Annotated in this window: 84 protein-coding genes, 6 tRNA genes and 1 pseudogene; 62 read left to right on the forward strand and 29 right to left on the reverse strand. The window is 68.5% G+C overall.

The genetic code is table 11. The annotated features are described in order from the left end of the window. Nucleotides 1-73: 73 nt before the first annotated feature. The 5 genes from AC07OQ_RS15760 to AC07OQ_RS15780 all read right to left on the reverse strand — a co-directional run bounded on the left by AC07OQ_RS15760 (nucleotide 74) and on the right by AC07OQ_RS15780 (nucleotide 2,832). Nucleotides 74-691 (reverse strand): BRCT domain-containing protein, encoded by a 618-nt coding sequence (locus tag AC07OQ_RS15760; protein ID WP_495054081.1) that lies wholly within the window; start codon nucleotides 689-691, stop codon nucleotides 74-76. 264 nt (nucleotides 692-955) lie between these two features. Next, complete coding sequence (locus AC07OQ_RS15765) at nucleotides 956-1,210, reverse strand: hypothetical protein (protein ID WP_495054082.1); 255 nt, start codon at nucleotides 1,208-1,210, stop codon at nucleotides 956-958. A gap of 127 nt (nucleotides 1,211-1,337) precedes the next feature. Further along, nucleotides 1,338-1,646: a hypothetical protein gene (locus AC07OQ_RS15770; protein ID WP_495054083.1), complete on the reverse strand. Its 309-nt coding sequence runs from the start codon at nucleotides 1,644-1,646 to the stop codon at nucleotides 1,338-1,340. 229 nt (nucleotides 1,647-1,875) lie between these two features. Then, a tRNA-Ser gene (locus AC07OQ_RS15775) sits at nucleotides 1,876-1,963 on the reverse strand. Nucleotides 1,964-2,007: 44 nt separating this feature from the next. Beyond that, entirely contained in the window at nucleotides 2,008-2,832 is an 825-nt protein-coding gene (locus AC07OQ_RS15780; RefSeq protein WP_495054084.1) for a symmetrical bis(5'-nucleosyl)-tetraphosphatase, read from the reverse strand. A gap of 105 nt (nucleotides 2,833-2,937) precedes the next feature. On the opposite strand from AC07OQ_RS15780, the pseudogene AC07OQ_RS15785 reads away from it, so the two are divergent. The 19 genes and pseudogenes from AC07OQ_RS15785 to AC07OQ_RS15875 all read left to right on the forward strand — a co-directional run. Then, nucleotides 2,938-3,678 (forward strand): annotated as a pseudogene (locus tag AC07OQ_RS15785) (hemolysin family protein); the annotation flags it as partial. 138 nt (nucleotides 3,679-3,816) lie between these two features. Further along, nucleotides 3,817-4,245, forward strand: coding sequence for a transporter associated domain-containing protein (locus AC07OQ_RS15790; protein ID WP_495054160.1), 429 nt, complete (start codon nucleotides 3,817-3,819; stop codon nucleotides 4,243-4,245). After that, complete coding sequence (locus AC07OQ_RS15795; RefSeq protein WP_495054085.1) at nucleotides 4,242-5,000, forward strand: SapC family protein; 759 nt, start codon at nucleotides 4,242-4,244, stop codon at nucleotides 4,998-5,000. Before AC07OQ_RS15790 ends, AC07OQ_RS15795 begins: the two co-directional genes overlap by 4 nt. 123 nt (nucleotides 5,001-5,123) lie before the next feature. Continuing rightward, complete coding sequence (gene pcaB / locus AC07OQ_RS15800) at nucleotides 5,124-6,503, forward strand: 3-carboxy-cis,cis-muconate cycloisomerase (RefSeq protein ID WP_495054086.1); 1,380 nt, start codon at nucleotides 5,124-5,126, stop codon at nucleotides 6,501-6,503. Further along, nucleotides 6,500-7,783 carry a bifunctional 4-carboxymuconolactone decarboxylase/3-oxoadipate enol-lactonase PcaCD gene (gene pcaCD, locus AC07OQ_RS15805; protein WP_495054087.1) on the forward strand — a complete coding sequence of 428 codons (1,284 nt, stop codon included), beginning with the start codon at nucleotides 6,500-6,502 and terminating at the stop codon, nucleotides 7,781-7,783. Before pcaB ends, pcaCD begins: the two co-directional genes overlap by 4 nt. Before the next feature lie 110 nt (nucleotides 7,784-7,893). Next, the gene (locus AC07OQ_RS15810; RefSeq protein ID WP_495054088.1) at nucleotides 7,894-8,250 is read left to right on the forward strand and encodes a hypothetical protein; all 357 of its coding nucleotides are present in this window, start codon (nucleotides 7,894-7,896) and stop codon (nucleotides 8,248-8,250) included. Between the two features lie 195 nt (nucleotides 8,251-8,445). Continuing rightward, nucleotides 8,446-10,542, forward strand: a complete 2,097-nt coding sequence (locus AC07OQ_RS15815; protein WP_495054089.1) for a 3-hydroxyacyl-CoA dehydrogenase NAD-binding domain-containing protein — start codon at nucleotides 8,446-8,448, stop codon at nucleotides 10,540-10,542. A gap of 129 nt (nucleotides 10,543-10,671) precedes the next feature. Beyond that, complete coding sequence (locus AC07OQ_RS15820) at nucleotides 10,672-12,144, forward strand: M20 family peptidase (protein WP_495054161.1); 1,473 nt, start codon at nucleotides 10,672-10,674, stop codon at nucleotides 12,142-12,144. 31 nt (nucleotides 12,145-12,175) lie between these two features. Further along, nucleotides 12,176-13,351 (forward strand): acetyl-CoA C-acyltransferase, encoded by a 1,176-nt coding sequence (locus tag AC07OQ_RS15825; RefSeq protein WP_495054090.1) that lies wholly within the window; start codon nucleotides 12,176-12,178, stop codon nucleotides 13,349-13,351. Next, nucleotides 13,348-13,776, forward strand: a complete 429-nt coding sequence (locus tag AC07OQ_RS15830; protein ID WP_495054091.1) for a PaaI family thioesterase — start codon at nucleotides 13,348-13,350, stop codon at nucleotides 13,774-13,776. The genes AC07OQ_RS15825 and AC07OQ_RS15830 overlap by 4 nt, the downstream gene beginning before the upstream one ends. A 26-nt stretch (nucleotides 13,777-13,802) precedes the next feature. Further along, on the forward strand, nucleotides 13,803-15,617 hold the full coding sequence (locus tag AC07OQ_RS15835) for an acyl-CoA dehydrogenase (protein WP_495054092.1): 1,815 nt from the start codon (nucleotides 13,803-13,805) through the stop codon (nucleotides 15,615-15,617). Then, a complete protein-coding gene (locus tag AC07OQ_RS15840) occupies nucleotides 15,604-15,801 on the forward strand; it encodes a hypothetical protein (RefSeq protein WP_495054093.1) in 198 nt (65 codons plus the stop codon). The genes AC07OQ_RS15835 and AC07OQ_RS15840 overlap by 14 nt, the downstream gene beginning before the upstream one ends. A gap of 21 nt (nucleotides 15,802-15,822) precedes the next feature. Beyond that, complete coding sequence (locus AC07OQ_RS15845) at nucleotides 15,823-16,614, forward strand: SDR family oxidoreductase (protein WP_495054094.1); 792 nt, start codon at nucleotides 15,823-15,825, stop codon at nucleotides 16,612-16,614. Between the two features lie 2 nt (nucleotides 16,615-16,616). After that, nucleotides 16,617-17,069, forward strand: a complete 453-nt coding sequence (locus AC07OQ_RS15850) for a PaaI family thioesterase (protein WP_495054095.1) — start codon at nucleotides 16,617-16,619, stop codon at nucleotides 17,067-17,069. A gap of 38 nt (nucleotides 17,070-17,107) precedes the next feature. Then, nucleotides 17,108-18,580, forward strand: coding sequence for an EAL domain-containing protein (locus tag AC07OQ_RS15855; RefSeq protein ID WP_495054096.1), 1,473 nt, complete (start codon nucleotides 17,108-17,110; stop codon nucleotides 18,578-18,580). Between the two features lie 110 nt (nucleotides 18,581-18,690). Continuing rightward, nucleotides 18,691-19,716, forward strand: coding sequence for an NADP-dependent oxidoreductase (locus tag AC07OQ_RS15860; protein WP_495054097.1), 1,026 nt, complete (start codon nucleotides 18,691-18,693; stop codon nucleotides 19,714-19,716). A gap of 128 nt (nucleotides 19,717-19,844) precedes the next feature. Then, a complete protein-coding gene (locus AC07OQ_RS15865; protein ID WP_495054098.1) occupies nucleotides 19,845-20,306 on the forward strand; it encodes a GNAT family N-acetyltransferase in 462 nt (153 codons plus the stop codon). Continuing rightward, nucleotides 20,303-21,256, forward strand: a complete 954-nt coding sequence (locus AC07OQ_RS15870) for a glutathione S-transferase family protein (protein ID WP_495054099.1) — start codon at nucleotides 20,303-20,305, stop codon at nucleotides 21,254-21,256. Before AC07OQ_RS15865 ends, AC07OQ_RS15870 begins: the two co-directional genes overlap by 4 nt. Further along, on the forward strand, nucleotides 21,253-22,149 hold the full coding sequence (locus tag AC07OQ_RS15875; protein ID WP_495054100.1) for an SDR family oxidoreductase: 897 nt from the start codon (nucleotides 21,253-21,255) through the stop codon (nucleotides 22,147-22,149). The genes AC07OQ_RS15870 and AC07OQ_RS15875 overlap by 4 nt, the downstream gene beginning before the upstream one ends. A 47-nt stretch (nucleotides 22,150-22,196) precedes the next feature. Here the strand turns inward: AC07OQ_RS15875 and AC07OQ_RS15880 are convergent, their stop codons facing one another. Beyond that, a complete protein-coding gene (locus tag AC07OQ_RS15880) occupies nucleotides 22,197-22,424 on the reverse strand; it encodes a hypothetical protein (protein WP_495054101.1) in 228 nt (75 codons plus the stop codon). 168 nt (nucleotides 22,425-22,592) lie between these two features. Between AC07OQ_RS15880 and AC07OQ_RS15885 the strand changes: the two genes are divergently transcribed. From AC07OQ_RS15885 to AC07OQ_RS15920, 8 genes are all read left to right on the forward strand, one after another. Next, nucleotides 22,593-23,033, forward strand: coding sequence for a CBS domain-containing protein (locus AC07OQ_RS15885; protein WP_495054102.1), 441 nt, complete (start codon nucleotides 22,593-22,595; stop codon nucleotides 23,031-23,033). A gap of 125 nt (nucleotides 23,034-23,158) precedes the next feature. Beyond that, nucleotides 23,159-24,454, forward strand: a complete 1,296-nt coding sequence (locus tag AC07OQ_RS15890; RefSeq protein WP_495054103.1) for a BaiN/RdsA family NAD(P)/FAD-dependent oxidoreductase — start codon at nucleotides 23,159-23,161, stop codon at nucleotides 24,452-24,454. Continuing rightward, complete coding sequence (locus AC07OQ_RS15895) at nucleotides 24,451-25,239, forward strand: FadR/GntR family transcriptional regulator (RefSeq protein ID WP_495054104.1); 789 nt, start codon at nucleotides 24,451-24,453, stop codon at nucleotides 25,237-25,239. The genes AC07OQ_RS15890 and AC07OQ_RS15895 overlap by 4 nt, the downstream gene beginning before the upstream one ends. A gap of 295 nt (nucleotides 25,240-25,534) precedes the next feature. Further along, entirely contained in the window at nucleotides 25,535-26,452 is a 918-nt protein-coding gene (gene ltnD / locus AC07OQ_RS15900; RefSeq protein WP_495054105.1) for an L-threonate dehydrogenase, read from the forward strand. A gap of 2 nt (nucleotides 26,453-26,454) precedes the next feature. Then, a complete protein-coding gene (otnK, locus tag AC07OQ_RS15905; protein WP_495054106.1) occupies nucleotides 26,455-27,741 on the forward strand; it encodes a 3-oxo-tetronate kinase in 1,287 nt (428 codons plus the stop codon). 11 nt (nucleotides 27,742-27,752) lie between these two features. After that, complete coding sequence (locus tag AC07OQ_RS15910; protein WP_495054162.1) at nucleotides 27,753-28,424, forward strand: class II aldolase/adducin family protein; 672 nt, start codon at nucleotides 27,753-27,755, stop codon at nucleotides 28,422-28,424. A 33-nt stretch (nucleotides 28,425-28,457) separates the two neighbouring features. Next, the gene (otnI, locus tag AC07OQ_RS15915) at nucleotides 28,458-29,258 is read left to right on the forward strand and encodes a 2-oxo-tetronate isomerase (RefSeq protein WP_495054107.1); all 801 of its coding nucleotides are present in this window, start codon (nucleotides 28,458-28,460) and stop codon (nucleotides 29,256-29,258) included. A gap of 52 nt (nucleotides 29,259-29,310) precedes the next feature. Continuing rightward, entirely contained in the window at nucleotides 29,311-29,523 is a 213-nt protein-coding gene (locus AC07OQ_RS15920) for a putative motility protein (RefSeq protein ID WP_495054108.1), read from the forward strand. A gap of 23 nt (nucleotides 29,524-29,546) precedes the next feature. Here the strand turns inward: AC07OQ_RS15920 and AC07OQ_RS15925 are convergent, their stop codons facing one another. From AC07OQ_RS15925 to AC07OQ_RS15940, 4 genes are all read right to left on the reverse strand, one after another. Then, on the reverse strand, nucleotides 29,547-30,104 hold the full coding sequence (locus AC07OQ_RS15925; protein WP_495054109.1) for a GNAT family N-acetyltransferase: 558 nt from the start codon (nucleotides 30,102-30,104) through the stop codon (nucleotides 29,547-29,549). Nucleotides 30,105-30,124: 20 nt separating this feature from the next. Beyond that, the gene (locus tag AC07OQ_RS15930) at nucleotides 30,125-30,871 is read right to left on the reverse strand and encodes a DUF4386 domain-containing protein (RefSeq protein WP_495054110.1); all 747 of its coding nucleotides are present in this window, start codon (nucleotides 30,869-30,871) and stop codon (nucleotides 30,125-30,127) included. 238 nt (nucleotides 30,872-31,109) lie between these two features. Continuing rightward, on the reverse strand, nucleotides 31,110-31,898 hold the full coding sequence (locus AC07OQ_RS15935) for an alpha/beta hydrolase (protein ID WP_495054111.1): 789 nt from the start codon (nucleotides 31,896-31,898) through the stop codon (nucleotides 31,110-31,112). 290 nt (nucleotides 31,899-32,188) lie between these two features. Beyond that, a complete protein-coding gene (locus tag AC07OQ_RS15940; RefSeq protein WP_495054112.1) occupies nucleotides 32,189-32,707 on the reverse strand; it encodes an O-acetyl-ADP-ribose deacetylase in 519 nt (172 codons plus the stop codon). Between the two features lie 312 nt (nucleotides 32,708-33,019). Between AC07OQ_RS15940 and AC07OQ_RS15945 the strand changes: the two genes are divergently transcribed. The 13 genes from AC07OQ_RS15945 (at nucleotide 33,020) to AC07OQ_RS16005 (ending at nucleotide 47,689) form a co-directional block, all read left to right on the forward strand. Next, the gene (locus AC07OQ_RS15945; RefSeq protein WP_495054113.1) at nucleotides 33,020-35,365 is read left to right on the forward strand and encodes a Tex family protein; all 2,346 of its coding nucleotides are present in this window, start codon (nucleotides 33,020-33,022) and stop codon (nucleotides 35,363-35,365) included. 191 nt (nucleotides 35,366-35,556) lie between these two features. Next, complete coding sequence (locus AC07OQ_RS15950; RefSeq protein ID WP_495054114.1) at nucleotides 35,557-37,806, forward strand: TonB-dependent receptor plug domain-containing protein; 2,250 nt, start codon at nucleotides 35,557-35,559, stop codon at nucleotides 37,804-37,806. 4 nt (nucleotides 37,807-37,810) lie between these two features. Next, on the forward strand, nucleotides 37,811-38,899 hold the full coding sequence (locus AC07OQ_RS15955) for a patatin-like phospholipase family protein (protein WP_495054115.1): 1,089 nt from the start codon (nucleotides 37,811-37,813) through the stop codon (nucleotides 38,897-38,899). Nucleotides 38,900-38,973: 74 nt separating this feature from the next. After that, complete coding sequence (locus AC07OQ_RS15960) at nucleotides 38,974-39,480, forward strand: glycine zipper 2TM domain-containing protein (protein ID WP_495054116.1); 507 nt, start codon at nucleotides 38,974-38,976, stop codon at nucleotides 39,478-39,480. Nucleotides 39,481-39,691: 211 nt separating this feature from the next. After that, complete coding sequence (thrS, locus tag AC07OQ_RS15965) at nucleotides 39,692-41,611, forward strand: threonine--tRNA ligase (protein WP_495054117.1); 1,920 nt, start codon at nucleotides 39,692-39,694, stop codon at nucleotides 41,609-41,611. Nucleotides 41,612-41,684: 73 nt separating this feature from the next. After that, nucleotides 41,685-42,230, forward strand: a complete 546-nt coding sequence (gene infC / locus AC07OQ_RS15970) for a translation initiation factor IF-3 (RefSeq protein WP_195797865.1) — start codon at nucleotides 41,685-41,687, stop codon at nucleotides 42,228-42,230. Nucleotides 42,231-42,484: 254 nt separating this feature from the next. Further along, nucleotides 42,485-42,688, forward strand: a complete 204-nt coding sequence (gene rpmI / locus AC07OQ_RS15975) for a 50S ribosomal protein L35 (RefSeq protein ID WP_092946465.1) — start codon at nucleotides 42,485-42,487, stop codon at nucleotides 42,686-42,688. 24 nt (nucleotides 42,689-42,712) lie between these two features. Continuing rightward, a complete protein-coding gene (gene rplT, locus AC07OQ_RS15980) occupies nucleotides 42,713-43,069 on the forward strand; it encodes a 50S ribosomal protein L20 (RefSeq protein ID WP_058934277.1) in 357 nt (118 codons plus the stop codon). Between the two features lie 132 nt (nucleotides 43,070-43,201). Further along, a complete protein-coding gene (locus tag AC07OQ_RS15985) occupies nucleotides 43,202-44,239 on the forward strand; it encodes a phenylalanine--tRNA ligase subunit alpha (protein ID WP_495054118.1) in 1,038 nt (345 codons plus the stop codon). Nucleotides 44,240-44,278: 39 nt separating this feature from the next. After that, nucleotides 44,279-46,726 carry a phenylalanine--tRNA ligase subunit beta gene (gene pheT, locus AC07OQ_RS15990; RefSeq protein ID WP_495054119.1) on the forward strand — a complete coding sequence of 816 codons (2,448 nt, stop codon included), beginning with the start codon at nucleotides 44,279-44,281 and terminating at the stop codon, nucleotides 46,724-46,726. Nucleotides 46,727-46,752: 26 nt separating this feature from the next. Beyond that, nucleotides 46,753-47,115 carry an integration host factor subunit alpha gene (locus AC07OQ_RS15995; RefSeq protein WP_495054120.1) on the forward strand — a complete coding sequence of 121 codons (363 nt, stop codon included), beginning with the start codon at nucleotides 46,753-46,755 and terminating at the stop codon, nucleotides 47,113-47,115. Between the two features lie 34 nt (nucleotides 47,116-47,149). After that, nucleotides 47,150-47,581, forward strand: a complete 432-nt coding sequence (locus AC07OQ_RS16000; protein WP_495054121.1) for a MerR family transcriptional regulator — start codon at nucleotides 47,150-47,152, stop codon at nucleotides 47,579-47,581. A gap of 31 nt (nucleotides 47,582-47,612) precedes the next feature. Further along, nucleotides 47,613-47,689, forward strand: a tRNA-Pro gene (locus AC07OQ_RS16005). Between the two features lie 156 nt (nucleotides 47,690-47,845). Here the strand turns inward: AC07OQ_RS16005 and AC07OQ_RS16010 are convergent. Together AC07OQ_RS16010 and AC07OQ_RS16015 are read right to left on the reverse strand one after the other, a co-directional pair. Then, nucleotides 47,846-48,502, reverse strand: a complete 657-nt coding sequence (locus AC07OQ_RS16010; protein ID WP_495054122.1) for a response regulator transcription factor — start codon at nucleotides 48,500-48,502, stop codon at nucleotides 47,846-47,848. After that, entirely contained in the window at nucleotides 48,490-51,549 is a 3,060-nt protein-coding gene (locus tag AC07OQ_RS16015; RefSeq protein WP_495054123.1) for a sensor histidine kinase, read from the reverse strand. Before AC07OQ_RS16015 ends, AC07OQ_RS16010 begins: the two co-directional genes overlap by 13 nt. A gap of 326 nt (nucleotides 51,550-51,875) precedes the next feature. On the opposite strand from AC07OQ_RS16015, the gene AC07OQ_RS16020 reads away from it, so the two are divergent. Further along, nucleotides 51,876-52,505 (forward strand): LuxR C-terminal-related transcriptional regulator, encoded by a 630-nt coding sequence (locus tag AC07OQ_RS16020; RefSeq protein WP_495054124.1) that lies wholly within the window; start codon nucleotides 51,876-51,878, stop codon nucleotides 52,503-52,505. A gap of 11 nt (nucleotides 52,506-52,516) precedes the next feature. On the opposite strand, the gene AC07OQ_RS16025 is transcribed toward AC07OQ_RS16020, so the two are convergent. From AC07OQ_RS16025 to AC07OQ_RS16055, 7 genes are all read right to left on the reverse strand, one after another. After that, complete coding sequence (locus AC07OQ_RS16025; RefSeq protein WP_495054125.1) at nucleotides 52,517-54,088, reverse strand: MFS transporter; 1,572 nt, start codon at nucleotides 54,086-54,088, stop codon at nucleotides 52,517-52,519. Continuing rightward, nucleotides 54,085-54,489, reverse strand: a complete 405-nt coding sequence (locus AC07OQ_RS16030) for a DoxX family protein (RefSeq protein ID WP_495054126.1) — start codon at nucleotides 54,487-54,489, stop codon at nucleotides 54,085-54,087. Before AC07OQ_RS16030 ends, AC07OQ_RS16025 begins: the two co-directional genes overlap by 4 nt. Continuing rightward, the gene (locus AC07OQ_RS16035; RefSeq protein ID WP_495054127.1) at nucleotides 54,489-56,369 is read right to left on the reverse strand and encodes an amidohydrolase; all 1,881 of its coding nucleotides are present in this window, start codon (nucleotides 56,367-56,369) and stop codon (nucleotides 54,489-54,491) included. Before AC07OQ_RS16035 ends, AC07OQ_RS16030 begins: the two co-directional genes overlap by 1 nt. Further along, entirely contained in the window at nucleotides 56,362-56,631 is a 270-nt protein-coding gene (locus tag AC07OQ_RS16040) for a XapX domain-containing protein (RefSeq protein WP_495054128.1), read from the reverse strand. The genes AC07OQ_RS16035 and AC07OQ_RS16040 overlap by 8 nt, the downstream gene beginning before the upstream one ends. Before the next feature lie 118 nt (nucleotides 56,632-56,749). Further along, on the reverse strand, nucleotides 56,750-57,403 hold the full coding sequence (locus AC07OQ_RS16045; protein ID WP_495054129.1) for a hydrolase: 654 nt from the start codon (nucleotides 57,401-57,403) through the stop codon (nucleotides 56,750-56,752). Between the two features lie 287 nt (nucleotides 57,404-57,690). After that, nucleotides 57,691-58,545 (reverse strand): J domain-containing protein, encoded by an 855-nt coding sequence (locus AC07OQ_RS16050; RefSeq protein WP_495054130.1) that lies wholly within the window; start codon nucleotides 58,543-58,545, stop codon nucleotides 57,691-57,693. Between the two features lie 110 nt (nucleotides 58,546-58,655). After that, nucleotides 58,656-60,800, reverse strand: a complete 2,145-nt coding sequence (locus tag AC07OQ_RS16055) for a sodium-translocating pyrophosphatase (protein ID WP_495054131.1) — start codon at nucleotides 60,798-60,800, stop codon at nucleotides 58,656-58,658. A gap of 203 nt (nucleotides 60,801-61,003) precedes the next feature. Here AC07OQ_RS16055 and ppa point away from each other — a divergent pair, with 203 nt between their 5' ends. After that, entirely contained in the window at nucleotides 61,004-61,543 is a 540-nt protein-coding gene (ppa, locus tag AC07OQ_RS16060) for an inorganic diphosphatase (protein ID WP_495054132.1), read from the forward strand. Between the two features lie 36 nt (nucleotides 61,544-61,579). Here ppa and AC07OQ_RS16065 read toward each other — a convergent pair whose 3' ends face one another. Beyond that, a complete protein-coding gene (locus tag AC07OQ_RS16065; protein WP_495054133.1) occupies nucleotides 61,580-62,782 on the reverse strand; it encodes a GNAT family N-acetyltransferase in 1,203 nt (400 codons plus the stop codon). Nucleotides 62,783-62,839: 57 nt separating this feature from the next. Between AC07OQ_RS16065 and AC07OQ_RS16070 the strand changes: the two genes are divergently transcribed. Together AC07OQ_RS16070 and AC07OQ_RS16075 are read left to right on the forward strand one after the other, a co-directional pair. After that, the gene (locus AC07OQ_RS16070; RefSeq protein ID WP_495054134.1) at nucleotides 62,840-64,885 is read left to right on the forward strand and encodes an NAD(+) synthase; all 2,046 of its coding nucleotides are present in this window, start codon (nucleotides 62,840-62,842) and stop codon (nucleotides 64,883-64,885) included. Between the two features lie 69 nt (nucleotides 64,886-64,954). Further along, on the forward strand, nucleotides 64,955-65,293 hold the full coding sequence (locus AC07OQ_RS16075; RefSeq protein ID WP_233369985.1) for a P-II family nitrogen regulator: 339 nt from the start codon (nucleotides 64,955-64,957) through the stop codon (nucleotides 65,291-65,293). A gap of 90 nt (nucleotides 65,294-65,383) precedes the next feature. Here AC07OQ_RS16075 and AC07OQ_RS16080 read toward each other — a convergent pair whose 3' ends face one another. The 5 genes from AC07OQ_RS16080 to AC07OQ_RS16100 are packed head-to-tail and all read right to left on the reverse strand — an operon-like array spanning nucleotide 65,384 to nucleotide 68,201. After that, entirely contained in the window at nucleotides 65,384-65,764 is a 381-nt protein-coding gene (locus AC07OQ_RS16080) for a diacylglycerol kinase (RefSeq protein ID WP_495054135.1), read from the reverse strand. Beyond that, a complete protein-coding gene (locus AC07OQ_RS16085; RefSeq protein ID WP_495054136.1) occupies nucleotides 65,761-66,276 on the reverse strand; it encodes an RDD family protein in 516 nt (171 codons plus the stop codon). Before AC07OQ_RS16085 ends, AC07OQ_RS16080 begins: the two co-directional genes overlap by 4 nt. Before the next feature lie 9 nt (nucleotides 66,277-66,285). Then, nucleotides 66,286-67,152: a DUF3106 domain-containing protein gene (locus tag AC07OQ_RS16090; protein ID WP_495054137.1), complete on the reverse strand. Its 867-nt coding sequence runs from the start codon at nucleotides 67,150-67,152 to the stop codon at nucleotides 66,286-66,288. A gap of 12 nt (nucleotides 67,153-67,164) precedes the next feature. Further along, the gene (locus AC07OQ_RS16095; protein WP_495054138.1) at nucleotides 67,165-67,638 is read right to left on the reverse strand and encodes a DUF3619 family protein; all 474 of its coding nucleotides are present in this window, start codon (nucleotides 67,636-67,638) and stop codon (nucleotides 67,165-67,167) included. Beyond that, nucleotides 67,635-68,201, reverse strand: a complete 567-nt coding sequence (locus AC07OQ_RS16100) for an RNA polymerase sigma factor (RefSeq protein WP_495054139.1) — start codon at nucleotides 68,199-68,201, stop codon at nucleotides 67,635-67,637. The genes AC07OQ_RS16095 and AC07OQ_RS16100 overlap by 4 nt, the downstream gene beginning before the upstream one ends. 254 nt (nucleotides 68,202-68,455) lie before the next feature. On the opposite strand from AC07OQ_RS16100, the gene AC07OQ_RS16105 reads away from it, so the two are divergent. From AC07OQ_RS16105 to pbpG, 7 genes are all read left to right on the forward strand, one after another. Next, nucleotides 68,456-70,246, forward strand: a complete 1,791-nt coding sequence (locus AC07OQ_RS16105) for an acetolactate synthase 3 catalytic subunit (protein ID WP_495054140.1) — start codon at nucleotides 68,456-68,458, stop codon at nucleotides 70,244-70,246. 172 nt (nucleotides 70,247-70,418) lie between these two features. Beyond that, nucleotides 70,419-70,910: an acetolactate synthase small subunit gene (ilvN, locus tag AC07OQ_RS16110; RefSeq protein WP_495054141.1), complete on the forward strand. Its 492-nt coding sequence runs from the start codon at nucleotides 70,419-70,421 to the stop codon at nucleotides 70,908-70,910. Between the two features lie 49 nt (nucleotides 70,911-70,959). Beyond that, entirely contained in the window at nucleotides 70,960-71,976 is a 1,017-nt protein-coding gene (gene ilvC, locus AC07OQ_RS16115) for a ketol-acid reductoisomerase (protein ID WP_495054142.1), read from the forward strand. Between the two features lie 79 nt (nucleotides 71,977-72,055). Further along, complete coding sequence (gene pssA, locus AC07OQ_RS16120; protein ID WP_495054143.1) at nucleotides 72,056-72,895, forward strand: CDP-diacylglycerol--serine O-phosphatidyltransferase; 840 nt, start codon at nucleotides 72,056-72,058, stop codon at nucleotides 72,893-72,895. A 201-nt stretch (nucleotides 72,896-73,096) separates the two neighbouring features. Further along, complete coding sequence (gene leuA / locus AC07OQ_RS16125; protein WP_495054144.1) at nucleotides 73,097-74,800, forward strand: 2-isopropylmalate synthase; 1,704 nt, start codon at nucleotides 73,097-73,099, stop codon at nucleotides 74,798-74,800. Nucleotides 74,801-74,829: 29 nt separating this feature from the next. Further along, nucleotides 74,830-76,371, forward strand: a complete 1,542-nt coding sequence (locus AC07OQ_RS16130; RefSeq protein WP_495054145.1) for a 2-isopropylmalate synthase — start codon at nucleotides 74,830-74,832, stop codon at nucleotides 76,369-76,371. A gap of 257 nt (nucleotides 76,372-76,628) precedes the next feature. Continuing rightward, on the forward strand, nucleotides 76,629-77,516 hold the full coding sequence (gene pbpG, locus AC07OQ_RS16135) for a D-alanyl-D-alanine endopeptidase (protein ID WP_495054163.1): 888 nt from the start codon (nucleotides 76,629-76,631) through the stop codon (nucleotides 77,514-77,516). A 75-nt stretch (nucleotides 77,517-77,591) separates the two neighbouring features. On the opposite strand, the gene AC07OQ_RS16140 is transcribed toward pbpG, so the two are convergent. Further along, nucleotides 77,592-78,359, reverse strand: coding sequence for an IclR family transcriptional regulator (locus tag AC07OQ_RS16140; protein ID WP_495054146.1), 768 nt, complete (start codon nucleotides 78,357-78,359; stop codon nucleotides 77,592-77,594). A gap of 43 nt (nucleotides 78,360-78,402) precedes the next feature. On the opposite strand from AC07OQ_RS16140, the gene AC07OQ_RS16145 reads away from it, so the two are divergent. Further along, entirely contained in the window at nucleotides 78,403-79,497 is a 1,095-nt protein-coding gene (locus AC07OQ_RS16145; RefSeq protein ID WP_495054147.1) for a TIGR03790 family protein, read from the forward strand. Here the strand turns inward: AC07OQ_RS16145 and hpnE are convergent. The 3 genes from hpnE to hpnC form a co-directional block, all read right to left on the reverse strand. Beyond that, on the reverse strand, nucleotides 79,458-80,735 hold the full coding sequence (hpnE, locus tag AC07OQ_RS16150) for a hydroxysqualene dehydroxylase HpnE (protein WP_495054148.1): 1,278 nt from the start codon (nucleotides 80,733-80,735) through the stop codon (nucleotides 79,458-79,460). The two genes, AC07OQ_RS16145 and hpnE, sit on opposite strands and share 40 nt — an antisense overlap. Nucleotides 80,736-80,823: 88 nt before the next feature. Beyond that, complete coding sequence (gene hpnD / locus AC07OQ_RS16155; RefSeq protein WP_495054149.1) at nucleotides 80,824-81,672, reverse strand: presqualene diphosphate synthase HpnD; 849 nt, start codon at nucleotides 81,670-81,672, stop codon at nucleotides 80,824-80,826. Next, nucleotides 81,669-82,514 carry a squalene synthase HpnC gene (gene hpnC / locus AC07OQ_RS16160; RefSeq protein WP_495054150.1) on the reverse strand — a complete coding sequence of 282 codons (846 nt, stop codon included), beginning with the start codon at nucleotides 82,512-82,514 and terminating at the stop codon, nucleotides 81,669-81,671. The genes hpnD and hpnC overlap by 4 nt, the downstream gene beginning before the upstream one ends. Before the next feature lie 132 nt (nucleotides 82,515-82,646). On the opposite strand from hpnC, the gene AC07OQ_RS16165 reads away from it, so the two are divergent. The 10 genes from AC07OQ_RS16165 (at nucleotide 82,647) to AC07OQ_RS16210 (ending at nucleotide 93,600) form a co-directional block, all read left to right on the forward strand. After that, nucleotides 82,647-83,801 (forward strand): efflux RND transporter periplasmic adaptor subunit, encoded by a 1,155-nt coding sequence (locus AC07OQ_RS16165; RefSeq protein WP_495054151.1) that lies wholly within the window; start codon nucleotides 82,647-82,649, stop codon nucleotides 83,799-83,801. Nucleotides 83,802-83,811: 10 nt separating this feature from the next. Beyond that, the gene (locus AC07OQ_RS16170; RefSeq protein WP_495054152.1) at nucleotides 83,812-86,949 is read left to right on the forward strand and encodes an efflux RND transporter permease subunit; all 3,138 of its coding nucleotides are present in this window, start codon (nucleotides 83,812-83,814) and stop codon (nucleotides 86,947-86,949) included. 139 nt (nucleotides 86,950-87,088) lie between these two features. Next, a tRNA-Leu gene (locus AC07OQ_RS16175) sits at nucleotides 87,089-87,175 on the forward strand. Nucleotides 87,176-87,198: 23 nt separating this feature from the next. After that, nucleotides 87,199-88,512 carry a trigger factor gene (gene tig / locus AC07OQ_RS16180; RefSeq protein WP_495054153.1) on the forward strand — a complete coding sequence of 438 codons (1,314 nt, stop codon included), beginning with the start codon at nucleotides 87,199-87,201 and terminating at the stop codon, nucleotides 88,510-88,512. 118 nt (nucleotides 88,513-88,630) lie between these two features. Beyond that, complete coding sequence (clpP, locus tag AC07OQ_RS16185; protein WP_495054154.1) at nucleotides 88,631-89,239, forward strand: ATP-dependent Clp endopeptidase proteolytic subunit ClpP; 609 nt, start codon at nucleotides 88,631-88,633, stop codon at nucleotides 89,237-89,239. Nucleotides 89,240-89,350: 111 nt separating this feature from the next. Beyond that, the gene (gene clpX, locus AC07OQ_RS16190) at nucleotides 89,351-90,619 is read left to right on the forward strand and encodes an ATP-dependent Clp protease ATP-binding subunit ClpX (RefSeq protein WP_495054155.1); all 1,269 of its coding nucleotides are present in this window, start codon (nucleotides 89,351-89,353) and stop codon (nucleotides 90,617-90,619) included. Between the two features lie 86 nt (nucleotides 90,620-90,705). After that, a complete protein-coding gene (gene lon / locus AC07OQ_RS16195; protein WP_495054156.1) occupies nucleotides 90,706-93,129 on the forward strand; it encodes an endopeptidase La in 2,424 nt (807 codons plus the stop codon). A gap of 159 nt (nucleotides 93,130-93,288) precedes the next feature. After that, nucleotides 93,289-93,364 (forward strand) — tRNA-Gly (locus tag AC07OQ_RS16200). Between the two features lie 79 nt (nucleotides 93,365-93,443). Continuing rightward, a tRNA-Cys gene (locus tag AC07OQ_RS16205) sits at nucleotides 93,444-93,517 on the forward strand. A gap of 10 nt (nucleotides 93,518-93,527) precedes the next feature. Further along, nucleotides 93,528-93,600: transfer RNA gene (locus tag AC07OQ_RS16210), tRNA-Gly, on the forward strand.

Raw genomic sequence — 93,600 nt, forward strand, 5'->3', positions numbered from 1 at the left:
GACTTCCCGTTTTCTCGACATTCAACATCAACGCTTGTTCTTCTGGGCGTGATGATAGGTTTTGTTAGCTGCTCTAAGCCCTTATGGCTGCCACCCAGGCATCCTCATGCACGATCAGCAGCGGCGCGCCGGCCTGCTTCAATTCCATGGCCTTGGCGATCTTGGTGCCGAAACTGCCGTGCTTCCACTCGGGGCTGCCGAGACCGCCGACCACAACGTAATGCAGCTTCTTTGAGACCGATGCCGCGACGATGCCGCCGCGTGCCTCAATTAGACGCTCGCAGTCGCCGCGCTGACCGTAGGCGAAATCGCCGGTGAGGCAGAACCGGCGATCAGCGAATTCGACCATCTCGACCTGGTCAAGCGCCAGCTCGGTGACGTGGGTGGACTGGGCCAGATCCTCGAGTGCGCCCCCGATCAGGGCCTGCAGCGTGTCTTGAAGGTGCAGGCGTTCGACTTCCGTGATCATGCCATCTTGCAGCACGTCCTCAATCTTGGCGTGCAGGGCGTTGCCCGGCCAGGTCTCACAGAGCGACTCGTTCGCGGCCAGCCAGTCCCGCAAGAACCCAATCTCGCGATCGTTGAGGTCACCGTCGGCCAGCATGCCCTGAGCGATGCCCAGCAGCGCGCTGCATGAGCGGGCCATGTCGTTGTTGAAGCGCAAGGCCTGGCGTGCGAAGAAGTTCGTCATGGTGTCGTCTCCCCTGTCCAAATCCTCCGCCGCAGGCCGGTGCTGGCAATAGGGATAACACCAGCCCATCCGCAGCATCGAGGATGTGCCGCCGGGGCCCCACGTTGCGGCGGCATCGCGAGCGAGCGCATCTGGGCAAGCGCACCAGGGCCGGCCCCAGCAGCTCGCCGCCGAGCCGCATGCTGAGCGGGGCCGGGCAGGCCGCCAGCCTGGCCAGCCCCGGCAGCGGACGCACGGCCGGGGCCAGGTCTTGCTCCAGGCCCTTCAGCACCTGGGCCGGCACCATGCGCCGCGCGCGCCAGGCCGGGCCCAGCGCGCTGCCGACCGCCACCGCCAGGCCGAGGCCGCCGAACAGAAGCTGCGCCTAGGGCCCCGGAGGCAGGGGGCGCCGGCCAGCAGCCCGCCGCCCAGTCCGCCGCCCAGCAGGCGCAGGTCCAGCGCGGCCAGGCCGGTGCCCAGCAGCAGGCCCAGCGGCGCGGCCTCGGCCAGGATCAGCGCGGCGCGCTCGTGCGCCGGCACGCCCAGCAGGGCCAGCTGCGGCCGGCGCTGCGCCTGGGCCAGGGCCTGTGCACCGCGAACACCAGAAGGCTGCCAGTGAACGGGGCCATCAGCGAGAGCACGCCCAGGTTGACCCGGTAGGCGCGGCTCAGCGCCGGCAGGTCCTGGGAATCACCCTCTGCGTCGGCGCCGGGTCGCCCGGGTGGCAGCGGCGTCCCGGCCGCCCCAGCAGGCCCTGAGCGGCGGCGATGTCCAGCACCGCCAACGTCGCGCCGCCACCCGCCACCCGCCACCCGCCGGCCGCCGGCCGCCGGCTGATGCTGCGCCCCTCGCCCTCGCCCTCGCGCTGGCCCGAGGCCAGGCGCAGCGTGATCTGTGCCGGTCGCGGATACGGCAGCAGGCGCAGGGCCGCCTCGTTGAGGAAGACCGCGTCCAGTGTCAGCCTGTCCAGTTGCATCGCTTTGGCGGAGAAGGGCGCGAGAGCAGGGGGCCGGAGCTGCATCGAGTGCACCACATCCGGTTGAGTAGGAGTAGGTCCTGGCGACTGGGCAACCGCAGCGCTGGCGGCAGACATGGCGACCGCCGCTGTTGTGCAAGTGCAACCCCGATAAGACCGCCGCGTTGGTGGGTTTTATGGGGGGTGAAAACAAGAAACGGGCTGCAAAGGCCCGCATTTCCTAGAAGTCTGGCGGAGGCTGTGAGATTCGAACTCACGGACGGTTGCCCGTCGACAGTTTTCAAGACTGTTGGGTTAAACCACTCCCCCAAGCCTCCACAAACCGTGCCGGCGGCAGCGCACGACCGGCAGGGCCCGCATTCTAGCCGCCCGGCGCCTGCACCTGCGCGCAGTCCACCTGGATCAGCTCGCGCAGCCCGCCGTCGACGCGCATCGCGCTGAGCTGGCCGCCCCAGACGCAGCCGGTGTCCAGGGCCAGCAGGTCGGCGCGGTTCAAGAGGCCCAGCGTCGACCAGTGGCCGAAGGCGATCGGCGTGGCGGCGCTGCGCCGGCCCGGCACCTCGAACCAGGGCATATGGCCCGGCGGGGCGCCGGTGGCGCCGTCCTTGGTCTTGAAATCCATGCGGCCCTCGGCGTCGCAGAAGCGCAGCCGGGTCAGCGCGTTGACGATGCAGCGCAGCCGGTCCGCGCCGGCCAGGTCGTCGCGCCATTGCTCGGGTTCGTTGCCGTACATCTGCGGCAGGAACTCCGCCAGCTCCGGCCCCCGCAGCAGGGTTTCGACCTCGGCCGCCAGCGCCAGGGTCTGCTCGCCGGTCCATTGCGGCAGCACGCCGGCATGCACCATCAGCCAGCCCTGCGAGAAGCAGGCCAGGCGTTGCTGGCACAGCCAGTCGAGCAGGGCCTCGCGGTCGGGGGCATCGAGGATTTCCTGCATGGTGTCGCCGCGGTGGGGCTTGCGCACGCCGGCCGCGGTGGCCAGCAGGTGCAGGTCGTGGTTGCCCAGCAGGCAGGTGGCGGCCTCGCCCAGGCCCTGCAGGCGGCGCAGGGTGGCCAGCGAGGCGGGGCCGCGGTTGACCAGGTCGCCAAGCAGGAAGATCCGGTCGCGTGAGGGTGAGAAATCGAGAATGGCCAGCAAGCGCTCCAGCGCGTCGCAACAGCCCTGGATGTCGCCGATCAGGTAGTGCATAGCGGGATTGTGCTGTCGGAATAGACATGGCCTTCTGCTACTCTTGCCGGCTTCTGAAAAAACCAGCGCGGCCACGGGTAAACCCTTGAGTCGGCGGCGCTCTCGATGGACACCGCTCTTGTTCTTTTCCTGATTCTTCTCAACGCCCTGTTTGCCATGTCGGAGATGGCGCTGACCGCCAGCCGCAAGGCGCGGCTGCAGGTGATGGTGGAGAGCGGCGAGTCCGGCGCGCAGGCGGCGATGGACCTGCACGACAACCCGACCAAGTTCCTGTCCACGGTGCAGATCGGCATCACCTCGATCGGCGTGCTCAACGGCATCGTCGGCGAGGCGGCCTTCTCGGGACCGCTGGGGCTCTGGCTGGAGAGCAGCTTCCATATGCCGCCGCGTGCCGCCGATCTGGCGGCCACCGGCCTGGTGGTGGTGATCCTGACGGTGCTGACCATCATCTTCGGCGAGCTGGTGCCCAAGCGCCTGGGCCAGATGTATCCCGAGACGGTGGCCCGCCTGGTGGCGCCGCCGATGGAGCTGCTGTCGCTGATTGCGCGGCCGCTGGTCAAGCTGCTGAGCTTTTCCACCGACGCCACCTTGGGCCTGCTGGGCCTGCGCGGCAAGGTGTCGCGCGGCGTGACCGAAGAGGAGATCGCGGCCAGTCTGGAGGAGGGGCTGGACGCCGGGGTGATCGAGGAGCAGGAGCATCAGATGGTGCGCAATGTGTTCCGGCTGGACGAGCGCCAGGTCGGCTCGATGATGATCCCGCGCGCCGAGATCGCCTGGCTGGACATCGACGACGACGCCATCCAGGTGCTGGAGATGCTGAAGGCCCATGGCTACAGCCGCTATCCGGTGTGCCGCGGCGGGCTGTCGGACGTGGTCGGCGTGATGTCGGCGCAGCGTCTCTTGCAGCGCTCGCTGGCCTGCGAACCGCTGCTGCTGAGCGAGGGGCTCGAGGCGCCGATCTTCGTGCCCGAGACCCTGTCGGGCATGGAGCTGCTGGATCATTTCCGCGGCTCGGACGCGCAGCTGGTCTTCGTGGTCGACGAGTATGGCGAGGTGCAGGGCGTGATCTCGGTGCGCGATGTGCTGGAAGCCATCGCCGGCGAGTTCTCGGCCCCGAGCGATGGCGATGCCTGGGCGGTGCAGCGCGAGGACGGGAGCTGGCTGATGGACGGCCTGATCCCGGTGCCCGAGCTGAAGGACCGCCTGGGCCTGAAGGAACTGCCCGAGGAGGATCGTGGGCGCTACAACACCCTGGCCGGCATGATCATGCTGCTGCTGGGGCGCTTGCCGCGCACGGCCGATGTGGCGGAATGGAACGCGTGGAGATTCGAGGTCGTGGACCTCGACGGCAAGCGTGTGGACAAGGTGCTGGTTTCGCGACTGGCAGAGGATGACGGAGATAAAGAGCAATGAGCAACCCCCCGATGTACGGCAGTCTGCTGCCGCTGGACCGTGAGCAGCACAAGAACCTGCGCCTGCAGACCGAGATCGCTACCGTGGAGCAGGCCGCCGGCCTGAACTCGGCGTTCCTGGCCGCGGTCGAGTTCAACGAGGCCTGCAAGGAATTCCCGATCGTGTTCGTGCGCGTCGGCGAGGCACCGAAGGACGGCAGCCTGCAGGTCGTGGCGCCGCTGGCCGTGTTCGGCCTGAAGCCCGGCCACAATATGTTCGTCAAGGACGGCCAGTGGACGGCCACCTACATGCCGGCCTATCTGCGCCGCTATCCCTTCGCGATGGCGCGCCTGGACAACAGCGACCAGGTCGCCGTCTGCTTCGACGAGCAGTGGCGGGGCTTTTCGCAGACCGAAGGCACCCCGCTGTTCGGCGCCGACGGCGAGCCCAGCGAGTTCACGGCCAACGCCCGCAGCTTCCTGGAGAACTTCGAGCGCGAGGCCGAGCGCACCCGGCTGGCCAGCATCGAACTGCAGAAGCTGGAGCTGCTGCAGGAAATGCGCTTCGAGGCCACGCTGCCGAGCGGCGAAACGCTCAATGTCGACGGTTTCCTGGCCGTCAACGAAGAGAAGCTCGCCAAGCTGGAAGATGCCAAGGTGCTGGAGCTGTTCCGCAACGGCCTGATGTCGCTGATCGAGATGCACCGCGTCTCGCTGGGCAATATGGCGCGTCTGGCGAATGCCCATTCGGCCGTCGCCGCGACCGCCACGGCCTGATCGAAGGCCCAAGGCTCCGGGAATGTGGCAGGCCCGCGTCTGCGGGTTTGTCCACGCTCTCAGCATCGAGCCGTCTCGCTAGCATGACCCGGACCCTGGCTACCGGATGACGATGCAGTGTTGGTGAGTGAAGTGTTCCTGTCCACGCCGGAAATGATCGCGCTGCTCGACGAGCGCGCTCTTGTCCAGGCGATGATGGATTTCGAGGCCGCGCTGGCGCGTGCGCAGGCGCGCGTCGGCGTCATCCCGCAGGCCGCGGCCCAGGCCATCGCCAGCCTGTGCCGGGCCGAGCTCTACGATGTGCAGGGCCTGATGGCCGCCAGCGGCCGCGCCGGCAGCCTGGCGATCCCGCTGGTCAACAAGCTCACCGAGACGGTGGCGCTGTTCGACCCGGCCGCCGCCGGCTATGTGCATTGGGGCAGCACCAGCCAGGACGTGATCGACACCGCCCTGGTGCTGCAGACGCGGCGCGCGCTGCGCCTGATCGAGGATGATCTGCTGGCCCTGTGCGGCCGGCTGCTGGACCTGGCCGAGCAGCATGCTGCCACGCCGCTGCTGTGCCGCACGCTGCTGCAGCCGGCCCTGGTGGGCAGCCTGCGCGCGCGCCTGCTCAACTGGACCCTGCCGCTGCTGCGTTCGGCCGAAGCCCTGCGCATGCAGGCCGATGCGGCCCTGCAGCTGCAGCTGGGTGGCGCCGCCGGCACCCTGGCGGCGCTGGGCGAGCAGGGCGCCGCCGTGGCGGCCGAACTGGCGGCCGAGCTGCGCCTGCCTCTGCCCCCGACGCCCTGGCATACCCAGCGAGACCGCTGGCTGCGCCTGGGCGCGGAGCTGGGCGTGCTGACCGGCTCGCTGGGCAAGCTGGCGCGCGACTGGTCGCTGCTGGCCCAGGCCGAGGTGGGCGAGCTGATGGAGGGCGCGGTCAGCGGCTCGGGCGGCTCGAGCGCGATGCCGCACAAGCGCAATCCGGTGGCCTGCATGCAGGCGCTGGCGGCGGCCCGGCGCGCGCCGCAGCGCGTGGCGGCCCTGCTGGCCTGCATGGACCAGGAACAGGAGCGCGGCCTGGGCGGCTGGCAGGCCGAGCAGGCCGAATGGGCCGGCCTGCTGCTGAGCTGCCACAGCGCCGTGCATGCGCTGGCGCAGGCCGCCCCGGGCCTGCAGCTGCACCCGGCGCGCATGCTGGAGAACATCGATCGGCTGCAGGACCTGGTGTTTGCGGAAGGCCTGGCCCTGCTGCTGGGTCGGGTCTGGGGCAAGGCGCGCGCGCACCAGGCCGTCGAAGGCCTGTCGCAGCAGGTCCTGGGCCAGGGTCGGCCGCTGCGCCTGCTGGCGCGCGAGCTGCGGGCGCAGGATGGCGAGCTGCAGGGGCGGATCTCGGAATCCGAGCTGGACGCGGTGTTCGATGTGCAGGCCGCGGCGCGCCATGCCGACGCGCGCATGGACGCGGCGCTGCGCCAGGCGCGCGCACAATGGACGGCCCTGATCGACACGCCCCGCAACCCATGAGCCAGCCCGACCTGCCTGCCGAACTCCCGCCCGATCAACGCCAGGACGACTTCGAGCGCGGCCTCGTCAACCGGCGCGCCATGCTGGGCGAGGACTGGGTGCAGCGCTCGACGGCCGGCGCCAGCGCCTTCAACGCCGAGTTCCAGGAATTCATCACCCGCTACGCCTGGCACGAGATCTGGGGCCGGCCGGGCCTGGACAAGCCGACCCGGCGCCTCTTGGTGCTGGGCATGACCATGGGCCTGGCGCGCTGGGAGGAGTTCGAGTTGCATTGCCGCGCGGCCGTGCGCGCGAGCAAAACCGGTGGCGGCGTGACCCTGACGATGATCCAGGAAACCCTGATGCAGGGCGCGATCTACTGCGGCGTGCCGGCCGCCAACACCGCCTTCAAAATCACCGGCGAGATCCTCAAGGCCGAGGGCCTGGCGCCGCTGCCGCGGCCGCTGACGCGCGCCGCGCGCCCGCGGCCGCAGCACACCTTCAGCCAGCCGCAGCTGGCCGTGATGCTGCAGGGCGAGGCGAACCTGGAGGATGGGGGCGTGCCCATCGTCTTCAGCCACGCGCTGGGGCTGGATCTGCATATGTGGGACGGCGTGGCCGCCGAGCTGGCCGGTGCCGGCCATCCCACCTTGCGCTACGACCATCGCGGCCATGGCGAATCGGCCGTGCCGGCCGGGCCCTACACCCTCGATCAGCTCGTGGACGATGCCGCGCGCCTGATCCGCGAATGGGGGCGCGGCCCGGTGCTGTTCGTCGGTCTGTCGATGGGCGGCATGGTGGGGCAAGGCCTGGCCCTGCGACATCCGGAGCTGCTGCGCGGCCTGGTGCTCGCGCACACGACTTCGCAATACCCCGAGGCCGCCCGCACCGCCTGGGCCCAGCGCATCGCGGCGGTGGAGGCTGGCGGCATGGCGGCCGTGGCGCAGATGGTGACCGAGCGCTATCTGCACGCCGATTTCCGCGCCGCCGAACCCGAGGCCGCGCAGGCCGTGCTGGCCCAGCTGCTGGACCAGGACGCGGTCGGCTATGTGGCGGCCTGCCAGGCGGTGTGCGCGGTGGACTATCTGGAGCGCCTGGGCGCGGTGGCCTGCCCGACCCTGGTGATCGCCGGGGCGCTGGACCAGGGCGCGACGCCGGCCATGGCCGAGGCGATCGCGGCCCGCATTCCCGGCGCGCGCCTGGAACTGCTGGCCGAGGCCTCGCACCTGAGCCCGCTGGAGCAGCCCGAGGCCTTGCTGGGCCTGCTGAAGCCCTTTGCAGCGATGCTGCCACCGCGTTAAATCCGCCACATATCTGCCGGGCCGGGCCGCCGCAACCCACCTAGAAGGGGCGTTGGCGCTGCTCGGGCGCGGCGCTACATTGAGCCCAGCTTGCCGACGCGAGGGAAACCATGAACGCAACAACGCAGTCGCTGATGCTGGGATTCGCCGTGCTGATCGGCGGCGCGCTGGCCTGGCTGGGGGCGATGTGGTGGTATGGCCGCCGGCTGCGCGTCGCGCGGGGGCGCGTCGAGCATCTGGAGCAGTCGCGTCAGCAGATCGGCCAGCAGGTGTCGCAGGCGCGCCGCCAGGTCGAGCAACTGCAGCGCGAACTGGCCGAGCTGCGTCAGGCCGGGCCGCTGCCCGTCGGCGACAGCCGGCCGCGCCCCGCGCCGGAGCAGGCCAAGGAAGTGTTCCTGCCGCTGCCGCCCGAGGCCCCGATTCCCAAGGACGGCTTCGCCGAGACCCAGATCCTGCGCCGCTCCTGAGCGCGCCCGAGCAGGCCCGGCGGCGCTGCGGCGGGGCCCCTCGCAAATCCCGGTACGACCCTGTCACGACAGGGACATCGCCGGTGCGGATTTGCTGCCTAGAATCGAACGATCGTTCTATTCTGAACTCGGCCCGCGAGACAAGGGCCGAGCCCTATCGCATCTCCCGCATCGCTCTGCACAGAAGGGGTCAGCATGACTGCAACTTACGAAGTCCGCGGCAAGGTCGCCGTGATCACCTTGAGCAACCCGCCGGTCAACGGTCTGGGCTATGAGACCCGCAAGGCCGCGGCCGCGGGCATCGCCCAGGCCGAGGCGGACGCTGCCATCCATGCCGTGGTGATCACCGGCGCCGGCAAGGCCTTCTCCGGCGGCGCCGATATCCGCGAGTTCGGCTCGCCCAAGGCCCTGGCCGAACCGAACCTCTTGAGCCTGATCGCGGTGGTCGAGAACTGCACGAAGCCGGTGGTCGCCGCGATCCACACGGTCTGCATGGGCGGCGGCCTGGAGCTGGCGCTGGGCTGCCATTACCGCGTCGCCGCGCCGGGCGCCAAGATCGCACTGCCCGAGGTGAAGCTGGGCCTCTTGCCCGGCGCCGGCGGCACGCAGCGTCTGCCGCGCGCCTTGGGCGTCGAGCCCGCGCTGAACATGATCGTCAGCGGCGAGCCGGTGAACAGCGAGCTGCTGGCCCAGGTGCCGGGCCAGCAGCTGTTCCAGAAGATCATCGTCGACGGCGATCTGCTGGAGGGCGCGCTCGCCTATGCCAACGAGGTAGCAGACAAGCGCCCCCTGCCCAAGGTGCGCGACTTGAAGGCCCGCCATGCCGAGCCCGAGGCCTATTTCCAGTTCGCCCGCAATATGGTCGGCGGGATGAGCAAGAACTTCCCGGCGCCGCTGCGCTGCCTGGAGGCGGTGGCCGCCTCGGTGAAGATGAAGTTCGAGGACGGCATGAAGGCCGAGCGCGAGGGCTTCGCGGCGCTGATGCTGACGCCGGAATCGAAGGCGCTGCGCCATGCCTTCTTCGCCGAACGTGCCGCCAGCAAGATCGGCGATGTGCCCGAGGACACGCCGGTGCGCAAGATCGAGAAGGTGGCCGTGATCGGCGCCGGCACGATGGGCGGCGGCATCTCGATGAACTTCCTGAACGCCGGCATCCCAGTGACGATCCTGGAAACCAAGCAGGAAGCGCTGGACCGCGGCGTTGCGACGATCAGGAAGAACTACGAGGCCCAGGTCAAGAAGGGCAAGCTGAAGCAGGACAAGTACGAGCAGCGCATGGCGCTGCTGACGACCACCTTGAACTATGCCGACATCGGCAGCGCCGATCTGGTGATCGAGGCGGTGTTCGAGGAGCTCGGCGTCAAGGAGGCGGTGTTCAAGCAGCTCGACGAGGTGATGAAGCCCGGCGCGATCCTGGCCTCCAACACCTCGACCCTGGACGTCAACAGAATAGCCAACTTCACCAAGCGCCCGCAGGACGTGGTGGGCCTGCATTTCTTCAGCCCGGCCAATGTGATGAAGTTGCTGGAGGTGGTGCGCGGCGCCGCGACGGCCAAGGACGTGCTGGCCACCGTGATGCAGCTGGCCAAGAAGATCAAGAAGACGGCGGTCGTGTCGGGCGTCTGCGACGGCTTCATCGGCAACCGCATGATCGAGCAGTACAGCCGCCAGGCCGGCTTCCTGCTGGACGAGGGCGCCAGCCCGCAGCAGGTCGACAAGGCGGCCGAGAAGTTCGGCTTCGCGATGGGCCCGTTCCGCATGGGCGATCTGGCCGGCAACGACATCGGCTGGGCCATCCGCAAGCGCCGCTACCAGGAGAAGCCGAACCTGCGCTACTCGAAGAGCGCCGACCTGCTCTGCGAGCTGGGCCGCTTCGGCCAGAAGACGCAAGCCGGCTGGTACGACTACCAGGCCGGCAAGCGCGACGCGATTCCCTCGCCGGTGGTCGAGGAGATGCTCGTCAAGCATCGCGCGGCCTTAGGCATCACGCCGCGCCAGATCGGCGACGACGAGATCGTGCACCGCCTGGTCTACGCGCTGGTCAACGAGGCCGCCCATCTGCTGGAGGAGGGCATCGCCCAGCGCGCCTCGGACGTCGACATGGTCTACCTGACGGGCTACGGCTTCCCGCTGTGGCGCGGCGGCCCGATGTGCTATGCCGACACCATGGGCCTGTTCAATGTCGTGCAGGCGATGCAGCGCTTTGCCAAGAACCCGCTGGACGATGCCAAGTTCTGGGAGCCGGCGCCGCTGATCCAGCGCCTCGTCGCCGAAGGCAAGTCCTTTAGCTGAAATGAGGGCCCACCCCCTAGGCGCTGCGCGCGCCCCCTCGAGGGGGCGAGCCCCTAGGCCCGGCGAAGCCGGATCCTCGGGCTCCGCGCGGCCTGCGTTGGGGCTCGCCATCGATGAGGCACATTGGCAATCGTGCGCATTCTGCTGAAACTCCTGGGGCTGGCGATGCTGGCGCTGATCCTGGCCGTCGCGATCAACACCTGGCGCCAGGGTTCGCGCCAGCTGGAGGTCGCGCCGCTGGCACAGCCGCTGGCGGTGGACGAGGCTGGCCTCGCCGAGCGCCTGGCCGGCGCGGTGCGCGCGCGCACCGTCTCCTCGCTGAGCGATGCGCAGCTCAATGCCGAGCAGTTCCGGCAGCTGCATGCGCATCTGCAACAGGCCTATCCCAGGCTGCATGCGGCGCTGCAGCGCGAGGTCATCGGGGAACTCAGCCTGCTCTACCGCTGGCAGGGTAGCGACCCCGCCGCCAAGCCCATGCTCTTGATGGCGCACCAGGACGTGGTGCCCGTCGCGCCGGGCACCGAGAAGGACTGGGGCCAGGAGCCCTTCGCCGGCATCGTCAAGGACGGCTTCGTCTGGGGCCGCGGCGCCTGGGACGACAAGGGCAATCTGCTCGCGCAGCTGGAGGCCGTCGAGACCCTGGTCGCGGCAGGCTTCAGGCCGCGCCGCACCATCTACCTGGCCTTCGGTGCCGACGAGGAGGTCGGCGGCCTGCGCGGCGCCAAGGTGATCGCCCAGACCCTGCAAGAGCGCGGCGTCCGGCTGGACTTCGTGCTCGACGAGGGCCTCTTGATCACCGAGGGCGTGATGCCGGGCTTGGCCAAGCCGGCGGCCCTGATCGGCATTGCCGAGAAGGGCTATCTGTCGGTGGTCTTGAAGGTGCCGGCGACGCCGGGCCACAGCAGCATGCCGCCGCCCAAGGGGACGGGCGCGATCGCGATGATGGCCGCGGCCGTCAAGCGCATCGACGACGCTCAGCTGCCCGGCGGCATCAAGGGCATCGCGCGCGAGATGTTCGAGACCATCGCGCCGGAGATGAGCGGCTTCCAGCGCATCGCGCTGTCCAATCTCTGGCTGTTCGGCCCGATCGTCGAGAAGCAGCTGGCGCAGGGCGCCAGCACCAACGCGATGCTGCGTACCACCACCGCGCCGACCGTCTTCAATGCCGGCAACAAGGACAATGTGCTGCCCGGCTCGGCCGAGGCCACGGTCAACTTCCGCCTGCTACCCGGCGACAGCCGGGCCGCGGTGCTGAGCCATGTGAAGCAGGCCGTGGGCGACGACAGGTTCGAGCTCTACGCGCTGCCCGGTGCCTCCGAGCCCAGCAAGGTCTCGCCGACCGCCTCCGACTCCTACCAGCTGCTCAATCGCACGCTGCGCGAGGTCTTTCCCGGCACCCTGGTCGCGCCGGGCCTGATGATCGGTGCCACCGACTCGCGCCACTTCGAGGCGGTCAGCGATCACATCTACCGCTTCTCGCCGGTGCGCGCCGGTCCGCAGGACCTGCCGCGCTTCCACGGCACCAATGAACGCATTTCCACGGCCAATCTGGCCGAGCTGACGCGCTTCTATCACCGTCTGGTGAGCGAAGCCGCCAGGTGAACCCACAACGACCTTCCTACGGAGCAACACCATGAGCAAAGCCGTCATCGTTTCCACCGCGCGCACCCCGCTGGCCAAGAGCTGGAAGGGCGCGTTCAACATGACCCATGGCGCGACCCTGGGCGGCCATGCGGTGAAGGCCGCGGTCGAGCGTGCCGGTATCGAGGCCGGCGCGATCGAGGACGTGCTGATGGGCTGCGCCACGCCCGAGGGCGCGACCGGCGGCAATATCGCGCGCCAGATCGTGCTGCGCGCCGGCCTGCCGATCACGGTGTCCGGCGTGACGGTCAACCGCTTTTGCTCCTCGGGCCTGCAGACCATCGCGATGGCGGCCCAGCGTGTGATCGCCGGCGAGGGCGATGTCTATGTGGCCGGCGGCGTCGAGAGCATCTCCTGCGTGCAGAACGAGGCGAACCGCCATATGTACGCCGACCCCTGGCTGGTGAAGAACAAGCCCGAGATCTACTGGAGCATGCTGCAGACCGCCGAACAGGTGGCCAAGCGCTATCAAATCGGCCGCGAGCGCATGGACCAGTATGGTGCCGCCAGCCAGCAAAAGGCCTGCGCGGCCCAGGCCGCCGGCAAATTCGCCGACGAGCTGATCAGCGTTACGACGACGATGGGCGTGGCCGACAAGGTGATGGGCCTGATGAGCAAGGAAGTGACGATCGCGGCCGACGAGGGCCTGCGCGAGGGCACGACCTACGAGGGCATCAAGGATCTGCGCTCGGCCCTGCCCGGCGGCCTGATCTCGGCCGGCAATGCCAGCCAGTTCAGCGACGGCGCCGGCGCCTGCGTGGTGGTCAGCGAGCAGTATGCCGAGAGCCATGGCCTGAAGCCCCTGGGCCGCTTCCTGGGCTTCGCGGTGGCCGGCTGCGAGCCCGACGAGATGGGCATCGGCCCGGTCTTCGCCGTGCCCAAGGTGCTGAAGAAGCTGGGCCTGACGGTGGCCGACATCGACCTGTGGGAGCTCAACGAGGCCTTCGCGGTGCAGGTGCTGTACTGCGCCGACACCTTGGGCATCCCGATGGACCGCCTGAATGTCAACGGCGGCGCGATCGCGGTGGGCCATCCCTACGGCGTCTCGGGCCAGCGCCTGACCGGCCATGCGCTGATCGAGGGCCGTCGCCGCGGCGCGAAGAAGGTCTGCGTCACGATGTGCATCGGCGGCGGCATGGGCGCGGCCGGCGTGTTCGAAGTGCTGTGAACAAGATCGATCTCGACACCCTGCGCGGCTTCTTCCGCGCTTCGCCCTTCATGGTGGACCTGGGCGTCGAGCCCATCGCGGCGGCCGAGGGCCGGATCACGACCGAGCTGGTGCTGGCGCCGCGGCATCTGCAGCACACCGGCGTCGTGCATGCCGGCGTGATGGCGGCGCTGGCCGACCACACGATGGGCGCGGCCGCGCAGACCATGGCCCCGCCGGGGCACTGGATCCTGACGGCCGAGTTCAAGACCAATCTGCTGCGTGGCGCGCAGGGCGAGCGCCTGGTCTGCGAGGCCTGGGTGCTGAAGCCCGGGCGGCAGCTGAGCTTCACCGAGGCCGAGGTCTATGCGCTGGGCGCCGACGGCCAGCGCCGGCTCTGCGTCAAGGCCGCGGGCACGATGGCCGTGACCAAGGCCGCCGAGTAAGCGTCGATCGAGAAGAGGAGGGTGCCGTGCGCCAGACCCTGGAATTCCTGCTGAACGACTGGCTCAAGGTCGAAGACCTGAGCGCACGCGAGCGCTTCGCCGAGCATTCCGCCGAGACCTACGGCGCGGTGCTGGATCTGGCCGAGAAGCTGGCGCGCGAGAAGTTCGCGCCCTTCAACCGCCTGGCCGATACCGAGGAGCCGCATTTCGATGGCGACAAGGTGCATCTGCCCGAGGCCACCCATGCGGCAATGCGCGCCTTTGCCGAATCCGGCCTGCTGGCCGCCAGTCAGGACTACGAGCTGGGCGGCATGCAGCTGCCCTGCGTGATCGAGATGGCGGCCAAGAGCTTCATCAGCAAGGCCAGCGTCGCGATGAGCGGCTACGCGATGCTGACCAAGGGCAATGCGAACCTGCTGATGGCGCATGGCAGCGAGCGCCAGCGCGAGGTCTTCGCTCGAGCCGAGTTTGCCGGCCGCTGGTTCGGCACGATGTGCCTGAGCGAGCCGCAGGCCGGCTCGTCCCTCTCGGACGTGGCGACGCGCGCCGAGCCCGATGGTGCCGAGTTCGAGGCCGATCCGCTGGGCCCGCGCTACCGCCTGAAGGGCAACAAGATGTGGATCTCCGGCGGCGAGCATGAGCTGGCCGAGAACATCATCCATCTGGTGCTGGCCAAGATCCCCGGCCCGGACGGCAAGCTGATCCCCGGCACGCGCGGCATCTCGCTGTTCATCGTGCCGAAGAAGATGGTGGACGCCGAGGGCAATCTCACCGGCGAGCGCAACGACGTGGCCCTGGCCGGCCTGAACCACAAGCTCGGCTACCGCGGCACGACCAACTGCCTGCTCAACTTCGGCGAGGGCAGGTTCAGCCCCGGCGGCAAGGCCGGTGCCGTGGGCTATCTGGTCGGCCGGCCCGGCGAGGGCCTGAGCTGCATGTTCCACATGATGAACGAGGCGCGCATCGGCGTGGGCCTGGGTGCGGTGATGCTGGGCCATGCGGGCTATGAGGCCAGCCTGGAATACGCGCGCCAGCGTCCGCAGGGCCGGCCCGTTGGCCCCGGCGGGAAAGATGCCAGCCAGCCGCAGCGGCCGATCATCGAGCATGCCGACGTCAAGCGCATGCTCTTGGCGCAGAAGAGCTATGTCGAGGGCGGGCTGGCGCTGGAGCTGTATTGCGCGCGCCTGGTGGACGAGTTGAACAGCGGCGCACCCGAGGCCGCGGCCGAGGCGCATCTGCTGCTGGAGGTCTTGACCCCGATCGCCAAGAGCTGGCCCAGCGAATGGTGCCTGGAGGCCAACTCGCTGGCCATCCAGGTGCTGGGCGGCTACGGCTACACGCGCGACTTCCCGGTCGAGCAGTACTGGCGCGACAACCGCCTGAACATGATCCACGAGGGCACGCATGGCATCCAGGGCCTGGACCTCTTGGGCCGCAAGGTGGTGATGGACGGGGGCAAGGCTCTGCTGACCCTGGCCGCGCGCGTCAACCGCACGGTCGAGGCCGCGCTGCAGCGGCCGGCCCTGGCCGAGCCGGCCAACCAGCTGGCCGCGGCCCTGGCCAAGCTGGGCCGTGCCACCAAGAACGCCTGGGCCAGCGGCGTGCCCGAGGAGGCGCTGGCCAATGCCACGCCCTATCTGCAGGCCTTCGGCCATGTGGTGCTGGCCTGGATCTGGCTGGAGCTGGGCCTTGCGGCCGCGGGCGACAGCGACTTCGCGCGCGGCAAGCGCGCCGCCGGTCGTTACTTCTTCGCCTACGAACTCCCTAAGATCGATGCCTGGCTGGCCGTGGTGTCCGGCCGCGAAGCGCTCTGCAGGGAGATGGACGATGCCTGGTTCTAATACGCTCATCTGGATCGAACGCCTGGTCTGGATCCTGATCTACGGCGGCGGCCTGGCCGCCAGCCTGGGGCTCTTCATCCTGCGTGGCGGCAACGAGCTGCTGGGCTGGTTCCTGATCGCCAAGGGCGGCATTGCCGCCGCGGCCGGTGTGGTGCTGATCTTCGTCCGCTCGCGCTGGCCCTGAGATTTTTCTGGAGACAAAGCAATGACGACACCTGTGCAAGACCTGTTCGACCTCACGGGCCAGGTGGCCCTGGTGACCGGCGGTTCGCGCGGCCTGGGCCTGCAGATGGCCGAGGCGCTGGGCGAGGCCGGCGCCAAGATCATGCTCAGCTCGCGCAAGGCGGCCGATCTGGAGGAGGCCGTGGCCCAGCTGCAGGACCGCGGCATCGACGCGCGCTGGATCGCCGCCGACGCGGCCGACGAGCGCCAAGCCCGCGGCATCGTCACGCAGACCATGGAGCGTCTGGGTCGCATCGACATCCTGGTCAACAATGCCGGCGCCACCTGGGGCGCGCCGGCCGAGGAGCATACGGTCGAGGCCTGGGACAAGGTGATGAACCTGAACATCCGCAGCCTCTTCATCGTGGCGCAGGAGGTGGCGCGCCAGAGCATGATTCCGCGCAGGAGCGGTCGCATCATCAATATCGCCTCGATCGCCGGCCTGGGCGGCAACCCGGCGCTGATGAAGACCATCGCCTACAACACCAGCAAGGGCGCGGCGGTGAACTTCACCCGCGCGCTGGCCGGCGAATGGGGTGCCCATGGCATCACGGTCAACGCGATCGCGCCGGGCTTCTTCCCCAGCAAGATGACCAAGGGCCTGTTGGCCGCGGTGGGCGCCGACGTGATGGCCGCGCATGCGCCGCTGAACCGCCTGGGCGACGACGAGGACCTGAAGGGCGCGGTGCTGCTGTTCGCCAGCCGCGCCGGCAAGCACATCACCGGGCAGATCCTGGCGGTGGACGGCGGCGTCAGCGCGCTCGTGGGAGGCTGAACTTGACGACTCAGAAGCTGACCTTTCCGGTCCACATTCCCTTTGTCGAGCGGCTCGGCTTCGAGCTGCATGCGATCGGCGACGGCGAGGCCGAACTGCACCTGGACCTGACCGAGGCGCACCTGAACTCCTGGGCGGTGGCGCATGGCGGCGTCGTGATGACCCTGCTGGATGTGGCGATGGCCCATGCGGCGCGCAGCATCCACCGCGATCAGCCGGACTTCGGTCCCGGCGTCGTCACCATCGAGATGAAGACCAGCTTCATGCGTCCCGGCGAAGGGCGCTTGCGCGCGCTGGGCAGGCTGCTGCACCGTTCCACCACGATGGCCTTCTGCGAGGGCTCGGTGTTCGGCGAGGACGGCAAGCTCTGCGCCCATGCCACCGGCACCTTCAAGTACCTGCGGGCGCTGCCGGGCAAGGGTCGCAGCGTGAAGGCGCTGCAGGCGCCGCGCTGACGCGCCAGCACCAGCTGCTGGGGGCGCTGGAGGTGCAGGTGCCGCTGGCTCCGGTGGAGGCCCTGGCGGCCGGCCAGCGGCGCGAGATCCTGATGGCCGTGCTGGGCCTGACCCTGGCCGGCCTGGCCTGCCTGGGTCTGCTGGTCTATGTGGGCGCGCGCCGCGCCCGCGCGCTGACCCAGGACCTGGCCTGGCGCGCCGGTCACGACGACCTGACCGGCCTGATCAACCGCCCGCAGTTCGAGCAGCAACTGCGCGCGCTGCTCGGGCGCGCGCGCGGCCAGGGCGGGCGCCATGCGCTGATGTTCCTGGACCTGGACCAGTTCAAGATCGTCAACGACACCTGCGGCCACCAGGCCGGCGACGAGCTGCTGCGCCAGCTCGGCGCCGCGCTGCGCGCCCGGCTGCGCGCCAGCGACACGCTGGCCCGGCTGGGCGGCGACGAGTTCGGCGTGCTGCTGGCCGACTGCCCGGTTGAGCAGGCGCGCGAGGTGGCCGAGAAGCTGCTGCAGGCGGTGGCGGATTTCCGCTTCGTCTGGCGCCAGCGCGTCTTCGAGGTGGGCGTCAGCATCGGCCTGGTCGAGCTCGGCGCCGAGAACGAGAGCGTGGCCGAGCTGATGTCGGCCGCCGACATGGCCTGCTACGCGGCCAAGGAGGCGGGGCGGCATCGCGTCTGCGTCTTCAGCGCCAGCGACGGCGAGCTGGCGCGCCGGCGCGAGGACCTCGGCTGGGTGGAGCGCATCAACGAGGCGATGGCCGGCGGCCGCCTGGCGCTGGCCGTGCAGAGCGCCCAGGCGCTGCGCCCCGAGCTGCCGGTGCAGCGCTACCAGGAATTCCTGCTGCGCATGTTCGACGAGCGGGGCCAGGCCTTGCCCACCGGCCCGGTGATCGCCGCCGCCGAGCGCTACCAGCTGATGCCCAACAAGCTGGACCGCTGGGTGCTGCAGACCGCCTGCGAGCATGTGCGCAGCGGCCGCGTGCGCGCCAGCGTCAGCGAGATCGTCGCGGTCAACATCTCCGGCGCCTCGCTGGGCGACGAGGGCTTCCGCGAGTTCGCGCGCGCGACCCTGCTGGCCTCGGGCCTGGACCCGCGCGCCTTCTGCTTCGAGATCACCGAGACGGCGGCGATCGGCCACCTGGGCCAGGCGATGGAGTTCATGCGCCAGTTCCGGGCGCTGGGCTGCCGCTTCGCGCTGGACGATTTCGGCTCCGGCCTGTCGTCCTTCGGCTATCTGAAGAACTTGCCGGTGGACTTCCTGAAGCTGGACGGCGCCTTCGTGCGCGACATCCTCAGCGACCCGGTGGACCGCGCGATGGTCGGCGCGATCCACCAGGTGGGGCGCGCGATCGGCATCCCGACGATCGCCGAATGGGTGGAGACCGAGGCGGTGCGCGACGAGATCGCGCGCCTGGGCCTGGACTATGCGCAGGGCTACGGCATCGAGAAGCCGCGCCTGATCACGCCGCTGAGCCCCAGCCTGGCCGGGCGCGACGCGGTGCTGCCGGCCTGAGCCGACTGAGCCGGCAGCGAAAAGCACGACCGTTCTTTTCTTGTCACCCATGGGACGCGCGCGCTCGGGCGGCCATGCTCCAATGACCGGATTCCAAGCAGGAGATCCGCATGAGCCAAGCACGCGTCAACCGCCAGATCCTTCTCGCCTCCCGCCCCGGCGGTGAGCCCATGGTCGACAATTTCAGGCTGGTGGAAGCCGCCGTGCCGGCGCTGGCCGAGGGCCAGGTGCTGGTGCGCAACCATTACCTGAGCCTGGACCCCTATATGCGCGGCCGCATGAACGAGGGCAAGAGCTATGCCCAGCCCCAGCCGCTGAACGAGGTGATGATCGGCGGCACCGTCGGCGAGGTGGTCGAGTCGATGAACGCCAGCTTCAAGCCGGGCGACAAGGTGGTCGGCATGGGCGGCTGGCAGGAGTACCAGTTGGTCGACGCCAGCCAGCGCGGCGTGCTGCAGAAGGTGGACACCAGCCACGTGCCGCTGTCGGCCTATCTGGGCGCGGTCGGCATGCCCGGCGTGACCGGCTGGTACGGCCTGGTCAAGATCATCAACCCGAAGCCCGGCGAGACCGTGGTGGTCAGCGCCGCCAGCGGTGCGGTCGGCGGCGCGGTGGGCCAGCTGGCCAAGGTGCGCGGCGCGCGCGCCGTGGGCCTCGCCGGCGGACCCGACAAATGCCGCCAGGTGGTGGAGGAACTGGGCTTCGACGAGTGCATCGACTACAAGCAGCACCGGGACGTGAAGAGCCTGTCGGCGGCGCTGAAGGCCGCCTGCCCGAACGGCATCGACGGCTACTTCGAGAACGTCGGCGGCATGATCCTGGACGCGGTGATGCTGCGCGCCAATGCCTTCAGCCGCATCGCGATGTGCGGCATGATCGCCGGCTACAACGGCGAGCCGATCCCGATGACGGCGCCCCAGCTGATCCTGGTGAACCGCATGAAGGTCGAGGGCTTCATCGTCAGCGAGCATATGGAGCTCTGGCCCGAGGCGCTGAAGGAGCTCGGCACCCTGGTCGCCACCGGCAAGCTGAAGTACCGCGAGACGGTGGCCTTGGGGCTGCCGGCCGCGCCCGAGGCCTTCCTGGGCCTCTTGAAGGGCAGGAACTTCGGCAAGCAGCTGGTCAAGCTGGTCTGAGGAATGGCCCGCCCCCTACGCGCCGCGCGCGCCCCCTCAAGGGGGCGGCACCGGCCGACCGGCGGAACCGGATCGGCGCTGCCCGCTTGGGAAGGCCCGCTGCGGCAAGGTTGGGCGGGAACCGAGCGATGCTGAACTGGCGCTGCGATCGTTTCGCCGGGCTGGACGCGCGCGCGCTCTACGAGATCCTGCGGCTGCGCGCCCGGGTCTTCGTGCTGGAGCAGCGCTGCGTCTACCTCGACCCCGACGGCCTGGATACCGCGGTCTGGCATCTGCAGGGCCATGGCGCGGATGGCACGCTGCAGGCCTATGCACGCCTGGTGCCGCCGTTCGCCAAGGGCGCCGAGCAGGCGCTGCCGATGATAGGCCGCGTCGTCACCGCGCCGACGGCGCGCGGCGCCGGCCAGGGCCGCGAGCTGATGCAGCAGGCGATCGGCCACTGCGCGCGGCTGTGGCCCGGCCAGACCCTCGAGATCAGCGCCCAGGCCCATCTGGAGCGCTTCTACGCCAGCCTGGGCTTCGAGACCGTCTCGGCACCCTATGACGACGACGGCATCCAGCATGTCGACATGAGGAGACCCGCTCCATGAGCGCCACCAGCGATGCGCTGATCCTGCACCATTACGCCGGCTCGCCCTTCTCCGAGAAGATGCGCCTGATCCTGGGCTTCAAGGGCCTGGCCTGGCAGAGCGTCACGGTGCCGGTCATCTGCCCCAAGCCCGATGTCGTGGCCCTCACCGGCGGCTACCGCCGCACGCCCTTGCTGCAGATCGGCGCCGACATCTATTGCGACACCGCGCTGATGAGCCGGGTGATCGAGGCGCGTGCGCCCGCGCCCAGCCTCTATCCGGCCGAGGCCGGCGGTGCGGCCGAGATCCTGGCCCAATGGGCCGATACCGACCTGTTCTGGGTCGCGATCCCCTACACCATGCAGCCGGCCGGCGCCGCGGCGATCTTCGCGGGAGCGCCGCCCGAGGCCTTGCAGGCCTTCGGCGCCGACCGCGCGGCGATGATGGCCGGCATGAAGCGCGCCGGCACCCGGGACGCGGCGGCGGCGCTGCACACCTACCTCGGCTGGCTGGAGCGCCAGCTGCAGGATGGCCGCGGCTTCCTGTGCGGCGCGGCGGCCAGCATCGCCGACTTCGCGGCCGCGCAAAGCATCTGGTACATCCGCCGCGCGCCGCCGGTGGCCGGCATCCTGGCGCCCTTCGCGCGGGTGGCGGCCTGGTTCGAGCGCGTCGCCGCCTTCGGCCATGGTTCGAGCAGCAAGCTCTCCGGCGCCGACGCGATCGCGCTGGCGCGCGCCGCTGTGCCGGCTGCCTTGACGCCGGCCGAGGTCCTGCCGGGCCAGGGCTTCGAGGCCGGCGAGCCGGTCGTCGTGGCAGCCACCGACTACGCCACCGATCCGGTGGCCGGCACCCTGGTGGGGTTGAGCCCCGAGCGCATCAGCCTGCGCCGTGCAGACGAGCGCGCCGGCCTGGTCCATGTGCATTTCCCGCGCATCGGCTACAGCCTCAGGAAACAGGAGACGACAGCATGAAGACCTATCGGGGCCGCACGGCCGTGATCACCGGCGCCGGCTCGGGCTTCGGCCTGGAAGTGGCGCGCATCGCCGCCGCGCGTGGCATGAACCTGGTGCTCTGCGACGTGCAGGCCGATGCGCTGGACAGGGCGGCGGCCGAATTCGCCGGCCACCCGGTGCTGGCCCGGCGTGTCGACGTTGCCAAGGCCGAGCAGATGGAGGCCCTCGCCGCCGCGGTCCAGGCGCGCTTCGGCGCCCCGCATTTCGTCTTCAACAATGCCGGCGTCGGCTCCGGCGGCCTGATCTGGGAAAACAGCCTGGCCGACTGGGAATGGGTGCTGGGCGTCAACCTGATGGGCGTGGTGCACGGCGTGCGCCTGTTCACGCCGATGATGCTGGAGGCCGCGGCGGCCGATCCGGGCTGGGAAGGCCATATCGTCAACACCGCCTCGATGGCCGGCATGCTGAACCCGCCGAACATGGGCGTCTACAACGTCAGCAAGCATGCGGTGGTCAGCTTGAGCGAGACGCTTTACCAGGACCTGTCCCTGGTCAGCGAGCAGCTGCATTGCTCGGTGCTGTGCCCCTTCTTCGTGCCCACCGGCATCTCGCAAAGCCATCGCAACCGCCCGGACGCGCAGGCGGCCGGCCAGCCGACCAAGAGCCAGCTGATCTCGCAGGCCCAGAGCGACAAGGCGGTGTCCTCGGGCAAGCTCAGCGCGGCCGATGTGGCCGCCATGGTGTTCGAGGCCATGGACCAAGAGCGCTTCTACATCTTCAGCCATCCGCAGGCCCTGGCCGGCGTGCAGACCCGGCTGGAGGACGTGATGCAGCTGCGCAACCCGACCGATGCCTTCAAGGACCGGCCGGAGATCGGCGCCCAGCTGCGCCGGGCCCTGCGCGGGGTCTGAGGGATCTGGGAGATCTGGGGGGCGGCCGCGCGGGCGGCTTCAGCCGCTCAGCCGTGCCAGTCTTCGATCCTCAGGCGCTGGCCGGTGAGGGCGCACTCGAGGATGCCGGCCCGCGCATCGACGAGATGCAGGGGCTGCCCGTCGTGCCAGCTGTAGTGCGGCAGCCCGCGGAGATGCGCCGAACCCGGTATCGGCGCGCGCGTCACCATGATGCGGTGCAGCTCCCCCTGGTCGTCGCGAGCGCTCAGTTGCTCATGGGTCGGTCGGTTCGGCATATCGCGCTCCCGGCGATCTGCGCCGGACGGCAGTCCGGATCAGAGCATGGTCCGGGCCGCTTGCCAAGCCGGCCCGGCCGGCGCGGGATCGCCTATGCTTGCGCAGCGGCGCCGAGCCCGCCGCGCCGGTGAGCCCGGCCGCAACCCTTCTTCGAGAGGCGCTGCATCATGAAGACCGTCGCACAGATTCTCCGCGCCAAGCCCGACGCGGCCGTCCACACCGTGGCGCCGACCGCCACGGTGTACCAGGCCGTCAGTCTGATGGCCGACAAGAACGTCGGGGCGCTGGTGGTGGTGGAGCAGGGCCGGGTCGTCGGCATCGTCTCCGAGCGCGACTACGCGCGCAAGATCGTGCTGATGGCGCGCTCCTCGAAGGACACGCCGCTGGCCGACATCATGTCCAGCCCGGTGATGTATGTGCATCCCGGCCAGACCGTCGAGGAATGCATGGCGCTGATGACCGAGAACCGGCTGCGCCATCTGCCGGTGATGGACGGCGACCGGCTGGTCGGGCTGGTCTCGATCGGCGACCTCGTCAAGGCCACCATCTCCGAGCAGCAGTTCATCATCGAACAGCTGGAGCATTACATCTCGGGGCAGCGCGGCTGAGGCCCGCGGGCGCGGCAAAGGCCGCCGCCGACCTTCAGGAAGAGTGCGCCGCGCGGGGGAGTCCGGTCCCCGATCTGGCACACTCCCGGCTTCCCGCCCGAGCCCCTCTGCGCCTCTTCCTCCCCATGTCCGCATCCTCTTCGCCCGTCCGCCATGCCGTCGTCATCGGCGGCGGCCCGGCCGGCCTGATGGCGGCCGAGACCCTGCGCGCCGCCGGTGTCGCGCGGGTCGAGGTCTACGACGCCATGGCCTCGGTGGGCCGCAAGTTCCTGCTGGCCGGCAAGGGCGGGCTGAACCTGACCCATTCCGAGGACTTCGCGCCCTTCCTGGCGCGTTTCGGCGCGCGTGCGCCGCAGATCGAGCCGCTGCTGCGCGCCTTCGATGCGCCGGCGCTGCGCGCCTGGGCGGCGGAGCTGGGCGTCGAGACCTTCGTCGGCACGTCGGGCCGGGTGTTCCCGCGCGACATGAAGGCCGCGCCGCTGCTGCGCGCCTGGCTGGCGCGGCTGCGCGCGGCCGGCGTGCGCTTCCACATGCGCTCGCGCTGGCTGGGTTGGACGCCCGAGGGAGAGCTGCGCTTCGCCACGCCGGCGGGCGAGCTCGCGGTGCGGGCCGACGCCACCGTGCTGGCCCTGGGCGGCGCCTCCTGGCCGCAGCTGGGCTCGGATGGTGCCTGGGCGGCGCTGCTGCAGGCGCAATGCGGCCTCGAGATCGCGCCGCTGCGCGCGGCCAACTGCGGCTTCGACATCGGGGCCACCGCCGCCCACGCCGAGGCGCCGGGCTGGAGTCCGCTGTTCGGCGAGCGCTTTGCCGGCCAGCCGGTCAAGCCGGTGGCGCTGCATTTCGAGGGGCAGGGCGCCGGGCCGGATCGGCGCCGCTTCGAGCGCCAGGGCGAGTTCGTCGTCACGGCCTCGGGCATCGAAGGCTCGCTGATCTATGCCGCTTCCGCCCTGTTGCGCGAGGAGGTCGCCGAGTTCGGTGCGGCGCTGATCCACCTGGACCTGTTGCCCGGCCACAGCGCCGCGAAGGTGGCGGCCGAGGTGGCGCATCCGCGCGGCTCGCGCTCGCTGTCCAGCCATCTGAAGAGCCGGCTTTCCATCGAGGGCCTGAAGGCCGGCCTGCTGCACGAGCTGCTGAGCAAGGCCGAGTTCGCCGACCCGGCCACGCTGGCCCTGCGGCTCAAGCGCCTGCCGCTGCGCCTGGTCGCGGCGCGGCCGGTGCGCGAGGCCATCAGCAGCGCCGGCGGCGTGCGCTTCGAGGACCTGGACGCGGCCCTGATGCTGCAAGGCCGGCCGGGCCTGTTCTGCGCCGGCGAGATGCTGGACTGGGAGGCGCCCACCGGCGGCTACCTGCTGACCGCCAGCATGGCCAGCGGTCGCGTCGCCGGGGCGGGCGCCGCGGCCTGGCTGCAGTCGCCGCGATGAAGCAGAGCGACACCCCAGCGCCGATTTTTGCCGCCGTCAAGCCCGGCCTGAAGCTGGCCGAGCAGGTGGCCGGCACGCTGGAGGCCGAGATCCGCGCGGGCCGGCTGGCGCCGGGGGCCAAGCTGCCCACCGAGGCGGCATTGGTGGCCCAGTTCCGGGTCAGCCGCACCGTGGTGCGCGAGGCCATCTCGCGCCTGAAGTCGATCGGCCTGGTCGATGCACGCCAGGGCAGCGGCGTCTATGTGCTGGCGCCGGGCTTCGAGCCGCTGAACTTCGACCGCGCGCACGCGGCCTCGCGCGAGGCGGTCAGCCAGATCGTCGAGCTGCGCCGCGCGCTGGAGGCCGAGGTGGCCGAGCTGGCGGCCCAGCGCCGCACGCCGGCCGACATCGCCGCGATCCGCGCCGCGCTGCGTGCGATCGCCGTCGCGGCGGCGGCGGGGCGCGATGGCGTGGAGGAAGATGTGCTGTTCCATCGCGCGATCGCGCGCGCCGCCGGCAACCCCTTCATGATCGGCACGCTGGATTACCTGGCCCAGTTCCTGCGCGGCGCGACCCGCGTGACGCGCGCCAACGAGGCGCGCCGCAGCGACTTCGCCCAGGCCGTCAATGACGAGCATGCGCTGATCGTCGAGGCCATCGCCGCCGGCGACCCGGCCGCGGCCCGTGCTGCCGCGGCGCAGCATATGCGCAATGCGCTGCAGCGCATCCAGCAGGCCGACCCGGCCTTCTGGCAGCAGGACGGCGGCCGCCTGGCCCGGCCCCTGGTAGCGCCGCAGCCCAAGTGAAGACCTGACCCCGACCCCGCGCGGCACGCATCCGCGCAACATGGGGTTTGCGCTTGCCTGAAAAATTTATATGATGACCATATAAATAACCCGGCGTGCCGACCTTCAAGCGCCCGCGCCGCCGCCCAACCGGAGACCTTTCCGATGTCCAGACCCGTCCTGCCGGGCCCCCGGCCAGCTCGCCCGACGCCCGTCGTCCACGGCGTCTACGGCTTCCTCCCGAGCTGGCGGCGGCGCGCGGCCTGACGCCGCACTCGCCGGCCGATTTGAATCCCCCGAAGCAAAGGACCTCCAGATGAGCAACACCATCTCCCGCCCTGTCGGCGTGATCGGCCTGGGCGCGATGGGCGCGGGCATTGCCAAGACCCTGCGCGACCGCGGTTTCGCGGTCCATGTCTGCGATGTGCGGCCCGGCGTGGCCGAGGCCTTCGCGGCCGAGGGCGGCACGGCCCACGCATCGCCCGCCGCGCTGGCCGCGGCCAGCGAGGTCGTGGTCTCGGTGGTGGTGAACGCGGCGCAGACCGAGGCGGTGCTGTTCGGGGACGATGGCAAGGGCGGCGCGGCCGCGGCGATGCGCCCGGGCAGCACCTTCGTGATGTGCTCCACCGTGGACCCGAACTGGTCGGTAGCGCTGGAGGGGCGGCTCCATGCGCTGGGCCTCCACTACATCGACGCGCCGATCTCCGGCGGCGCCGCCAAGGCGGCTTCCGGCCAGATGACGATGATGACTTCGGCCAGGCCTGCGGCCTATGCCGCGGCCGATGCGGTGCTGGAGGCGATGGCCGGCAAGGTCTACCGCCTGGGCGATGCGGCCGGTGCCGGCAGCAAGGTCAAGATCATCAACCAGCTGCTGGCCGGCGTGCATATCGCGGTGGCCGCCGAGGCCATGGCCCTGGGCCTGCGCGAGGGCGTGGACGCCGCCGCGCTGTACGAGGTGATCACGCACAGCGCCGGCAACAGCTGGATGTTCGAGAACCGCATGGCCCATGTGATCGCGGGCGACTACGCGCCGCTGTCGGCGGTGGACATCTTCGTCAAGGACCTGGGGCTGGTGCTGGACACCGCGCGCGCCAGCAAGTTCCCGCTGCCGCTGGCCGCCACCGCGCACCAGATGTTCATGCAGGCCTCGACCGCCGGCTTCGCCAGGGAGGACGACAGCGCGGTGATCAAGATCTTCCCGGGCATCAAGCTGCCCGTCAGCAAGAAGGCCTGAACATGAGCGTCAACAAGATCCTGCTGGGCTGCATCGCCGACGACTTCACCGGCGCCACCGATCTGGCCAACAACCTGGTGCGTGCCGGCATGCGCGTGGTGCAGACCATCGGCGTGCCCGATGTGCCGCTGGACGCCGAGGCCGACGCGGTGGTGGTGGCGCTGAAGTCGCGCACCATCCCGGCGGAGCAGGCCGTCGCGCAGTCGCTGGCCGCGCTGCGCTGGCTGCAGCAGCAGGGCGCACGGCAGATCTACTTCAAGTACTGCTCCACCTTCGACAGCACGCCGGCCGGCAATATCGGCCCGGTGACCGAGGCGCTGATGGACGCGCTGGGCAGCGATTTCACGATCGCCACGCCGGCCTTCCCGGACAACCAGCGCACCGTGTTCAAGGGCTATCTGTTTGTCGGCGACGTGCCGCTCAACGAGAGCGGCATGCAGAACCATCCGCTGACGCCGATGACCGATGCCAACCTGGTGCGCGTGTTGCAGGCGCAGACGAAGCGGCGCATCGGGCTGATCGACCATGCGGTGGTGGCCGCCGGCGCCGACGCGGTGCGCGCGCGCATCGCCGCGCTGCGCGCCGAGGGCGTGGGCATCGCCGTCGTCGACGCGCTGTCCAATGCCGACCTGCTGCGCATGGGCCCGGCCTTCCGGGAGCTGCCGCTGCTGACCGCGGGTTCCGGCGTGGCCATCGCGCTGCCGGCCAACTTCGGCCTCGCGCCCAACTCCCGGGCGGCCGGGCTGCCGGCGGCGCGGGGGCGGCAGGCCATCGTCTCCGGCAGCTGCTCGGTGGCAACCAACCAGCAGGTGGCGAACTTCATCGCCGCCGGCGGCGCCGCGCTGGCGCTGGATCCGCTGCGTTTCGTGACCGGTGCGGCCGGCGCCGACCTGGCGGCCGAGGCCCTGGCCTGGGCCGACGGGCAGCCGGCCACGGGGCCGCTGCTGGTCTATTCCACCGCCGAACCCGCGGCCGTCAAGGCCATCCAGGGGCGGCTGGGCGTCGAGCAGGCCGGCACGCTGGTCGAGCAGACCCTCGCGGCCATTGCGCGCGGCCTGGTGCGGCGCGGCGTGCGCCAGCTGGTGGTGGCCGGTGGCGAGACCTCGGGGGCCGTGGTGCAGGCGCTGGACATCGCGCAGCTGCGCATCGGCGCCCAGATCGACCCCGGCGTGCCCTGGTGCTACGCGGCCTCCGACGGCGCGCCCGAGGGCCTGCACCTCACGCTGAAATCGGGCAATTTCGGCACGGCCGATTTCTTCACCAAGGCCTTTGCACAATTGCAGGCATGAGCAATACCTTCCTGGACGAGGACCTGGCCCGTGCGGAGATCTGCCGCGTCGGCCGTTCGCTGTTTGAGCGCGGCTATGTGCATGCCACGGCCGGAAATATCAGCGTGCGCCTGGCCGACGGCGGCTTCCTGATCACGCCCACCGATGCCTGCCTGGGCACGCTGGCGCCCGCGCGCCTGGCGCGCCTGGACGCCGAGGGCCGGCAGCTCGGCGGCGACCGCGCCAGCAAGACCATCGTGCTGCACCGGCGCATTTATGCGGCCAGCGAACACACGGCCGCGCCGGCACGCTGCGTGATCCATACGCACAGCACCCATCTGGTGGCCTGCTCGCTGCAGGCCGATCCGGCCGCGGCCGAGCTGCTGCCGCCGCTCACGCCCTATTTCGTGATGAAGGTGGGGCATGTGCCGCATATCGCCTACCACCGCCCCGGCGCGCCCGAGGCGGCCGAGGCCGTGGCGCAGGCCATTGCTTGCCATGCCGCCGCCGGCACGCCGATTCGCGCCGTGATGCTGGCGCGGCTCGGCCCCAATGTCTGGCACGACAGCCCGGCCGCCGCGATGGCCGTGCTGGAGGAGCTGGAGGAAACCGCGCGGCTCTGGATGCTGTGCGCCCCCAAGCCGGCCCCGCTGAGCGAGGCGCAGATCGCCGAGCTGCGCCATTGCTTCGGCGCGTCCTGGTAAACCGAGAGAGAGCCGAGAGAGAGCACCACGCCCATGCCCCGTTTCGCCGCCAACCTGTCCATGCTCTACAACGACCTGGACTTTCTCGACCGCTTTGATGCCGCCGCGCGCGACGGCTTCCGGGCGGTGGAGTTCCTGTTCCCCTATGCCTACGAGCCCGGGCTGCTGGCCGCGCGCCTGCGGGCCAACGGCCTGCAGCAGGTGCTGTTCAATGCGCCTCCCGGCGACTGGGAGGCGGGCGAGCGCGGCCTGGCCAGCCTGCCCGGCCGCGAGGCCGAGTTCCGCGCGGGCATTGCCAAGGCCCTGGTCTACGCGCGGGCGCTGGACTGCCCGCGCATCCATGTGATGGCAGGCCTGCTGCCGGCCGGCGCCACGCGCGAGGCGCGAGGCGCGACCTATGTGGCCAATCTGCGCTTCGCCGCCGCCGAGGCCGCGCAGCAGGGCGTGAACATCCTGCTGGAGCCGATCAACGAGCGCGACATGCCCGGCTTCTTCCTGAACCGGCAGGATCAGGCGCATGCCCTGGTGGCCGAGATCGGCGCCCCCAATGTGCAGGTGCAGATGGACCTCTATCACGCGCAGATCGTCGAGGGCGACCTGGCGATGAAGATCCGCCGCTACCTGCCCACCGGCGCGGTGGGCCATGTGCAGATCGCCGGCGTGCCCGAGCGCCACGAGCCCGACATCGGCGAGCTGAGCTACCCCTATCTGTTCCGGCTGCTCGACGAGCTCGGCTACACCGGCTTCATCGGCTGCGAGTACCGCCCCAGCCGCGGCGTGAACACGCCGCACGCCACCTCGGACGGCCTGGGCTGGCTCAAGCCCTGGCTGTGAGCCCGGATGTAACAGGGCTTCAGTCGCGCCGGCGGCGGCCGAGAACCCCGGTATGAATGCCATCACCTCCATGCCGTCTTCCGTCGTCGCCAACGCCTCCGCCGCACAGCCGGGCACGGTGCAGGGCGCGGCGGCGGTCTCGGTGCTGCGCAAGTCGATGGACCTGCAGGCCTCCGCGGCCGCCCAGTTGCTGGCGGCCTTGCCGCAGCAGCCGGCGCTGGCCACCTCGGGCCCTCTGGGCACGCGGCTGAACGCCTACGCCTGAGCCGCTCACCGGCGCGGCCGGGTTCAGCCCGAGGGGGCGTCGCCGCCACGGCGGCGCAGATAGATCCATTCGCAGCAGTCCTCGCCCTTGAAGATGAGCCGCTGCTCATCGACCTTGCGAAAGCCCGCGCGCTCGAGCACGCGGATCGAGGCGTGATTGCGCGCGTCCGTCACCGCCCGCACCTGGGTCAGCCGCGGGCTGCAGGCGAACAGCAGATCGGCGGCGGCCAGGGCCGTGCGCGTGGCGTGACCCTGGCCCTGGGCCCGGCGGCACAGCGTGAAGCCCAGCTCGGCCTCGCGCAGGTCCTCGGCCAGAAACAGGCCGAGGTCGCCGATCAGCGCATCGCCCGGATGCTCGGCGATGCCCAGCTGGATCCAGTGGCCGGGACGCAGCGATTCGGTGTGGCTCATCGCGGTCAGGAACAGCCTGGCCGCGTCGCGGCTCATCGCCGACCAGCCCTGGAAACGGGCCAGCTCCTCGTCCGAGCGGTAGGCGTGGAAGAGGTCCAGATCCGCCACGCGCAGGCGGCGGATCGTGGTGGACCGCCGGTGGATCGGGAGCAGGGGGACCAGAGTCTGCACGGCTGTGATGGGGCTCGACCCTAGAGGCGCTGCCGCGAGCTTGCCCGCCGCTCAAACCGCTCGAGGTCCGGGCCCTTGAGCAGCAGCCACAGGCCGAATGCCAGCTCGCCGATGAAGGCCGGCGCCAGGATCGCGGGAAAGAGCAGCGCCGCCCATGAGGGCGCGGCCAGCAGCGCAAGGCTGTTGATCAGGTAGCCGAGCCCAGCCGCCCACAGCAGCAGCCCCAGCGCCTTCGGAAAGTAGCCGGACCGGTAGAGCAGGTGGGCGCGTGCCAGGCAGGCGAAACCGAAGAACACCAGCCCGATGCCGAAGCCGAAGCCATGCGCCTTGATCGCCAGATAGGACAGGGTCTGCAGCTGTTCGGGCGAGAAGGCCTTTGCCAGATGGCCGGCGCCGTCCGGCAGCAGGAACAGCGGCACGAGCAGGTTGAGCTTGTTGGCGGCCAGCACGGCGGTCTGCACCAGGTTCAGCAAGCTCGCCAGCAGGGCGAGGCGCTTGTTCACGGGCTTGAGCAGCAGGTAGAGGATCAGGATCAGCGGGACGTCGAGCACCTGCATCAGCAGGTCGCCGACGATGCCGGCGCGCCAAAGCCCCGGCGAGGCCGCGATGTTGGCCGCCGTGGCCGCCGGGTCACCGGAGACGAGCAGCGTGCCTCTGACGCCGGTCTCGCCGAAGAGGCCGAGCAGGATGATGGCCAGATACAGCAGGCCGCCGAGGCGGGCCAGGCGCAGGGGAGCACGATCGAGGGTGGCGGCGGATAGGGTCATGGCTTGCGGGTGGCGGGGCGCGGTACGGGTGCGGGGCTGTTGACGGGGCCGTGGCGGGGGCCGTGGCGAAGGGGGCAGGATCGGGCAGGGCGGCGCTGCAGGCGCCGGCCTTGTTCGCCCCATCTTGCCGAAGCATTGATTGACCCTGGGCTCAGCGCGAGCGGGGTGCGTCGAGTCTGGCGCCGCAAAGCGGTTCACGTCCACCCGCGGCCTTCGGCAAGCCACAAGGCATCCGCGCTCACTTGCTCAGCATCCAGGCGCTTGCCTGTGAGACGACCTCGTTTTCCAGGCCGTTGAAGCCATGGTAAGCCATGGCTTCGCAAGGATCGCCCTTGTTGGCGCCACCCTTGAACGCAAGCAGTTGGGCTCTTGGTGCGTTCGCAAGCTTGCCCATCAATTCCGGCGCAAGCGCGAATGGGCAATGCTCGCATCCATCTTGTTCGTGGTGCACGAGCAAGACCGGAACCCTGATCTTGCCCAAGGGCATGGCCGGGACCGGACGGCCCTTGTCGTCCTTGAGAATCGTTGCGGTGAGCACGATCCCGTCCGGCCCGCCACCGCCGGCAAGTTCGGTGGCCAGGTAGGCCACGGATTGCGTTCCTCGACTGGTGCCGACCAGCCAGACGGGGAGCTTGGCTTCGTCTCTCAGCCAGCCGATGACCGCCTTGATGTCCGCGGCATGCTCCGGCCTCTGGCGAAAGCCATGCAGGAATGGAGGGGATTGACGATCGGACGGTGCGTCCACGACGGCGACCACAAACCCTGCGTCGGCAAATAACCGGCGGGTTCGAACCAGGAAGTTTCCCTCGCCCCATTTCATTGAACCGTTCGCGAAGAGCTGCAGGCCCCCATGCCCGCCGGGAAAAAGGATGGCCGTGGCTTTCGGCTCGGGCGGCGTGAGCAGCAGGATCCGCTGCGTCACTCCGGCGCGGGTCGGGATGTCCACCACCTTCTGGCTTGCCTGGCCATTCGCGCTGGAGAGGCAGGAGAACAGCATGGTGACAAAAAGGAGCTTGAGCATGCGCATAAGCATTCTCCAGGTATCTGGCGACCAAGCGGGACTCCCCTGGCCCAAGCCGGCCGGGGCGCGGCGAACGACGACAAGGTGCCGCGATCGGAAATGACTCTCGGCAGTTCGCCCGGATGCGGATGGCCATTCTGTACGTGGGGGCCGATCTCGCCAAGAACTTGTTCGCACTGCATGGCGTGGATGGCCGGGCATTCACGGGGGCGCTCATCCCGCAGGCGCGGCATCCTGGACACCTGCCGGGCCGCGATACAGGGCTGGCTACGGGGCTTGCCGACAGGGGCGGCAGGCTAGGGCGCTGTTTGCTGCAGGGTTCGCTCATAGACCTGCAGATCTCCCTGCGAGAAACAACAGAAGATCAGCTCGCGGATCGTCGCCAGTTCGGCAAGCGAGGTCAGGACGGTTGATACCGCCAGCGCGGCTGCGATTTCCACAGGGTAGCCATAGATGCCCGTGCTGATGCTCGGGAACGCGACGGAGCGAATATGGTTCGCGGCAGCGACCTCAAGCGATCGCCGGTAGCACGAGGCCAGCAATTCGGGCTCGCCCGAGGTGCCGCCGCGCCAGACCGGGCCGACCGTGTGGATGATGTGCTTGGCTTGGAGCCGATAGCCCTTCGTGATCTTCGCCTGTCCGGTCTTGCAGCCACCCAAGAGGCGGCACTCCTGCACAAGCTCCGGCCCTGCCGCGCGATGAATGGCGCCATCCACGCCGCCGCCGCCCAGCAGCGACGAGTTGGCCGCATTCACGATGGCGTCAACGGCCAGCGTCGTGATATCGGCTCTGAGGGCATGGATGCGGGTCTGCATGGCGGCGTCCACGTGGCGCCCGAATGAAGCCGCGCCGCGCAGCGGGTTCGGCCTGGACGCATGGTTCGAGATATTCGAGTGTATGCAAGGAAGCGAGGATGGGTTTTCCATGTGACCCATCCAGAGGGCGGGCGGCGCCTCCGGTTGATCTTGAGGGCCGGCTCTGCGCCCCGCCTGCCAGACGAACGAGGGGCCTTGAATTCGACGGCGCCGGAGGCTGACAGGCCCGGCGTGGGGGCGGAGCCGGGGGGCGCTCGGCCGCTATGGCACACTCCCGCGCTTGTGCGTTCTCTAGCCTTTGCTGTCGCTGTTTTGGACAAGATCCTGCTTCAAATCGCCGCCGAACTGAAGGTTCGCCCGGCCCAGGTCAATGCAGCCGTGGAGCTGCTCGATGGCGGCGCCACCGTGCCCTTCATCGCCCGCTACCGCAAGGAGGCCACCGATGGCCTGGACGACATCCAGCTGCGCGAGCTGGAGTCGCGTCTGGGCTATCTGCGCGAGCTGGAGGAGCGCCGCGCCGCGGTGCTGAAGAGCATCGAGGAGCAGGGCAAGCTGACACAAGAGCTGCAGGCCGCGATCCTGGCCGTGCCGACCAAGCAGGAGCTGGAAGACCTCTACCTGCCCTACAAGCCCAGGCGCCGCACCAAGGGCATGATTGCCCGCGAGGCCGGGCTGGAGCCGCTGGCGGACCGGCTGTTTGCCGATCCGGGCCTGGACCCGCAGGCCGAGGCGGCCGCCTTCGTCAATGCCGAGCTGGGCTTTGCCGACGCCTTCGCGGTGCTCGACGGCGTGCGCGACCTGCTCAGCGAGCGCTGGGCCGAGGACGCGCTGCTGATCGGCAAGCTGCGCGAATGGCTGTGGGCCGAGGGCCTGTTCAAGTCCAGGCTGATGGAGGGCAAGGACGAGAACAACCCGGACATCTCGAAGTTCCGCGACTATTTCGACTACGCCGAGCCGATCCGCACCGTGCCCTCGCATCGCGCGCTGGCGGTGTTCCGCGGCCGCACGCAGGAGTTCCTCGACGCCAAGCTGGTGCTGGACGAGGAGATCGTCGCCGGCCAGCCCTCGCTGGCCGAGGGCCGCATCGCCCGCCATCTGGGCTGGAGCCCCGCCAACCGGGCCGGCGACACGCTGATCCGCAAGACCGTGGCCTGGACCTGGAAGGTCAAGCTCTCGATGAGCCTGGAGCGCGACCTGTTCTCGCGCCTGCGTGACGAGGCCGAGAAGGTGGCGATCAAGGTGTTCGCCGAGAACCTGCGCGACCTGCTGCTGGCCGCACCGGCGGGCAAGCGGGTGGTGATGGGCCTGGACCCGGGCATCCGCACCGGCGTCAAGGTGGCCGTGGTCAGCGACACCGGCCGGGTGCTGGACACGCACACCGTCTATCCGCACGAGCCGCGCAAGGACTGGGAGGGTTCGCTGCATACGCTGGGCCGCCTGGTGGTCACGCATGGCGTGAACCTGATCGCGATCGGCAACGGCACCGCCAGCCGCGAGACCGACAAGCTGGCGGCCGACCTGATCAAGCGCATCCAGCAGCTCGCGCCCGGCACGCAGATCGAGAAGGTGGTGGTCAGCGAGGCCGGCGCCTCGGTCTATTCGGCCTCGGAGTTCGCGTCCAAGGAACTGCCCGATCTGGACGTGTCGCTGCGCGGTGCGGTCTCGATCGCGCGGCGCCTGCAGGACCCGCTGGCCGAGCTGGTGAAGATCGACCCGAAGAGCATCGGCGTCGGCCAGTACCAGCATGACGTCAACCAGAGCGAGCTGGCCAAGACCCTCGACGCGGTGGTCGAGGACTGCGTGAACTCGGTGGGCGTGGACCTGAACACGGCCTCGGCGCCGCTGCTGGCGCGGGTCTCGGGCCTGTCGGGCACGGTGGCCGCATCGATCGTGCGCTGGCGCGATGCCAACGGCGCCTTCAAGGACCGCCAGCAGCTGCTGGCGGTCACGGGCCTGGGCCCGAAGACCTTCGAGCAGTCGGCCGGTTTCTTGCGCATCCGCGACGGCGGAAACCCGCTGGACCTGACCGGCGTCCACCCCGAAACCTATCCGGTGGTGCAGAAGATCATGGCCGCGGTGCAGCGGCCGGTGGCCGACATCATGGGCAAGAGCGATGTGATCCGTACGCTGAAGCCGGAGGCCTTCGCCGACGACAGGTTCGGCGCGATCACGGTCAAGGACATCCTGGCCGAGCTGGAGAAACCCGGCCGCGACCCGCGCCCGGACTTCAAGGTGGCGCGCTTCAACGAGGGCGTCGAGGACATCAAGGACCTGACCGAGGGCATGGTGCTGGAAGGCACGGTGTCCAACGTCGCGCAGTTCGGCGCCTTCGTCGACCTGGGCGTGCACCAGGACGGGCTGGTCCATGTGAGCCAGCTCTCCAACAAGTTCGTCACCGACGCGCGCGAGGTGGTGAAGACCGGCGACATCGTCAAGGTCAGGGTGCTGGAGGTGGACCTGGCGCGCAAGCGCATCTCGCTGACGATGAAGCTGATGGATGCCACGCCGGCGCCGCGCGGCGCGGGTCGGGCGGCCGACAACAGCTTCCGCCCGGCCGCCCGCCATGAACGCCAGGGCGGGCAGGGCGCCCGCGCGCCGGCCGCGGCCCCTGCGGGCAATGCGATGGCGGCGGCCTTTGCCAAGCTGCAAAAGCGGTAATCGGTCGGCTTCGAGGGGAGGCTCCGGGCGCTGATCGCCCTTGTGGGTGGGGCGGACGGCTACAGTGCCGCTGCCGCGCGGGGCGCCGGCCTTTGTGCCTTGCTTCTCGCACTTGATCGCATCGGCTGCGACAAGTGCCGGGGGCGCCGCTATCGTGCCGCCCCGACGCCGATACTTTGGAGCCCCTCTTGTTGAACCGACATCCCGTAGCCGCCGCTTGCGCCTTTTTGTGCGCCGCGCTGTCGGGCGGCCTGCTGCTGACCGCAAGCACCGCCGTTTTCGCCCAGGACATGCCCGGCGGCATGGAGGATCAGCCGCGTGCGCCCGCGGGCAACCGCCTGGAGCGGGTGGAGATCCAGTCGCGCCAGCAGAGCGATACCGAGCTGCGCCGTCGCGCCCCGGTGGCCAAGCAGATCTATGGCCGCGAGGAGCTGGACAAGTACGGCGACACCCAGCTCAGCGATGTGCTGAAGCGCCTGCCCGGCGTCAATGTGCAGGGCGGGGCGCCGCGCATGCGCGGCCTGGGGGCGGGCTACACGCAGATCCTGATCAACGGCGAGCCCGCGCCCCCCGGTTTCTCGATGGACAACCTGAACCCGGCCCAGGTGGAGCGCGTCGAGGTCAGCAAGGGCCCGACGGCCGACCAGAGCGCCCAGGCCATCGCCGGCACGATCAACATCATCCTGAAGGACGCGCCGCGCCAGACCCAGCGCGACCTGCGCATCGGCATGGGCTACAACTATGACGAGCCCCGGCCTTCCTTCACCGCCACCTATGGCGAGCGCTTCGGCAATCTGTCGGTGGTGCTGCCGGTGTCGGGCTTCCAGTGGCGCGTCCGCAATGCCAGCGAGGGCGAGCGCGACACGCTGGACGAGAACCGCGAGCGTCTGCACGTCACCTCGCGCAGCGCCGAGACCGGCTGGGGCGGCGGCGTCAATTTCGGCCCGCGCCTGAACTGGAAGCTGGGCGAGGACGAGACGCTGGCCTGGCAGAGCTTCATGCAGCGCAACGAGTGGAACAACCAGGGCCGCACGGTCACCGACGTGCTGACCGGCGCGCCGCCGCCCAGCGTGGACGACAGCTACCTGAACACCGGCTCCTGGCAGATGCTGCGCAGCAATCTGCAATGGGTGAAGCGCTTCGAGGACGGCCAGCGCCTGGAGCTGAAGGCCGGCGGCCAGGCCTCGCGGGCGCGCTACACCACCGATGTAGACGGGCTCGACAAGGACGATGTGCAGACCATCTGGCGCCACACCGATGGCGACACCAAGGACCGCGGCCTGACCCAGAGCGGCAAGTATTCGCACAGCCTGGGCGAAGCGCATGGCCTGACCCTGGGCTGGGACCTGGAGCAGCGCCGCCGCACCGAGGTGCGCAGCGTCACGCAGAACGGCTTCGACCTGCTGCCCGGCTTCGAGGGCCTGCCCTTCGAGGCCGAGGTCAAGCGCCAGGCCTTCTTCGTGCAGGACGAGTGGGAGATCGGCCCGCAGTGGTCCACCTACTTCGGCCTGCGCAGCGAGCGCATCACCACCACCAGCAAGCTCAGCACCGACGGCGTGAGCAGCGACCTGCGCAACGCCAGCAATGTGCTGACGCCGCTGTGGCACCTGAACTACAAGATCGACCCCAAGGGCCGCGACCTGATCCGCGCCAGCCTGACGCGCAGCTACAAGGCCCCCGAGCTGCAGGCCCTGATGGCGCGGCCCAGCATCAACACCAGCTACCCGTTGGACAAGCCCAACCCGGAAGCGGCGCCCGACCGCATCGGCAACCCGGACCTGCGCCCCGAGCTGGCCACCGGTCTGGACATCGCCTACGAAAAGTACTTCACCGGCGGCGGGCTGTTCAGCGTCAGCCTGTTCCACCGCCGCATCAAGGACCTGATCCGCAACACGGTGACCCTGGAAGACGTGTCCTGGGCCGGCGCGCCGCGCTATGTCTCGCGTCCGATCAACCTGAGCCGCGCCCAGACCAGCGGCATCGAGCTGGAGCTGAAGGGCCGGGCCGGCGAGCTGCTGCCGGCGCTGTTCGATCCGACGACCCATCTGAATCTGCGCGGCTCGCTGAGCTTCTACCGCTCCAGGGTGGATGGCCTGCCGGGGCCCGACAACCGCCTCGACTCGCAGCACCCCTACGCGGTGAACCTGGGCTTCGACTACCGCATGAAGTCCTTGCCGCTGACCTTGGGCGCCGGCCTGGTCTATATGCCGGGCTATGGCACGCAGCAGACCGCCACGCAGCTGCAGCAGGTGTCGCGCTCGCGTTCGCTGGATGTGTTCGCGCAATACATGTTCAGCCGCCAGTACTCGCTGCGCCTGTCGGCCAATAATGTCTCGCCGCTGGACCCGGCGACCGATGTCTACTTCGAGAACGGTCAGCAGACCCACAACCGGCGTTTCGGCCGCACCTTCTTCGCCGCGAACCTGGAAATGAAATTCTGACGAGATGAAGCTCCAAGCCCTGCAGATCCATGCCGGACCGCGCGCCCGGGCCCGCTTGCGCGAGCGCGGCCTGCGGCCCGAGGATGTGCGCGTGGTGCCGGCCGCGGCCGGTGGCCCCAAGGGCCTGATCCTGAACGCGCTGGACCAGTACCTGTTCGGGCCCTGGCTGGGCCGCAGCGGGCAGGAGGTGCATCTGCTGGGGGCGTCGATCGGCGCTTGGCGCATGGCCACCGCCTGCCTGGCGCGCGGCGACGCGGACATGGCCCAGGCCTTCGCCCGCATGGCCGAGGACTATGTGCACCAGCGCTACGACAGCCTGCCCGGCAAGCGGCCCACGGCCGCCAGCGTGAGCCGCGGCTTCGGTGCCAAGCTGAGCGAGTGCTTCGGCGGTCGCGAGGGCCAGGTCCTGAGCCACCCGCGCTACCGCCTGCATGTGTTCACCTCGCGCGGCCGCCATATCCTCGGGCGGGAAGGGCGGCTGCGCACGCCGCTGGGCTATACCGGCGCCTTCGCGGCCAATCTGCTGGGGCGCCGCGCGATGGGCGCCTGGCTGGAGCGGGTGGTGTTCTCCGATCCGCGCGCGCCGCTGCCGATGCCGCTGGTGGACTATCGCAGCCATCAGGCGGCGCTGACCGAGAAGAATCTGCAGCCGGCGGTGCTGGCCAGCTGCTCGATTCCCTTCTGGCTGCAGGCGGTGCAGGATGTCCCCGGCGGACCCGCCGGCGCCTACTGGGACGGCGGCATCACCGACTACCACCTGCACCTGGACTACGCGGCGATGGCCGGCGAGGGGCTGGTGCTGTATCCGCATTTCCAGCGCCAGGTGATTCCCGGCTGGCTGGACAAGAGCCTGAAGGGCCGGCACCGCGCCACCGCCTTCCTGGACAATGTGGTGCTGCTGTCGCCGAATCCGGCCTGGGTGGCGAGCTTGCCGCGCGCCAAGCTGCCGGACCGCGATGATTTCCGGCACTATGGCGACGATGTGCAGGCGCGCGCTGCCGCCTGGCTGCGCGCGATCGCCGAAAGCGAACGCCTGCGCGACGAGTTCGCGGCCGCCACGGAAACATCGAGCCTGGACGCGCAAACGCTGTAATCAAAGGTAAGCCGGTTCAACGTCGCAGCCCGGCGTGGCGTTCAATGGGTACTGTCTTTGCAAGGAGAACAGCCATGAACAACGAGACAAGAGCGCGCAGCCTCCAACCCCTGCTGCTCGCGGCCTGCCTGGCGCTGACGGCCTGCGCCCATCAGCAGCGGCCGCCCGCGCGCGAACCGGTCTACTACCCGGGCAGCGGCTCTTCCTCCTCTTCCTATCCGCAGGCGCCCAGCGCCGCCGGCGTCCAGTACGGCCATGTGCGCAGCATCGAGCAGATCGAGGGTGGCGGCAGCAGCAGCGGCGGTGGCGCGCTGATCGGCGGCGTCATCGGCGGCGTTCTGGGCAACCAGGTGGGCAAGGGCAGCGGCCGCACGGCGGCCACGGTGGCCGGTGCGGTGGGGGGCGCCGTCGTGGGCAACGAGGTCGAGCGCCAGCGCAGCGGACGCTACCGCTACGAGGTGCTGGTGCAGATGGAGCGGCGCGGCGGCGGCGGCGAGCAATGGTTCGAGCTGGGTCAGCTCGACGGGCTCAAGGTGGGCGACCGCGTGCGCATTGAAAACGGGCGTTTGCAGCGCTGGTAGGCCTGTGGCTTACAATTGACCGATCTGTGACGGACAAGGACCGAGAAAGGCGACCCGGTTATGACACCGCGAACTACGACCACCATTACCTCTGAGGTTTAGTCGGCCGCGGCTCGTCACGTCTTATCAATATCCTTATCTCCAAAGCGCGGCTCCCGGCCGCGCTTTTTGTTTTCTGACGGAAACCAAGATTTTCTGGAGTTCCCCCACCATGATCTCGATTCAACTGCCCGACGGTTCCAAGCGCGAATTCGACGGCCCCGTCACGGTGGCTCAGGTGGCCGCCTCCATCGGCACCGGTCTGGCCAAGGCTGCGCTGGCCGGCCGCGTCAACTATGGCGATGGCGGCAAGCTGGTCGACACCAGCTATGCGATCGAGGCCGATGCCAAGCTGGCCATCGTCACCGACAAGGACGAGGACGGTCTGGAGGTGATCCGCCATTCGACGGCCCACCTGTTGGCCTATGCGGTCAAGGAGCTGTTTCCGGATGCCCAGGTCACGATCGGCCCGGTGATCGAGCATGGCTTCTACTACGATTTCTCCTACAAGCGCCCGTTCACGCCCGAGGATCTGGCCGCCATCGAAGCCAAGATGACGGAGCTGGCCAAGAAGGACGAGAAGGTCGAGCGCTCGGTGCTGCCGCGCGACGCGGCCGTGGCCTACTTCAAGAGCATCGGCGAGGCCTACAAGGCCGAGATCATCGCCAGCATTCCGGCCGACCAGGAGGTCTCGCTCTATGCCGAGGGCAAGTTCACCGACCTGTGCCGCGGCCCGCATGTGCCCAGCACGGGCAAGCTCAAGCATTTCAAACTGATGAAGGTGGCCGGCGCCTACTGGCGCGGCGACCACCGCAACGAGCAACTGCAGCGCATCTACGGCACGGCCTGGGCCAGCAAGGATGACCTGCAGAAGTACCTGACGATGCTCGAAGAAGCCGAGAAGCGCGACCACCGCAAGCTCGGCAAGGAACTCGACCTGTTCCACATCGACGAGCATGCCCCCGGCGTGGTGTTCTGGCATCCCAAGGGCTGGACGGTCTGGCAGGAGGTAGAGCAGTACATGCGCCGCGTCTACCGCGACAACGGCTACCAGGAGGTCAAGGGCCCGCAGCTGCTGGACAAGACGCTGTGGGAGGCCACCGGCCACTGGGACAAGTACCGCGACAATATGTTCACGACGGAATCGGAGAAGCGCGACTACGCGCTCAAGCCGATGAACTGCCCCGGCCATATCCTGATCTTCAAGCATGGCATCAAGAGCTACCGCGACCTGCCACTGCGCTTCGGCGAGTTCGGCCAATGCCACCGCAACGAGCCCACCGGCGGCCTGCACGGCATCATGCGCGTGCGCGGCTTCACGCAGGACGACGGCCACATCTTCTGCACCGAAGACCAGATCCTGCAGGAATGCGTCGACTACACGGCGCTGCTGCAGAAGGTCTACAAGGACTTCGGCTTCACCGAGATCATCTACAAGGTGGCGACGCGCCCGGATGCGCGCATCGGCTCCGACGAGGTCTGGGACAAGGCCGAGTTCGCGCTGATGGAGTCGCTGCGCGCCTCGGGCGTGGATTTCATCATCGCCCCGGGCGACGGCGCCTTCTACGGCCCCAAGATCGAATACACGCTGAAGGACGCTTTGGGCCGCCAGTGGCAATGCGGCACGATGCAGGTGGACTTCTCGATGCCCGCCCGCCTGGGCGCGGAGTATGTGAACGAAGCGGGCGAGCGCCAGACGCCGGTGATGCTGCACCGGGCCATCGTCGGCAGCCTGGAGCGCTTCATCGGCATCCTGATCGAGCAGCATGCCGGCGCGCTGCCGCTCTGGCTGGCGCCGACCCAGGTGGTGGTGGCCAATATCACCGACGCCCAGGCGGATTACGTCGCCGAGATCGTGAAATCGCTGCAAAAACAAGGGCTTAGGGTGGTGGCCGATTTGCGGAACGAGAAAATTACGTATAAAATCCGCGAGCATTCTTTGCAAAAGGTTCCGTTCATCCTGGTCGTAGGCGACAAGGAGAAGGCAAACGGGGCCGTTGCGGTGCGCGCCCGTGGCAACCAAGACCTCGGTGTGATGTCCCTGGACAGCTTCATTGGCAAGCTCTCTGGCGATGTCGCCGCCAAGGTCTGAAAAAGGTTCGATCTAGGGCGCGCTTTTGTTTCTGTTGGGCTCCCTGCCTTGGGCTCGTTGAAAGGTATGCACCATCGCTACTTTTGCTGACCGTCGTGCGATTCCCGAGCGCAAGCATCGGCTGAACCGTGAAATCACTGCTCCCGAAGTGCGCCTGAACGGGCCGGAGAACGAGCCTATCGGCGTCGTGAGCATCCAGGAAGCCCTGCGCATGGCGGGCGACATGGATGTCGATCTGGTCGAGATTTCCGCAACCGCCAACCCGCCCGTGTGCCGGTTGATGGATTACGGCAAGTTCAAGTACATCGAGCAGAAGCGCGCAGCCGAGGCGAAAGCCAAGCAGAAGGTCATCGAGATCAAGGAAGTGAAGTTCCGCCCCGGCACCGACGAGGGCGACTACCAGATCAAGATGCGCAATCTGCGCCGCTTCATCGCCGAGGACGGCGACAAGGGCAAGGTCACCTTGCGCTACCGCGGCCGCGAGATCACGCACCAGGACATCGGCATGCGCCTGCTGGAGCGGATTCGCGACGAGCTGGCCGATGTGGCGGTGGTCGAGAACATGCCCAAGCTGGAAGGCCGGCAGATGATCATGGTGCTGGCGCCGAAGAAGCGTTGACGCCATGAAGCCCCCGGCCCGCGGAATACGCGGGCCCGCCCCCGAGGGGGCGCAATCGAAAGCGGGCCTTGGCCCGTTTCCGATTGCAGAGGGGCCGTCCTTGGGGCGGCCCGGCGGACGGCCCAAATTGGGAGCGTTCGTGAAAGTTCAGGCCCGTCGATCTGGTCGTCGGCGGGTTTATTAGTCTCCTGAGGCCAAGCAAGCGCGGTGAGGAATCAACGCCGCCCCAGGGACGCATTTAGAAGGAGCATCACATGCCCAAAATGAAGACCAAGAGCAGCGCGAAGAAGCGTTTTCGCGTTCGTCCGGGTGGTACCGTCAAGCGCGGTCAGGCGTTCAAGCGCCACATCCTGACCAAGAAGACCACGAAGAACAAGCGCCAGCTGCGCGGCGCCACGAACGTGCATGAAACCAACATGGGTCACATCGCTGCGATGCTGCCCTTTGCTGGTCTGTAATCCGCGAACTGAAGGAGATACAACATGCCTCGCGTCAAACGTGGTGTAACCGCACGTGCTCGTCACAAGAAGGTCCTGGCTCTGGCCAAGGGCTTCCGTGGTCGTCGTAAGAACGTCTTCCGCATCGCCAAGCAGGCGGTGATGAAGGCGGGCCAGTACGCCTACCGTGACCGCCGTGCCAAGAAGCGCGTGTTCCGCCAGCTGTGGATTGCCCGTATCAACGCGGCAAGCCGTGGCCTGGGTCTGAGCTACAGCAAGTTCGTTGCTGGCCTGAAGAAGGCCCAGATCGACATCGACCGCAAGGTCCTGGCCGATCTCGCCGTCAACGATCCGGCTGGTTTTGCCAGCATCTTTGCCAAGGTGAAGGCCGCTCTCGCTTAATTGCCAAGGCCGCTCGCAAGAGCGGCTGTGGCTGCCTGGCTCGCGCCAGGCGCGCCTTTCAAGGCCGACACCCTGGTGCTCGGCCTTTTTCATTTCTACGCACCGAATTCCTCTTCTGATCTTCGCCCCGCGATGAACGACCTCGATCAATTGCTGCAAGCCGCCGTCGGTGATTTCGCCGCCGCCGCCACGCCCGCCGACCTGGAGAACGCCAAGGCCCGATTTATCGGCAAGAGCGGCCAGGTGACCGAGCTGATGAAGGGCCTGGCCGCGCTGTCGGTCGAGGAAAAGAAGACCCGCGGCGCGCAGATCAACCAGCTGAAGACCGGCATCGAGGCCGCGCTGAACGCACGCCGCCAGGCCCTGGCCGACGCCGAGCTGGCGCTGCAGCTGAAGGCCGAGGCGCTGGACGTCACCTTGCCCGGCCGCAGCCGCGGCACCGGCGGCCTGCACCCGATCACGCGCGCGATGGAGCGCATCGAGGCCATCTTCGGCTCGATGGGCTTCGACGTGGCCGATGGCCCCGAGATCGAGAACGACTGGTTCAACTTCACGGCGCTGAACACGCCCGAGGACCATCCGGCCCGTTCGATGCACGACACCTTCTACATCGAAGGGGGTCATGTCTTGCGCACGCACACCAGCCCGATGCAGATCCGCTACGCGGTGCAGCATGTCAAGAAGCACCGCGCGCTGATCGACGCCGGCCAGACCATGCCGGAGATCCGCGTGATCGCGCCGGGCCGCACCTACCGCGTCGACAGCGACGCGACCCATTCGCCGATGTTCCACCAGGTCGAGGGTCTGTGGGTGGGCGAGAACATCTCGTTCAAGGACCTCAAGTCCGTCTATGTGAACTTCATGCAGCAGTTCTTCGAGACGACCGACATGGAGATCCGCTTCCGCCCCAGCTACTTCCCCTTCACCGAGCCCAGTGCCGAGATCGACATGATGTTCGGCACCGGTCCGCTCAAAGGCAGATGGCTGGAGGTGTCCGGCTCGGGCCAGGTGCACCCGCAGGTGATCCGCAATATGGGCCTGGACCCCGAGAAGTACATCGGCTTCGCCTTCGGCTCGGGCATCGACCGCCTGGCCATGCTGCGCTACGGCGTCAACGACCTGCGCCTGTTCTTCGACGGCGATCTGCGCTTCCTGAGCCAGTTCAAGTAATCGAAGACCCGCCACCCGAACGCCTGAAGAGAACAGAACATGCAATTCCCCGAGTCCTGGCTGCGGAGCTTCTGCAACCCCGCGCTGAACACCCAAGAGCTGGCCGAGCTGCTGACGATGAGCGGCCTGGAGGTCGAAGAGCTGCGTCCCGCGGCGCCACCCTTCAGCGGCATCGTCGTGGCCGAGATCCTGACCGCCGAGCAGCACCCGAACGCCGACAAGCTGCGCGTTTGCACGGTCAATGCCGGCGCTCATTTCAACAATGGGGAGCCGCTGCAGATCGTCTGCGGCGCGCCGAATGCGCGTGCCGGTATCAAGGTGCCGCTGGCCACCGTCGGCGCCGAACTGCCGCCCGGTGAGGACGGCAAGCCCTTCAAGATCGGCAAGGGCAAGCTGCGCGGCGTCGAGAGCTTCGGCATGCTTTGCTCGGCCCGCGAGCTCAAGCTCAGCGACGAGCATGGCGGCCTGCTGGAACTTAGCCCCGACGCGCCGATCGGCCAGGACATCCGCGCCCACCTGAACCTGGACGACATGCTGTTCACGCTCAAGCTGACGCCCAATCTGGCGCATGCGCTGAGCGTCTATGGCATCGCCCGCGAGGTCGCGGCGCTGACCGGCGCGCCGCTGCAGGCGCCCAGCTTTGCGCCCGTCGCGGTCCAGCACCAGGACAAGCTGCCGGTGCGCGTGGAGGCCCCCGATCTGTGCGGCCGCTTCTCGGGCCGCATCGTGCGCGGTGTAAACACCAAGGCGCAGACCCCCGCCTGGATGGTCGAGCGCCTGGCGCGCTGCGGCCAGCGCTCGGTCTCGCCGCTGGTGGACATCTCCAACTACGTGATGTTCGAGCTGGGCCGTCCCAGCCATATCTTCGACCTGGACAAGATCCACGACGAGCTGGTCGTGCGCTGGGGCCGGGTTGTGGAAGGACGGGGCGAGCAGCTCAAGCTGCTGAACGGCAACACCATCGAGGTGGACGCGCAGGTCGGCGTGATCGCCGACCGCCAGCAGGTCGAGTCGCTGGCCGGCATCATGGGCGGCGACGCCACGGCCGTGTCCGACGACACCAGGAACATTTATGTCGAGGCCGCGTTCTGGTGGCCCAAGGCCGTGATGGGCCGCTCGCGCCGCTACAACTTCTCGACCGATGCCGGCCACCGCTTCGAACGCGGCGTCGATCCGGCGCTGACGGTCGAGCACATCGAGCGCATCACCCGGCTGATCCAGGAGATCTGCGGCGGCGAGGCCGGTCCGATGGACGACCAGACGACGCAGCTGCCGGAGCGCAAGCCGGTCAGCCTGCGCGTCGCGCGCGCCGCCAAGGTGATCGGCATGCCGCTCACGCAGGTGCAATGCGCCGAGGTGTTCAAGCGCCTGGGTCTGGAATTCGTTGAAGGCGATGGCACGCTGACCGTCACCCCGCCCAGCTTCCGTTTCGACCTCCAGATCGAGGAAGATCTGATCGAGGAAGTGATCCGCGTGATCGGCTATCCCAAGCTGCCGGCCACGCCGCCGCTGGCGCCGGTGGTGGGCAAGGCGGCGAGCGAATCGCGCCGCGCCGTGCATGCGCTGCGCCACGCGATGGCCGCCTGCGGCTACTACGAGACCATCAATTTCAGTTTCGTCGAGGCGCGCTGGGAGCAGGAGCTGGCCGGCAACGCCAACCCGATCCAACTCTTGAACCCGATCGCCGCGCCGCTGGCCGTGATGCGCACGAGCCTGATCGGCAGCCTGATCCAGGTGCTGCGCCACAACCTGGCGCGCAAGGCCCCGCGCGTGCGCGTGTTCGAGATCGGCCGCGTATTCCTGCGCGACGCCTCGGTGGTGGAGAGCGACAGCACGATCGCCGGCGTCAAGCAGCCGATGCGCCTGGCCGGTCTGGCCTGGGGCCCGGCCGAGCAGCAGCAATGGGGCCAGCGCGACCGCGCGGTGGACTTCTACGATGTGAAGGGCGATCTGGAGGCGCTGTTCGCGCCGCGCCAGCTGACGTTCGCCGCGGCCGAGCATCCGGCCCTGCACCCGGGCCGCTCGGCCAAGGTGCTGCTGGACGGCGCCGAGATCGGCGTGCTCGGCGAGCTGCATCCGAAATGGCGCCAGGGCTACGAACTCCCGGCCGCTCCCGGGGCCCCGGTGCTGTTCGAGCTGGCGCTGGATGCCGTGCTGGCCCGCGGCCTGCCGCAGGGGCAGGGTGTGCCGCGCCAGCAGGCGGTGCAGCGCGACATCGCGGTGATCGTCGGCGAGAGCGTCACGCACGATGCGCTGATGCAGTCCATCGCCGATGCCAACGAGGGCCTGGTGCGTTCGGCCAAGCTGTTCGACGTCTTCAAGCCCGCCCAGCCTACGCCTGAGCTTCGGACAAGCGAGCGCAGCCTGGCCGTGCGCCTGGAACTGCTGGATGAGGAGGCCACCCTGACCGATGAGCGCATCGAGCAGGTGGTGAGCAAGGTGCTTGCGACGCTGGGCGACAAGCTCGGCGCGCGGCTGCGCGGCTGAAAAATCGAGGAGGGTAGGTAAGGCTTATGACGGAAGAACAAGGCGTGCAGGCTCGCGTGCTGCTGGGCAGCCTCGAGACGCCCACGCTGACCAAGGCCGAACTGGCCGAGCTGCTGTTCGACAAGCTGGGCCTGAACAAGCGCGAGTCCAAGGACATGGTCGAAGCCTTCTTCGACATCATCCATGGCCAACTGGTGCAGGGCCAGGACGTGAAGCTGTCGGGCTTCGGCAACTTCAACATCCGCCGCAAGGCGCCACGCCCGGGCCGCAATCCGCGCACCGGCGAGGCGATCCCGATCGCCGCGCGCAATGTCGTCACCTTCCATGCCAGCCACAAACTCAAGGGCCAGGTGCAAGGCGATACAGCTTCCGAGGAAGACTTCGAGTAGAGTCTGACCTCCCCACCTGAAGCCCTTGATTTCAATGGACAAAGCGCTTCCCGCGATTCCCGCCAAACGCTACTTCACCATCGGTGAGGTGAGCGATCTGTGCGGCGTGAAGCCCTATGTGCTGCGCTACTGGGAGCAGGAGTTCACCCAGCTCAAGCCCATGAAGCGGCGCGGCAACCGGCGCTACTACCAGCACCACGAGGTGCTGCTGATCCGCCGCATCCGCGACCTGCTGTACGACCAGGGCTTCACGATCTCGGGCGCACGCAACCAGCTGGCCGAGGCCGGCGGTCTGCGCGTGGACGCGCTGCAGGCCTTCCGCGCAGAGGCGCTTGAGGCCGGCATAGATTTCGATGCAGGCCGCGTCGAGCTCACACCGCCGACCCTGGGCGGCCGCGAGAAACTCTCACTCGATCAGGTGCGGCAGGAATTGCAGGCGATTCGCGAGACATTGCTTGCAATCTAGTTGGAAATTGTCCTATAATTTGAGGCTCAGTCGGGGCGTAGCGCAGCCTGGTAGCGCACTTGCATGGGGTGCAAGGGGTCGCGAGTTCGAATCCCGCCGCCCCGACCAAAGATAGCGAGAAAATTCAACGGGTTAGCCTTACCAGGGGCTAGCCCGTTTCTCCATTTCCGCTTTGCCTTTTCGGGCCTGGTTTCATGCGCCCCACGCAGCCGGCCGGGCAGCCCGGCTGCGGCCGCAGTCTTGGGCCGCGGCCTCCGTCCCGGATCAATCCCAGATGTCGACCAGGCCGCGCCGCAGGGCCACCACCACGGCCTGGGTGCGATCAAGCGCACCGAGCTTGGACAGGATGCCCTTCATATGGGTCTTGACCGTGTCCTCGCTGAGCCCGAGGGCCAGACCGATCTGCTTGTTGGAGCCGCCCCGGCAGAGCTGGCGCAGCACATCCATCTCGCGTCCCGACAGCGATTCGGCCAGCGCGTACTGGCCCAGCTCGGCCGCCACCTCCATCGGCACATGGCGGCGTCCCGCATGCACCAGGCGGATCGCCTCGATCAGCTCGCGCCGGATCGCGTTCTTCAGCAGATAGCCGCAGGCGCCCGCCTCGAAGGCGCGGCGTGCCTGGGCATCGCCCTTGTAGGTGGTCAGCACCAGGATGCGTGCGCTCGGCTGCAGCGCGATGATGCGCCGGATGGCTGCGGTGCCGTCCAGTCCGGGCATCTGCAGGTCCATCAGCGTGACATCGGGGCGCTGCGACTTGAAGCAGGCGATGGCTTCGTGCCCGTCGGCGGCCTCGGCCACCAGCTCGATGTCGGGCTGCGCCGACAGCAGCGAGGCAATGCCCTGGCGCATCAGCGGATGGTCGTCCACCGCCAGCACGCGAATCGGCGACTGGTTGACCACCGTGCTCATCAGGATTCCCATCGGCGCCACCTCATCAGTAGTGAGGGCCACCAGGCCCCTCGCGGTCGTGACCGTGACGATACGCCGGCCGGCGGCTCGCGGTAGGCGCTGGCGGCCGGCACCCGGCATTCGACCTCGGTGCCACCATGCGGCCGGCTGCTCAGCTGCAGGCCGCCACCGAGCAGGCGCGCGCGTTCGCGCATGCCGGTCAGCCCCCAATGGCCCGGGCGAGAGCCCCCCTCCAGCAGTTCGGGCGCGATCCCGATGCCGTCGTCGCGCACCCGCAGCACCAGTTCGGCGCCGCCGAAGGCGATCTCCACCTCGACCTGGCGCGGCTGCGCATGGCGGAAGGCATTGATCAGGGCCTCGCGCACGAGGCAGTGCAGCTCGTCGCTGGCGGCGCGCTGCAGCGGCCGCGGCGCGCCGCTGGTGACCAGGCGGAACACGATGTCGTGCTGCTCGGCCAGCTCGCGGCCTGCCTTGGCCAGGCGCTCCGCCAGATAGGCCCCGCACACCTCGGTGGCGCGCAGGTCCAGCACCCGCTCGCGCGCTTCCATCACCACCTCGTCGGCCCGGTCCAGCACCGCTTCGATCCGCTGCCGCACCGGCTCATACGCGGGCAGGTGCGATGCCAGGCCCTGCACATTGACGATCAGCCCCTGGGTGCTTTGCAGCAGGGTGTCGTGCAGCTCGCGGGCGATGCGCTCGCGTTCGCCGTGGCGGGTTTCCAGGCGCAGCCGCACGCGCGCGGCGATGGCGCGCGCGCGCAGCAGGTAGGCGCACCAGGCCAGACCCAGGATGGCGAGCGCGCAGGCCGCCAGGAAGGAGCGGCGCTGCACCAGGGTGGGCTCGATCGAGAAGCGCAGCTCGGCGCTGCGGGGGTTCCAGACGCCGTCGCCGTTGGCGGCGGTCACGAGGAAGCGATAGTCGCCGGCGCCCAGGTTGGCATAGCTGGCTTCGCGCCGGGTGTCGGCGTCCTGCCAGTCGCTGTCGATGCCCTCCAGCCGGTAGCGAAACCGCGCCCGCTCGGCGGCGGCCAGGGTCAAGGCGGTGTAGCGGATGCTGATGTTCCGGGTGCCCGCGTCCAGCGCCAACTCGGGGCCGGGCAGGTACAGGCGCTCGCCGACCCGCAGATGCTGGATCTCGACCACGGGCGGCCGCTCGTTGCGGGGCACATGGCGGGGGTCCAGCCAGGCGATGCCGCGATTGCTCAGAAACCACAGCCGTCCGCGGCGGTCCCGCACGATCGTGGGGCTGGGATTGGCCTGCAGCGCGATGCCGGGCAGGCCGTCGCGCCAGTTGAGCAGGCGGTAGTTCAGGCGGGCCGGCATGCCGGAGAAGGTGTTCGCAATGTCGGCCGCCAGCAGTTGCACGACGCCGCGCCCGCCATTGAGCCACAGATCGCCGGTTTCGGATTCGGCGATCCCGGTCACATGGGCGAAGCTGTCGTCGCGCTCGGCGGAGATGGTGGTGAAACGCTGGCCGTCAAAGCGCGCGAAGCCCGCTTCGCCGGCCACATAGACGCCGCCGCGGCCGCTGTAGATGGCGGTGGCGCGGCCGGTCAGCAGGCCATGGGCCACCGTGTACTGCTGCAGCTGCGCGCCGGACAGGCGCACCACCCGGTCGTCATAGCCGAACCAGGCGGCGTCATCCGGGCCTACCGCGATGGCGGTGGGCGTCGAACCGCCGGGCTCGAACCGGTTGTCGCGGCGCACGCCCTCGGTCGTCGCGTAGAGGACGCCGAGGCCATTGACCGACATCCAGGCACCGCCGGCGCGATCGGGCGCCAGCGCCACCACGCCGGACCGCAGGGTGGTCGCCTCGATGCGAACGGGTCGACGCCGGCCCTGATGCTCGCGCCAGATCCCGTCGGCATCGACCTGCCACAGCGCCCCGTCGGGAGCGCGCACCGCGAATTGCAGCTGGTTCGGGCCGGCCTGGTGGCTGGGCGGCGCGGGCGGATCCAGGTGCAGGGCCAGCGCGCTGTGCGCGGCGAGCACGCCCTGCTCCTGTTCGGCCAGCACGAAGCCGTGGCGCTGCGCCCCCGTCATCTCCGGAATGCCTTGCAGGCGCAGCGGGCGGAATCCGGCCAGGCCGTGGTTGGTGCCAACCCAGATCTCGCCCTCGTCGCCCTGGATCAGCGGCACCGCCACGTCCGACGGCAGGCCGTCGCTGCGGGAGAAGGTCTCCAGGTCGTCGCCGGGCTCCAGGCTGCGCCCGTCCGCGACCGCGGCGGGCGTGCGCAGCCGGTGTACGCCCTCGCCGGATGCCGTCAGCCAGAGGCTGCCGTCGCTGCTGAACAGCAGCTGCTTGGCGCGCGCGAAGGGCGGTCCGGCGCGCGGCGCGGCCGGCGTGGCGGGGGGGATGGCGCCGCGCGGATAGTCCGGCAGCGGCCGGGTGCCGCCCAGATCGTCCGAGATCCAGATGCGGCCGGCCCGATCCTCGGCCAGCACCGCGTGGCGGGAGATCGACTCGACGCTCTGGAACCGGCGCATGCCCGGCAGCAGGTAGTGCAGGCGGCGATCGCCGGCCACCCATAGGATGCCGCGCCGGTCGACGAAGACATAGTGGGCCCCGCCGTCGGGATATTCCCAGTCCGCGCCGACGCGCTGCCAGCGCCGGCCGTCATAGCGCGCCAGGCCCCGGGTTGCCGCGGCCCACAGCGCACCGTCGGGCGTGCCGGCGAAGCGCAGCACCCGGCCGCTGGGCATGCCCTCGCGTTCCCCGTGGCTGCTGACGATGCCGTCGCGCAGGCGCACCGTGCCGCCCGCATAGAGCCCGAGCCAGATATCGCCGTTGGGCAGGGCGAGCAGGGCATTGATGTTGGTGGACTTGAGCCGCTGGCCCTCGCGCAGCGGGTAGCGATCGAAGCGCACGCCGTCGAAGCGGTACAGGCCCTGGCCGGTGCCCAGCCAGAGATAGCCGGCCGGCGCCTGCTCCAGGGTCCAGATGTCGGCGGGTGCGCCGGCCTCGACGGTCCAGGCCGTGTGGGTGAACTGTGTCAGCGGCGCGGCCAGCGCCATCAGCGGCGCCAGCAGCAGGGCGCAGACCAGCCACGTCATCCGCATGACGGCCGGCGCTGTGCGCGGCCGCATCGGGCGGCCGGGCCGGGGAGCGGGCTCAGAGGTGGGCAAGATGGGCAGGGTGCTGGACAGGAGGAGGGCATGGCCACTTGGGATCTGGACCGGGCCTTGATGGGGTCTTGCTGCGGCAAGCTTGACCGACTTTATCCGGCATGGGCTCACCCGGAAGGGTGAGTGCCTCTTCGCTGGTCCGGGGCTGGTCTCCAAGGGGCCATGCTGCCTAGCATCGAGGCCTTGGCCAATAGGCGTCGGCGCAGCATTTCGGGGGCTGTGCGAGCGATGCTCCGGATCCGCCCCGCGAAGGAAGAAGCATGCTGAACGTCACACCGCAGCGCATCCGGGTCGCTGTCGAATATGCGGATCCCCTGGTCGCCATCGGGCTCAATACCGTGCTGAGCCAGCAGTTGGACATGGATGTGGTGGGCCGCGCCACGCTGGGCGACCGGACGAACCCCGCGCCGCAGATCGTGGTGGCCGACTACGCCATGGGCCTGCGTCTGGCGAGCCAGCCGCTGCGCCAGACGCGTTCCCGCGGCCTGCCGGACCTGCGGGTGCTGGTGGTGACGGGGCAGGATCGCGAACACCAGGTGCGCACGGCGCTGGAGGCCGGTGTCGACGGCTATCTGGAGCTGGGCTGCGAGGTCGAGGAGCTCGTCAGCGGGGTGCGCCAGCTGGCACGCGGCGGACGCTACCTCAGCGTCGGCGCGGCGCAGCGCATCGCCGACAGCATGGCCCGCTCGATGCTGACCGCACGCGAACGCGAGGTGCTGTGCCTGGTGACGCGCGGCAAGAGCAACAAGGCGATCGCCCTGGCGCTGGGGGTGTCCCAGGGCACGGTCAAGGCGCATATGAAGGCCCTGATGGGCAAGCTCTGCGCGGAGACCCGTACCGAGGCGGCGAACATCGCCGTCGAGCGCGGCCTGGTGGCCGCGGGCGGCTGAGCTCCGCAGGCTCAGCGTTTCAGCGCCAGCAGATGGCGCACCGCGGGTGGGCTGTCGCCGGCATGCCAGCGCAGCAGCGACTGCTGCAGATCGGCATCGCCGTGCGAGCCGCGCCGGTGCTGGCGCATATGCTCGGCCCAGGATTCGACGACAAACCATTCGACCAGCAGCTCCGGCTGCTCGACATCCTCGGCCACCCCCCATGCCGAGGCACCGTCGCGGCGCCGCGCCACCGCCAGCTCGTTCAGGGCGCGCACGAACTCGGGCCGGTCCTGCACCGCCACCCGGTACTCGATCTGCACGATCACCGGGCCGCGCGCCTCGTCGTCCGGCGCGAGCGGCGCGGGCTCGGGCCAATGCACGAAGGGCTGCAGATCGGCCTCGCCCAGCGGCAGGGCCAGGGCGCGCGCGAGCAGGGCGCTGAGCGCCAGGCCCGCGGCGGCGATCAGCAGGGCGCTGCTCACGCCCAGCAACTGGGCGACCCCACCCCAGGCGAGGCTGCCCAGGGTCATCGCGCCGTTGAACACGGTCAGGTAGACCGCCAGCCCGCGGCCGCGCACCCAGTTCGGCAGGATCGCCTGCGCGACGCCGTTCAGGGTCGTCAGCGCAACGATCCAGGCCAGGCCCAGCAGCAGCATCAGGGCCAGCGCGACGCCCTGCGGCGGGGCCAGGGCCAGGCCGGCCAGCACGGCAGCGGCGGCCAGGGCCGCGGCCAGCACCAGGCCGTCGCTGTCGAGATGCCGGCGCAGCCGCGGCAGCAGCAGGGCGCCGGCGATCGCGCCCAGCCCCACCGCGCCGAGCAGCAGGCCGTAGAGGCTGGCGCTGCCCTGCAGCAGGTTGCGCGCCACCAGGGGCAGCAGGGCCCAGACCGCGCTGGCGAAGAGGAAGAACAGCGCGGCGCGCAGCAGCACGCGGTGCAGCTCCCGGCTGGCGCGGGTGTAGCGCAGGCCGGCGCGCAGCGCGCTGGCGAACTGCTCGGCCAGCGGGTCGGGGCCGGGCGCGGGGCGTCGCCACCACAGCAGCGCGGCGATCACGAAGCCATAGCTGAGCAGGTCGACGCCATAGGTGACGGCGGCGCCGGCCAGCCCCAGCAGCAGGCCGCCGGCCGCGGGGCCCAGGGCGCGCGCGACATTGATGCCCAGCGAGTTCAGGGCCACCGCGCTGCGCAGGTCATCGCGGCGCACCAGCTCGGGCACGATCGACTGCCAGGTCGGGCCCATCAGCGCGGCACCGACCCCGCCCAGCAGGGTCAGCAGCAGCAGCCAGGGCAGGTTCAGCGTTCCCAGCTGCGACAGCAGCATCAGCGCCGCGCTGACCCCGGCGAGCAGCAGCTGCACGCCAATCAGGAAGCGGCGCCGGTCCAGGATGTCGGACAGCACGCCGGCGGGGATGGCCAGCAGGAAGACCGGCAGGGTGGCGGCCGCCTGGATCATGGCCACGGCGGCCGGGCTGGGCGACAGATCGGTCACCACCCAGGCACTCGCCACATCGCGCATGAAGCTGCCGATATTGCCGGCGATGGTGGCCAGCCACAGCACGGCAAAGGTCTTCTGGCGCAGCGGCCCCAGGCTGTCGCTGCTCATCTTGCGGGCACCTGTTCGCGCCAGTCCATCCAGGCCACCAGCAGGAAGCCGCCGACCAGGCCCCAATGCTCGAAGAAGGCGTTCATCAGCATGAAGCGCTCATGGCCGGAGGCTTCCCAGTAGCGGTTGGCCATGAAGGTGGCGGCTGCGGTGAAGAGCGCCAGGGCCAGGGCGCCCAGCCAGCGCAAGCGCCCGGCGAGGATCAGGGCCGAGGCGCCCAGTTCCAGCGCGATCACCAGCGCTGCCATCAGCGGCGCCGGCTGCAGGCCGAAGTGGTTCATCTCGGCGACCGCGCCGGGGAAGTCGAAGAGCTTGACCAGGCCGCCCTGCAGATAGGCCGCGCACAGCAGCAGCAGGGCGATCCAGCGCACGACGGGGGAGCGGTGCAGCGCCTTGTCCATCACACCGCCCAGCAGGCGCAGCCCAGCGCACCCCAGAAGCTCTTGAAGTCGGACACCGGCGCGTCGCCGGCCCAGGATTTGGCATGCGCATGGCCATGCACATTGCAGGCGCTTGCGCAGGCGCAGGCCTGCTGCAGCGCCGCCTGCAAGGGCCGGCCCTCCTGGGCACCCCAGGCGCCATAGCCGCCGAAGCGCCGTACCGGCGACCAGTCCGGCATCGGCAGCGGCGGCGGCGCCTCGTCATGTGCGGCGAAGTCGCCGGCCGCGAACACCACCTTGCCGCCGACCAGGGTCAGCAGCGCCGTCGTGTCGATGATCTCGCTCTCGGCGCAGGTATAAAAGTCGCGGTCCGGCACCATCAGGTCGGCCAGCATGCCTTCCTCGATGCGGCCCTTCTGGCCGACCTCGTTGCTGAACCAGGTGACGTTCTCGGTCCACATGCGCAAGGCGGTCTCGCGCTCCAGGCAGCTGCGCTGCGGATAGAGCTGCAGGCCGCCGACGGTCTTGCCGGTGATCAGCCAGGACAGCGAGACCCAGGGGTTGTAGCTGGCGACGCGGGTGGCATCGGTGCCGGCCGAGACCTTCAGGCCCTTCTCCAGCATCTTCGCGACCGGCGGCGTGGCCTCGGCCGCGCCGGGCCCATAGCGCTCGACGAAGTATTCGCCCTGGTAGGCCATGCGGTGCTGCACCGCGACGCCGCCGCCCAGGGCCGCGATGCGGTCCATCGAGCGCTCCGAGATGGTCTCGGCATGGTCGAAGAACCAGTTCATGCCTTCGAGAGGGATGTCCTGGTTGACCTTCTCGAACACATCGAGCGCGCGGCCGATGGTCTCGTCGTAGGTGGCGTGCATGCGCCAGGGCCAGCGGTTGGCCGCCAGTATGCGCACCACCTCTTCGAGATCGCCCTCCATTTCCGCGCCCATCTCGGGGCGCGGCTGGCGGAAGTCCTCGAAGTCGGCGGCCGAGAACACCAGCATCTCGCCGGCGCCGTTGTGGCGGAAATAGTCGTCGCCCTGCTTGTACTTCGAGCCGGCGGTCCAGCGCAGGAAGTCGTCCTTCTCCTGCTTGGGCTTTTGCGTGAACAGGTTGTAGGCCAGGCGGATGGTCAGCTGCTTCTCCTTCGCCAACTGCTCGATCACCGCATAGTCCTCGGGGTAGTTCTGGAAGCCGCCGCCGGCGTCGATGGCGCCGGTGACGCCCAGGCGGTTCAGTTCGCGCATGAACAGGCGCGTCGAGTTGACCTGGTATTCCAGCGGCAGTTTCGGGCCCTTGGCCAGGGTCGCATAGAGGATGGCCGCATTGGGCTTGGCCAGCAGCAGGCCCGTGGGGTTGCCGGCCGCGTCGCGCAGGATCTGGCCGCCGGGCGGTTCGGGGGTGTTCCTGTCGTAGCCCACGGCGCGCAGCGCGGCGGCGTTGAGCAGGGCCCGGTCGTAGAGGTGCAGGATGAAGACGGGGGTGTCGGGCGCCACCGCGTTCAGCTCCTCCAGCGTCGGCAGGCGCTTTTCATGAAACTGGTGCTCGGTGAAGCCGCCGACCACGCGCACCCATTGCGGGGCCGGTGTCACCTCGACCTGGCGCTTGAGCATGGCCATCGCGTCGGCCAGGCTCTTCACGCCGTCCCAGCGCAACTCCATATTGAAGTTCAGGCCACCGCGGATGATGTGGATGTGGTTGTCGATCAGGCCTGGCAGCACGCGGCGGCCGCGCAGGTCGATCCGCTTGGTGCCCGGACCGGCCAGCGCCATCACCTCGGCGTCGTCGCCGACGCGCAGGAAACGGCCGTCCTTGATGGCCGCGGCCTGTGCTGTCGGTTGGGCCCGGTTCAGCGTCGTGAACAGGCCGCGATGCAGGATCAGGTCCGCAAATCCATCGTCAACCATGCTTGATCTCCTGTGCGGCCTTGTCGGCGCATTTGGGCAGCTCGCCGAACATATGGGGCTTGACCTGATGCTGCAGCCAGGAAACCTGGGACGAGTCGTTGCCGAACAGCTTCTTGGCCAGCGGCGGCAATTGTTCGCCGACCAGGATGCCCAGCAAACCGACCAGCGCGATCACCGGCGGCGCCGGCGAGCGCACATTGAACAAGGCGTAGATCACTCCGACCAGCAGGCCCACGGCCAGCGAGACGAGATAAGGTTTCATGTAGCGCATCCTCAACAGAGGCCGAAGGCCGACCGATCACGCGGAGTCCCAGGATCCGGCTTTGCCGGTCCTTGGGACCCGCCCCCTTGAGGGGGCCGGCGCAGCCGGTAGGGGGTGGTCAGCCCTCGTGGGCCCCGAACATGCTCTTGGCGTAGATGATGCCCAGACCATAGGCGCCGCCGTACTTCTTGGCGATGCCGGTGGTCAGCTCGTAGGTCCCGGTGCGGGCCCAGTCGCGCTGCAGCTCCAGCATGTACTGCAGCGAGGTCATCGGCCGCACGCCGGCCTGGATCATGCGCTCGACGGCCCGCTCATGCGCCTCGGTCGACACGTCGCCGCAGGCGTCGGTGATCACATAGACCTCGAAGCCCTGGTCCAGCGCGGAGAGCGTCGGGCCGACAATGCACACCGAGGTCCACAGGCCGGCGAACACCAGGCGGGTCTTGCCGATGGCATTGACCTCCTTGATCACCGCCGCATCTTCCCATGTGTTCATCGAGGTGCGGTCCAGCAGCTTCTGGCCCGGGAAGGCATTGGTGATCTCCTCGAACATCGGGCCCGAGAAACTCTTCTCGGCCACCGTGGTCAGGATGGTGGGCACCTTGAAGCCGGCGGCGGCATTGGAGATCAGCGCGGCATTGTTGCGCAGCTCCACCGCGTCGATCGACTTGGTGGCGAAGGACATCTGCGACTGGAAGTCGATCAGGATCAGGGCATGGTCGGTCGGGGTCAGCAGCTTCGCGCCGGGCGTGGGGGTGGCGGTGATCGGCATGATCAGGGTCCTTTCAGGATTCGAGGGGCCGGATGGGCTCAAGGCCGAGCCGGGAGGAGTCGACTGCATCGCGTGCAGCCATGGTTCGCAGTCTGCCGGCCCGAGACGGGGTGGAAATCCCTCCAATGGGATAGGGCGCGTCTCCTCGGGCTGCGCGATGCGCAGCTTGCGCGGCGCTGCCTGTGCGCGGCGCTGCGGATGCGCCGTGGATGGCGCCATGCGGGATGGGTGCGATCGCGGCAGGCCCGGAGGCCGGCGCGAGGGGCGGCATGCGCCCGGGGGCGGGCTCAGGCCGCCGCGGCGTCCATGCGTTGCGCGCGGCGTTGCAGGAGTTTCTGCGCCAGGTCGGATTCGGGCTGCAGGCGCTGGCCGATATAGAGTTCCTGGCGGCGCTCGGTGATCTGGGTGCGCAGGCGCTGGGCCATCACGCCCAGCGGATCCAGGCCCTTGGCCTCGGCACGGGCGATGGCCTGGCAGAGCTGGTGCATCGGGTGCGCCAGCAGGGCGGCATGATGGGCCTGCACGACGCGCAGCCGGCCCTGCACGGCCTGCTCGCTGCGCTGCAGCCATTCCAGCATGGCCAGGCTGTTGTTGCCGGTGACGCGCTGGGGCGCTTCGCCGGCGGCCAGCAGCAGGGCCTCCAGGCGCGCGCGATCCTGCGCCTCGTAGGCTCGGTTGACGGCCATCATGTCCTGCTCGCGGCGCTGGCGCTCGGCGGTAGAGCGGGCCAGGTCGGGATGCAGGCGCATCGCGGCGCGGCGGTAGAGCTGCTTGATGCCGGGCGGTGCCAGGTCTTGCAGCCCGCCCTCGGGCTGCACCGGCAGCGGGGCTCCGGCGGGCAGTTGGGCCAGCAGCGGAGGCAGGGCGCTGGCCTTGGGCGGCGCGGGGCGGCGCGCCGCCACGCCGTGGCGCTGCAGGGCCTCGAACAGATAGCTGAGCGCGGTGTGCAGCTGCGACTCCAAGGCGTCCAGCTCCAGATAGAGCGAGCCGAGCTGCGCGGTGTAGCGGCCGATGAAGCCCTCGACCTGGGCGTGCACGCCGCGGAAGGCCTGTTCCTGGTCGGACAGATGGCGCCGCAACTCGGCCAGCCGGGCCTGCCTGCGCGCCAGTTCGTGCCTGTCGATGGCCAGCGTGCTCATCATGCCCTTGCGTCCTCTCCGTGATGTTTTACGCATTGTGGCCGCACTGTGTGACGGCCCAAAGCGAAATGAGCCCGCGATTGCGGGCTCATACCGGGCTATGCGGGAAAACCTCAGGGCTGCGATGCGGCGGCGCTGGCGGCGGCCGCGCTGGCCGGAGCTGTGACCGCCGCGGCCACCGGCTCGGCGGTCTTGTGGCTGACCGCCGTCATCGGCAGCAGGGGCACGATCAGCAGGGCCACGATGTTGATGATCTTGATCAGCGGGTTGACCGCCGGGCCGGCCGTGTCCTTGTAGGGATCGCCGACGGTGTCGCCGGTGACCGCGGCCTTGTGCGCCTCGCTGCCCTTGCCGCCGTGGTTGCCGTCCTCGATGTATTTCTTGGCGTTGTCCCAGGCGCCGCCGCCGGTGCACATCGAGATCGCGACGAACAGGCCGGTGACGATGGTGCCCATCAGCAGGCCGCCCAGGGCTGCGGGGCCCAGCAGCAGGCCCACCACGATGGGCACGACCACCGGCAGCAGCGAGGGCACGACCATCTCCTTGATCGCGGCCGTGGTCAGCATGTCGACCGCACGGCCGTACTCGGGCTTGGCCGTGCCTTCCATGATGCCCTTGATCTCCTTGAACTGGCGCCGCACCTCGACGACGACCGAGCCGGCCGCGCGGCCGACGGCCTCCATCGCCATCGCGCCGAACAGATAGGGGATCAGGCCGCCGATGAAGAGACCGACGATCACCTTGGGGTCGCTGAGGTCGAAGCTGATCGACATGCCGCGCGCTTCCAGCGAATGCGTGTAGTCGGCGAACAGCACCAGGGCGGCCAGGCCGGCCGAGCCGATCGCATAGCCCTTGGTCACGGCCTTGGTGGTGTTGCCCACCGCGTCCAGCGGGTCGGTGATGGCGCGCACGCTGTCGGGCAGTTCGGACATCTCGGCGATGCCGCCGGCGTTGTCGGTGATCGGGCCGTAGGCGTCCAGCGCGACGACGATGCCGGCCATCGACAGCATCGCGGTGGCGGCCACCGCGATGCCGTAGAGCCCGGCCAGCTGATAGGCGCCGAGGATGGCGGCGCAGACGAACAGCACCGGCCAGGCGGTCGAGCGCATCGAGACGCCGAGGCCGGCGATGATGTTGGTGCCGTGGCCGGTGGTGGAGGCCTGGGCGATGTGCTGCACCGGCGCATACTGGGTGCCGGTGTAGAACTCGGTGATCCAGACCAGCAGGGCGGTCAGCACCAGGCCGACGGCGCAGGCGCCGAACAGCGCGCCGGCCGACACCACCGTGCCGCTGTTGAGGGTCAGGCCTTGCGGGAACATCGCCGTCGTGACGAAGTAGAAGGCGATCAGCGACAGCACGCCGGCCACGGCCAAGCCCCGGTAGAGCGCCGGCATCACGTTCTTCATGCCGGGGCTGGCCTTGACGAAGCTGCAGCCGATGATCGAGAAGATGATGGACACGCCGCCCAGCACCAGGGGGTAGACCACGGCGTTGATGGTGGCGCCGCCGACCATCAGCGCACCCAGCGCCATCGTCGCGATCAGGGTGACGGCATAGGTCTCGAACAGGTCGGCCGCCATGCCGGCGCAGTCGCCGACGTTGTCGCCGACGTTGTCGGCGATCACCGCCGGATTGCGCGGGTCATCTTCCGGGATGCCGGCCTCCACCTTGCCCACCAGATCGGCGCCGACGTCGGCGCCCTTGGTGAAGATGCCGCCGCCCAGGCGCGCGAAGATGGAAATGAGCGAGGAGCCGAAGGCAAAACCCAGCAGCGGCTTCAAGGTGGCCGCGTCGACCTTCTCGCCGCCGGACAGGAACCAGAAGAACAGGCCCACGCCCAGCAGGCCCAGACCGACCACCAGCATGCCGGTGATCGCGCCGCCCTTGAAGGCGACTGCCAGGGCCGGGGCCATGCCTTGCGTGGCGGCCTGGGCGGTGCGCACATTGGCGCGCACCGAGACGTTCATGCCGATGAAGCCGCAGGCGCCGGAGAGCACCGCGCCGATCACGAAGCCGACCGCGGAGGTCTTGTCGAGAAAGACGGCGATCAGGATCGCCAGCACGATGCCCACCGCGGCGATGGTCTTGTACTGGCGCGCCAGATAGGCGGCGGCTCCCTGCTGGATGGCGGAGGCGATCTCCTGCATGCGGGCGTTGCCCGCGTCCTGGCTGAGGATCCAGCTGCGTTGGATGAAACCATACAGGACCGCGGCGAGCCCGCAGGCCAGCGCGAAATACAGCGCTACTTCCGTCGACATGAACATGTCTCCTCTGTTGTATCTGCCGTTTGGATGGACACCCGGGTCGCAACGCCAGCACCGCACGCCGGACACCGGTCGGTCGGCGCATGCTAAGGGAGGCCCCGCGCTTGGCAATTGAGCGTTTACCAGTGGGTAGGCCCGTCAGGTCGCGGCAAGCCCTGCCGCTAGAATTCGGGTTTCCCCTGGCGTTTGACAACATCATGAGCCTGCACAACGTGACCCCCGGCGCCAAGGCGCCCGAGCAATTCAACGTCGTCATCGAGATCCCGATGAACGCCGACCCGATCAAGTACGAGGTCGACAAGGAAAGCGGCGCGCTGTTCGTCGACCGCTTCATGACGACCGCGATGCACTATCCCTGCAACTACGGTTACATCCCGCGCACCCTGGCCGACGACGGCGATCCGGTCGACGTGCTGGTGATCACCCCCTTCGCGCTGACCCCGGGCGTGGTGGTGACCTGCCGCGCCATCGGCGTGCTGCAGATGGACGACGAGGCGGGCGGCGATGCCAAGCTGCTGGCCGTGCCCATCGACAAGATCCTGCCGATCTACACCCATTGGCAGAAGCCCGAGGACATCAACCAGATGCGCCTGAAGGCCATCCAGCATTTCTTCGAGCATTACAAGGACCTGGAAGCCGGCAAGTGGGTCAAGGTCAAGGGCTGGGAAGGCCCGGAGGCCGCCAAGGCCGAGATCGTGGCCGGTCTGGCCAACTACGCCAAGTCCGAGCAGACGTGATGGCCCGGCCGCGGCCGTCGCATACCGGCCGTCGCCTCAGGAAGCGCCCTCCGGGGTGCTTTTTTGTTGTGCCTGTCTGAAGGGCTGGTGCTCCTCCAGCTCGCCCATATAGCCGCGCATAACCTGACCCTCGCGCGCCAGGAAATCGGCCACCGCGTCGCTGAAGTCCGGATGCGCCAGCCAGTGGCTGGAACCGGTGGCCACCGGCAGCAGGCCGCGCGCCATCTTGTGCTCGCCCTGGGCGCCGCCCTCGAAGCTCCGGTAGCCTTGGGCGATGCACCAGGCCAGCGGCTGGTAGTAGCAGGCATCGAAGTGCAGGCAGGAGATGGCCTCGGTGGCGCCCCAGTAGCGGCCGTAGGCCCGGCCCTGCCGCGGGTCCAGCGCGATCAGCGAGGCGGCTACCCGCTCATCATTCGGCTCCGCGCCCCGGCGGGCGATGAAGAGCAGCCAATGCTCGGCCATCCGTTCGGCCATGTGCCGGAAGAACTCGCGCGACAGATAGGGCGTGCTGTGATGGGCACGGTAGGTCAGGCGGTAGCAGTGGTAGAAAAAGTCCCAGTCGTCCGGCGCGATCTGCCGGCCTTCCAGGGCCTCGAAGACGATCCCGGCCTCGCGCACCTTGCGCTGCTCCTGCTGGATCTTCTTGCGCTTCTCGCGCTGCAGCGAGGCCAGGAAGTCATCGAAGCCGGCGTAGGGGCTGCCCTCGCGGTTGGCCCAATGGAACTGCACGCCGCTGCGCTGCATCCAGCCCCGGCCCTGCGCCGCCGCGAAGTCCGCCGCGTCGCCGAACAGCAGATGGGCCGAGGACAGACCCTGCCGCTCGGCCAGCGCCTGCAGGCCGCGCATCAGCAGCTCGCGGGCCTCTGCGTCGCGCGCCAGCAGGCGCGTGCCCGGCACCGGCGTGAAGGGCACGGCCACCAGCAGCTTGGGGTAGTAGGCGAGGCCATGGCGGCGGTAGGCGTCGGCCCAGGCCCAGTCGAACACATACTCGCCATAGGAATGCGCCTTCAGGTAAGCCGGGCAGGCGGCCCGCAACTCGCCGCCCTGCCAGACGCTCAGGAACTGCGGCTGCCAGCCGGTTTCGGCCGTGGCCGAGCCGCTGGCATGCAGGGCCTGCAGATAGTCCAGCCGCATGAAGGGCGTGGGCTGGGCGGCGTCGGCCAGCAGCGCGTTCCAGGCTTCGAGGGGCAGGGCGGCGGGGTCGTCGTCGACGCGCAAGGTCAGGTCATGGGCGCTCATGTGGGACAAATCTTAGGGGCAGGGGCAATCCCCGCGCTTTGATGGCAGGATTCGCCTATGCACTTCGACAATCTCTATACCCACGATTTCGCGCGCATCGCCGTCGCCTCGCCCGAGTGCCGCGTGGCCGACCCGGCCTTCAACGGCGCGCAGACCGCCGCGCTGCTGGCCGAGGTCGCGGCCGACGGGGTGGCCCTGGTGGCCTTTCCCGAGTTGGGCCTGTCCGGCTACAGCTGCGACGACCTGTTCCACCAGCGCGCGCTGCTGGACGGCTGCGAGGCCGCGCTGGCCGCCGTGCTGAAGGCCTCGGAAGGCGTGCCGACGGTGGCCATCGTCGGCATGCCGCTGCGCTTCGAGCTGCGCCTGTTCAACTGCGCGGTGCTGCTGCAGCGCGGCCGTCTGCTGGGCGTGGTGCCCAAGACCTACCTGCCCAACTACGGCGAGTTCTACGAGGCGCGCCAGTTCAATGCGGCCGACGAGGCCGTCGGCGACGAGATCGAGCTGCTCGGCCAGCGCGTGCCCTTCGGCAATCGCCTGCTGTTCGCGGCGGGCGACCTGCCGCTCTTGCGCTTCCATGCCGAGATCTGCGAGGACGTCTGGACGCCGATCCCGCCGTCCTCCTTTGCCGCGCTGGCCGGCGCCACGGTGCTGGTGAACCTGTCGGCCTCGAATGTGGTCGTCGGCAAGGCCAACTACCGCCGCCAGCTGGTGGCCCAGCAGTCGGCGCGCTGCCTGGCGGCCTATGCCTACACCTCGGCGGGGGCGGGCGAATCCAGCACCGACCTGGCCTGGGACGGGCATGCGCTGATCTGCGAGAACGGCGAGCTGCTGGCCGAATCGGCGCGCTTCGAGCGCCGCTCCCAGTGGGTGAGCGCCGATGTGGACCTGGAGCGCCTGGCGCGCGAGCGCATGCGGCAGAACAGCTTCGGGCATTCGGTGCGCGTGCATGCCGAGACGCTGAAGGGCTTCCGCAGCGTCGGCTTCAAGCTGGGCCTGACGGCCGAGGCCGCCTTGCCGCTGCGCCGTCGCATCGAGCGCTTCCCCTATGTGCCGGCCGACCGCGCGCGGCGCGACGAGCGCTGCCACGAGGTCTACAACATCCAGGTGCAGGCGCTGGTGCAGCGCCTCGCCAGCAGCGGCATCCAGAAGCTGGTCGTGGGCGTGTCCGGCGGGCTGGATTCCACCCATGCTCTGCTGGTGGCCGCGCGCGCGATGGACCAGCTCAGGCTGCCGCGCACGAACATCCTGGCCTACACCATGCCCGGCTTCGCCACCGGCGAGCGCACCCGCGACCAGGCCTGGCGCCTGATGCGCGCGATCGGCTGCCAGGCCGCCGAGATCGACATCCGGCCCAGCTGCATCCAGATGCTGAAGGACCTGGGCCATCCCTATGCCGAGGGTCAACCGGTCTACGACATCACCTTCGAGAACGTGCAGGCCGGCGAGCGCACCAACCACCTGTTCCGCCTGGCCAACCACCAGGCGGCGCTGGTGCTGGGCACCGGCGACCTGAGCGAGTTGGCCCTGGGCTGGTGCACCTATGGCGTGGGCGACCATATGTCGCACTACAACGTCAATGCCAGCGTGCCCAAGACGCTGATCCAGTACCTGGTGCGCTGGGTGGCCGAGACCGGACAACTCGGCGCCACGGCGGACCATCGGGTGCTGCTGGACATCCTGGACACCGAGATCAGCCCGGAGCTGATTCCGGCCGGCGCCGCCGACAAGCCCTTGCAGAGCACCGAGGCCACGATCGGCCCCTATGAGCTGCAGGACTTCAATCTGTTCTACACCCTGCGCCACGGCTATGCGCCGGCCAAGATCGCCTTCCTGGCCCGCCATGCCTGGGGCGACCGCAGCCAGGGGGCCTGGCCGGACGAAGTCCATGTGCAGCGCAACGAGTACGCGCTGGCCGAGATCAAGCGCGTGCTGGGCATCTTCGTGCAGCGCTTCTTCAAGGGCAGTCAGTTCAAGCGCAGCTGCGTGCCGAACGCGCCCAAGGTGGGCAGCGGCGGCTCGCTGTCGCCCCGCGGTGACTGGCGTGCGCCCAGCGATTCGGAGGCGGCCGTGTGGCTGGCCGATCTGGCGCGCATCCCTGACTGATGAGGCGGGGATGAGGCGGGGTTCCGTGCTTAAATCACGGCAATCGTTCAATCCCCCGGAGCCCGTGTCATGAAGCAGATCACCGCCATCATCAAGCCCTTCAAGCTGGACGAAGTCCGCGAGGCGCTGGCCGAGGTGGGGGCCTCGGGCCTGACCGTCACCGAGGTCAAGGGCTTCGGCCGCCAGAAGGGCCATACCGAGCTCTATCGCGGCGCCGAGTACGTGGTGGATTTCCTGCCCAAGGTGAAGGTGGAAGTGGTGGTCAAGGACGACGAGGTCGACCGTTGTATCGATGCCATCCTGAAGGCCGCCAAGACCGGCAAGATCGGTGACGGCAAGATCTTCGTGACGCCGGTGGAGCAGGTGGTGCGCATCCGCACGGGCGAGACCGACGAAGCAGCCGTCTAAGGCCCACCCCCTACCGGCTTCGCCGGCCCCCTCAAGGGGGCACGTCCGCGAGCCCGGCGGAGCCGGGTCTCCGGACGTCGCTGTGTAAAGTCACGCGATCAGGCGGTGATAGAGGGCGGCGGCCCAGACGCCGCCGGCCAGCAGCAGGGCCAGCATCACGGCGGCGCTGGCCAGGTCCTTGGCGCGTTTCGACAGCTCGTGCAGCTCGAAGCCGACTCGGTCGATCGCGGCCTCGATGCCCGAGTTGAGCAGCTCGACGATCAGCACCAGCAGCAGCGAGCCGATCAGCAGCGCCACCTCCACCCAGCCGCGCCCCAGCCAGAAGGCCAGGGGCGTGGCCACGACCAGCAGCCAGATTTCCTGCCGGAAGGCGCTCTCGCCGCTGTAGGCGGCGCGCAGCCCGGCCCAGGAATAGCCGGCCGCGCGCAGGATGCGGTCCAGGCCCGTGCGGCCCTTGTGGGGGTTGCTCATCGCTTGACCGGTGTCTGCGTGATCAGCTGGGTGCCGCACAGCGCGTCGTGCAGGAACTGCCTGCGCGGATGTAGCCGGGCCAGTGCCGCATAGGCGATGACGCCCGCGCTCAGGCTGCCGAAGATCGCGCCGCTGCTGTGCTGCAGGCCCAGCAGATGGACGCTCAGCAGGGCGGGCATGAACCACAGCCAGGCGAGCAGATAGCGCCCCAGCGCGCGCGCCTGGCTCAGGGACCGACCCTCGCCGTCGACCACGCGGATATGCCAGGCCTTCATCGCCACGGTCTGGCCGCCATGCGACCAGAACCAGATGAAATAAATGCCCAGCACGATGAACAGAAAGGCCTGCAGCCCATGCTGGCCCTGCATCGCATGGCGCTGCTGGGTCAGGGTGGAGTAGAGGTAGCCGGCCACGAAGACCACGCCGAACAGCAGCACGCCCTCATAGATGAAACAGGCCAGACGACGGGCCAGGCCCGGGATGGCGGCCGTGCCGCCGGACAAATCGCTCATGGGGCGGGATTATTGCCGGACCGGCGCGGCGTCGGGCTTGGGCAGCAGGGTCTTGGCGTCCAGCCGGCTCAGGTCCAGCGCCAGTTTCGGGTTGCCGGTGGGCTGGCGCGCCTGGGAGCTGGCAAACCGGCCCTGGTTGATCAAGACGGTGGTGGCGCCCGGCTTGGCTTGCAGCACCGTCGGGCCCAGCGGTTGATCGGACTGCTTGGGGCGCAGCAGCACCAGGCCGGGCTTGACGGCTGCCGGTGCGGCCTTGGCACTTGCCTTGTTGGCCGTGTCGGGCGAGGGCACGCCGGCCGGTTTGGCCTTCTGCGCCGCCTTGTCGGCCAGCAACTGGCGCTTTTCCTCGGGCAGGGCCTGGTAGGCCTCCCATTTGGCCTGGCGCTCGTCGGCCTTCAACTGGCGCGCGGCCTGGAAGGTGAACCGGGCCTGCTGGCGCTCGGCCGGGCTGAGCCTGGCCCAGTCGCTCATGCGCTGGTGCACGCGCTGCTGCTCATCCTCGGGCAGCTGCGGATAGCGGGCCGCCAACTCCAGCCACTTGCCGCGACGCGACGGGTCCAGGCCGTTCCACTCCTTCTCCAAGGGGGCCAGCAGCTGCTTGTGCGCCGGGCTGAGCGCCTGCCAGTCGGTCGACGCCGGGGGCGCCTGGGCCGGGATGGCTGCCGGGGCGGGCGCCGGCACCACGAGCGGTGCGGCCGGCGGCGGCGCGGTGGGCGGGGCTTCCGGCGAGGGCGCCGCAGAAGCGGCGCCCTCGCCCGGCATCTGCGCCGAGGCCGGGCCGCACAGGCTCAGCCACAACGCGGCCAGCCAGACGGCGAGAACGGAGGGCTTGGCGTTGGGTCGGGTGGAAAGACGAGGGGGTTCCGCTCGGGTCATGCTGCCGGCCCGTCACTCTTGCGGCTGTTGCGGTTCTTGGGGCTGCTCGTCATCGCTGAGGTATTCGGAGAAGCCCGGGTCGCCGTAGGCGGCCGGCGGCAGCTTGTCGGACAGCAGGGCGGCATCGACCTCGGCCGCCGCGGTGATCTGCTGGTACCACTGGCTGTGCTGGATCAGCAGCAGGCCGCCGACCAGCAGCAGCAGGGGCAGCAGCGAGGCCAGCTTGAGCCAGCGGCCACCGCGGCCGGAATCCGGTCCCCCCAGGGCCAGGCTATTGCCCTGGCGGAGCACGGTGGCGATGGTTTCGGCCTGGGGGCGGGCGGCGCGTGCCTCGCGGGCCTTCAGCAGGGCCTGCTCGCGCGCGAAGCGCAGGCGCTCGCTGATGTCCGGCGCCAGGGCGTCGCCCTGTTCGGTCAAGCCCGCAGCGACGCGCAGGCCGAAGCGCGACATGTCCAGGTCGGAGTGCTGATGCTGAGGCTTGTTCATAGTGTGATTCCCTTGGCCTTCAGAGATTTTGCAAGCGAATGAACCGCCCGGGAGCAATGCGTTTTCACGCTGCCCTCCGAACAGCCCATCACGGATGCCGTCTCTGCGACATCCAATTCTTCCCAGTAACGCAGCAGAAACGCTTCCCGTTGACGGGCGGGCAACTCGGCGACTTCCTTGTCGATGGCTTGCAAGATCTGGGCCCGCGACACCTCGTCGGCGGCGCTCAGCGCGCCCAGGGCACCGTCCCGCGTTTCCAGGGATTCCAGCAGGTCGAAATCCTCGTCGCCGTCCGCCCCGTCGAAGTCTGACAGGTTCTGCATCACGGACCTGCGCACTTTTTGGCGCCGGAACCAGTCCATCGTGGCGTTCGAGAGGATGCGCTGGAACAGCAGCGGCAACTCGGCCGCCGGGCGGTCGAAGTATTTCTCGGCCAGCCGGATCATGGCGTCCTGCACGATGTCCAAAGCCGCGTCGTCATCGCGCACCAGATAGGCGCTGCGCTTGAAGGCTCGTTTTTCGACGCTGCGGAGGAATTCGTTGAGTTCTTTGTCGGTGGCCAAAAGTCTGCGGGCGGGCCCGGTGCTGGCGGAATCGGCGCGAATTATTGCATTTCACCCGCCAATCCCGATCGGATCGCTCGGCGGGGCTTGATCGCGTGCATAATGCTGCTTCGCACAAAGAGCTACTTGGGTCTCAAGCTGGCCGCCCGACCGGGGCGCCTCGTTTTTGACCGCGCAGGCTCCGAGTCCGCCTCACAAGGGCGCGAGAAGGAGCACCGATGGTTTTTCGTTAGAGAAATTCACAGAGGTTCGAAATGGACATGTCTAGCGCGGAAGTCAAGCGTGCCGCTGCATTGGAAAGCAGGGCACAACCGCAAATCTCCCCCCCCTCCGCAGAGCTGAACGGCTCTGAAATCCTGGTTCGCTGCCTGCAGGCCGAAGGTGTCAAGCATCTCTGGGGCTATCCCGGCGGTGCCGTGCTGTACATCTACGACGCCCTGTACAAGCAGGACTCGATCCAGCATGTGCTGGTGCGCCACGAGCAGGCGGCCATCCATGCGGCCGACGGCTATGCCCGCGCCACCGGCGATGTGGGTGTGGCGCTCGTCACCTCGGGCCCCGGGGTCACCAATGCCGTGACCGGCATCGCGACGGCCTATATGGACTCGATCCCGATGGTGATCATCACGGGACAGGTGCCCACGCCGGCGATCGGTCTGGATGCCTTCCAGGAATGCGACACCGTGGGCATCACCCGCCCCATCGTCAAGCACAACTTCCTGGTGAAGGACGTGCGCGACCTGGCGACGACGCTGAAGAAGGCCTTCCACATCGCCCGTACCGGCCGGCCCGGCCCGGTGGTGGTGGATATCCCGAAGGACGTGTCGCTGCACAAGACCGCGTTCAGCTACCCCACGCATGTGGAGATGCGCAGCTACAACCCGGTGAAGAAGGGCCACAGCGGCCAGATCCGCAAGGCGGTGCAGCTGCTGCTGCAGGCCCGGCGCCCCTATATCTATACGGGCGGCGGCGTGATCCTGGGCGAGGCCTCGGCCGAGCTGCGCGAACTGGTCAACCTGCTCGGCTATCCCTGCACCAACACCCTGATGGGTCTGGGTGCGGTGCCGGCCTCGGACCCGAAGTTCCTGGGCATGCTGGGCATGCATGGCACCTACGAAGCCAACATGACCATGCAGAACTGCGATGTGCTGCTGGCCGTGGGCGCGCGCTTCGACGACCGGGTGATCGGCAATCCCAAGCATTTCGCCCAGGTGGAGCGCAAGATCATCCATGTGGACATCGACCCCTCGTCGATCTCCAAGCGGGTGCGGGTGGACATCCCGATCGTCGGCGATGTCAAGGACGTGCTGCAGGAACTGATCCACCAGATCAAGGAAGCCCAAGGCCGGCCGGACTCGAACGCGATCAACGCCTGGTGGAGCCAGATCAACGAGTGGCGCCGCCGCGAGTGCCTGGCCTACAAGCCGTCCAACGAGGTCATCAAGCCGCAGATGGTGGTCGAGACCCTGTGGAACCTGACCAAGGACCGCGACACCTACATCACCTCGGATGTCGGCCAGCACCAGATGTGGGCCGCGCAGTTCTACCGCTTCGAGGAGCCACGCCGCTGGATCAATTCCGGCGGCCTGGGCACGATGGGCGTGGGCCTGCCCTACGCGATGGGCATCAAGCTGGCCAAGCCGGAGTCGGATGTGTTTTGCATCACCGGCGAGGGTTCGATCCAGATGTGCATCCAGGAACTCTCCACCTGCCTGCAGTACCGCACGCCGGTGAAGATCGTGTCGCTGAACAACCGCTACCTGGGCATGGTGCGGCAGTGGCAGGAACTGGACTATGGCAAGCGCTACTCGCACAGCTATATGGAAGCGCTGCCGGACTTCGTCAAGCTGGCCGAGGCCTATGGCCATGTGGGCCTGCTGGTCGAGAAGCCCGGCGATGTCGAGGGCGCGCTGAAGGAGGCGATGCGCCTGAAGGACCGCACGGTGTTCCTCGACATCCGCACCGATCCGACCGAGAACGTCTGGCCCATGGTCCAGGCGGGCAAGGGCATTTCGGAGATGCTGCTGGGGTCCGAAGACCTCTGAGCCGTGAAGCCCGGCCAAGGTCCCGCGTTACCGCGCAGGGTCGAAGGCCAGGTCCAGCGGCTCGGCGGCCCGGAACACCGAGGCATCCTTTCTTTCCAGTCAATCGAACAGCGTGGCCAAGGGCCGTCGGTTACCGCCGTCGGTCTGAAGAGCGCGAAGGACGAGACCCCTCATGAAACACATCATTGCACTGCTCATCGAGAACGAGCCTGGCGCGCTGTCGCGCGTCGTCGCGCTGTTCTCGGCCCGCGGCTACAACATCGAGAGCCTGACGGTGGCGCCGACGGAGGATCCGTCGCTGTCGCGCATGACCATCGTCACCACCGGTTCCGACGAGGTGATCGAGCAGATCACCAAGCACCTGAACCGGTTGATCGAGGTGGTCAAGGTCGTCGACCTGACCGAAGGCAACTACACCGAGCGCGAACTGATGCTGATCAAGGTGCGCGCGGTCGGCAAGGAGCGCGAGGAAATGAAGCGTACCGCCGACATCTTTCGCGGCCGCATCATCGACGTGACCGAGAAGACCTACACGATCGAACTGACCGGCGATGCCGGCAAGCTCGACGCCTTCATCGGTGCGATCGACCGCACGGCCATCCTGGAAACCGTGCGCACCGGCAGCAGCGGCATCGGCCGCGGCGAGCGCATCCTGCGCGTCTGACCCCGCCCCTCCCTTTTTCTTCCGTACCGATTTTTCCCTGGAGACCGACATGAATGTTTTTTATGACAAGGACGCCGACCTCAGCCTGATCAAGGGCAAGAACGTCACCATCATCGGCTATGGCTCACAAGGCCACGCCCATGCCCAGAACCTGAACGACAGCGGCGTCAAGGTCACCGTCGGTCTGCGCCGCGGCGGCGCTTCCTGGGCCAAGGCCGAGAACGCCGGCCTGAAGGTGGCCGAGATCGCCGACGCCGTGAAGGCCGCCGACGTCGTGATGATCCTGCTGCCCGACGAGCAGATCGCCGACGTGTACAAGCGCGAGGTCGAGCCCAATATCAAGCAGGGCGCTTCGCTGGCCTTCGCCCACGGCTTCAACGTGCACTACGGCCAGGTGACCCCGCGCGCCGACCTGGACGTCTGGATGGTCGCTCCCAAGGCCCCGGGCCACACGGTGCGCGGCACCTACACCCAGGGTGGCGGCGTGCCGCATCTGATCGCCGTCTACGCCGACAAGAGCGGCAAGGCGCGCGACCTGGCGCTGAGCTACGCCGCGGCCAACGGCGGCGGCAAGGCCGGCATCATCGAGACCAACTTCCGCGAGGAGACCGAGACCGACCTGTTCGGCGAGCAGGCCGTGCTGTGCGGCGGCACCGTCGAGCTGATCAAGGCGGGCTTCGAAACCCTGGTGGAAGCCGGCTACGCGCCCGAGATGGCCTATTTCGAGTGCCTGCACGAGCTGAAGCTGATCGTCGACCTGATCTATGAAGGCGGTATCGCCAACATGAACTACTCGATCTCGAACAACGCCGAGTACGGCGAGTACGTCACCGGCCCGCGCGTCGTCACCGAGGCCACCAAGGACGCAATGCGCCAGTGTCTGAAGGACATCCAGACCGGCGAGTACGCGAAGAGCTTCATCCTCGAGAACAAGGCCGGCGCACCGACCCTGCTGAGCCGCCGCCGCCTGACCTCGGAACACCAGATCGAGCAGGTCGGCGAGAAGCTGCGCGCGATGATGCCCTGGATCAAGAAGAACCGTCTGGTCGACCAGAGCAAGAACTAAAGCAGGCCCCCCGCCTGTCGAGAAGCCGCGGCTCGTCCGCGGCTTTTCCCATTCCGGCCCTGTTGTATCCTCCCGCCCCATGACCGAATCCGACAACAAGAACGTGGACCTGCTGGACGAGGACGAAGTCCATGAGCCGCTGCGCCCGCGCCGCAAGGGCATCTACATCCTGCCCAACCTCTTCACGCTGGCCGCGCTGTTCAGCGGCTTCTATGCCATCGTGATGGCGATCAGCGGCCGCTTCGAGCAGTCGGCCTACGGCATCTTTGCCGCGATGGTGCTGGACAGCCTGGACGGCCGCGTGGCGCGCATGACCCATACGCAGAGCACCTTCGGCGAGCAGATGGACAGCCTGTCCGACATGGTGTCCTTCGGCGCCGCGCCGGCCCTGATCATGTATTCCTGGGCCCTGCAGGGGCTGGGCAAATGGGGCTGGTTCGCCGCCTTCGTCTACATTGCCGGCGCCGCGCTGCGGCTGGCGCGTTTCAACACCAACCTGGCCGTCGTCGACAAGCGCTTCTTCCAGGGCGTGCCCAGCCCCGCGGCCGCGGCCCTGGTGATCGGCCTGATCTGGGTGCTGGACGACGCCGGCTACAAGCAGGTGCACCAGGATCCGGCCCTGGCCTGGACCGCCTTCGGCTTCACGCTCTATGCCGGCCTGACGATGGTCACCAATGCGCCGTTCTACAGCTTCAAGGACGTGAGCTTCAAGCGTTCGGTGCCCTTCATCGTGATCGTCGCGATCGCGCTGGGCATCGCGCTGATCAACATCCATCCGCCCACCGTGCTGTTCGGCCTGTTCTGCGTCTACGGCGTCTCCGGCTACGGGGTCTACGCCTACAAGCGCATGAAGGGCAAGCCGGTCAGCGTGATCGCCACATCGACCGACGAGCCGGACGAAAAAGGCCTGCATCACTGACGCGGGCCCATGCTACTATCCTGCCCCATGAAGACGTCGCGCGCGCTCGCCCTGCTACTACTAGGTGAACCTCGGGTTCGCTGATCGATCGCGCACGTCCCTCCCCAAGCGTTCAGATTTCAACGGCCCGTATGCAACCCGCAGCGGGCCGTTTGCTTTTCTCGAGTCTGCCGGTTGCCACCCCACCCAACTGGAACTCCGATGTTGAAGCAAGCGAATCAGAAATACCGTGCCTTTCCCCCGGTGGCCCTGGCCGAGCGCCGCTGGCCCGACGCCCGGCTGAGCGCGGCGCCGATCTGGCTCAGCACCGATCTGCGCGACGGCAACCAGGCTCTGATCGAGCCCATGGACGTGGCCCGCAAGCTGCGCATGTTCCAGATGCTGGTGAAGATCGGCTTCAAGGAGATCGAAGTCGGCTTTCCCTCGGCCTCGCAAACCGAGTTCGATTTCGTGCGCATGCTCGTCGAGGGCGGCCATATCCCCGATGACGTGACGATCCAGGTGCTGACCCAGGCGCGCTCCCATCTGATCGAACGAACCTTCGAATCCCTCGTCGGCGCCAAGCGCGTGATCGTCCATCTCTACAACGCGGTCGCGCCCGTCATGCGCCGGGTGGTGCTGGGTGCGGATGAGGACGGCATCGTCGAGCTGGCCACCCTCCACGCCCAGCAGATCAAGGACTGCGCCGCCAGGCGGCCCGAGACCGACTGGCGCTTCGAGTACTCGCCCGAGATGTTCTCGGGTACCGAGCTGGCCTTTTCCAAGCGCGTCGTCGACGCCGTCACGGCCGTCTGGCAGCCGCTGCCCGAGCGCAAATGCATCATCAATCTGCCCTCGACGGTGGAGCACTCGGCGCCCAACATCTTTGCCGACATGATCGAGTGGATGCATCGCCACCTCGAGAGGCGCGAGTCCATCGTGCTGTCGGTGCACCCGCACAACGACCGCGGCACCGGCACGGCGGCCGGCGAATTCGCCCTGATGGCGGGGGCCGACCGCATCGAGGGCTGCCTGTTCGGCAATGGCGAGCGTACCGGCAATGTGGACCTGGTCAACATCGCGCTGAACCTCTACACCCAGGGCGTGGATCCCGGGCTGGATTTCTCCGACATCGACGAGGTGCGTCGCTGCGTCGAGCATTGCACCCAATTGCCCGTGCATCCGCGCCACCCCTATGTTGGCGATCTGGTCTACACATCCTTTTCGGGCTCGCACCAGGACGCGATCAAGAAGGCCTTCGCGGCCCGCCAGGACGGGCAGATCTGGGACATGCCCTATCTGCCCATCGACCCCAAGGATCTGGGGCGCAGCTACGACGCGGTGATCCGCGTCAACAGCCAGTCGGGCAAGGGCGGCATCAGCTACCTGCTCGAGAGCGAGTACGGCCTGGAACTGCCGCGCCGCCTGCAGATCGAGTTCAGCCAGGTGGTGCAGGCGGTCATGGACGACCAGGGGCGGGAGCTGAGCGCGGCCGATATCTGGCAGATCTTCCAGCGCGAGTACGCGATCGACGACGGTGCGCGCGCCGGCGTCGCGCATCCCCAGATCACCGACCGCGGCGAATATGGCGTGCGCCTGCAGGCCGAGGTCTGCGTGGCCGGCCGGCACGCCAGGGTCGAGGGGGAGGGCACCGGCCCGATCGAGGCCTTCGTGAACGGCCTGGCCCGGCAGACGGGGGCCGGCATCCGCGTGCTGGACTATCACGAGCACTCGATCGGCAGCGGCGCCGACGCGCGCGCCGTGGCCTACCTGGAACTGCGCATCGGCGGCGCCGAGGGCGAGACGCGCTATGGCGTGGGCATAGACACCAACATCGTCTCGGCTTCGCTGAAGGCCATCGCCTCGGGGCTCAGCCGCGTGGCGGGCCTGTCGGTGCAGGCCGAGCCGCGGGCCGCGCTCGCCTAAGATTCGATGACCGACAGGAGCACAAGACCATGGCCGACAAGCTGATCATCTTCGATACCACCCTGCGCGACGGCGAGCAATCGCCCGGCGCCTCGATGACGAAGGACGAGAAGCTGCGCATTGCGCGTCAGCTGGAGCGCCTGCGCGTCGACGTGATCGAGGCCGGCTTCGCCGCGTCGAGCAACGGCGACTTCGAGGCCGTCAAGGCGATCGCCGACGTCATCAAGGACAGCACGATCTGCTCGCTGGCGCGCGCCAACGACCGCGATATCGCGCGCGCCGCCGAGGCGCTGAAGGGGGCGGCGCGCTCGCGCATCCACACCTTCATCGCCACCAGCGAGCTCCATATGGAGAAGAAGCTGCGCATGACCCGCGAGCAGGTGCTGGAACAGGCCAGGCTGGCGGTGCGCTTCGCCCGCAACCTGACCGACGACGTGGAGTTCTCGCCCGAGGATGGCTACCGCTCGGATCCGGAGTTCCTGGCGCGCGTGGTCGAGGCCGTGATCGCCGAAGGCGCGACCACGATCAACATCCCCGACACGGTCGGCTATGCGATCCCCGAGCTCTACGGCAATTTCATCAAGACCCTGCGCGAGCGCGTGCCCAATGCCGACAAGGCGATCTGGTCGGTGCATTGCCACAACGATCTGGGCATGGCGGTCGCGAACTCGCTGGCCGGCGTCAAGATCGGCGGCGCGCGCCAGATCGAGTGCACGATCAACGGCCTGGGCGAGCGCGCCGGCAACTGCTCGCTGGAGGAGGTGGTGATGGCGGTCAAGACGCGCCGCGACTACTTCGCGCTGGACCTGGGCATCGATACCTCGCACATCGTCGCGGCCTCGCGCCTGGTGAGTCAGACCACCGGCTTCGTGGTGCAGCCCAACAAGGCGGTGGTCGGCGCCAATGCCTTCGCCCATGCCTCGGGCATCCACCAGGACGGCGTGCTGAAGGCGCGCGACACCTACGAGATCATGCGCGCCGAGGACGTGGGCTGGAGCGCCAACAAGATCGTGCTGGGCAAGCTGAGCGGCCGCAACGCCTTCAAGCAGCGCCTGCAGGAACTCGGCATCGCGCTGGAGTCGGAGGCCGAGGTGAACGCCGCCTTCGTGCGCTTCAAGGACCTGGCCGACCGCAAGAACGAGATCTTCGACGAGGACATCATCGCCCTGGTGATGGACGAGTCGGTGACGGCCGAGCATGAGCATTACCGCCTGCTGTCGCTGTCGCAGCGCTCGGAAACCGGCGAGCGGCCGCATGCCAGCGTGGTGTTCGCCGCCGGCGACACGGAGCACCGCGCCGAAAGCGACGGCAATGGTCCGGTGGACGCCAGCCTACGCGCGATCGAGTCGACCGTGCAAAGTGGCGCGGAAATGCTGCTCTACTCCGTCAATGCGATCACCAGCGGCAGTACAGAATCGCAGGGCGAGGTCACGGTGCGCTTGCAGCATGCCGGCCGCGTGGTGAACGGCGTCGGTGCCGATCCGGATATCGTCGTGGCTTCGGCCAAGGCATATTTGAGCGCGCTCAACAAGCTGCAAAGCAAGATCGAGCGCGTGGCGGCACAAGGCTAGGCAGGAATTGGCGCGAGGCTCTACTTGAGGAAGCTCGCTTAAGTTTTTGATCTTGCCCGACTTTTGCCTTTCACCTACACTGGCGAAGATTGCAGTTGGGGGCCGGATTGAAAACTTTTGTAAGCTTGTGCTCGGGTGCCGTCTTGGGCGGCGCGCTCCTGATCGGCGGGGCTCTCGCGCCGATTCAGCAGGCCGAGGCGGCCACGGCCAATGGTTCATCCAAGTTCCAGGTCAAGAAGGCGCAATCCGGCAAGACCATGCGCAAGGCCAAGCCGGCCGCGCGCTATCCGCGCAAGGCCGCGCTGTCGGCCGCTCCCATCGTGGCGGCCAAGCCATCCTTCGGCCAGCTCTACGGCCTGCATGCGACCGAGGACCCGCTGGACCTGAAGTCCAGCGTGGCCCTGGTGATGGACCAGGACACCAACGAGGTGCTGCTGTCCAAGAATCCCCAGGCCGTGCTGCCCATCGCCTCCATCACCAAGCTGATGACCGCCCTGGTGGTGGTCGAGGCCGGCCAGTCCATGGACGAGATGCTGACCATCTCGGAAGAAGACAAGGACACCGAGAAGGGCACGGGCTCGCGCCTGGCCATCGGCAGCACGCTGAGCCGCGGCGAAATGATGCATCTGGCCCTGATGGCTTCCGAGAACCGTGCCGCCAACGCGCTGGGCCGCCACTATCCGGGCGGACTGTCCGCCTTTGTCGTGGCGATGAACCAGAAGGCCCAGGCCCTGGGCATGACGGACACCCATTACGTCGAGCCCACCGGCCTGTCCAGCCGCAACCAGAGCAGCGCCAAGGATCTGGCCGCGCTGGTGAAGGTGGCGCACGAATACCCGCTGCTGCGCGAGCTGTCCACGTCCAAGGAGCATTCGGTGGTCCTCGGGCGCCGCCAGGTGGCCTTCCACAGCACCAATGGCCTGGTGCGCAGCGGTGCCTGGGACATCGGCCTGCAGAAGACCGGTTTCATCAATGAAGCGGGCCGCTGCCTGGTGATGCAGGCGCAGATGGCCGGTCGCAAGCTGATCCTGGTGTTCCTGGACTCGGCCGGCAAGTATTCGCGCATGGGCGATGCCGAGCGCGTGCGCAAATGGATCAGCAGCAACCCGACGATCAGCGCCAAGGCGCCCGACCTGCCCGGTTGAACGCCAGGGGGCCGATGAGGCCTCGCATCACGAAGAAAGCGCCCCGCGGGGCGCTTTTTCATGGGCCTGCCCGGCTCAGCCGCGGTAGCCCAGCGCCAGCGAGATCTGCGCGGCGGTCTCCTTGAGTCGCACCAGCCAGCTTTCCTCCAGCCGATCGGCCGGTGCCGAGATCGACAGGCCCGCCACCAGCTTGCTCTGGTCGTCGTAGATGCCGGCGGCCATGCAGCGAACGCCCAGTTCCAGTTCCTCGTCATCGCGCGCCACCCCGCGCTGGCGCACCAGGGCCATCTCGCGCTCCAGCGCGGCAATGTCGGTCAGGCTGTTCTTGGTGTGGCCGGCCAGGCCCGTGCGGGTGGCATAGGCGCGCACCCGCGGCGCGTCGTCGCTGGCCAGGAAGAGCTTGCCCACCGAGGTCAGGTGCAGCGGCGCGCGACCGCCGACGGCGCGCACCACCTGCATGCCGGAGCGCTCGCTGTAGGTGCGTTCGATATAGACGATCTCGTCGCCCTGGCGCACCGACAGATTGACCGGTTGGTGGGTGAACTTGTGCAGTTCGCGCATCGGCGCCAGCGCGGCATCGCGCACGTCCAGCCGCGCCTTGACCAGATTGCCCAGCTCCAGCAGACGCATGCCCAGGCGGTAGCTGCCGGCCTCCGGGCGGTCGACGAACCGGCCGATCGCCAGGTCGTTGAGAATGCGGTGAGCGGTGGAGGGGTGCAGTCCGGTGGTTTCGCTGATCTGTTTCAGCGACACGGGATCCTGATGGCTGGCCAGCACGTCCAGCAGCGCGAAGCTGCGTTCCAGCACCTGGATGGCGGGCGTCTGCCCCTCTTTGCTTTTCATGGACTTGATTGTGCGGGATTTTGTGTTTTTTTTACATGGCGAAATGCTGCGGCGCATCATTTTGTGGTGGGGCTGCGCCGCCTGGCTGGTTTTCGGCGGCGCAGCGAGCGCGCAGTCCGGGCCGGGCTGGCTGCGCGTGCCGGCGACCGGCGGCCACCTGGCGGCCGAGGACATCGCCGTGGTCGTCAACCAGGCCGACCCCTATTCGGTGGCGGTCGGCAAGTACTACGCCAAGAAGCGCGGCCTCGCGCCCGAGCAGATCGTGCGCGTGGAGCTGCCGTTGCAGCCCGGCCTGAGCCCGGCCGAGTTCGAGGCCTTCAAGGCGCAGCTGGACGAGCGGCTGGGCCCGCGGGTGCAGGCCCTGGCGCTGGCCTGGGCGCAGCCCTATGCGGTGGCCTGCAACTCGATCACCGGTGCGCTGGCCCTGGGCTTCCAGGCCGAGCTGTGCCGGAACAGCTGCGCGGCCTCCAGGCCCTCGCCCTATGTGGCCTATGCGGGACGCCGGCCCTACACGGACCTGGGCCTGCGTCCGGCCATGCTGCTGGCCGCGCGCTCGGTGGAGAGCGCTCGCGCGCTGATCGACCGCGGCGTGGCGGCCGACCATTCCCTGGCCTTGCGCGGCACGCCGCCGGCGCAGGCGGTGTTCGCGAGCACGGCGGACCCGGCCCGCAATGTGCGCGCAGCGCTGTTCCCGCCCGAGGCCAGGCTGTGGGCCCATGGGCTGCAGACGCGCCGGGTAATGCAGGAAGCGCTGCCGGCGCTGGACGCCGTGCTGATCTATCAGACCGGCCTGGCCCGGGTCGAGGGCCTGGACCGGATTCCCTTCCTGCCCGGAGCGCTGGCCGACCATCTGACCTCGGCCGGCGGCCAGCTGGAGCGCACGGACGGGCCGCAGATGAGCGCGCTGGACTGGATCGAGGCCGGTGCCACCGCCAGCCATGGCGCGGTCAGCGAACCCTGCAATCATTTGCAGAAGTTCCCGCATCCGCAGCTGTTGCTGCTCAACTACCTGCAGGGCGCCAGCGCCCTGGAGGCCTACTGGCGCAGCGTGCTGTGGCCGGGGCAGAGCGTGTTCGTCGGCGAGCCGCTGGCGGCGCCCTATGCACGTGAGCCGGCCCGCGAGCCGCTCAATCCCTGAATCGCCCGGGTCGCCGCCAGGCCCGAGCGCACCGCACCCTCCAGCGTGGCGGGGTAGGGGCCGTCGACATAGTCGCCGGCGGCCCACAGGCCCGGCGCAATGGCGGCGGCGGGGCGCTCCAGCCCGGGCGTGCAGGCGAAGGTGGCGCGCTTTTCGGCCAGCACCCGCAGCACCGTGGGCGGGCTGCGCCAGGGCAGGGCTTGCTGGACCTGGGCCAGTACCGCGGCGCCGGCCGCCTCCAGCCCGCGCTCGACCCAGGGCGCGGCTCCGCTGATCACGCAGGCGAACAGGTCGGGGGCATGACCCAAATGGCCGAGGTCGAAGATGAACTGGGCCGGCGCCTCGGGGCTTTCGTGCAGCGCCAGCATCGGCGCGGGCAGGGCGGAGCCGGGGCTGCGCAGGTAGACGGTGACGATGGGCTCGAAGCGCAGCGCGCGGGCCTGCGCGGCCCAGCCGGGGGCCAGCGGCTCGGCCAGGCGTGCGGCCTCGGGTGCGCTGCAGGCCAGGATCACGGCGTCGAAGCGCTCGCCATCGATCCGCCCGTCCGCCTCGATGCGCCCGACGCGCTGGCCCAGCCGCAGCTCGGCGCCATGCGCGCGCAGCCATTGCGCCGCCGGCTCGGCCAGCAGCTCGCTCAGCGGCCGGCGCGGCAGCAGCAGATCGGCCGAACCGCGGCCGCTGAACAGCGCGTCGCGCAGCACGCGCAGAAAGACCTGGGCGCTGGCGGCGCTGGCCGGCGTGTTCAGCGCCGCCACGCACAGCGGATCGATCAGCTCCCGGCGCACGGCCGCGGGCAGGGGGCGGCACAGCGCGGCCACGCTCAGGCCGGCGGCACAGCGGAAGCCGGCCAGAGCCCAGCCCAGGCTGGCGCGCAGCAGGGCCAGGCGCGCGCCCAGGGGCCAGCTGCGGTAGCCCAGCACCGCACGGGCGAAGGCCAGCAGCGGCGGCCCCGGCGGCAGGCGCAGGCCCTCATGCTCGGGGTAGCGCAGCCGGAGCGGCGAGCGCAGCAGCGCCTGCTCGGGGGCGACGCCGACCTTGCGCAGCAGCGCCAGGCTTTCGACATAGGCGCCGATCAGGATGTGCTGGCCGTTGTCCAGGCGCGGCGCGTCGGGCAGGCTGCGCGCGCGGCCGCCCAGCTGCGACGCCATCTCGAACAGGGTGACCCGGTGCCCGGCCTCGGTCGCATGGACCGCGGCCGCCAAGCCGGCCCAACCACCACCGACGATGGCGATCTTCATGACTGAGCGGCTGCTGCAGATCCGGCTTTGCCGGGCTGCCAGCGGCGCCCCCATGAGGGGGCCGGCGTAGCCGGTAGCGGGTGGTCCGTCACCGGCCGCGCCAGTTGGTCTTCATCGCGATCCAGAGCTTGCGCAGCGGCGTCAGCGAGATGCGCTGCTGCAACACCTGGAAGTTCTCGGCCTCGATCTCCCGCAGCAGGGCGCGATAGATGTTGGCCATCATCAGCCCGGGCTTCTGGGCGCGGCGGTCGGTCTCGGGCAGCAGCGCCAGGGCCTCGTCGTAGAGCGCATGGGCGCGCTCGGCCTGGAAGCGCATCAGCGCGCTGAAACGCTCGCTGTAGCCCCAGGGCTTGTCGCGCTTGAGGATCTCGTGGGCCTTGACGTCGAACTGCTGCAGCTCGGAGATCGGCAGGTAGATGCGGCCTCGGCGCGCGTCGTCGCCGACGTCGCGGATGATGTTGGTCAGCTGCATCGCCTGGCCCAGCTTGTGGGCATAGGCGATGGTCTGCGGCTCGGTGCGGCCGAAGATGCCCGAGGCCACCTCGCCCACCACGCCGGCCACCAGGTGGCAGTAGCGCTGCAGGCCCGGGTAGTCCAGGTAGCGGGTCTGCTCCAGGTCCATCTGGCAGCCATCGATCACCGCGTTGAGATGCTCGAGCCGGATGTCGTAACTGGCCACATGGGGCATCAGGGCCTTCATCGCGGGGTGCTGGGCCTGGCCGGCAAAGGCGCCGGCGGCCTCCTTGCGCCACCAGGCCAGCTTGGTGGCGGCAACGCCGGGGTCGTGGATCTCGTCCACCACGTCGTCCACCTCGCGACAGAAGGCATAGAAGGCGGTGATGGCGGCGCGGCGCGGCGGCGGCAGGAACAGGAAGGCGTAGTAGAAGCTGGAACCGCTCTGCGCCGCCTTCTCCTGGACATATTGCTCCGGGGTCACGCGGTTCCCTCGCGGTGCATGCGCAGGGCGCGGCCGGCCAGCAGCGGCAGATCTAGGGCGGTGATGCGGGGGCGTTGGAGCAGGGTGGCGTATTCCATGGTCTGGATTTTCTCAAGAATGCGCAGGCCGCCTTGTACCACCAGGCGCAGCTCCCAGCCGGCGCGGCCGGGAATCTGGTGCACCAGGGGCGCGCCCTCGTGCATCAGGGCCTCGGCCCAGGCGCAGAGCTGATGGATCAAGGCGCGGGCCGCGGGGCTGTCCCGGCAGGCCTGTACCGCGTCGGCGCTCAGGCCGTGGCGTGCCAGGTCCTGCGCCGGCGCATAGACGCGGCCCGCGGGGCCGTCGCGGCTCATGTCCTGCCAGAAGTTGATCAGCTGCAGGCCGGTGCAGATCGCATCGGAGCGGTCGAGGGCCAGCGGGTCGGTCACGCCGTAGAGGTGCAGCAGCAGCCGGCCCACCGGGTTGGCGGAGCGGCGGCAGTAGTCCAGCAGCTCGGCGCGGTCGGCATAGCGGGTCTTGACCAGATCCTGCTCGAAGGCGTCCAGCAGGGCCTCCAGCAGCGGCAGCGGCAGCCGGTGTCGGGCGATCGCCGCGCCCAGCGGGCCGAACACGCGGGCCCAGCGCGCTGCGGCCGGCCGGCCGGCGGCGGCCCTCAGCAGCTCGGCGCGGTAGGCGCGCAGGTCGGCCAGGCGCGCGTCGGCGCCGGCCTGGCCTTCGTCGGCGATGTCGTCGGCGGTGCGGGCGAAATGGTAGATCGCGACGATGGCCGGCCGCAGCGCGGGCGGACACAGCCAGGAGGCGACGGGAAAGTTCTCATAGTGCTCGATGCTCACGGCCGGCATTGTCCGGGAAAGCCGGGATCGGCCGCGTTGTTTGACAGCGCAAGGACCGGCCCATACATTACTGACCGGTTGGTCAGTTGTGGCCGCGGCGGGCCGGATGGCCGGTCGCGGCCTCTCATTCCTGAGGTTGCCATGTCCCTCGTTTCTTCTCGGCCCGCCAAGGGCCAGCCGTCGGCGCGTCCGGCGGCCCGTTTCGGTGTCCTGCTGGCCGTAGTGGCCGCCGCACTGTCGGTGGCCTGCGGCAAATCCGAGCCGCCACCCGAGCCGGTGCGGGCGGTGCGCACCCAGCTGCTGGCCGGTGGCAGCGCCGGTCTGGTGCACGAGTACGCGGCGGAGCTGCGTGCCCGCACCGAGTCCCGCCTGTCCTTCCGGGTCGGCGGCAAGCTGCTGGAGCGGCGCGTCAATCTGGGCGACGTGGTGAGGCCGGGGCAGTTGCTGGCGCGCCTGGACGGCCAGGACCTGCTGCTGGCGCAGGATGCCGCGCGTGCGGCGATGAGCGCGGCGCGGGTCAACCGTGACCAGTCCAGCGCCGACTACAAGCGCTTCATCGAGCTGCACCAGCAGGGCTTCATCAGCGCCGCCGAGCTGGAGCGGCGCGATGCCGCCTTCAAGGCGGCCCAGGCCCAGCTGGACCAGGCCAAGGCCCAGGCCAATGTCCAGGGCAACCAGTCCGATTACGCGCAGCTCAAGGCCGATGCGGCCGGGGTGATCACCGCGGTCTATGCCGAGCCCGGCATGGTGATGGGGGCCGGTGCGCCGGTGCTGCAGCTGGCCCACGACGGGCCGCGCGACGTGGTGTTCTCGGTGCCCGAGCAGTTGATCGGCAGCCTGCGCGCGGCCGCCAGCCGGACCGGCGCGCTGAAGGTCAAGCTGTGGGGCAGCGACAAGCCGGCCCTGCCGGTGCAGGTTCGCGAGGTGGCGGCCGCGGCCGATCCGACCACGCGCACCTTCCTGGTCAAGGCCGATGCGGGCCAGATCGAGGCGCGCCTGGGCCAGACGGCCACCGTGAGCCTGGAACTGCCCAAGCAGGAGCAGGCGCTGAAGCTGCCGCTGTCGGCCGTGCTGGAGCGGCAGGGCCAGACCGCGGTCTGGGTGCTGGATGCCCCGAGCATGACGGTGAAGCTGCAGCCCATCCAGGTGGCCGGTGCCGATGGCAACGAGGTGGTGGTGGCCGCGGGTCTGGCCCCGGGTCTGGAGGTGGTGACGGCGGGCGTGCATGTGCTGACGCCGGGGCAGAAGGTGCGGCGCTATGTGTCGCCCGCGGCCTCGGCGGCGGCCTCGCGTTGAAAGGGGCTCCATGAGCACGACGCACAAGGCCCCGACGGCCTCCCGCTTCAATGTCTCGCGCTGGGCGCTGGAGCATCCGGCGCTGACCCGCTATCTGATGGTGGTGCTGATGGTGATGGGTTTCGCGGCCTATTTCCAGCTGGGGCAGGACGAGGACCCGCCGTTCACCTTCCGCGCCATGGTGATCCAGGCCTACTGGCCGGGCGCCACGGCCCAGCAGATGGCCGAGCAGGTGTCCGACAAGATCGAGAAGACGCTGCAGGAGGTGCCCTATGCCGACAAGATCCGCACCTTCACCAAGCCCGGGGAATCGCTGACGATCCTGCAGCTGAAGGACAACTCGCCACCCAAGGAAGTGAGTGACGTCTGGTATCTGGTGCGCAAGAAGATCGGCGACATGCGCAGCACCCTGCCGCAGGGCGTGTTCGGCCCCTTCTTCAACGACGAATTCGGCGATGTCTACGGCTCGATCTTTGCGCTGTCGGCCGACGGCTTCTCGCGCGAGGAGATGCGCCAGCAGGCCGAGCGCATCCGCGGCGAGCTGCTGCTGGTGCCCAGCGTGGCCAAGGTCGAGATCTTCGGCGTGCAGGCCGAGAAGCTCTTCATCGAGGTGTCGCAGAAGCGGCTGGCCGAGCTGGGCCTGGACTTCAACCAGGTGATCGGCCAGCTCGGGGCCCAGAACGCGGTGGAGGGCGCCGGCGTGCTGGATGCCCATGGCGGCAATCTGCAGGTGCGCGTGCAGGGACAGTTCGATTCGGTGCGGGCGCTGAAGGAGTTCTCGATCCGCGGCGTCAATCCGGCCACCGGTCAGGCCAGCAGCCTCAAGCTGGGCGATATCGCCGAGATCCGGCGCGCCTATGTCGATCCGCCGACGGTGATGGTGCGCCATCAGGGCAAGGACGTGCTGGCGCTGGGCGTGTCGATGGCCAAGGGCGGCGACATCATCGCGATGGGCAAGGCGCTGCAGGCCGCGACGGCGCGCATCCAGAAGGAGCTGCCGGCGGGCCTGGAGATGTCGCAGATCCAGGACCAGCCTCAGGCGGTGTCGCGCTCGGTCAACGAGTTCGTCCATGTGCTGGTCGAGGCGGTGGTGATCGTGCTGGCGGTCAGCTTCATCTCGCTGGGCCTGCACACCCGGCCGCTGCGCATCGACATCTGGCCCGGGCTGGTGGTGGCGATCACGATCCCGCTGGTGCTGGCCATCACCTTCGTGACCATGTTCTATTGGGGCGTGGGCCTGCACAAGATCTCGCTGGGTTCGCTGATCATTGCGCTGGGCCTGCTGGTGGACGACGCCATCATCGCGGTGGAAATGATGGTGCGCAAGCTGGAGGAGGGCTATGACAAGATGCATGCGGCCACCTTCGCCTATGACGCGACGGCGATGCCCATGCTGACCGGCACCCTGATCACGGCGGTAGGCTTCCTGCCGATCGGCATGGCCCAGTCGACGGTGGGGGAATACACCTTCGCCATCTTCGCCGTGACGGCCGCCGCGCTGATGATCTCCTGGGTGGTGTCGGTCTACTTCGTGCCCTATCTCGGCGCCTTGCTGCTGCGCAGCCACAAGGCCAACGACGGCGAGGCCCATGAGCTGTTCGACACGCCGTTCTACAACCGCTTCCGCGGCCTGGTGCGCTGGTGCGTCGAGAACCGCTGGAAGACGATCGGCCTGACGGTGCTGATCTTCGTGCTGGGCCTGTTCGGCATGACGCGGGTGCAGCAGCAGTTCTTCCCGGATTCGAGCCGGCCCGAGATCATGGTGGATCTGTGGCTGCCGGAGGGCTCGACGATCCTGCAGAGCAAGGCCGTGGCCGAGCGCTTCGAGGCGCGCATGCTCAAGGAGCCGGGGGTGTCGACCATCAGCACCTGGGTGGGCAGCGGCGTGCCGCGCTTCTATCTGCCGCTGGACCAGGTCTTCCCCCAGGTGAACGTCAGCCAGGCCATCGTGCTGCCCAAGGACCTGGCGCAGCGCGAGGATCTGCGGCGGCGTCTGCCGGCCATCCTGGCCACGGAGTTTCCCGAGGTGCGCGGCCGCGTGAAGCTGCTGCCCAACGGGCCGCCGGTGCCCTATCCGGTGCAGTTCCGGGTCAATGGGGAGAGCCTGAGCGAGGTGCGCCAATGGGCCGACCAGGTCAAGGAGATCCTGCGCGCCAATCCGAACATGCGCGGCGTCAACGACAACTGGAACGAATCGATCAAGGCGCTGCGCCTGGAGATCGACCAGGACAAGGCGCGCGCGCTGGGGGTCACCAGCCAGAGCATCGCCCAGGCCTCGCGCACCATGCTGTCGGGCAGCACCGTCGGCCAGTACCGCGAGGGGGATCGCCTGATCGATATCGTGCTGCGCCAGCCGCTGGATGAGCGCAATGTCATCACCGACATCGGCAATGCCTATGTGCCGACCGCGAGCGGCCGGGCCATCCCGCTGACCCAGATCGCCAAGGTGACGTTCGGGTGGGAGCCCGGCGTGCTGTGGCGGGAGGGGCGCCGCTACGCGGTGACCGTGCAGGGCGACGTGGCCGAGGGCCTGCAAGGCGCCACGGTGACCGCCCAGATCTGGCCCAAGCTGCAGGAGCTGCAGGCCAAGATGCCGCCCGGCTATCGCATCGAGGTGGCCGGCGCGGTGGAGGAGAGCAGCAAGGGCCAGGGCTCGATCGCGGCTGGCGTGCCGATGATGCTGTTCATCACCTTCACGCTGCTGATGCTGCAGCTGCAGAGCTTCTCGCGCGCCATGCTGGTGTTCCTGACCGGGCCCCTGGGCATCGCCGGGGTGGCCGCTGCACTGCTGATCCTGGACCGGCCCTTCGGCTTTGTCGCGCTGCTGGGCGTGATCGCGCTGATGGGCATGATCCAGCGCAACTCGGTGATCCTGATCGACCAGATCGAGCAGGACCGCTCGCGCGGTGTGCCGGCCTGGAGCGCGATCGTCGAATCGGCGGTGCGGCGTTTCCGCCCCATCGTGCTGACCGCGGCGGCGGCCGTGCTGGCGATGATTCCGCTGTCGCGCTCGGTGTTCTGGGGGCCGATGGCGGTGGCCATCATGGGCGGCCTGATCGTCGCGACCGCGCTGACGCTCCTGGCCCTGCCGGCGATGTATGCGGCCTGGTTCCGGGTGCAGCGTCCCGCCGCCGCGGCGCGGTTCTGAACCCGGCCCCTCGAATGCGGCCCCGGGGTTTTCCTTGGGGCCGATTTCCGCTTTGGCATGCGGCTACAATCTCCGGTTTGCCGAAATGCCACAGGGCTGAGGCGGTGCTTCGTGCACCGTGGCAGCCTTGAAACCACTCGCGCGGGTGGCGAAATTGGTAGACGCACCAGGTTTAGGTCCTGACGCCTTCACGGGCGTGCCGGTTCGAGTCCGGCCCCGCGCACCATCACTTTGTTTTCTGAGTCAACTATGGCCGTTACCGTCGAAACCCTCGAAAAGCTCGAACGCCGCATCACGCTCACGCTGGCGGCCGCTGACATCACCAGCGAGGTCGAGAACCGTCTGAAGAAGCTGGCTCGCACCGTCAAGGCCGACGGCTTCCGCCCCGGCAAGGTGCCGATGAGCGTCGTGGCCCAGCGCTACGGCTACTCGGTCCAGTACGAAGTCATGAACGACAAGCTGGGCGAGGCCTTCAACTCGGCCGCCAACGAGGCCAAGCTGCGCGTCGCCGGCATGCCCCGCATCGCCCAGAAGGAGCAGGCGCCCGAGGGCGAGATGGCCTTCGATGCCACCTTCGAGGTCTATCCCGAGGTCAAGATCGGTGATCTGGCCGCCGCCGAGGTCGAGCGCGTCTCCAGCGACGTGACCGACGAGGCGATCGACAAGACCGTCGAGATCCTGCGCAAGCAGCGCCGCACCTTCGCCCAGCGCGCCGCCGCCGAGGGCGCGGCCGAGGGCGATCGCGTCACCATCGACTTCGAAGGCAAGATCGACGGCGAGCCCTTCGCCGGCGGCAAGGCCGAGGCCTTCCAGTTCATCATCGGCGAAGGCCAGATGCTGGAAGCCTTCGACGCCGCCGTGCGCGGCATGAAGGCGGGCGACTCCAAGACCTTCCCGCTGGCCTTCCCGGAGGATTACCACGGCAAGGACGTGGCCGGCAAGGAAGCCGACTTCCTGGTGACGGTCAAGAAGATCGAGACGCAGAACCTGCCGGAGGTCAACGAGGCCTTCGCCAAGGGTCTGGGCATCCAGGACGCCACGGTCGAGGCGCTGCGCGCCGACATCAAGAAGAACCTGGAGCGCGAGGTGAAGTTCCGCGTGCTGGCCCGCAACAAGGGCGCCGTGATGGACGCCCTGGTGGCCGCCGCCGAACTGGACGTGCCGAACGCCCTGATCGCCAGCGAGACCGAGCGCATGGTCGCCGCCGCCCGCGAGGACCTGAAGAAGCGCGGCGTCAAGGATGCCGACAAGGCCCCGATCCCCGAGGAGCTGTTCAAGCCGCAGGCCGAGAAGCGCGTGCGTCTGGGTCTGGTCGTGGCCGAGCTGGTGCGCGCCAACAGTCTGCAGGCCAAGCCCGAGCAGTTGCAAGCCCACATCGAGGAGCTGTCGCAGAGCTACGAGAAGCCCGCCGAGGTGGTGCGCTGGTACCTGAGCGACCGCGAGCGCCTGGCCGAGGTCGAGGCCGTGGTGATCGAGAACAACGTCACCGACTTCGTGCTGGCCAAGGCCAAGATCAACGACAAGGCGCTGCCCTTCGACGAGCTGATGGCCACCGCCGGCTGATCCTCGGATCGGCCGACAGCCCAGGGCGCCGCGCCGCAAGGCCGGCGCCTTTTTCGTTGCAAGCCAAGGGCTTCGCGCAAGCGACATAATCAGGCTTCACAAGTGCATTGAGGAACTCATGAGCGCGCTGGAAACAAGCAATCTGGGCATGGTGCCCATCGTCATCGAACAGTCGGGTCGCGGCGAGCGCGCCTATGACATCTACAGCCGCCTGCTGCGCGAGCGCATCATCTTCCTGGTCGGGCCGGTCAACGACGCCGTGGCCAATCTGGTGGTGGCGCAGATGCTGTTCCTGGAGAGCGAGAACCCCGACAAGGAGATCAATCTCTACATCAACTCGCCCGGCGGCAGCGTCTCGGCCGGCATGTCGATCTTCGACACGATGAACTTCATCAAGCCCGATGTGTCGACCCTGTGCATGGGCATGGCGGCCAGCATGGGCGCCTTCCTGCTGGCGGCCGGGGCCAAGGGCAAGCGCTTCGCGCTGCCCAACTCCAAGATCATGATCCACCAGCCGCTGGGCGGCGCCCAGGGCCAGGCTACCGATATCGAGATCCATGCCCGCGAGATCCTGAAGACCCGCGAGCAACTGAACCGCATCCTGGCCGAGCGCAGCGGCCAGAGCCTGGAGAAGATCCAGGCCGACACCGAGCGCGACTATTTCATGTCGGCCGACGAGGCGCAGACCTATGGCCTGATCGATCAGGTCGTGGCCAAGCGCGGCTGAGCTTTCTCCCCTGTAACTGGAGGCCGATCGGGGGCTTTTTCGCGCGAAGCTCCCGGTCGGTGTTTGAACTATCATCCCAGCAGGCATACGCCTGAACCGTAAAGCAGATCCATGGCCGAGAAAAAAGGCAACTCCAGCGAAAAAGTCCTGTATTGCTCCTTCTGCGGCAAGAGCCAGCATGAGGTGAAGAAGCTCATCGCTGGCCCGTCGGTGTTCATCTGCGACGAGTGCATCGAGCTGTGCAACGACATCATTCGCGATGAAGTGCCGGCCGACACGCCGCAGGCACGCGCCAGCAAGTCCGATCTGCCCGTGCCCAGCGAGATCAAGTCCAGCCTGGATCAGTACGTGATCGGCCAGGACGTGGCCAAGCGCACCTTGTCGGTGGCGGTTTACAACCACTACAAGCGCCTGCGCCACATGGCCGGTGCCAAGGATTCGGTCGAGCTGTCCAAGAGCAACATCCTCTTGATCGGCCCCACCGGTTCCGGCAAGACCCTGCTGGCCCAGACCCTGGCGCGCCTCTTGAACGTGCCCTTCGTGATCGCCGATGCGACCACGCTGACCGAGGCCGGCTATGTGGGCGAAGATGTCGAGAACATCATCCAGAAGCTGCTGCAGAACTGCAATTACGATGTCGAGCGCGCCCAGCGCGGCATCGTCTACATCGACGAGATCGACAAGATCTCGCGCAAGGCCGACAACCCCTCGATCACCCGCGACGTGTCGGGCGAGGGCGTGCAGCAGGCCCTGCTGAAGCTGGTCGAAGGTACGATGGCCAGCGTGCCGCCTCAGGGCGGCCGCAAGCATCCGAACCAGGATTTCCTGCAGATCGACACGACCAACATCCTGTTCATCTGTGGCGGCGCCTTCGACGGCCTGGAGAAGGTGATCCAGAACCGCTCCGAGAAATCCGGCATCGGCTTCGGCGCGACGGTGAAGAGCAAGAGCGAGCGTCGCGTCTCGGAGGTGTTCCGCGAGGTGGAGCCCGAGGACCTGATCAAGTTCGGCCTGATCCCCGAACTGGTCGGCCGCCTGCCGGTGGTCGCCACCCTGGGCGAGCTGACCGAGGACGCCTTGGTGCAGATCCTTACCGAGCCAAAGAACGCCTTGGTCAAGCAGTACCAGCAGCTGTTCTCGATGGATGGCGTGGAACTGGAGATCCGCCCCTCGGCCCTGGGTGCGATCGCCCGCAAGGCCCTGGCGCGCAAGACCGGCGCCCGCGGCCTGCGCTCCATCATGGAGCATTCGCTGATCGACACGATGTTCGAGCTGCCCGCCCTGGACGGGGTGGCCAAGGTGGTGCTGGACGAGCACAACATCGACGAGGGTGCCAAGCCCCTGCTGGTCTATCGCGAACAGGCCAAGGCCAGCGCATAAGCTGTTTCAATCGACCGATCCCATCCAATCGGCGTCTTGTAATCGCCCGCTCAGGCTCCAGATGAGCCTGAGAAAGAGAGGTTTTCATGTCCGGTCATCCCGTTCTGCCAGCCGAACCCATTACGCTGCCGCTGCTGCCGCTGCGCGACGTGGTGGTGTTCCCGCATATGGTGATTCCGCTGTTCGTGGGGCGCCCCAAGTCCATCAAGGCGCTGGAGGCGGCCATGGAGGCCGGCCGCCAGATCATGCTGGTGGCCCAGAAGGCCGCCGGCAAGGACGAGCCCAAGCCCGACGATATGTTCGAGGTGGGCTGCGTCTCCAGCATCCTGCAGATGCTGAAGCTGCCCGACGGCACCGTGAAGGTGCTGGTCGAGGGCCTGCAGCGCGCCACCACGCAGAGCATCACCGACGGTGAGGAGCATTTCAGCGCCGAGGTGCTGCCGATCCCGCCCGAGGCCGATCCCAAGCCCGAGGTCGAGGCGCTGCGCCGCGCCGTGACCCAGCAGTTCGACCAGTACGTCAAGCTCAACAAGAAGATCCCGCCCGAGATCCTGACTTCGATCGCCGGGATCGACGATGCCGGACGCCTGGCCGACACGATCGCCGCACATCTGCCGCTCAAGCTCGACGCCAAACAGTCGGTGCTGGACCTGTCCGACGTGGCCAAGCGGCTGGAGAAGCTGCTCGACCTGCTGGAGCATGAGGTCGACATCCTGCAGGTGGAAAAGCGCATCCGCGGCCGCGTCAAGCGCCAGATGGAGAAGAGCCAGCGCGAGTACTACCTGAACGAGCAGGTCAAGGCCATCCAGAAGGAACTGGGCGACGGGGAAGAGGGCGCCGACCTGGAGGATCTGGACAAGAAGATCCAGGCCGCCCGCATGCCCAAGGAAGCGCGCAAGAAGGCCGACAGCGAGCTGAAGAAGCTCAAGCTGATGTCGCCGATGTCCGCCGAAGCGACGGTGGTGCGCAACTACATCGAGACCCTGGTCAACCTGCCCTGGAGCAAGAAGACCAAGATCAAGCACGACCTGGCCAATGCCGAAGCGGTGCTGAATGAGGACCACTACGGTCTGGACAAGGTCAAGGAACGCATCCTCGAGTACCTCGCGGTGCAGCAGCGCGTCGACAAGGTGAAGGCACCGATCCTGTGCCTGGTCGGCCCTCCGGGCGTCGGCAAGACCTCGCTGGGTCAGAGCGTGGCGCGTGCCACCGGCCGCAAGTTCGTGCGCATGGCCCTGGGCGGCGTGCGCGACGAAGCCGAGATTCGCGGCCACCGCCGTACCTATATCGGTTCGATGCCGGGCAAGGTGCTGCAGAGCCTGTCCAAGACCGGCACGCGCAATCCGCTGTTCCTGCTCGACGAGATCGACAAGCTGGGCATGGACTTCCGCGGCGATCCGTCCTCGGCCTTGCTGGAGGTGCTGGATCCCGAACAGAACCACACCTTCGCCGACCATTACGTCGAGGTCGACTTCGACCTGAGCGACGTGATGTTCGTCGCCACCTCGAACTCGCTGAACATCCCGCCGGCCTTGTTGGACCGGATGGAAGTGATCCGCCTGTCGGGCTATACCGAGGACGAGAAGGTCAACATCGCCCAGCGCTACCTGCTGCCCAAGCAGCGTAAGAACAACGGCGTGCAGGACGAGGAGATGGAAGTCACCGAGTCCGCGATCCGCGGCATCATCCGCTATTACACGCGGGAAGCCGGTGTGCGCTCGTTGGAGCGCGAAATCTCCAAGATCTGCCGCAAGGTGGTGAAGGGCCTGGCGCTGAAGACCTACGAAGGCCAGGTGCAGGTTACCGACGAGAACCTCAACGACTTCCTGGGCGTGCGCAAGTACGACTTCGGCCGCGCCGAGAAGAAGAACCAGGTTGGCCAGGTGGTCGGTCTGGCCTGGACCGAGGTGGGGGGCGATCTGCTGACCATCGAGGCCACGGCCATGCCAGGCAAGGGCAATATCCTGCGCACCGGTTCGCTGGGCGACGTGATGAAGGAATCGGTCGAGGCCGCCCGCACCGTGGTGCGTTCGCGCGCCCGCCGCCTGGGCATCAAGGATGAGTTGTTCGAGAAGCGCGATGTGCACATCCACGTGCCCGACGGCGCCACGCCCAAGGACGGCCCGAGCGCCGGCATCGCGATGACGACGGCCTTCGTCTCGGCCCTGACCGGCATCCCGGTGCGTGCCGGTGTGGCGATGACCGGCGAGATCACCTTGCGCGGCGAGGTGACGGCGATCGGCGGCCTGAAGGAAAAACTGCTGGCGGCCCACCGCGGCGGCATCAAGACCGTGATGATTCCGGAAGAGAACGTCAAGGACCTGCAGGACATCCCCGAGAACGTCAAGAACCAGCTCGAAATCGTGCCGGTGAAGTGGATCGACCGTGTGCTGGAAGTGGCGCTCGAGTCGGCGCCTCAACCCCTGCCCGAGGAAGAGGCCGCCGCACCCGTGACCGAGGCGGCCAAGCCTGCGGAGACAGACAAGACCGGGGACTCGCTGAAGCATTGAAGAGTCGAGCCGCCGAGATTCTTCGGCCGAATTGAGCGTATGTCTTGCGCAGCTCTCGAAATTCGGTATAGAATCTCTGCTTCAGCGCAAACGGCGCAAGACAGAAGAAACGCAAGTTTTGATGTCATGCGGGCAGTGCGTTGAAAGCCGAAAGGCAATGCGGGTGTAGCTCAGTTGGTAGAGCGCGACCTTGCCAAGGTCGAGGTCACGAGTTCGAGCCTCGTTACCCGCTCCAGGCATACAAATGGGAAGCCCCGGCTTCCCATTTTCATCAGCGCCACCAAATGCTGATGGAAGAAAAATTTGATTTCTAAGGCGCGGTAGCAAAGCGGTTATGCCCCGGATTGCAAATCCGGTTAGTCCGGTTCGACTCCGGACCGCGCCTCCAAGAATTCAATGCGGGTGTAGCTCAGTTGGTAGAGCGCGACCTTGCCAAGGTCGAGGTCACGAGTTCGAGCCTCGTTACCCGCT

This window comes from Roseateles sp. GW821-FHT09B06 (assembly GCF_059418245.1).

What these genes read in the sequence shown, in the direction of transcription:
- AC07OQ_RS16095 (WP_495054138.1), bottom strand. Translation starts at nt 67,638, where the DNA reads ATGAACAAGCCTCAGCATCAGCACTCCGACCTGGACATGTCGCGCTTC.
- AC07OQ_RS15890 (WP_495054103.1), top strand. Translation starts at nt 23,159, where the DNA reads ATGTCCGCATCCTCTTCGCCCGTCCGCCATGCCGTCGTCATCGGCGGC.
- AC07OQ_RS15955 (WP_495054115.1), top strand. Translation starts at nt 37,811, where the DNA reads ATGAAGCTCCAAGCCCTGCAGATCCATGCCGGACCGCGCGCCCGGGCC.
- AC07OQ_RS15930 (WP_495054110.1), bottom strand. Translation starts at nt 30,871, where the DNA reads ATGACCCTATCCGCCGCCACCCTCGATCGTGCTCCCCTGCGCCTGGCC.
- AC07OQ_RS16055 (WP_495054131.1), bottom strand. Translation starts at nt 60,800, where the DNA reads ATGTCGACGGAAGTAGCGCTGTATTTCGCGCTGGCCTGCGGGCTCGCC.
- AC07OQ_RS16130 (WP_495054145.1), top strand. Translation starts at nt 74,830, where the DNA reads ATGGCCGACAAGCTGATCATCTTCGATACCACCCTGCGCGACGGCGAG.
- AC07OQ_RS16165 (WP_495054151.1), top strand. Translation starts at nt 82,647, where the DNA reads ATGTCCCTCGTTTCTTCTCGGCCCGCCAAGGGCCAGCCGTCGGCGCGT.
- rpmI (WP_092946465.1), top strand. Translation starts at nt 42,485, where the DNA reads ATGCCCAAAATGAAGACCAAGAGCAGCGCGAAGAAGCGTTTTCGCGTT.
- AC07OQ_RS15795 (WP_495054085.1), top strand. Translation starts at nt 4,242, where the DNA reads ATGAGCAACCCCCCGATGTACGGCAGTCTGCTGCCGCTGGACCGTGAG.
- ltnD (WP_495054105.1), top strand. Translation starts at nt 25,535, where the DNA reads ATGAGCAACACCATCTCCCGCCCTGTCGGCGTGATCGGCCTGGGCGCG.
- AC07OQ_RS15840 (WP_495054093.1), top strand. Translation starts at nt 15,604, where the DNA reads ATGCCTGGTTCTAATACGCTCATCTGGATCGAACGCCTGGTCTGGATC.
- pcaCD (WP_495054087.1), top strand. Translation starts at nt 6,500, where the DNA reads ATGAGCCAGCCCGACCTGCCTGCCGAACTCCCGCCCGATCAACGCCAG.
- AC07OQ_RS15895 (WP_495054104.1), top strand. Translation starts at nt 24,451, where the DNA reads ATGAAGCAGAGCGACACCCCAGCGCCGATTTTTGCCGCCGTCAAGCCC.
- AC07OQ_RS16025 (WP_495054125.1), bottom strand. Translation starts at nt 54,088, where the DNA reads ATGAGCAGCGACAGCCTGGGGCCGCTGCGCCAGAAGACCTTTGCCGTG.
- AC07OQ_RS16040 (WP_495054128.1), bottom strand. Translation starts at nt 56,631, where the DNA reads ATGAAACCTTATCTCGTCTCGCTGGCCGTGGGCCTGCTGGTCGGAGTG.
- ilvN (WP_495054141.1), top strand. Translation starts at nt 70,419, where the DNA reads ATGAAACACATCATTGCACTGCTCATCGAGAACGAGCCTGGCGCGCTG.
- AC07OQ_RS16000 (WP_495054121.1), top strand. Translation starts at nt 47,150, where the DNA reads ATGGACAAAGCGCTTCCCGCGATTCCCGCCAAACGCTACTTCACCATC.
- AC07OQ_RS16065 (WP_495054133.1), bottom strand. Translation starts at nt 62,782, where the DNA reads ATGAGCGCCCATGACCTGACCTTGCGCGTCGACGACGACCCCGCCGCC.
- AC07OQ_RS16035 (WP_495054127.1), bottom strand. Translation starts at nt 56,369, where the DNA reads ATGGTTGACGATGGATTTGCGGACCTGATCCTGCATCGCGGCCTGTTC.
- hpnC (WP_495054150.1), bottom strand. Translation starts at nt 82,514, where the DNA reads ATGCCGGCCGTGAGCATCGAGCACTATGAGAACTTTCCCGTCGCCTCC.
- AC07OQ_RS16080 (WP_495054135.1), bottom strand. Translation starts at nt 65,764, where the DNA reads ATGAGCAACCCCCACAAGGGCCGCACGGGCCTGGACCGCATCCTGCGC.
- clpX (WP_495054155.1), top strand. Translation starts at nt 89,351, where the DNA reads ATGGCCGAGAAAAAAGGCAACTCCAGCGAAAAAGTCCTGTATTGCTCC.
- AC07OQ_RS16020 (WP_495054124.1), top strand. Translation starts at nt 51,876, where the DNA reads ATGCTGAACGTCACACCGCAGCGCATCCGGGTCGCTGTCGAATATGCG.
- AC07OQ_RS15770 (WP_495054083.1), bottom strand. Translation starts at nt 1,646, where the DNA reads ATGCAACTGGACAGGCTGACACTGGACGCGGTCTTCCTCAACGAGGCG.
- AC07OQ_RS15790 (WP_495054160.1), top strand. Translation starts at nt 3,817, where the DNA reads ATGGAGCTGCTGGATCATTTCCGCGGCTCGGACGCGCAGCTGGTCTTC.
- thrS (WP_495054117.1), top strand. Translation starts at nt 39,692, where the DNA reads ATGATCTCGATTCAACTGCCCGACGGTTCCAAGCGCGAATTCGACGGC.
- AC07OQ_RS15845 (WP_495054094.1), top strand. Translation starts at nt 15,823, where the DNA reads ATGACGACACCTGTGCAAGACCTGTTCGACCTCACGGGCCAGGTGGCC.
- clpP (WP_495054154.1), top strand. Translation starts at nt 88,631, where the DNA reads ATGAGCGCGCTGGAAACAAGCAATCTGGGCATGGTGCCCATCGTCATC.
- AC07OQ_RS16170 (WP_495054152.1), top strand. Translation starts at nt 83,812, where the DNA reads ATGAGCACGACGCACAAGGCCCCGACGGCCTCCCGCTTCAATGTCTCG.
- lon (WP_495054156.1), top strand. Translation starts at nt 90,706, where the DNA reads ATGTCCGGTCATCCCGTTCTGCCAGCCGAACCCATTACGCTGCCGCTG.
- AC07OQ_RS16010 (WP_495054122.1), bottom strand. Translation starts at nt 48,502, where the DNA reads ATGGGAATCCTGATGAGCACGGTGGTCAACCAGTCGCCGATTCGCGTG.
- AC07OQ_RS15885 (WP_495054102.1), top strand. Translation starts at nt 22,593, where the DNA reads ATGAAGACCGTCGCACAGATTCTCCGCGCCAAGCCCGACGCGGCCGTC.
- AC07OQ_RS16070 (WP_495054134.1), top strand. Translation starts at nt 62,840, where the DNA reads ATGCACTTCGACAATCTCTATACCCACGATTTCGCGCGCATCGCCGTC.
- AC07OQ_RS16015 (WP_495054123.1), bottom strand. Translation starts at nt 51,549, where the DNA reads ATGCGGATGACGTGGCTGGTCTGCGCCCTGCTGCTGGCGCCGCTGATG.
- AC07OQ_RS15985 (WP_495054118.1), top strand. Translation starts at nt 43,202, where the DNA reads ATGAACGACCTCGATCAATTGCTGCAAGCCGCCGTCGGTGATTTCGCC.
- AC07OQ_RS16105 (WP_495054140.1), top strand. Translation starts at nt 68,456, where the DNA reads ATGGACATGTCTAGCGCGGAAGTCAAGCGTGCCGCTGCATTGGAAAGC.
- AC07OQ_RS15865 (WP_495054098.1), top strand. Translation starts at nt 19,845, where the DNA reads ATGCTGAACTGGCGCTGCGATCGTTTCGCCGGGCTGGACGCGCGCGCG.
- pheT (WP_495054119.1), top strand. Translation starts at nt 44,279, where the DNA reads ATGCAATTCCCCGAGTCCTGGCTGCGGAGCTTCTGCAACCCCGCGCTG.
- AC07OQ_RS15935 (WP_495054111.1), bottom strand. Translation starts at nt 31,898, where the DNA reads ATGCGCATGCTCAAGCTCCTTTTTGTCACCATGCTGTTCTCCTGCCTC.
- AC07OQ_RS15815 (WP_495054089.1), top strand. Translation starts at nt 8,446, where the DNA reads ATGACTGCAACTTACGAAGTCCGCGGCAAGGTCGCCGTGATCACCTTG.
- AC07OQ_RS16045 (WP_495054129.1), bottom strand. Translation starts at nt 57,403, where the DNA reads ATGCCGATCACCGCCACCCCCACGCCCGGCGCGAAGCTGCTGACCCCG.
- AC07OQ_RS16050 (WP_495054130.1), bottom strand. Translation starts at nt 58,545, where the DNA reads ATGATGAGCACGCTGGCCATCGACAGGCACGAACTGGCGCGCAGGCAG.
- pbpG (WP_495054163.1), top strand. Translation starts at nt 76,629, where the DNA reads ATGCGCAAGGCCAAGCCGGCCGCGCGCTATCCGCGCAAGGCCGCGCTG.
- AC07OQ_RS15960 (WP_495054116.1), top strand. Translation starts at nt 38,974, where the DNA reads ATGAACAACGAGACAAGAGCGCGCAGCCTCCAACCCCTGCTGCTCGCG.
- AC07OQ_RS16085 (WP_495054136.1), bottom strand. Translation starts at nt 66,276, where the DNA reads ATGAGCGATTTGTCCGGCGGCACGGCCGCCATCCCGGGCCTGGCCCGT.
- AC07OQ_RS15920 (WP_495054108.1), top strand. Translation starts at nt 29,311, where the DNA reads ATGAATGCCATCACCTCCATGCCGTCTTCCGTCGTCGCCAACGCCTCC.
- leuA (WP_495054144.1), top strand. Translation starts at nt 73,097, where the DNA reads ATGTTGAAGCAAGCGAATCAGAAATACCGTGCCTTTCCCCCGGTGGCC.
- AC07OQ_RS16090 (WP_495054137.1), bottom strand. Translation starts at nt 67,152, where the DNA reads ATGACCCGAGCGGAACCCCCTCGTCTTTCCACCCGACCCAACGCCAAG.
- ilvC (WP_495054142.1), top strand. Translation starts at nt 70,960, where the DNA reads ATGAATGTTTTTTATGACAAGGACGCCGACCTCAGCCTGATCAAGGGC.
- AC07OQ_RS16075 (WP_233369985.1), top strand. Translation starts at nt 64,955, where the DNA reads ATGAAGCAGATCACCGCCATCATCAAGCCCTTCAAGCTGGACGAAGTC.
- tig (WP_495054153.1), top strand. Translation starts at nt 87,199, where the DNA reads ATGGCCGTTACCGTCGAAACCCTCGAAAAGCTCGAACGCCGCATCACG.
- AC07OQ_RS16145 (WP_495054147.1), top strand. Translation starts at nt 78,403, where the DNA reads ATGCTGCGGCGCATCATTTTGTGGTGGGGCTGCGCCGCCTGGCTGGTT.
- AC07OQ_RS15760 (WP_495054081.1), bottom strand. Translation starts at nt 691, where the DNA reads ATGACGAACTTCTTCGCACGCCAGGCCTTGCGCTTCAACAACGACATG.
- AC07OQ_RS15940 (WP_495054112.1), bottom strand. Translation starts at nt 32,707, where the DNA reads ATGCAGACCCGCATCCATGCCCTCAGAGCCGATATCACGACGCTGGCC.
- AC07OQ_RS15880 (WP_495054101.1), bottom strand. Translation starts at nt 22,424, where the DNA reads ATGCCGAACCGACCGACCCATGAGCAACTGAGCGCTCGCGACGACCAG.
- AC07OQ_RS15825 (WP_495054090.1), top strand. Translation starts at nt 12,176, where the DNA reads ATGAGCAAAGCCGTCATCGTTTCCACCGCGCGCACCCCGCTGGCCAAG.
- rplT (WP_058934277.1), top strand. Translation starts at nt 42,713, where the DNA reads ATGCCTCGCGTCAAACGTGGTGTAACCGCACGTGCTCGTCACAAGAAG.
- AC07OQ_RS15875 (WP_495054100.1), top strand. Translation starts at nt 21,253, where the DNA reads ATGAAGACCTATCGGGGCCGCACGGCCGTGATCACCGGCGCCGGCTCG.
- AC07OQ_RS15870 (WP_495054099.1), top strand. Translation starts at nt 20,303, where the DNA reads ATGAGCGCCACCAGCGATGCGCTGATCCTGCACCATTACGCCGGCTCG.
- pssA (WP_495054143.1), top strand. Translation starts at nt 72,056, where the DNA reads ATGACCGAATCCGACAACAAGAACGTGGACCTGCTGGACGAGGACGAA.
- AC07OQ_RS16030 (WP_495054126.1), bottom strand. Translation starts at nt 54,489, where the DNA reads ATGGACAAGGCGCTGCACCGCTCCCCCGTCGTGCGCTGGATCGCCCTG.
- otnI (WP_495054107.1), top strand. Translation starts at nt 28,458, where the DNA reads ATGCCCCGTTTCGCCGCCAACCTGTCCATGCTCTACAACGACCTGGAC.
- ppa (WP_495054132.1), top strand. Translation starts at nt 61,004, where the DNA reads ATGAGCCTGCACAACGTGACCCCCGGCGCCAAGGCGCCCGAGCAATTC.
- hpnE (WP_495054148.1), bottom strand. Translation starts at nt 80,735, where the DNA reads ATGAAGATCGCCATCGTCGGTGGTGGTTGGGCCGGCTTGGCGGCCGCG.
- AC07OQ_RS15860 (WP_495054097.1), top strand. Translation starts at nt 18,691, where the DNA reads ATGAGCCAAGCACGCGTCAACCGCCAGATCCTTCTCGCCTCCCGCCCC.
- AC07OQ_RS15995 (WP_495054120.1), top strand. Translation starts at nt 46,753, where the DNA reads ATGACGGAAGAACAAGGCGTGCAGGCTCGCGTGCTGCTGGGCAGCCTC.
- AC07OQ_RS15810 (WP_495054088.1), top strand. Translation starts at nt 7,894, where the DNA reads ATGAACGCAACAACGCAGTCGCTGATGCTGGGATTCGCCGTGCTGATC.
- AC07OQ_RS15780 (WP_495054084.1), bottom strand. Translation starts at nt 2,832, where the DNA reads ATGCACTACCTGATCGGCGACATCCAGGGCTGTTGCGACGCGCTGGAG.
- AC07OQ_RS16140 (WP_495054146.1), bottom strand. Translation starts at nt 78,359, where the DNA reads ATGAAAAGCAAAGAGGGGCAGACGCCCGCCATCCAGGTGCTGGAACGC.
- otnK (WP_495054106.1), top strand. Translation starts at nt 26,455, where the DNA reads ATGAGCGTCAACAAGATCCTGCTGGGCTGCATCGCCGACGACTTCACC.